Below are 111,139 nucleotides of genomic sequence, written 5' to 3' on the forward strand. Positions count from 1 at the left end.
GCTCCGCGGACCCGGCGAGGTGCTGGGCACCCGGCAAACCGGCGCAATGCAGCTGCGCATCGCCGATCTCAGCCGCGACGCCGCTCTCATGCCCAAGGTGCAGCTCGCCGCCGCGGCCGTCTCGCCGGCGGACGCCGAGGCCGTCATCCAGCGCTGGCTGGGCGGCGCCAGCCGCTACGGCAGCGTCTGACGTCGCCGGGACCGCCGCGCTGCACTGTCACGGAGCGCGATCTCGTCTACACTCTGCACTCCATGCTTCCCGGTAACGAACAAGCCTCGGGCGACGGCCGCTGGTCCGACACCATCCCGGCCTCGGTGCCCGCCGGCCTGACCGGCTGGCTGGCCGACCACGGCCTGTTGACGCCCCGCATCCGGTCGTTCCAGCCGGCGAGCTTCCGCCTCGCGGTGCACGCCGAGCGTCACCGCCGGCTCTACGGGGACGAACGGGCACTGCTCGACGGCGACGCCGGAGAGGCCCTGGTACGCGAGATCAGCATGGGCGGTGCCGCCGGCGAACTGGTGGTGGCCTCGAGCATCATCCCGGCAGCAACGCTGGAGCGTTTCCCGAGCCTGGCCGCCCTCGGCGAGCGCCCCCTCGGCGAGGCACTGGCGCGCCTGGACGAGGTGAGCCGGGAGCCGTTCCGCTACGCCGTCTTCGAGCCGGGCGACCGCGGCTATCCCGCGCTGCCCGAGCGCATGCCGGCCGGGCGGCTGTTCGCGCGGCGCTCGGTCATCCGCGTGGCCGGTGCGCCGATCCTGGTCGTCGAGTATTTCCCCGCCAGCCTCGCGGCACCGGAGGGCGCGGCGCTGTGAGGACGGGAGCCGCTTCCCGCGGGCAGGCCCGGGCAGCGGACGGCACCCGGCCCGGCTTCCTCCCGGTGCTGCTCTCCCAGCTCGGGATCTACGCCCGGCTCATGCGGCTGGACCGGCCGATCGGCTTCTATCTGCTGATGTGGCCCACGCTGTGGGCGCTGTGGGTGGCCGGAGACGGTCGGCCGGACGAGGGCATCTTCGCCATCTTCATGGCCGGCGTCGTGGTCACCCGCTGCGCCGGCTGCATCATCAACGACATCGCCGACCGGGGCTTCGACCCCTACGTGACCCGCACCCGGGAGCGGCCGCTGGCCACGGGCAGGGTCAGCGTCGTCGAGGCGGCCCTGCTGTTCGTCGGCCTGGGCCTGATCGCCATCGGCCTGGTGACGCTGCTGAATCCGCTCTCCCGGGTGGTGGCCGCCGCCGCGGCGGTGCTGATGATCGTCTACCCGTTCGTCAAGCGCATCCTGTCGGTGCCCCAGCTCGTGCTTGGGGCGGCCTTCGCCATGGCCATTCCGCTGGCGTTCGCCGCGCAGACAGGCGAGATACCGGAGATCGCCTGGCTGATGTTCGCCGTCACCGTGATCTGGGCCATCATCTACGACACGATGTACGCCATGGTCGACCGACCGGACGACCTGCAGGTGGGCATCAAGTCCACCGCGATCCTGTTCGGCGACGCCGACCGGTTCATGATCGGCGCGCTGCAGGGCCTCATGCTGCTGGGGCTCGTGCTGATGGGCGCCCGCCTCTCCATGGGCCTGTGGTACTTCCTGGGCGTGACGCTGGCCGCCGGCTTCATGGCCTGGCACCAGTACCTGATCCGCGACCGGGATATCGCCGACTGTTTCCGCGCCTTCCTGAATAATCACTACATCGGCATGATGGTGTTCATCGGCATCGCGCTGGATTACCTGTTCCGCTGAGCGGCCCTCGCCGCGGCCACTACGCTGACCCGGGCGCAGCCGCCTGCCCTTAACAGGGCGGCGATCTCGCGCGTGGTCGCGCCGGTGGTGACGACGTCGTCCACGATCACGGCGTGCCCGAAGTCCGCCGGGCGCCGCAGCCGGAAGGCGCCGGCCACGTTGCGGCGCCGCGCCCGGGCGCTCAGGGACGACTGTTCCCGGGTGGGACGCATGCGGACCACCACGTCGTCGGCCAGGCGGCAGCCGAGGCTTCGGGCCAGCGGCCGTGCGATCTCCAGCGCCTGGTTGTAGCCCCTGGCGGCCAGCCGCCGACGGTGCAGCGGCACGGGGATCAGCACCGCCGCCGGGCCGGGCCTGGACGACGGGTCCGCCTCCAGCGCTGCGGCGACGAGCCCGGCGAGCAGCGGCCCGTGCCAGAGGCGGGCGTTGAACTTCAGCTCGGTGAGCAACCAGTCCGCCGGGAAGGCGTAATGCAGCGGCGCCAGCGTCAGGTCCATCGGCGGCGGGTGCCGCCGGCATGCGAGGCACAGGGTGCCCGCGCTCAACGGTTCGGCGCAACGGCGGCAGGCGCCGGCGATGCGGGGCAGATCGCCGTGACAGCCTGCGCAGAGATCCGTCGCGGCCCATCGTCCGCCGTGTCGGTCGCCGCCCCGGCAACAGACGGGCTCGCCGCACAGCGCGCAGCGCGGCGGGAACAGGAGACGCGCCAGGGAGTCGAGTGCGGCGCGGCAGCGTGTCATGGTGCAGGTCATGGCGCTCGTCACGGCCGGAGCTTGCGGGCCCGTGGCCACGGCTGCAGCCGGGTTTTCTGCCGGTAGCCGCCGGTTTTGCCGTAAGCTTCCCGGGCTCATGCGCACGCCCGACCGACCAGCCGCCCCCGCGCTTCGCCGACGGGAGATACGCCGCCGCACAGAAGCCAGCGTGGCCGGGGCGGACGACTTCCTGTCGGCCCGTACCCGTGAGGAACTGCTCTCCCGCCTGAACCTCACCGCCATCCGCCCGCGGCGGGTGCTGGACGCCGGCGCGGCCACCGGCCGTGCGTCGGCGGAACTCGCGCGCCGCTATCGTGGCTGCCGCATAGTCTCGCTGGACCTCTCGCCGGCCCGGCTCACCGCGGCCCGAAGGAGCCACGGCCGCTTCGCCCGCCGCGACGAGGTGGCCGGCGATGCCGCCTGTCTGCCCTTCCGCGACCGGGTCTTCGACATGGTGTTCGCCAACCTCCTGCTGCCCTGGTTCGCCGATCCGGCGCCGGTGGTGGCGGAGACCGCCCGGGTGCTGCGTCCGGAGGGTCTGCTGACCTTCGCCAGCCTGGGTCCGGACAGCTTCCGGGAGCTGCGCGAAGCCTGGCGGGCGGTGGACGAGGGCGAACACGTGCTGGCGTTCCCGGACATGCACGACCTCGGCGACGCGCTGGTGCGCGCCGGCCTGCGCGACCCTGTGCTGGACGTCGAGCATCTCACCGTGACCTACGCGGAGCCTGCAGCGCTGTGGCGGGACCTGACCGCGGCGGGCGCCCGCAACACGCTGGCCGGCCGCAGCCGCGGGCTGGCGACGCCCGCACGCTTCCGCCGCCTCGCGGACGCCTGGGGACGAAAGCGGCGGGAGGACGGCCGCCTGCCGCTGACGCTCGAACTCGTCTACGGCCATTGCTGGGGCGGCAGCGGACTGCCGGGGGCCGATGCCGACGGTGCGGTGCGCATCAGCCCGCAACAGATAATGAGACGCACGTGAGACGTCATGACCCCGTCTCTTGCACGCCGGACGGGCGCCCCGATAATCGAAACAAGAGGGAAGTTCGGGGAGGTCGGCGATCGCTTGCCGCAATTCCCTGATTTATCAACATTAATTCGACATGGAAAGCCACTTGCGCAGTTGCACCCGGAAAGCCGTTTCTTTAGACTCGCCAGTCCGCGGTCCGGCGGGTCCGGACCGATGTACCGGGAACCAGGGAATTTCAGGATCAGCCGCAGGATCTGTTCAGTTGCACCGCTTCGAACTGAAGCCGAACTGTTCTCTGGATTCCCGCACGGCAACGCTCTTTTTCGTCTCGATCCTGGTGGTCTCCATGACGGTCGCCGGCGGATTCGCGGCGATGGGTTACTGGCCGGTGCTGCCGATGGCCGGGCTGGAGCTTTCCGCCCTCGGCGCGGCGCTCTGGCTGAGCATGAAGCGCGGACGCGACCGTGATCTGATCGATGTCGGGCCGGACGAGGTCGTCGTCAGCCGCCTGCGGGGCCGGGAACGGCGTGACCAGCGCTTCCTGCGCGCGTGGACGCGGGTGCGCTATGCCGCAGGCCGCAGCGCCGGGGCGCCCGGCCGGCTCGAGATCGGCGCCCACGGGCGGTGGTGCGCGGTCGGGGAATTCCTGACCGACGCCGAGCGCAGGGGGCTCGGCGACCGACTGAACAGACTACTGGCGGAGCCGGCCTTGTCGGCAACGGACGACCGAGGGACGCTGCGGGCACCGCACGCGTGACAGGACGAACACACCGGCCGCGGCCGGCAGGATAACAGACCGATGATGCGAAAAATCTCCCTCTTCTTGCTGACCCTGTCCGCTTCGGCGACGGCGCTGGCCGAGTCGAAGATCAACATGCCCCAGGGCGTCACGGAGGTCAGCCGCGACATCTACAGCCTGCACATGCTGATCTTCCTGGTCTGCTGCGCCATCGCGGTCTTCGTGTTCGGCTGGATGATCATCGCGCTGGTCCTGCACCGGAAGTCCCGGGGCGTCGAACCGGCGAAGTTTTCCCACTCCACGAAGGCGGAGATCATCTGGACGATCATCCCCATCGGCATCCTGATCGGCATGGCCATCCCGTCGGCCGAGACGCTGGTGAAGATCGAGGACAGCCGCAACCCGGACATCACGGTGAAGGTCACCGGCTACCAGTGGAAGTGGCACTACGAGTACCTGGACGAAGGCGTGGAGTTCTATTCGAACCTCGCGCGCTCGAGCAACGAGGCGCGGCGCCTCGGCTCCGGCATCGACGTGAATACGGTGCCGAACTACCTGCTCGAGGTGGACAATCCCATGGTGGTGCCGGTCGGCGCCAAGGTGCGGCTGCTGATCACCTCCAACGACGTCATCCACGCCTGGTGGATGAAGGACTTCGGCATCAAGAAGGACGCCATCCCGGGCTTCATCAACGAGGCCTGGTTCCGGGCGGAGGAGCCCGGCGTGTACCGCGGCCAGTGCGCCGAACTCTGCGGCAAGGATCACGGCTTCATGCCGATCGTCGTGGAGGTGCTCGACCAGGCCGAGTACGAGGGCTGGGTCGCCGCCCGCCAGGAAGAGCAGGGCGTGACCCCGAAGCTGGCCGCGGCGGCGGCCGAGTGACCGCGGCCATCGGCGCCGGCAGCAGGACAGACAGGAACGAGCGCCGGGGCCCGAGCGGAGCCCCGGCAGGAAACCAGGAGCCATCCGTATGAGCAGTGCAACCGACGCGCTACACCACGACGACCACCATCACGGCCCGGAGATGACCGGCATCCGGCGGTGGCTGTTCACCACGAACCACAAGGACATCGGCACGATGTACCTGGTGTTCAGCCTGCTCATGTTCTTCGTGGGCGGCGCCATGGCGCTCGTCGTCCGGGCGGAGCTGGGCCAGCCGGGTCTGCAGTTCGTCAACCCGGGCTTCTACAACCAGATGGTCACGATGCACGCGCTGATCATGATCTTCGGCGCGGTGATGCCGGCCTTCGTCGGCCTGGCCAACTGGATGATCCCCATGATGGTCGGCGCGCCCGACATGGCGCTGCCGCGCATGAACAACTGGTCGTTCTGGATCCTGCCGGCGGCCTTCCTGATCCTGCTCTCCACGCTGTTCGTGCCGGGCGGCGCGCCGGCCAGCGGCTGGACCATGTACCCGCCGCTCGTGCTGCAGACCGGCGATGCGTTCCCGCTGCTGATCTTCTCGGTCCACCTGATGGGCATCTCCTCCATCATGGGCGCGATCAACATCATCGTGACCATCATGAACATGCGCGCACCCGGCATGACGCTGCTGAAGATGCCCATGTTCGTCTGGTCCTGGCTGATCACCGCTTACCTTCTGATCGCCGTGATGCCGGTACTCGCCGGCGCCGTCACGATGCTGCTGACCGATCAGTTCTTCGGCACCAGCTTCTTCCGTGCGGCCGGCGGCGGCGACCCGGTGATGTTCCAGCACATCTTCTGGTTCTTCGGTCATCCCGAGGTGTACATCATGATCCTGCCGGCCTTCGGCATCATCTCGGAGATCATCCCGACGTTCTCGCGGAAACCGCTGTTCGGCTACGACTCCATGGTCTATGCCACGGCCAGTATCGCGTTTCTGTCCTTCATCGTCTGGGCACATCACATGTTCACCGTCGGCATGCCGCTCACCGGGCAGCTGTTCTTCATGTTCTCGACGATGCTGATCGCGGTGCCGACGGGCGTGAAGATTTTCAACTGGACGTCGACGATGTGGCGGGGCTCGATGACCTTCGAAACGCCGATGCTGTTCGCCATCGCCTTTCTGTTCCTGTTCACCATCGGCGGCTTCTCGGGTCTGATGCTCGCCATCGTGCCGGCGGACTTCCAGTACCACGACTCCTACTTCGTGGTGGCGCATTTCCACTACGTGCTGGTGCCGGGCGCCATCTTCGCCATCATGGCGGCGGCCTACTACTGGCTGCCGAAGTGGACCGGGCACATGTACAACGAGACGCTGGGCAAGTGGCACTTCTGGCTCACGACCATCTTCGTGAACATGACCTTCTTCCCGATGCACTTCGTGGGCCTGGCCGGCATGCCGCGACGCATCCCCGACTACGCCACCCAGTTCGCCGATTTCAACCTGCTGGCGACGGTCGGGGCCTTCGGGTTCGGCCTCTCCCAGCTGCTGTTCGTCTGGATCGTCGTCTCCTGTGTGCGGGGCGGCAAGCCGGCCACGGCGGAGGTGTGGGACAATCCCAAGGGCCTGGAGTGGACCGTGCCCTCGCCGGCGCCGTATCACACCTTCGATCAGGCGCCGGAGGTCAAGTAAGCGCTCGTGGATGAACGCAAGCCGGAACAGCGCCGCAAGGCACTACGCAACGCCATCATCCTGGCGGTGGTGGCGGTGGGGTTCTACGCCGGCTTCATATTCGTCGAGTATCTGCGCAGCCAGGGAGGCAGCTAGCCCGTGACGGAAGACAGCGGCAAACAGAACCACAAACAGAGCCACAAGGGGCTGTCCTGGCAGCTCCTGGTGATGACCATCGCCATGTTCGGCTTCGGCTTCGCGCTGGTGCCGCTGTACGACGTGTTCTGCGAGATCACCGGTCTCGGCGGCCGCACGAACGCGGAGGCCGTGACGGTCACCGAGCAGCCGGACGAGAACCGCCTCATCACGGTGGAGTTCGTCGCCACGGTCAACCAGCAGGGGCCGTGGGAGTTCGAGCCGACCGTCACGAAGATGCAGGTGCACCCGGGCAAGCTCTACGACACCACGTTCTTCGCGAAGAACCTGCAGGACCACGGCACCGTCGGCCGGGCCGTGCCCAGCGTGTCGCCGCCGGTGGCGGCGCGGCATTTCACGAAGACGGAGTGCTTCTGCTTTACCAATCAGCCCTTCGAGGCTCACCAGGGCAGGGACATGCCGGTGCGTTTCATCGTCGACCGGGCGCTGCCCGACCACATCGACACGGTGACGCTTTCCTATACTTTCTTCGACACCGAACAGCAGGTGGCTGCGGCGGACGACTGACCGTCAACCGCAACCCGGCTCATAACAAGACAGCCAGTCAAGACAGCGGGACATCTCCATGGCACAGACCAAAGACAGTTATTACGTACCCCACGGCAGCCACTGGCCCGTGGTGGGCTCCGTCGGCCTCTTCCTCCTCATGGTCGGGGTCTCGATGTGGCTGAACGGCTCGGACATCGGCAGCTGGATCATGTTCGCCGGCATCGCGGTCATCGTCGTGATGCTGTTCGGCTGGTTCGGCGACGTCATCGACGAGAGCGAGGGCGGCGTCTACAACGCGCAGGTGGACAAGTCGTTCCGCATGGGGATGATGTGGTTCATCTTCTCGGAAGTGATGTTCTTCGCCGCCTTCTTCGGCGCCCTGTTCTACGCCCGCTCCTTCGTGCTGCCCTGGCTGGACGGCGAGGGCAACAACTTCTTCACGAACCTGCTGCTGTGGCCCGGCTTCGAGGACACGTGGCCCACCAACGGACCTGCCGACATCGGCGGCGAGTTCCAGAAGATGGGCGCCCTGGGCCTGCCCCTGATCAATACCGCCATCCTGCTCACCTCGAGCGTGACCGTGACCATCGCCCACCACGCCATCCGCGAGGGCAACCGCGGCATGACCGCCCTGTTCCTGGCGCTGACGTTCCTGCTCGGCTACGTGTTCGTCGGGCTGCAGGCCTACGAGTACGTGCACGCCTATCAGGATCTGAACCTGACCCTCGAGTCGGGCATCTACGGTTCGACGTTCTTCATGCTCACGGGCTTCCACGGCATGCACGTCACCATCGGCGCGATCATGCTGACCGTGATCTTCCTGCGGGTGATACGGGGTCACTTCACGGCCAAGCACCACTTCGCCTTCGAGGCGACCGCGTGGTACTGGCACTTCGTGGACGTGGTCTGGCTGGGCCTCTACATCTTCGTCTATTGGCTGTAGCCGGCATGGGCCGGCGACTGTAACCGGCATTGGCCGGGAGCCGGCCGGCGTCGATCAGGCGTTGGGCGAGATCCAGCCGTTGAGCCCGGCGACGATGAGGAAGATGAAGAGAGCCACGGACAGGCCGATGCGCCAGGTGAGCGCCTTCACCAGACGGCCGGAGCCGTCCTTGTCGCTGACCAGGTAGAAGAGCCCGGAGCCGAGGCTCGCGATGATCCCGCCGAGGATCAGGATGACGAGGAGTTTCATAGCTTCGATATGTGGGCTGTCGCCGGACCCTCAAGTATAGCGGTCCGGCCGCGAGGCCGCCCGCCGGTCAGGCGATGTCGAGGAATACGGCGGAACGCCGGAGGCGCGGGCGTGTCCATGGACAGGCGATGAACCACGTCAATGACACGCGCAGGGAATTCCGGCCGGCTCTGGTGCCCACCCTGCTGACGGTGGCGCTGATGCCGGTGCTGATCGGACTCGGCGTCTGGCAGCTCTCGCGCTACGAATACAAAACGGAACTGGAGCAGGCCTATGCGGCCTCCGGCGCCGAGCCCGCGGCCGCCGACGCGGTGACCGGAGACGACCGGTACCGCTTCCGGCCGGTGACCGCTCAGGGCCGCTACGATAGCGAGCGCCAGTTCCTGGTCGACAACATGGTGAGCAGTGGCCGCAACGGGTTCTTCGTGATCACGCCCTTGCGGCTCGAGAGCGGCGGCCTGCTGCTCGTGAACCGGGGCTGGATCGCCCAGGACGCCCGCCGCCGGCCAGCCGACGACATCGCGGTGAGCGAGGAGACGCGGCGGATCGAGGGCCGGGTCGGCCGCCTGCCCGTCGCGGGTCTAGACCTCGGCGGGGGCGACGGTGCCGCCGCGGACTGGCCGTCGGTGCGGCAGTTCCCGGACATCCCGGAGCTGTCCGCGGCGCTGGCGGAACCGGTGGCGCCCTGGGTGCTGCTGCTCTCGCCGGAGTCCGCCGACGGATTCCGGCGGCAGTGGGAGCCGGGCGGAATGCCTGCGACCCGGCACCTCGGTTACGCGGTGCAGTGGTTCGCGCTGGCAGCGGCGCTGGCGGTGATCTACGTGGTGGTCAACGTCAGGCAGCGGCCGCGGGCCGCGAGTGACAACGAGTAGCTGGGCCGCCGGCCCGGGCGAGACGACGGACGAATGAAGGAACAGAATCAGAGGCGACGAGGCCGCCTGCAATTCATCCTGCTGGCGGTGATCTTTCTGGGGCCGCTGGCTCTGGCGATGTACCTGTATTACGGCGTGGATGACTGGAGTCCGCCGGGCCAGACCAACCACGGCACGCTGATCGAGCCCGTGGTGGTACTGCCCGAGGTCCCCATCGAGACGCTGGCGGGCGAGAGTATCTCGCCGGATGGATGGCGCCATCACTGGACGATGCTCTACGTGAACCCGGAGCCCTGCGGCGAGACCTGCCGGCAGGAGATCGTCAAGATCCGGCAGATCCGGCTGGCGCTGGGTGCGGAGGCCGACCGGGTGGAGCGGCTCTACCTCGCCGGCGAAGAGCCGCCGGCAGCGGACTGGCTGGAGCGCACCCAGGCCGGCCTGGTCAGCGCCAGGCTGGACGACAACCCGGCGCTGGCCGACGCGCTGCCGTCCCGGGACGCGGCGATCTATTTCATCGACCCGCTCGGCAACCTGATGATGCGCTTCTCCACCCAGGCGGACCCGGAAGACATCAAGGACGACCTGAAGAAGCTGCTGAAGATCTCGCGGATCGGATGAACCCCGGAATACCGGATCGAAGGGACAGGACCATGAACAGAGCGGCAAGAATCTATCGCGTGCTCGTCCCGGCGGCGACTGTGCTGACCCTCTGCGTGGTCGTGCTCGGCGCCTGGGTGCGCCTCACCGACGCCGGCCTCGGCTGCCCGGACTGGCCCGGCTGCTACGGCACGCTGACCGTGCCGAAGTCCGCCGAGCAGCTCGACTTCGCGGCCGGCGCCTTCCCGGAGCGCCCGGTGGATCACGGCAAAGCCTGGCGGGAGATGATCCACCGCTACTTCGCGGGCGCGCTCGGCCTCATGATATTCGCCATCGCCGCGGCGGCCTGGGCCAACCGGCGGGACCCCGCACAGCCGGTCCGCCTGCCCCTCGCGCTGGCCGGCATCATCGTCGCCCAGGCGCTGCTGGGCATGTGGACCGTGACGCTGCTTCTGAAGCCGTTCATCGTGACGCTGCACCTTCTGGGCGGCCTCACCACGCTGGGCCTGTTGTTCTGGCTGACGCTGGGCGTGTTCAGACCGGCGCCGGCCGGGCCGAGGATGCGCCCGTCGCGCCGGCTGCGCACGCTGGCACTGGCCGGGCTCGTGCTACTGGGCGTGCAGATCACCCTCGGCGGCTGGACCAGCACCAACTACGCCGCCCTGGCCTGTCCGGACTTCCCCACCTGTCAGACCCAGTGGTGGCCGGAGATGGACTTCGCCGAGGGCTTCCGGCCCTGGCACGGCCTCGGCATCGACTACGAGGGCGGCATCCTGGACAGCCCGGCCCGTACCGCCATCCATTATGTCCACCGCATCGGCGCGCTCGTGGTGACGATGGTACTCGGGGGCCTTGCGATCGCGGCGCTGGGCCGCGGCCGCCCGCCGGCACTGCGCCGGGCCGGGGCGCTCCTGCTGGGGGCTCTGGCAGTGCAGCTGGCGATCGGTATAGGTATCATTCACTATTCACTGCCGCTCTCACTCGCGACTGCTCACAACGCCGGCGCCGCGCTCCTGCTGCTGGCGCTGCTCAACTACAACCATCTGGTCCGGCATGCCGAACACTGACGCACAGACTCTCGAGAGAAGCCGCCCCGTCAACTGGCGGGATTACTACGAGCTCACCAAGCCCCGCGTGGTGGCGCTGATCGTGTTCACCGCCGTCGTCGGCATGTTCCTGGCCGTGCCGGGACTGCCGGACCCGGTCGCGCTCATCCTCGGCACGCTCGGCATCGGCCTGGCCTCCGCCGGCGCCGCCGCGGTCAACCAGATCCTGGACGCGCGCTTCGACGCGATCATGGCCCGCACCCAGCACCGGCCGCTGCCCACCGGCACGGTCTCCGAGCCCCAGGCGTTCGCCTTCGCGGGCGCGCTGTCGGCGGTTTCCATGCTCATTCTGTGGTTCGGGGTGAATCCCCTGACCGCGGTGCTGACCTTCTGCTCGCTGATCGGCTATGCGGTCATCTACACGGTGTTCCTGAAGCATGCGACGCCCCAGAACATCGTCATCGGCGGCGCCGCGGGCGCCGCGCCACCGGTGCTGGGCTGGACGGCCATCACCGGCGAGGTGCACGCTCACGCGCTGATCCTGTTCCTGATCATCTTCGTGTGGACGCCGCCCCATTTCTGGGCGCTGGCCATCGCCCGCAAGGACGAGTACGCGAAGGTGGGCATCCCGATGCTGCCGGTCTCCTACGGCGAGCAATTCACCCGGCTCTACGTGCTGCTCTATACCATCCTGCTCGTGATGGTCACGCTGCTGCCCTGGCTCACGGGCATGAGCGGTCCGCTCTATCTCGCCAGCGCGCTGGTGCTGGGTGGCGTGTTCCTCTGGTACGCCTGGCGCATGAAGGTCAGCGACGACCCGTCGCTGCCGATGCGCACCTTCTCCTGGTCCATCACCTATCTCATGGCGCTGTTCACGGCGCTGCTGGTCGACCACTACCTGTTCTGAATCCCCATCCGTTATCCTCCGCGGCATGGCCGGGGACAAAGACAGCGCCAGACTGGAACCCGACGAGGTCGTCAGCGCGGTCTATTATCCGAACAAGGCGCGCCTCGTCGCCGCCACCGTCTCGGGCAGCATAGCCGGGCTGATCGTCGGCATCGGCGTGGCAGTGCTGCTGACCGGGGACGGCGCCGGAGGGCTCCTCACGGCGGCCGCCTCCGCCGTCCTGGGCGCCGGCATCTCCCTGTTCGGTTCGGCCAGCCAGGCCCGGCTGCGATTCGGCGCCGACTGGGTGGAGGGGCCCGTGGAGGGGGGCGTCGGCTACGTCCTGATGTGGCGGCACGACATCACCGCGCTGGAGGTGGTTGATCAACACAAGCTGCGCCTGGCGCGCCACGACGGCGAGCGGCTGCTCGTCGACCTCGCCCATTACGAGTTCATGGATCAGCAGATGATCCGGATGCGGCTCACCTCGCTCGCGGGCGGGCGCACGTCCACGCCCCCGGAGGCGCTGGTACAGGAGTCGAAGCGGCATCGGCTCGGGTTCCGGCGAAAGAAGGAGCAGGGCCACACATCGGACCCCGACCGGAAGAAATGAAGCAGATCGGCTGGGAAGATTTCGAGCAGGTGGAGCTGCGCGTGGGTACGGTGACCCGGGCGGAGCCCTTCCCGGAGGCACGCAAGCCGGCCTACAAGCTCACCGTGGACTTCGGCGCCGACGTGGGCGTCAGGCGCTCCTCGGCGCAGATCACCGACCTGTATGAGCCGGACGAGCTGGTGGGCCGTCAGGTGCTGGCGGTCACCAACTTCCCGCCGAAACAGATCGGTCCGTTCATGTCGGAGTGCCTGGTGACCGGCTTCGTGCAGGCGGACGGCAGCGTGGTCCTGGCCGTGCCGGACCGCCCGGTGGCGGACGGGAGCCGTCTGGCATGAGCGGCCGCGAGAGCCGCGCGCGCATCGCCGCCCGGCTGCGCGATACCCAGCGCCGCCAGCAGCGCCGGGAAGTGCTGCTCACGGCGGCGGTTCTGATCGGCGGCGCCCTGCTGATCGCCGGCTGGAGGCTCGGCTGGTTCGCCGCGGAGATCACTCTGGAGAGCTCCGACGGCCACTGGGCCGACCGGGAAGCGCTGGACGAACGGCGGGACTACACGGACAGCGTCGCGCTGTTCATGCAGTACCGCATCGAATGCGGCGCGCCGCAGGCCGAGCTCTATCGAGCCACGGCCAGACCCTGGTGGAATCCGTTCCTCTGGCCCAGCCTGATCGCCGACGACAAGTGGTCCATCCCCTACCGGGAACCCCTGGGCACGGCGGAGCCCACGGGGATCCCCGAGGTGAGCTGTACGCCGGTCCGCGGCGCCTGGGAGCGGGCCGACCGCCAGGCCGACGCCTACCTGGAGTCGCTGTGAGCGGGCCGGCAGGAGAGAGACGGGAAACCGTCGTCATCGACGCCCGCTATTGCGGGCCGCCGGAATCGGGCAACGGCGGCTACAGCGCGGGGCTGCTGGGCACCCGCCTGTCCGGAACGCCTGAGGTGCGTCTGCACCGGCCGCCGCCCCTGGACCGGCCGCTGACGCTGCGTTGCGGCGAGGAGACCGGCGAACTCCTGGACCGCGAGACCGTTGTCGCGAGCGCGCGGCCGGGCGCGATCGAAGGCGAACTGCCACCGGCCCCGACCCTGGCGGAAGCCAGCGCGGCTGCACGGGATTATCTCGGCTTCGAGGCCCACACATTCTCCACCTGCTTCGTCTGCGGTCCGGCGCGCAGCCCGGCGGACGGCGGCCTTTGCATCTATCCCGGCCCCGTTCCGGGCACGGACCGGGTGGCGGCGCCCTGGCAGCCGGCGGATGCGCTGGCGGACGGGTCGGGCCACGTACGGCCCATCTATCTGTGGTCGGCGCTGGACTGCCCCTCCGGCTTCGGCGCGATGGGACGCAATCCGGCTCCCGTCGTCCTCGGCACCATAACGGTGCAGATCGCGGCGCCGCTGCCGGCCGGCCGGCCCTGCGTCGTGGCCGGCTGGCCCATCCGCACCTCCGGGCGCAAACACTACGCGGGATCGGCGATCTACACGGCGGACGGCGAGCCCGTGGCCCGCGCCAGCACCATCTGGATTGCCCTCTGACGAGGCCATTTGCGGGCCCCGACGGCGCCCCGCGGATGTGACAATACGGTTGCAGCGACACCCGACACTGAAAACGAACGCCCGCCTCCGCTATAGTCGGGCGTTCGTCGCGCTGCCATCGGAGTCATCATCCGCCATCCCATGCTCACCATCCCGACGCGTCCCGGCCTCAACAGGATCGTCGTCCTGAACACGAAAGGCGGCTGCGGCAAGACCACGATCGCGACCAACCTCGCCAGTCACTACGCCCTCCGGGGACCGCGGCCGGCGCTGATGGACTGTGATCCCCAGGGCTCCGCCATCCGCTGGCTGGAACGGAGGCCGGCGGAGGCGCCGCCCGTGCACGGCATCGCCGCGTACAAGCGCAACATGGCGGCGACGCAGAGCTGGCAGCTGCGCGTGCCGCAAGAGGCGGAGACGCTCATCGTGGACTCGCCGGCCGGCCTCGACCGGGACGCGCTGCGGCAGCTGACCCGGGACGCCACCAGCCTGATCATCCCGGTGATGCCCTCGGCAATCGACATCCACGCCACGGCCCGGTTCATCGGCGAGCTGCTCATCGGTGCCGGCGTCGACCGGCGGCGCCGCAATGTGGCCGTGGTCGCGAACCGCATCCGTCGCAATACCCGCAGTTTCATCAAGCTGACCCGCTTCCTGGAATCGCTGGAAATCCCCGTCATCGCCGCGCTGCGCGACGTCCAGGCGTACGTAAGGGCGGCGGAAGAGGGCATCGGCCTGTACGAGATGAAGCCCTACCGGGTCAGGAAGGATCTCGTGCACCTCGACCGCATCGTCGCCTGGCTGGACGGCTGGCGCTCCCGCGGCCCCGGCGCGGATTCGGAAGAACCCGCGCCGGGCGAGGCGCAGGCGGCTGCACCGACCGTCTGTGAACGGCCGCGATAGTCCGCACCCGGGTCCGGCACCGGCGCCGGCCACCGGTAGCACTACGTAGTGCCGCCGCGTGCGGCCCCGTGTTTCAATGGCCTTGGCGGGGATGGCAAGGAGGAATCTCGTGAAACAGATCACCGAATCGTCGAAAAGCGTCGAGCAGGCCACCGCGGATCTGCAGGAGGCGGTGAATAAACACGGCTTCGGCGTGCTGCACATCTACGATCTCAAGGCGACCCTGAAGGAAAAGGGCGCACCCATCGAGAACGAGTGCCGCGTGCTGGAAGTGTGCAATCCCCAGCAGGCGCAGAAGGTGCTGTCCAGCGACATGAGCATGAACATGGCGCTGCCCTGCCGGGTGTCCGTCTACGAGCAGGACGGCCGTACCCGCATCGGCCTGCTGAGCCCGAAGGAGATGCTGGGTCTGCTGTCGGACCGGCCGGAACTGGCGGATGTGGCCGCAGAGGTCGAGGCAGCCATGCAGCGCATGATCGAGGATGCAAAATAGGCCGGCCGCGGACGCCGCGGAGGGGCCGAAGCCGGAACCGGCCATAACCCTGCGGCGGCCGGAGCGGAGCATGGCCGGCGAGTTTCTGACCGCCGTGCGGCTCAGCCGGGACCTGCACGGACCCTGGGTGGTCGCGCCGGATTCCCTCGCCGGCTACCGGGCCTATCTCGAGCGACTGCAGCAGGACAGCAACCTGGGCTACTTCGTGATGACGGCGGACGAGCGCATCGCCGGTGTCATCAACGTCAACGAGATCGTCCGGGGCGTGTTCCGCAGCGGCTATCTGGGCTACTACGCCTTCCTCCCCTGGACGGGCCGCGGCTACATGCGGGCCGGCATGCGCAAGGTCGTCACCCGGGCGTTCCGGGTGCATCGGCTGCACCGTCTCGAGGCGAATATCCAGCCGGGCAACGAGCCGTCCAGGCGGCTGGTCGGCGCCCTCGGCTTCCGGCTCGAGGGCTACTCGCCGCGCTACCTCAAGATACGGGGGCGCTGGCGGGATCACGAGCGCTGGGCGATCACCCGCGAGGAGTGGCCGCCGGGATAGCGGGGCGGTGCTGGCGGCGGCCCGGCTCCGCGCCTATGCTGCTCCGGGGAGGGCCACCACGATGAGACTCGAGACCGAACGACTGCTGCTGAGGCTGCCGGAGGAACGCGACCTCGACGCACTCGCCCGCATGCACGCCGACGAGGCGCACATGCGCTACATGGGCGGCCCCCTCGACCGGGAAGGGACCTGGCGTCAGATCGCATGGATGCTGGGCCACTGGCAGATCCGGGGCTACGGCCTGTTCGCCGTGGAAGACCGACGGGACGGCACCTTCCTCGGTCGCGTCGGTTTCATCCACCCCGAGGGCTGGCCCGGCTTCGAGATCGGCTGGCTCATCGGGCAGGAATACGCCGGCCGCGGCTACGCCACGGAGGCGGCCGGGGCCGCGCTGGACTGGTGCTTCGACAATCTCGATCAGGACCACGTGATCAGCCTGATCCATCCCGACAACCGGCCGTCCATCCGGGTGGCCGAGAAGCTGGGCGAGCGGCCCTGGGGCGAGACGCGGATCAAGGACATGGACGTCGTCATCCACCGCCTCGAGCGCCCGGACTGGACCGGGCGCAGACGCTAGTGTCCTGTCCCGGCAGCAGGAGGAGCGCACCGATCTCCTGGTCCGGAAGCTGCCGCTGGCGGACGACGACCGTGTCGCCGACGTCGGCGCCGGGACCGGTTACTTCAGCTTCCGCATCGCGCCGGCCGTCCCCCGGGGAGAGGTCCTCGCCGTGGACATCCAGCCGGAAATGTTCGCCATCATCGAGGAGCGCGGGCGCGAGGAGGGCGTGGACAACGTCCGCGGTGTCCGCGGCAGCGTGACCGACCCGAACCTGCCCGAGGCGGCCGTCGACCTGGCCCTGATCGTCGATGCCTGCCACGAGTTCTCCCATCCGCGGGAGATGGCCGCGGGCCTGCTGCACGAGGTGGAGGCAGCGGGCTTCGAGTTCCTCCGCAACGAGGACTTCCTGCCCCAGCAGCATTTTCTGGTGTTCCGGCGTCCCCGCTGACCAGCCGCTCCGGCGACCGCCGGGGGTGTTAGGATGCGCCGTTTTTCGAGTACGGAGGAGACGTGGCGAATGCGCAACGCAACGCAGGGAATGGCGGCACTTCTTGCGATTTCGCTGACAGTGACGGCACTGCTGCCGGCAGGAGAGACCATGAGCGCCAAGACGCCCGACGACCCCTGGATCTGGCTTGAACAAGTAGAGGGCGAACGAGCACTCGCCTGGGTGGAGGGACGCAACGAGGCCTCGCTAGGCTACCTGGAGTCACGGCCCCTGTTCCGGCCGCTGAAGAAACGCAGCCTGGAGATCCTGGATTCGGCAGCGCGGATACCCGAACCGGCGCTGCGCGGCGATCTGGTCTACAACTTCTGGCAGGACGCGGACAACCGCCGCGGACTCTGGCGCCGCATGTCGCTGGACGCCTATGCCCACGGGGGCGGCGACTGGGAGGTGCTGCTGGACCTGGACACACTCGCCCGGCGCGAGGACGAGGAATGGGTCTGGAAGGGCGCGAGCTGTCTGCCGCCCGAGTACCGCCGCTGCCTCGTGCACCTGTCCAGGGGCGGCGCCGACGCCACCGTGGTGCGTGAATTCGACACCGTGACCGGGCGCTTCGTCGACGACGGCTTCCGGCTGGAGGAGGCGAAGCACGCGGTGAGCTGGGCCGACGAGGACGCCCTGTTCGTGGGGACGGATTTCGGGCCGGGCAGCCTGACCGACTCCGGCTACGCCCGCACCGCGCGGCTGTGGCGCCGCGGCGAGCCGCTGGCCGAGGCGCCGGAGATCTTCGCCGGCGAGAAGAGCGACGTGGCCGTCAGCGTCGTCCGCATCCGTGATGGCCATGACAATGGCAATGACAATAGGCACTACGACATCGCCACCCGCGCCAAAACCTTCTTCACCAGCGAACGCTATCTGTACCGCGACGGCGAGCTCACGAAGATCGACATACCGGAAGACGCCGAGCTGCACGGCATACTGGACGGGCAGATGATCGTGGAGCTGAAGAGCGCCTGGGCGCCGGCCGGCCGGGAGTATCCCCAGGGCGCGCTGCTCGCCACGGACTTCGCGGCATTCGTGGACGGCGAACGGGACTTCGAGATACTGATCGAGCCCGGCCCCTCGACGGCGATCGTCAGCGGTGCGGCGACGGGCGTGGTACGCACGCGTAATCACCTGGTGGTGAACGAGCTCGAGGACGTGGTCAGCCGGCTGACGCGCTTCAGCCGGAAGGACGGCCGCTGGACCCGCCAACGGATCGAGGCCCCGGAAGACGGCGACATCACGCTGGTGAGCGCCACGGAGACATCCGACTATTTCTTCTTCCGGTACGAGAGCTTCCTCACCCCCGACACGCTCTACCTCGCCCGCAACGGCGGCAGCAGGACCGGCGAAGTGCGCTCGCTGCCGGGCTACTTCGACACGGACGGCATGCGTGTGGAGCAGCACTTCGCCACCAGCCGCGACGGCACCCGTGTGCCTTACTTCCTGGTGCTGCCCGCCGGCTTCGAGGCGGACGGCGACACGCCCACGCTGCTGTACGGCTACGGCGGTTTCGAGGTGAGCATGGCACCCTCCTACAGCGCTGTCCTGGGCTCCAACTGGCTCGCCCGCGGCGGTGCCTACGCGTTGGCCAATATCCGCGGCGGCGGCGAATACGGCCCGCGCTGGCACCGCGCCGCGCTGCGCGAGAACCGCCGGCGCGCCTACGAAGACTTCATCGCGGTCGCCGAGGACCTGGTGGAACGGGGCATCACCGCTCCGGAGCACCTCGGTATCCGCGGCGGCTCGAACGGCGGCCTGCTGACCGGTGTCATGCTGACCCAGCGTCCCGATCTGTTCGCCGGCGTGGTCGTGCAGGTGCCGCTCCTCGACATGAAGCGCTACCACAAGCTGCTGGCGGGCGCCTCCTGGATGGGCGAATACGGCGACCCGGACACCGCCGACTGGGACTTCATCGGAGAATACTCGCCCTACCACAACCTGGATCCGGAAGCGGCCTACCCGCGGGCTTTCTTCACCACGTCCACCCGGGACGACCGGGTGCACCCGGCCCACGCACGCAAGATGGTGGCGCGGATGGAGGCGATGGGTCACGAGGTCCTGTACTACGAGAATACCGTCGGCGGCCATGCGGGAGCCGCGGACAACGCCCAGAGGGCCAGAGTGGAGGCGCTGATCTACACCTACCTGTGGGACGCGCTGGGCGGCGGCGAACGCTAATTGTGCGCGGGTTCACGTCCCGGACTCGCGCGGTTATGTAGACTCGACTGCGGTTATGACCTTCTCGCAGCAAAACGCCCAGGTCCGGAAGAAACTCACGGCCCTGCTGGAAGAGATCGTCGCGGCCGGGCACGCGGGCGAGGACGCCGGGCGGACGGTGGAACTGGACCAGGCCCGCGTGGGGCGGCTGTCGCGGATGGACGCCCTGCAGGCGCAGGCCATGTCCCGGGCGACCAGCCGGCGGCGCAGCGAGAATATCCTGCGCATCCGCGCCGCTCTGCAGCGCCTCGACGACGACGAATACGGCCGCTGCGTGCGCTGCGGCGAAGCCATCAATCCGAAGCGCCTCGAACTCGATCCGGCCACGGCGCTGTGCATCGGCTGCGCCGAAAGCACAGAGCAATCCCGGCGCTGAGCCCCCCTATTGCGGAAACTGCGACTGTTCGCCGCATCCCGGCCGGTTACCATGGACGCGAGCGGCCTTGCAGGCTGCCCGATCTTTTATGTCCAGAGAAAGTGGAGTGGCTCCCCAATGACGGAATCAGTGCCGAGGTCGCGCGACGACGACTACACCCCCGAGATGGCCGAGAAGCGGCGAGGCTTCGTCGGCGAGCGCACCGGCGTCAGGCTGAGGCACGTCGGCCAGTTCTCATTCGAGCCGTCGGTACTGCCCGGCAACATCGAGAACTTCATCGGCGTGGCCCAGGTGCCCGTCGGGCTGGCAGGCCCGCTGCTGGTGCACGGTGAGCACGCCGAGGGCGAGTTCTACATCCCCCTGGCCACCACTGAAGGTACCCTGGTGGCGAGCTACAACCGGGGCATGAAGCTGCTGCGGGCCGCGGGCGGCGTTCGCACGACGGTGCACGACGACTGCATGCAGCGGGCGCCCGCCTTCATCTTCAAGAGCGCCAGGGATGCCCGCGAGTTCGGCATCTGGATCGAGGAGAACATCGAGGCGATCCGCGAGCAGGCGGAGTCGACGAGCAGCGTCGCGAAGCTGCGTAACATCGAGCAGTACTCGGCCAGCCGGTTCCGCTATCTGCGTTTCGACTACACCACCGGTGACGCGGCCGGCCAGAACATGGTGACGCGGGCAACCCGCGCGGCCTGCGACTGGATCAAGGCCAACTATCCGGGGATCGACCACTACTACCTGGAGTCGAACTTCGCCACCGACAAGAAGAGCTCCCAGGTCAACGTGCTGCACACCCGGGGCAAGCGGGTGACCGCAGAGGCGATCATCCCGGGCGATGTGCTGAGCTCGGTGACCCACGCGCCGGCCAGCCTGGTGCTGCGGGGTCGACAGGTGGCGAATCTCGGTGCGATGCTGTCCGGGGCGAACAACAACGGCGCCCATTCCGCGAACGCCATCACGGCCATGTTCATCGCCACGGGCCAGGATGTGGCCAACGTCGCGGAGTCGAGTGCCGGCATCATCCACGCGGAACTGACGCCGGAAGGGGATTATTATTTCTCCATCACGCTGCCGTCCCTTATCGTCGCCACTCACGGCGGCGGCACGGGGCTGCCGACCCAGCGGGAGTGCCTGGAGGTACTCGGATGTTACGGCAAGGGCAAGGTGCTGAAACTGGCGGAGATCGTGGCCGCGACGGTGCTCTGCGGGGAGCTCTCGCTGGGCGGCGCCATCGTGGCAGACGAATGGGTGTCCAGTCACGAGAGTTACGGCCGCAACCGCTGAACGTGCGGCGCTGCGCCGCGATAGCCCTGCTTGCCCTTCTGCCGGCGGGTCCGGCGGCCGCGGATGACCCGGCCGCGCCCGAGCCCGCCTTCAGCTATGAACGGCCGGAGAGCCTGCCGAGCGATGAGGAGCTGGTGGCGATGGGCGCGGTGGTCGGCGAGGTCCGCGTCGACCGCCAGCAGATCTTCGACACCAGCCAGCCGGGGGAGGACCGGGCGCTCTACCGGCTGGCCAATCGCCTGCACCCGCTGACGCGGCCCTCGGTCATCACCAGCCAGCTGCTGTTCTCGAGCGGCGACCCTTACGACCCCCGCCTGCTCGCGGAATCCGAGCGGATCCTGCGCAGCAACGGCTTCCTGTTCGATGCGCTGGTGGTGCCGGTGGCCTACGAGGACGGCAAGGTGGACGTGCTGGTGCGTACCCGCGACGTATGGACGCTGGAGCCCTCGCTGTCGCTGTCGCGCTCCGGCGGCGAGAACCGCTCGCTGGTAGGGGTCGAGGACCAGAATTTCCTCGGCACCGGCGCGACCATTGCGCTGGAATTCGAGAACGACGTCGACCGGGATTCCCGCCGCGTCACCTATTCCGACCGCCAGCTTGGGCGGAACTGGATCTCGGTGGACCTGAGCTACTCGGACAACACCGACGGCTCCACCAAGGCCCTCAGCGTCTGGCGGCCGTTCTACGCCCTGGACACCCGCTGGGCCGGCGGCTTCACGGGTTTCACCGACGACCGCGAGGAATCACTGTACGAGCTCGGCGACGAGGTCGTCGACTACCGCCACGAAGAGGACCTGCTGCACGCCTGGTACGGCTGGTCGTCGGGACTCAACGACGGCTGGACGCGCCGCTGGCGCGCAGGCGTGGTCCATGACGACAACGCCTTCGGCCCGCCGGATGATCTCGTCCGGGCCGGACCGGTGCCGGAAGACCGCAAGCTCGTCTATCCCTATATCGGCGTCGAGATCATCGAGGACCGCTATACGGAGACCATGAACCACGACCAGATCGGCCGCACCGAGGACTTCTTCCTCGGCACGCGGCTGTCCGCGAGCATCGGCTGGAGCGACGAGTCGTTCGGCGCGGACCGGGACGCCTGGATCGTCTCCGGAGCCGCCAGCCGCGGCTACGGCACGCCCGCCGATCGCATGCTGCTGCTGGATGCCCGGGCATCGGCCCGGCTCGAATCCGGCAACATCGAGAACGGGCTGGTGCGGGGCTCCATCCGCTACTACCACAAGCAGTCGGAGAAACGCCTGTTCTTCATGACCCTGCACGGTGCGGTGAGCGAGAACCTGGACCTGGACAACCCGCTGCAGCTGGGCGGCGACACCGGCCTGCGCGGCTACCCGATTCGCTACCAGACCGGCGACGCGAGCGCGGTCTTCACCGTCGAGCAGCGCTACTTCACCGACTGGTACCCGTGGCGCTTCTTCCGGGTAGGCGGCGCGGTCTTCGCCGACATCGGCCGCACCTGGGGCGACAACCCGGTGGGCGGCCGCAGCCTCGGGCTGCTGAAGGACGCGGGCTTCGGCCTGCGCCTGGCGCCCACCCGGGGCGGCACCGAGAAGGTGATCCACATCGACGTCGCCTTCCCGCTGGACGGCGACGACTCCCTCGATACGGTGCAGATCAGCGTGGAAGGGAAGCGCAGCTTCTAGGACCCCCGCCTGCCGGCCCGCCGGCGCCGCAGCACGAAGCCGTAGACTGCCAGGTTGACGAGGATCACCGCGCTGCCGAGCACCAGCTGCACCGTCGGCGTCAGACCGGCGGGATAGATCAGCGGCACCACGTAGTGCTCGATGAATCCACCGCTGTAGCCCGCCTCGCCCGCGGCCGCCCGCAGGCGCTGCTCCAGCGGCGTCAGCGGACAGATGCCGCCGGTGAACTCGATGGCCGCGCCCCAGACGGCGCAGGGCAGGTGCACGGCGGCCGCCAGCGGCCAGCGCAGTGCGATGAGGCCGCCGGCCACGACGAACACGATGAATGCCGCGTGCAGCAAGAGTACGGCGTCTGCGGCCAGGTTTGCGGCCATCGGCGCTTGCCTCCCGGCGTCTTGCGTAAATCCCATAGTTACACGCCGCGCCCGCGGAGCGAAACTGGCTCGTATCGAGGCAGCCACCAGAGAGTGCCGGCGCCCGGCCGGGTTTTCCGTCCGCTCGGGCCGGCATTGGAAGGAGGGACCAGTGAACGAGTCGGCAACAGGTATCCGCGTCATCGGCGCGGGGGTCGGCAGGACGGGCACCCATTCGCTGAAACGCGCGCTCGAGCACCTGCTCGGCGGACGCTGCTACGACATGGACGAGGTCCTCGCGCACCGGGAGCACGAGACCGTTTGGAAGGCGGCCGCGGAGGGGCGCATGCCCGACTGGCGGCGTTTCCTCGGCGACTACGCCAGCACGGAGGACTGGCCGGCGGCCGCGTTCTGGCCGGAACTCGTCGAGGCGTTCCCGGATGCCTTCGTGCTCCTCTCCCATCGCCGCGCCGAGGACTGGCTCCTGAGCGCCCGGGCGACCATTTTCCAGGCGATGGAGGAGGACGAGGACACGCCGTGGGGAGACATGATCCACGCGATCATGCGCGAGCGCTTCACCGACCTGCTCGAGGACGACAACGCCTGCCTCGAAGCCTACGAGCGGCACAACGCCGCGGTGCGCGCCGCGGTAGCGCCGGAACGCCTCATCGACTGGCCCACGGGCGCCGGCTGGGAACCGCTGTGCGAGGCGCTCGGCGTCGAGGTGCCGGACATGCCGTTCCCGCACGTGAACACCACCCGTGAGTTCCGGGAGCGGGTGAGAGCGCACTGACGTCTCCCGTTGCGGTACCCTGTGCGCCGGCGTGCCGCCGCGCCGTCGCCAGCGTGTCGCAACGAGGAGAGAACATGATCACCGTCCATCACCTGGAAGACTCGCGCTCGCAGCGCGTGCTGTGGCTGCTCGAGGAACTGGGCGCCGACTACGAAATCCGCCGCTACGAGCGCGATCCCGAGACCATGCTCGGCCCCGAGTCCCTGAAGGAAGTGCACCCCCTGGGCAAATCGCCGGTGATCGAGGAAGACGGTCGCGTCGTGGCGGAGTCCGGCGCCATCATCGAATACCTGATAGCCCGCCACGGCGGCGGCCGGCTGATCCCGCCGGCGGACACCGACGAGCGACTGCGCTATACCTACTGGCTGCACTATGCCGAAGGCACGCTGATGCCGCTGTTCGTGATGGGCCTGGTATTCGAGCGCCTGTCGCAGCCGCCCATGCCGCTGCTGCTGCGCCCCGTCGGCGGCCTGATCGGCGCCGGCGTCAGGAAGTCGTTCATCGAGCCCCGCCTCGAGCAGAATCTGGGCTTCATCGAGGATGAACTGGGGCGCAGCACCTGGTTCGCCGGCGAGGAGCTCACCGGTGCGGACGTGCAGATGAGCTTCCCCCTGGAGGCCGCCGTGGCCCGGGGCGGCGTCGGCGACGCCTGTCCCCGCATCCGCGCCCTCGTCGAGCGCGTGCACGCGCGGCCGGCCTACCGCCGGGCTCTGGAGCGCGGCGGCCCCTATTCCTACGCCGACTGAGTCCGGGAGAGGATTGCCATGACCGTTATGGCCGTCTGCATCGCCCTGCTGGGGCTGCTCGTCTTCCTGCTCGGCCTGGCGGTGTCGCTGGCCCGGCAGCGCGGCAAGACCGGCGTCGGCTACCCCGACGACCCCGCCGACCCGCTGCACAAGCTGGTCCGCGCTCACGGCAACACCATCGAGTACGCGCCCATGCTGGCGCTGCTCATCTGGGTGGCCGGCACCGCCACCAGCGCGGCCTGGCTGCAGTGGATCATGATCGGGGCGACGGCCAGCCGCTACATGATCGTCGCGGGCATGTTGCTCGCGCCGTCGCTGCGCCACCCGCACCCGCTGCGATTCCTCGGCGCGCTGGGCACTTACGTCTTCGGCACGGTGCTGTGCCTCGACCTCCTCTACCGGGCGCTGGCCTGACGCGAGAGCCCCGCCCGCCCTGCATAACGGCGCCGAAAACGTTACCCTACCGGCAGTGACCCCGGGGACCGGCATCGCGCCGGCGCCTCCGGGCGCGACAATCCACGAAGCGGTGTGGCCGCGACCGCCCCGCTGATGAGAACCATGGAGAACCCTGTGAAGATTGCTGAAAACTGTGTCGTCGCCATCGACTACACGCTGACCGACGACGACAAGAACGAGCTCGACAGCTCCGCGGGCCGCGAGCCGCTGAAATACCTGCACGGTGCGCAGAACATCATCCCGGGCCTGGAGAAGGCGCTGGCCGGCAAGGCCGAGGGCGACGAGGTGCAGGTCACGGTGCAGCCGGAAGAGGCCTACGGCCCGGTGAACCCGGACCTGATCCAGAAGGCCCCGCTGAGCGCTTTCCAGGGCGTCGAGGAAGTGAAGCCCGGCATGCAGTTCCAGGCCGAGGGGCCCAACGGGCAGACCCAGATCATCACCGTGCGCGAAGTGCATGACGACGGCGTTTCCATCGACGCCAATCACCCCCTGGCCGGGCAGGTGCTGCACTTCGACGTGAAGGTCCAGGAAGTCCGCGAGGCCACCGAGGAAGAAGTGGAACACGGCCACGTGCACTGATGTCGGACGACCGGATCGATAATGTCGAGGCGAAGGTGGCCTATCTGGAGGACGCGAACGAGACCTTGAGCGGCGAGGTGGCCGCGCAGCTGCGCATGATAGAGAGGCTGGAGTCCCGGCTGGCGCTGGCTCTCGAGCGCATCGGCGAGCTCGAGTCGGGCCCGTCGGACGAGCCCCGGGGAGACGAACCGCCGCCCCACTACTGATCCGGGCGCGGGGACAGCCGGCACATGGATGCTCTGGCCGTCGTCGCCAACCTCATACTGATCGCGATCCTGATCGCGATGTTCGTGGAGGCGGTGCAACGCCGCCTCTTCGCATCTCCCTGGCTGCGCTACGGTCTCGCGGCGGCCGCGCTGCTCGTGGCCGCGGACCTGGCCGTCTACCTGCTCGAAGCCGATTTGCGGCAGGTGGTGCCGGCGTGGTTCTACCTGATCGCCACCGCAATACTTATCGCCCGCGCCGTGACCGAGGCCGTGGTGGGACTGTCCGCCGCCGACAGGCTCGGTCTGAAGCCGCTGCCGCTGGTGCGTCCGCGGACGGACGGCGAGAGGCGCAGCGCCCCGGCCGTCGTGGCTGCGGGCATCGCCGGCGGGCTCGTCATCGCGGCGTGGAGCGCAGCCCTGTTCCTCGTCACGGCACCCGGCCCGGCCGGCGGCGGCGCGATCGCTCCCTGGCAGATGCCACAGGGAACCGCCCTCGCCTGGTTCCTGACCGCCCTGGTGGTCACGTCCCTGGGCGAGGAGCTGACCTTCCGACTCGGCATCCAGAATTACTTCGGCGCGCTGTTGGGTCGCGGCGCGGCCGGCTACTGGGCCGCCATCGTCCTGTCGTCCGCGCTGTGGTCCCTAGGGCACATCGGCCGGGTGGATCCGGAGTGGGTGAAATTCGCGCAGATCTTCCCCGCCGGGCTCGCGCTCGGCTGGCTGTTCCGATACGCCGGCTTCGAGGCCTGCGTCATCGCCCACGCCGTGCTTAACCTGATAATGCCCTTCGCGACACCGAAACTGCTCGCATGAGCGCCGCCGCCGTAGCGCGGATCGTCCGCATGGCATAATCGGGACACCACGCAGACAGACGGATACGCCAGTGACCGAAAAGGATCGATTGAAGGATCACCTCCACACGCTGCACCGGGAGCTCGAAGGCTCGGAGCAGCTGGACGAGGACATGCGCAGGCTGCTGACCCAGGTGGACGAGGACATCCACCGGCTGCTCGATCAGGGCGGGGAGGCCGCCACGGAGCCGGAGGGAGCGGACGCGCTCAGCGACCAGGTGCGCGAGACGGCCACCAACTTCCAGGCCGAGCACCCGCGCACCTACCGCGTGCTGCGGGAGATAGCGGACACGCTGGCGAAACTGGGCATCTAGTACCGTGGCCAGGATGACGGCGGTGACGACCGGCCTGACGGCAGCCGTCGCGGAGCGGCGGGTGGCCGCGCTCACCGAGGCCGTGGACGCGGAACGCGGCGGCAGGGACGCCGAAAAGGACAAGCCGCCGGAGTGAGGCCGGGTCAGGCGGCCGAGAGCTGGCGGATCCGCGGCACGAATATCATCAGCAGTGCGGCCGAAAGTATGGGCAGGAGCGAGACCACCACGAACAACGGCCGGTAGGAGTGGTTCTCGATGAGCCAGCCGGCCATCGGCGCGAACAGCGCCGCGCCGAGGCTGCCGATCGCGCCGTATGCACCCCATACCGAGGCCACCCGCCCGGCGGAGAACAGATCCGAGGGCAGGGTGAAGAACACCGAGCTCTTCACCTGGATGGAGAACATGCCCAGCGATATCAGCGCGATGGCCACGTACGGCGATCCTGCGGTGGCGGCCGGCATGGCCCCCAGCATCAGAAGCGCCCCCAGCCAGATCACGAACTTGCGCGAGAAGTCGATGCTGCGCCCGTTCTTGATGATGCGGCTCGACAGCCAGCCGCCGAACCAGGCGCCGAGATCCGCCGCCACGAAAGGTATCCAGGCGAACAGACCGATCTCGCGCAGGTTGAAGCCGCGCTCGTCCGCCAGGTACAGCGGCAGCCAGAAGACGAAGAAATAGAACGGCCCATCGCTCACGAAGCGGGAGATCATGAGACCCCAGAACTCCCGGTGCTTCAGCAGCTCCGCCCAGCCCTCTCCGGCCTGCTGGGGGGCCCGCTCGGCGAGGATGAGATTTCGCTCGGCGGGGGTGATGCGGGGGTGTTCCTCCGGCAGGCGGAACCAGCGGTGCCAGAACCAGGCCCAGACCAGGCCGATGCCGCCGGGCACCAGGAACGCCCACTCCCAGCCGAAATTCTCGATCAGTCCGGCCGCCAGCGGCGGCGTGATAATGGAGCCTGCGCCGGCGCCCAGCATGAAGATGCCGACGGCCGTGGAGCGTTCGCTGGCGGGGAACCACTGGGCCACCGCCTTCAGAGCGGCCGGGAAGTTCGCGGCCTCGGTCAGGCCGAGCGTGATCCGCAGCACCAGGAAGCTCGCCACGCCGCGCCCGAGCGCGTGCAGCATGGTGGAGAGGCTCCACAGGCCGGCCGCGAGCGTGAACGACAGCCGGGTGCCCAGCCGGTCGATCACCGGTCCGGTCAGCAGCTGGCCCAGCGCATAGGCGCCGAGGAAGGCCGAGGTCAGCCAGCCGTAGTGCTGATCGCTGATCCCGAACTCGTCCCGGACCACGGGCGTGACCATGCCGAAACTCAGCCGATCGACGTAATTGATGGTCGTGATGACCGCCAGCATGATGGCGATCCGCCAGCGCACGGCCATAGCGCAACCTCGCTCTCACTCTGCGTTGCCCGCTCGCCTGCTCCTCCGGCTGCAGGACACCGGGCGGCCGATACTACCGCGGCGGTTTCTGCGGTTCATCCGCGCCCGGGTTAAACTCGCTCCGTCGATCCGACGATGGGGAGGCAAATCATGACTACCGAGCTGAAATACCTGGCGTTGGCAGCAGCCTGGAATGCGGTTATCTGGATACCCTACATCCTCAACATGATCTCGGTACGAGGACTGAAGGAGGCGGTGGGCTATCCCGATAACCCGGCGCCGATGGCGGCCTGGGCTGAGCGATTGAAAGCCGCGCACTATAACGCAGTGGAGAATCTCGTCCTTTTCGCGGCGGTGATCCTGGTGGCCGATGCCGCGGGTATCGCCAATGACGCGACGGCGGCATCCGCGGTGGTGTTCTTCTGGGCCCGGGTCGTGCACACCCTCTCGTATACTTTCGCCGTACCCTGGGTGCGCACACTGTCCTTCGCCGTTGGCTGGGCCGCCGTGCTTTGCATCCTGAGCCAGATCCTGCTCTGAATGAAGGCGCGGCGGCGGCCCGCCGCCGCACTTCCTCCGGTATAATCGCGATCCCGGCAGCCGCCAGCCGGGCGCCCCCGTTCACACTTCAACTCGCGCGACTCCATGGACGTCACCTCTATCATCGATCCGCTGAACGACGCTCAGCGGGAAGCGGTTACCGCACCCGACGAACCCGTGCTGGTTATCGCCGGCGCCGGCAGCGGCAAGACGCGGGTGCTGGTGCACCGCGCCGCCTGGCTGATCCGGGTGGGCGGCGTCGCGCCCCAGAGCCTGCTCGCGGTGACCTTCACCAACAAGGCAGCGAACGAGATGCGCAGCCGCATCGAGAGTCTGCTGGACATGCCCGCGCAGCATCTGTGGATCGGCACCTTCCATGGCCTCGCCCACCGCCTGCTGCGCCGCCACTGGCGCGAGGCCGGCCTGCCCCAGTCGTTCCAGATCATCGATTCCGACGACCAGCAGCGGCTGATCAAGCGCATGCTGCGCGGCATGGAGCTGGACGAGTCGCGCTGGGTGCCGAAAGAGGTGCAGTGGTTCATCAACAACCAGAAGGACGAGGGCCTGAGGCCCGACCACCTGGACGACGGCGGCGACCCGAACCGCCGGCGGATGATCGAGCTCTACGGGGCCTACCAGGAGCAGTGCGACCGGGCCGGCCTGGTGGATTTCGCCGAGCTGCTGCTGCGTGCCCATGAACTCTGGCGCAACGACCCGGAGCTGCTGGCCCATTACCAGCGCCGCTTCCGCCACCTGCTGGTGGACGAATTTCAGGACACGAACGCCATCCAGTACGCCTGGCTGAGGATGCTGGCCGGCACCAGCGGCATCCCCTTCGTGGTGGGCGACGACGACCAGTCCATCTACCGCTGGCGCGGCGCCCGTGTGGAGCATATCCAGCGCTTCCAGAAGGACTTCCCCGGCGCGAGGGTGGTGAAACTCGAACAGAACTACCGCTCGACCGGCACCATCCTCGAGGCCGCCAACGCCATCATCGCCAACAACGACGGCCGCATGGGCAAGAACCTGTGGACCGATGGCAGCGAAGGCGAGCCCATCCGCATCTACTCGGCCTTCAACGAGCGCGACGAGAGCGACTTCGTCGTGAACCGCATCCGCGACTGGGTGGCCCAGGGCAACGCCCGCGCCGACGCCGCCATCCTGTACCGCTCCAACGCCCAGTCCCGGGTGCTCGAAGAGGGGCTCGTGAACGCGCGAATCCCCTACCGGGTGTACGGCGGCCTGCGCTTCTTCGAGCGCGCCGAGATCAAGGACGCGCTCGCCTACCTGCGGCTCATCGCCAACCGGGACGACGACGCCTCCTTCGAGCGGGTGGTGAACACGCCCACGCGGGGCATCGGGGCGCGCAGCGTGGAGGCCATGCGCTCCTACGCCCGCGCCAACGCCTGCTCGCTGTGGCGCGCGGCGGGCGCGCTCGCCAGCGACGACGGCGTGAACGCGCGCGCTGCCAACGCCATCCGCGCCTTCCTGAACCTCATCGAGGTGCTGGACCGGGACACGAAGGGCCTGGACCTGCACGAGCAGGTGGACCACGTCATCGGCGCCAGCGGCCTCGTGGAGCACTTCCGCAAGGAGAAGAGCGAGCGCGCCATCACCCGGGTGGAGAACCTGGAGGAACTGGTGAGCGCCGCCCGGGGCTTCGACCCGGAGGCGAGCGACACCGACATGCCGCCGCTTGACGCCTTTCTCGCCCACGCGGCGCTGGAGGCGGGCGAGGGCCAGGCGGACGCCTGGGAGGACTGCGTCCAGCTGATGACCCTGCACTCGGCCAAGGGCCTGGAATTCCCGCTGGTCTTCCTCTGCGGCATGGAGGACGGGCTGTTCCCCCACCAGCGCTCCATCAACGACCCGGGCGGGCTCGAGGAGGAGCGGCGCCTGTGCTACGTCGGCACCACCCGGGCGATGCGCCAGCTCTACATCACCCATGCCGAGCAGCGGCGCCTGCACGGCACCGACAGTTTTTCGCTGCCGTCGCGCTTCATCGCCGAGATCCCGACCGAGCTCGTCGAAGAGATACGGCCCCGTGCCCAGATCAGCCGGCCCGTGGTCTCCCCGGCCAGGCGCCCGTCCCGGTCCGGCCGCGAGCCTGCCGGCGGCGAGGACGGCATCCGGCTCGGCCAGCGGGTGCGCCACGGCAAATTCGGCGAAGGCGTGGTGCTGAACTGCGAGGGTCAGGGCGCCCACGCCCGGGTGCAGGTGAACTTCGAGGGCGCCGGCACCAAGTGGCTGGTGCTCACCTATGCCAACCTGGAACTGATGTAAACTGGCCACAGGTCCGGGGGGCCGACAGCCGGCAAGAACATGAAGATACTCATACTCGGCGCAGGGCAGGTCGGATCCTCGGCCGCCTATCACCTCTCCCGGGAGGAAGCCAACGAGGTCACGGTCGTGGACCGCAGCCCGGAAGTGCTGCGCGAGCTGCAGGACCGCCTCGACATCCGCACCGTCGTGGGCCATGCCGCCTATCCGGACGTGCTCACCCGGGCCGGCGCGAGCGACGCCGACATCCTCATAGCGCTCACTGACAGCGATGAGACCAACATGATCGCCTGTCAGATCGCCTACACCCTCTATCACACGCCCACCAAGATCGCCCGCATCCGTGCGGCGGAATACATGAACGCGAAGAAGCTGTTCAGCCAGGAGTCCCTGCCGGTGGACGTGCTGATCAGCCCGGAGCAGCTCGTCTGCGAATACGTGGAGCAGCTCATCCTGTATCCGGGCGCGCTGCAGGTGCTGGAGTTCGCCGACGGCCGGGTGCGACTGGTGGGCGCCAGGGCCGACCGGGACGGGCTGCTGGTGGGCCAGCAGCTGAAGAACATGAAGGAGCACATCCCGAACACGGAGGCCCGCATCGCGGCCATCTACCGGGACGGCCACAGCGTCATGCCGGACGGCGACACGGTGATCCGCGAGGGCGACGAGGTCTTCTTCCTGGCGGCGCGCAAGGACATCCGCGTTTTCATGAGCGAGATGCGCAAGCTGGACGACCCCATCCGCCGGGTGGTCATCGCCGGCGGCGGCAACATCGGCTTCCGTCTCGCCATGGCGCTGGAGCAGACCAACCAGGTGAAGATCATCGAACGCAACCCGGAGCGGGCGCGGCGCATCTCCGAGCAGCTGGCCAAGGCCATCGTGCTGGTGGGCGACGCTGCCGACGAGGAGCTGCTGCTCGAGGAGAACATCGACTCCACCGACGTCTTCTGCGCGCTCACCAATGCGGAGGAGGCGAACATCCTGTCGGCGATGCTGGCCAAGCGGCTGGGCGCGCACAAGGTGATGGCGCTCATCAACCGGCCCTCCTACGCCGAACTGGTGGAGGCCGGCACCATCGACATCGCCATCTCGCCCCAGCAGGTCACCATCGGCTCGCTGCTGGCACACGTACGCCGCGGCGACGTGGTGAAGGTGCATTCGATGCGCCGCGGCGCCGCCGAGGCCATCGAGGCCGTCGCACACGGCTCGCCGGAGAACTCGAAGGTGGTGGGCCGCAAGATCGAGGACATCCCGATACCGCGCGGCACGACCATCGCGGCGCTGGTTCGGGACGACCAGGTGATCTTCGCCCATCACGACACCGAAGTGCAGGCCGACGACCACGTGATCCTCTTCATGACGGACCGGCGCCGCATCGAGGAAGTGGAGGAACTATTCCAGGTCGGCGTCTCCTTCGTCTGACCGGTATGGCCGTCTCTGCGAGTCACAGCCAGCGGCGGGGATCGGCGGAGCGATGAACCGGGTCGTCGTCCAGCGCATCCTCGGCCTGCTGCTGATGATGTTCAGCGTCACGATGCTGCCGCCGGTGGTCGTCTCGCTGATCTACGGCGACGGTGGCTGGCTGGCGTTCGTCGAGGGCTTCCTCCTCAACCTGGCGGCGGGCTTCTTCCTCTGGCTGCCGGTCCGCGACGCCCGGGCCGACCTCAGGCTGCGGGACGGCTTCCTGGTGGTGGCCTCTTTCTGGCTGGTGCTTGGCACGTTCGGCGCCGCACCGCTGTATTTCTCCGACGTGCCCACGATGTCGTTCACGGACGCCGTGTTCGAATCCATGTCCGGGCTGACGACCACCGGCGCGACCGTGCTGACCGGGCTCGACGCCCTGCCGCGCTCGATCCTGTGGTACCGCCAGCAGCTGCAGTGGCTGGGGGGCATGGGCATCATCGTGCTGGCGGTGGCCATCCTGCCCATGCTCGGCGTCGGCGGCATGCAGCTCTACCGGGCCGAGACGCCGGGCCCGATCAAGGACACCAAGCTCACGCCGCGCATCACCGAGACCGCGAAGGCGCTGTGGTATCTGTACCTCGGCTTCACCATCATCTGCGCGGCTTCCTACTGGGCAGCCGGCATGAGCGTGTTCGACGCGCTGTGCCACAGCTTCAGCACGGTGGCGATCGGCGGCTTCTCCACCCACGATCTCAGCATCGGCCATTTCCAGTCCACCACGATCAACCTCATCGCGGTGGTGTTCATGTTCCTGGCCGGCATCAACTTCTCGCTGCATTTCTTCGCCTGGCGCTACAGCAGCATCGTCCACTACTTCAAGGACCCCGAATTCCGGGCCTATTCGTTCATCCTGATGATGCTGGTGGCGACTATCGTCGTGGTGCTGGCGCTGCGGGGCACCTACGAAAGCCCGCTGCAGGCCGCGGAGCACGGGCTGTTCCAGGCCGTGTCCATCGCAACCACCACGGGGTTCACTACCGCCAACTATTCGGCCTGGCCCGGCGCCCTGCCCGTGCTGCTGATCTTCGCGAGCTTCATCGGCGGCTGCGCGGGCTCCACGGCCGGCGGCATGAAGGTGATCCGCTGGCTGCTCATCTACAAGCAGGGGGTGCGCGAGATCGCGCGGCTGGTGCATCCCAGTGCAGAGATCCCGGTGAAACTGGGGCCGAGAGCGGTGCAGGCGCGGGTGATCGAGGCGGTGTGGGGCTTTTTCTCGGTGTACGTGGTGGTCTTCGCCGTCATGATGATGTTGATGCTCTCCACGGGCCTGGACCAGGTGACGGCCTTCTCGGCGGTGGCGGCGGTGCTGAATAATCTGGGTCCCGGGCTGGGGGACGTCGCCAGCGGCTTCATGTCCGTACCCACGCTGGGCAAGTGGGTGGCGATCCTCGCGATGGTGATGGGGCGGCTGGAGATATTCACCCTGCTCGTGCTGGTGACGCCGATATTCTGGAGGCGCTGATGGCGGGCGATCGGCTGCAGGCATTGCAGAAGCTGCTCGACGGCGGGCGGGAGGACGCCCTGCTGCGCTATTCGCTGGGCAACGAATGGCTGGCCGCCGCCGAACCGGCGGAAGCCGTGCGCCACCTGGAGCGGGCGGTGGAACTCGACCCCGGCTATTCCGCCGCCTGGAAACTGCTGGGCCGGGCGCTCACCGATACCGGCGACGCCGGCGCGGCGGCGGCCGCCTACCGGCGCGGCATCGCCGTGGCCGAGGAGCGGGGCGACCAGCAGGCGGCGAAGGAGATGCAGGTCTTCCTGCGACGCATCGAGAAGGCGGGCGGCGCGGATGAGTGACCGGGCGGCGAAAATTGCCGCCATCGCCCGCAGGGTCGACCGGGTGAGCACGGCGAGCGGCCGCGCGGTCTCCTGGCTCACACTGGTTATGGTGCTGGTGACGTTTCTCGTCGTGGTGCTGCGCTACGTCTTCGACGCCGGCTTCATCTGGCTGCAGGAGAGCATCACGTGGATGCACGCGGCCGTGTTCATGCTGGGTGCAGCCTATACGCTCGAGCAGGACCAGCACGTGCGCGTGGACGTCTTCTACCGGGGCCTGTCCGAGCGGGGCAAGGCGGTGGTGGACATCGCCGGCGTGCTCGTGCTCCTGCTGCCCCTGATGGTGTTCTTCCTCTGGCAGTCGTGGGACTACGTCGAGACCTCGTGGCGCATCGGCGAGTCGTCCCGTGAGGCCGGCGGACTGCCGTATCCCTGGACACCGCTGCTGAAGAGCTGCCTGCTGGTGATGCCGGCGGCCGTGGCCCTGCAGGCGGTCGCGCTGTTGCTGCGCTCCGCGCTCACCCTGTCCCGCGGCTACCGGGTCCCGGCCGTGGACGGCGACAGCGAAGACATTCGAGGCTGAGCCATGGAGTGGATGCCGGCGCTGCTGTTCCTCGTCGTGATCCTGGTGCTGCTGGCCGGGTTCCCGGTGGCGTTCACCCTGGGCGGCACCGCCCTCGTCTTCGCCGGCATCGGCGCCGCGGCCGGCGTCTTCGACGCGGCCTTCCTGTCCAGCATCCCGAACCGGCTCTACGGCATCATGGGCAACGAAACCCTGGTGGCGGTGCCGCTGTTCGTGTTCATGGGCATCACGCTGGAGCGCGCCCGCATCGCCGAGGAACTGCTCGACACGCTGTCGGCGCTGTTCGGACGGGTCCGCGGCGGGCTCGGCATCTCGGTCACCCTGGTGGGCATGCTGCTGGCGGCCAGCACGGGCATCGTGGGGGCGACGGTGGTGACCATGGGGCTGCTGTCCCTGCCCACCATGCTGAAGCGGGGCTACGCGCCGTCGGTGGCCTGCGGCACCATCTGCGCCTCCGGCACGCTCGGTCAGATCATCCCTCCGTCCATCATCCTGGTGCTGCTTGGTGACGTGCTGTCGTCCGCGTATCAGGAAGCACAGCTGGCACAGGGCATCTTCTCGCCGGAGACCGTATCGGTGGGCGACCTGTTCGCGGGCGCGCTCGTGCCCGGGCTGCTGCTGGTGGCGCTGTACGTGGCCTACGTGGCGGCCGCCGCGCTGCTGCGGCCGGAGTCCATGCCTGCGCCCGAAGAGGTGACCGGCGACGGCGAACACCTGGGAGCCCGGATATTCCGGGCACTGCTGCCGCCGCTCGGGCTGATCCTCGCGGTGCTCGGTTCCATCCTGGCAGGCATCGCCACGCCCACCGAGGCCGCCGCGGTAGGCGCGATGGGCGCCATGCTGCTCGCGCTCGGCCGCCGCCAGCTGGACCTGCCACGGCTGCGGGAGATCATGGAAGGCACCGTGCGGGTGAGCAGCATGGTTTTCCTGATCCTGATCGGTGCTTCGGTGTTCTCGGTGGTGTTCCGCGGCTACGGCGGCGACGATGCCGTGGCGGAGATCCTCGGCGGCCTGCCCGGCGGCGTCTTCGGCGCCGTCCTCGTCGTGATGCTGGTGATGTTCCTGCTGGGCTTCGTGCTGGACTTCATCGAGATCACCTTCGTCGTGGTGCCCATCGTCGGACCCGTCCTGCTGGCCATGGGACTGGACCCCGTGTGGCTCGGCGTGATGATCGCGATCAACCTGCAGACCTCTTTCCTAACGCCGCCCTTCGGCTTCGCGCTGTTCTATCTGCGCGGCGTGGCGCCGGAAGAGGTACTTACGGGCCAGATCTACCGTGGCGTGATCCCGTTCGTGATCATCCAGCTCGCCACGCTGGGCGTGCTGGCGCTGTGGCCGGAACTTGTCACCTGGCTCCCCGACCGCATCTACGGCTGATAAACCACGTAGGAGGGCCTTCAGGCCCGATCCCACCTACCAGCCGGTTCACCTTTGGTTGCGTCCGGGCTGCGGGGGTCGTCCGGGCCGACTGGAGCCATGACGGCGGGAAGGAGGCCCGGCCGAAGCGAAGGAGGACAGGACGTCCGACTGAGCGTCCCCCGTAGTCCGCCCCAGTCGATGGCGGGCCAACCCCGATAGAAGGATGCCCCGGTCAGAAGAGCGGGATCGGGCCTGAAGGCCCTCCTACAGGTCTACGGGGCCGTCGCGGGCCTCCAGGTACGCGCGCTCCGTGATGCTCTGGAACACGGCGGAGCGCTCGAGGAAGGCCTCCTGGGACTCGCGGATTCTGGCAATCAGCGGGTCGCGGGCGCTCATCTCGTCGAGGAGCTCGCGGGTGATTTCCTTCAGGCGCTCGAGCACCGGCTGGGGGAAACGCTTCAGCTCGATCTCCGGGTCTTTCAGTATGGTCTGCAGCGCCTCGGCGTCCCGGTAGGCGAACTCGGCGCGCATGTCGTTGTTCACGGACTGGCTGACCACCGCGATGACGGCCTGCAGGTCGGGCGGCAGGCTGTCCCACGCGTCCTTGTTGACGATGCACTCGAGCGTCGGGCCTGGCTCGTGCCAGCCGGGGTAGTAATAGTAACGGGCGGCCTTGTTCAGGCCGAAGGCGACGTCATTGTAGGGGCCGACCCATTCAGTGGCATCGATGTTGCCGGTCTGCAGCGCGGTGAATATCTCGCCGCCGGGCAGACTGACCGGCGTGCCGCCGGCCCGGCGCAGCACTTCGCCGCCGAGGCCGGGGATGCGCATCTTCAGCCCCTCGAGGTCGGCGACCGTCTCGATGGGTTTGTTGAACCAGCCGCCCATCTGTACGCCCGTGTTGCCCGCCGCGTGGGGCACGAGGTTGAAGCGGGCGTAGGTCTCGCGCCACAGATCCATGCCGCCGCCGTAGAACAGCCAGCCGTTCATCTCGTGGGAGTTCAGCCCGAACGGGATGGAGGTGAAGAACTGGCCTGCCTCGACCTTGCCCTTCCAGTAATAGGCGGCACCGTGGCCCAGCTCCGCCGTGCCCTGGGAGACGGCGTCGAAGACCTCGAAGGGCGGCACCAGTTCCCCCGCGGCGTAGACGTGCACCTTGATGCGCCCGCCCGAGACTTCCTCGATGCGCTGCGCCACGTTGGCGGCGCCTCGACCGAGACCGGGGAAGTTGGGTGGCCAGGTCGTCACCATCTTCCAGTTCCGGGTGGGGCCGTCCGCGCACTCCGCGCCCGGCGCGGCCGACTGTTCGCCCGCGCAGCCTGCCAGACTGGCTGTGAGTGCGCCGGCGCCGATGCCGGTAACGAAATCCCGTCTCTTCATGCCGATACCCCGCTGATGTTCCGGGGAGTGTAGTCCGGGCGGGGTCGACCGCCAACATCGGGCAGGTATAAGCGAGTTTTACCACTTATTACCGGAATTGAGTAGAAAAGGAATTACTTTACCCACTACAACGATATGTAACCATTAGTGGGAATATAATTATATTTGGGGCATTGAAATCTATATTATGTGGGATGGGCGGGCGGGAAAGGAGGGCCGCGGGCCCGTCCACCTCCCTGTGGGCAGGCAGCCGCGGCGGTCCTCCTTCCCCGTGGCAAGCCGGTGGCGCGTGTGCGGCAGGGTGGCAGCGACCGGGGTAGACTGCCAGCAGCCCGGGCAGGCAGCATCCCCAGTATCTGGGGAACGCCGGGAAGAAGCCGCACATGATCGGTCTGTTGCAGAGGGTCACCGAAGCCGCCGTCCACGTGGACGGGCGGGAGGTGGCCAGCATCGGCGCGGGGCTCGCGGTGCTGGTGGGGGTGCGCCGGGACGACGACGAGCGCGACGCCGCCCGCCTGGCCGAGCGCCTGCTCGGTTACCGGGTATTCCCGGATGCCGAGGGCCGCATGAACCGGTCCCTGGCGGACACCGGCGGGGCGCTGCTGCTGGTGCCGCAGTTCACACTGGCCGCGAATACGCGCAAGGGCACCCGGGCCAGCTTCACGGGGGCGGCGCCGTCGGCGGAGGGCCGGCGCCTGTTCGACGAGCTGGCGGCGCGGGCGCGGGCCATTCACGGCGCCGTCGCCACCGGGGAATTCGGCGCCGACATGCGCGTATCGCTGGTCAACTGGGGCCCGGTCACGTTCTGGCTGGAGACCTGAGCCGCGGCCTCCGGTATCGGGGAACCTGCGCACGTTTCCCGTTGCCGAATTGACGTATCATCCACCATTCGGAGGTGGCCCCCTGGCCGCCGCACATTCACAATCCGTACACAGGACCGCCTGTGGGGTGACTAGGTAATGTTAGGGAACATCAGTATCTGGCAGCTCCTCATCGTGCTGGTGATCGTCATTGCGATCTTCGGCACGAAGAAGCTGCGCAACATGGGTTCCGACGTGGGCGAGGCCGTCCGCGGTTTCCGCAATGCGATGGACGAGTCCGACAAGGAACCCGACCAGAAGAATCTCCCGAACAGCGAGGAGAAGGACGCGGACTTCGGGACTCCCAACGAAACCCGCACGACGGAGAGCCAGTCCGGTTCCAAGACCGGTCAGTCCTGACCCTGCGCGCACGCCGTGTTCGACGTCGGTTTTTCCGAGCTCATTCTTCTGTTCATCATCGGGCTCCTGGTACTGGGGCCCGAGAAGCTGCCGCGGGTGGCGAACAAGCTCGGCGGCTGGGTGGGGCAGGCACGGCGCATGACCCGCATGCTCAAGCGGCAGATCGAGGAGGAACTCGAGTTCTCCAAGGTGCGGGAGTCGGTCAACCAGCCTCTGTCCTCCGTCATGGACAAGCCCGTCGCGAAACCCAAACCGAAACCGACCGACCTGAACTACGAGGAAGGCGAGGACGACGAGTCCGGCTTCGGCGAGACCGGCCACGCCGATGCGGAAAAGAAAGACACAGACCGGCCGGTGCCGGATCCGGCTGCCCCGCGGCCGCCGCAGGCTGACGAGGCGCCCGCCGGGGAGCCGACGGCAGCCGGCGAGCGCGGTGACGAATCCGCTAGCGAGCCCGCTGACCACGGCTCGGAGGACGACGCAGGCAGCCAGAAGACAACGACGGCGTCATGAGCACGGGCGAAGAGGGCACGGCGGCAGCGCAGGAAGAGGAGCGCCTGGAAGAGGCCACGCTGCTCTCCCACCTCGTCGAACTCCGTTCACGACTGCTGAAGGCCACGATCGCCGTCCTGGTCATATTCGTCTGCCTCGCCCCATTCGCGGCGGAGATATTCTCGCTCGTGGCAACGCCCCTGGTGAACGTGCTGCCCGAGGGCAACAGCATGATCGCCACGCGGCCGGCATCACCGTTGCTCACACCCTTCAAGTTGTCTTTCTTCATTGCGCTGTTTCTCGGCATGCCGGTCGTGCTTTACCAGACGTGGGCCTTCATCGCGCCGGGTCTTTACAAGCGGGAGAAGCGCGTCGCCGTGCCGCTGCTCGCCTCGAGTATCGTGCTCTTCTACCTGGGTATCGCATTCGCCTATTTCGTCGTCTTCCCCCTGATGTTCGGCTTCTTCACGGCCGTGGCACCCACGGACGTGGCCGTCATGACGGACATCGAGGAATATCTCAGCTTCATCATCACCATCTTCTTCGCCTTCGGCCTAGCATTCGAGGTCCCGATCGCGACGGTGCTGCTGGTCTGGGCCGGGTTCACGACACCCGAGAAACTCGGCAAGGCACGAGCCTACGTGTTCCTCGCCGCATTCGTTCTCGGCATGATCCTCACGCCGCCCGACATGATCAGCCAGACACTGCTGGCGATCCCGGTGTACCTTCTGTACGAGGCGGGGATCTTCATGTCGAAGGTCTTGGTGAAACGCAGTAGCCGCCGGGAGGAAACCGATCCGGATACCGGAGGCGAGGGCTGATGCGATGCAGGATTTCGAGAAACTCGGTGCGTTCTACGTAGGCAAGGCGGTCGACGAGGCCACCGGCAAGGTCGGCGACGAGCTGGTTCTCTACGATTCGAAGGATCTCACCACCCATGCCGTGATCATCGGCATGACCGGCAGCGGCAAGACCGGCCTCGGCATCGGCATCATCGAGGAAGCCGCCATGGACCACGTGCCGGTGATCGCCATCGACCCGAAGGGCGATCTCGGCAACCTGCTGCTGACCTTCCCCGATCTCGCCGCCGACGATTTCGAGCCCTGGGTGAATCCTTCGGAAGCGGTGAACCAGGGCCGCACGGTGCGTCAGTTCGCCGCCGACCAGGCGGCGCTGTGGAAGAAGGGCCTGGCGGACTGGGGTCAGGACGGCGAACGCATCAGGGCGCTGCGCGAGCGCACCGACATGGCCGTCTACACGCCGGGCTCCACCGCGGGCCTGCCGGTCTCGGTGCTGCGCTCCTTTGCCGCGCCCGACGCGGCATTCCGCGAGGACCGGGATCTCTACCGGGAGCGGGTGCAGGCGACCGCCACCAGCGTGTTGTCGCTGCTCGGCATCGACGCCGACCCGGTGACCAGCCGGGAACACATTCTCGTCTCCAACCTGCTGGACCACTACTGGAACGAGGGCCGGGACCTGGACGTGGCCACACTGATCGGTCTGATCCAGAATCCGCCGATCAAGCGCATCGGCGTCATGTCGCTCGACTCCTTCTACCCGCCGAAGGCGCGCTTCGAACTGGCCATGCAGCTGAACAGCCTGCTGGCCGCGCCGGGCTTCGAAGCCTGGATGGAGGGCGAGGCGCTCAGCGCCGGCCGCCTGCTCTACACGGAGAGCGGCAAGCCCCGCGTGTCGGTCATGTCGATCGCGCACCTGTCGGAGCCGGAGCGCATGTTCTTCGTGAGCATGCTGCTGAACGAACTCATCGCCTGGATGCGCGCCCAGCCGGGCACCGCCAGCCTGCGCGCCATCCTCTACATGGACGAGATCTTCGGCTACATGCCGCCGGTGGCGAATCCCCCTTCCAAGCCGCTGCTGCTGACGCTGCTGAAGCAGGCCCGCGCCTACGGCCTGGGGCTGGTGCTCTCCACCCAGAACCCGGTGGACCTCGACTACAAGGGGCTTTCCAATACGGGCACCTGGTTCATCGGCCGACTGCAGACCGAGCGCGACAAGGCCCGGGTGATGGAGGGTCTCGAGGGGGCGGCCGCCGGCGAGGAGTTCGACCGCGGCCGCATGGAGCAGACCATCGCCGGGCTGGGCAAGCGACGTTTCCTGCTGCACAACGTGCACGAGGATTCGCCGGTGGTCTTCAACACCCGCTGGGTCATGTCCTATCTGCCCGGTCCGCTCACCCGGGACCAGATCCGCCGCCTGATGGAGGGCCGGCGGCCGGCGCCGGCGCAGGACGGCGCGACCGCCGATACGGTCGCCGCCTTGACGGTGGGCGACGTGGCCTCGGCGCCGCCAGTACTGCCGCCCGCCGTGCAGCAGTACTGGCTGCCGGCCGGGGCGGAGAACCCCGGCGACATCGTCTACCGTCCCCGGGTGATCGGCGCAGCGGAGGCGGCCTACACCAGCAGCCGGTACGGGGTGGACGAAGAGCGCCGCTACCTCCTTGCGGCGGAGGCCGGGGACGGCGCCGTGGCGCTGGACTGGAACGAGGCGCAGGAGCTGCCTTTCGATGCAGACGAGCTGGAGACGCGGGGGCTGCCCGCCACCGCCTACGCCCCGCTGGGTGACGCGCTGGCGGCGACGGACAGCTATGGCGACTGGGAGCGCGACCTGAAGCGCTGGATACGCAACGAGCGGCCGGTCGTTCTGTATCGCAACCGGCAGCTCAAGCTGACCTCGGAGCCGGCCGAGAGCGAAGCCGACTTCCGCATCCGATTGCAGCAGGCCGCCAGCGAGAAGCGCGACCAGGCGGTGGCGCAACTTCGCAAACGCTACGCCTCGAAGGTGAACACGCTGGAGAACCGCCTGCTGCGAGCCAGGCAGACGCTGGAGCGCGAGAGCCAGCAAGTGGCGAAGAAGCGCATCGATACCGTGATCTCGGTGGGCACGGCCATCCTCGGCGCGGTGCTCGGCCGCAAGCGCCTGTCGACCACCACGGCGGGAAAGATAGGGACCGCCGTGAAGACGGCCGGCAGCATGGGCAAGGAGTCCGGCGACGTGGCCCGGGCGGAACAGACCGTCACGAGGGTCGAGACCGAACTCGCCGAGCTGAACGCGCAGATGGAGCAGGAGGTGGCGCAGCTCGACACCGCTTTCGACGCACAGCAGGCGGAACTCGAGGAGATTCCCGTACGGGCCGCGGCGAGCAACGTCAGGGTGCGTTTCGTCGGCTTGCTCTGGGTGCCTCACCGCCGCACGTCCGACGGCCGACTGGTACCGCTCGCCGGCTAGGCGAATATCCGCGCGCCCCGGGTCAGGCGTCCGTTTTCTCGTCCTCGTCCTCGTCCTCGGCCGCTCCGGAGAGCGCGACGTATTTCTTCAGGAAATAGTCCGTGTGGCCGGGTGGGTGGTCGGGCAGCTCGGCGAAGACTTCGTAGCCCATCTTCTGATAGAAGCCGAGCGCCTGGAAGCTGGTGGTCCCCACCTGGAAGCGGTTGACGTCGCGGTCGAGTGCGAGGCGCTCCAGCCGCATCATCAGTTCCGTGCCGACGTGGCGGCTGCGGAACTCCTCGTCCACCCACAGACGCTCGACGTAGAGCCAGCCCCAGCCGATGTAGCCGGTGGCCCCGCCGCGCACACGCCCGGTCGGGTCGCGGACGAACACGCCCACCGGCACGTGCGCGGTGGGGCCGATCTGCGAGTCGTTCCATGCGGCAAGACCGCGGCGCACCGCCTCGACGGCGGAGGCATCCGGATTCTCGACGGCCTCGAAGGCCAGGTCCGAGCGCCGTCGGCGGCGCACCAGCCAGTCCGACAGCCGGCGTCTGAGCGTGAGCTCCCCCATGGCGGTCAGAGACACTCCCCGGCGTAAGCCAGTTCGATGCCGGCGGAGTCCAGCAGGCACTCGTTGTCGTAGGTGCGCCCGTCCATGCCGCAGACCGGCTGATAGGAGGGAGGACAATTGAGACCGCTGCACGTGCCGGGCATCTCGATGCGGGCGCCGGCACGCTCGGCCTCGCAGGCATTGCCGTAGGTCACCCCGTCCGCGCCGCACACCGGCACGAACATGCCGGGGCAGGGCCGCGTGTCGCAGGCATTCAGCTCGACGATGCGCACGGATTCGGCCTCCGCCGCACAGGCGTTGGCGTAGGTGCGTCCGTCTTCGCCGCACACCGGCGCGTACACGTCCGGGCAGTTGGTCACGTCGCAGATGCCCTCGCGCTGGACGGCGACCCGCGCCAGATCGGCCTGGCAGCGGTTGCGGAAGGTCCGCCCGTTCATGCCGCACACCGGCTCGTAGACGTCCGGGCATTCCGGCTCTTCGCAGATGCCGTAGCTCACCACCCCGACGCCCGCTCGCTTCGCATAGCAGTCGTTGCTGTAGGTATTGCCGTCGGCGCCGCATACGGGGCGGAAGCGATCGGGGCACGTCTTCTGTTCGTCGCACACGCCGGCCACGGCGGAGGCATGTCCTGCCGCCTGCGCCATGCAGGCGTTGGTGTACGTCTTGCCGTCCGGGGCGCAGACCGGATCGTAGTCCCGGGGACAGACGACGTCCGCGCCGCGCCCCGGCGTGGCCGCGGCACCGGCGTCGGACGACGACTCCGCGGGCGTCTCTTCTGCCGGGTCCGCTTCCTGCGCCATCGAGCCCAGCGGTAGGGCGGCCCACAGGAGCAGTGCTGCAAGGATCGGCTTGCGCGGTCGATTCATCGTCATGGGGTTCCGGATTATAGCGCCGGCGGCCGGCCGGCCCTGTGACGGAGTTTGGACAACCGGACCGCGGCCCTGTTCAATGGCCGGGGCGGGCGCTGCCCCACCACTGCCAGGACAGCATCTTCGGCCCGCCGGGCACGTACATGCTGTCCTCCTCCTCGATGCGGAAGCCGGCCTCCCGGATCAGGGCGGGTATATCCCGGTTCAGCTGACAGCCGCCGGCAATGCGGCTCCAGGGCCGGTTGAGGCGGTCCTGCCAGCGGCGGACTTTCTCGTCCGGCGCCCGCCCGTGTTCGCAGAACAGCAGCCGCCCGCCGGGCTTCAGCACGCGGCGCATCCCGGCCAGCGCGGCCGTCGTATCGGGGATGGTGCAGAGCGTGAAGGTACAGAGCACGGTATCGACGCTGGCGTCCTCCAGGGGGATCTCCTCGCCCGGCAGGTCGATGAACTCGAACTCGGTTCGCACCGGATTCAGGCGCTTGCGGGCCAGGCGGCGCATGCCCTCGGAAGGCTCCAGCGCCCAGAGCTTCGTGACCTTGTCGAAGTCGTAGTAGGGCACGTTGAGGCCGCTGCCGAAGCCGATCTCCAGCACCCGACCCTCTGCCGCCGGCACCACTTTGCGCCGCTGACGCCGGATCGCCTTGAAGCCGCAGGCCAGATTCAGCGCATGGGGCAGGACATAGTGCTCGTAGAAGCTCACGATCCGCGCTCCATGTCGGACTCCCGTCCCGGCAGCGGGACGTAATCCCGCTCGTAGCCCCGGCTGGCGAGCCAGTCCCTCAGAGCTGTGCCGGTGCCTCGCGGCCAGGGCCGGACCTTCTCCACGGGCACCTCCCGCCAGTCGGCCAGCTCGCTCTCGTCCAGGCGGATCTCGCCGGGACCGGCGAGCACGTGGTAGGCGATGATGAGCTGGTTCATGCGATAGAAAGGGTACATGCCCACGTAACCGCCGAGTTCGGCCGCCAGCCCGGTCTCCTCGCGGACCTCGCGCAGCACCGCTTCCTCGGGCATCTCGCCGTGCTCGAGGAAGCCGGTGACCAGCCCGAACCACTTCTCCGGCCAGCCGTGGCTGCGCACGAGGATGATGTGATCGTCGCGCTGCACGATGGCCGCCACCACCGGCGCCGGGTTGTTCCAGTGCACGAAACCGCAGCCCTCCGCGGGGCACACGCCGCGCAGGCTGCCGCCGCGTTCCTCCTCCGTAAGCGGCGTCGCGCAGCGCGGGCAGTAGCGGTAATCACGCATCGTCGTCTCCCTCGCCGGGCCACTCACCCAGGCGCCGGGCCCGGTCCGACGGCGCCATCTCGGCCCGGGATGCCGCAGGGCCGCAGGCGAGGGTGCGGCGCGCCGCCTCTATGGCAGCCGCATTCGCGCCGCTGCCCGCGAAATAGCGCACCAGCGCCATGCCCCGCTCGCCGGGGGCCCGGACCACGAGCGGCCGGCCCCCCGAGGCAGACTCGTACTCGTCCACGGGGCCGGAAACGATCAGGAGTTCCATGGTGCCGGCGGTGGCCTGGCGGTCGTTCACGGTGAAAAAGTTATCGGTGTTCATGGCGTAGAGGGAGACTGACACATAGCTGTCCGGCACCTCCAGCCGGATCGACCACGGGCCCGCCGCCAGGTCGTACAGGCAGACGGAGTAGACGAGGTCCGGGCTGGGACGCACCACGGTGCGGGAGGTGGCATCGGGCCGGGGCGCGTGCACCAGTCCGGTATCGTCCGCGGACCGGGAGATGGCCTCCCATGCACCGTGCATCAGCAGACGCGGATACGCGTGGACGGCCGCCAGATGGGTGAGCGCGGCAATCAGCGCCACGCCGAGCAGCCAGCCTGGCCATCCGCCGTGCCATCCGCCTTGCCATCCACCCGCGCGCCGCTCAGTCATCCCCGTCCACCCGTTCGATCACCGGCAGGTCGGACGCGCTCGCCCGGCCCCGTGGGTTGTACAGCCGCAGCAGCAGGTCGAAGCGCTTCGCCTCGCCGAGCGGCAGCCAGTCCCCCTCACGGGGCGTCCGCGAGACCAGGAACGCAAAGCCGCCGTCCTCCCGGCGGGACACCGTCTCGCTGTTGAACGAATAAACCCCCTGCTCGTTGGGGATCAGGTAGTAGTCGGGTCCGTAGGCAGTGATGCTCCACCAGCGGGCGGGGATGGCCGCACCGCTGATCCGGTAAGTGGCATCGGCGGAAAGGGGGCGGCCGTCGCTGTCACGGGTCGCGACGTAATAGACGGCCTCCTCCCGGGTCAGACCGAGCAGCGCGTGATGGGCCACCCGCGCCCGGTCCCAGGGCCCTGCCGTCGCGCTGCCCACCAGGGGATTGTTCTCCCAGGGGCCGTAGGTGACACCCGTGACGGCGCCGCCCGAGATGGCGTACCAGGCACTGCCCAGGCCGAGCAGGAGCCCGGCGAGCACCATGGTGATGAGATAGACGGCGCGTCTCATGGGCCAAGCTTAACCCGCCGCGACGCGGGGAGCGCGCGCTCAGCCGGCATAGCCGCTCGGCCGCTTGGCGGCCTCCAGGCGCTCGCGCTCGGCGCGCTCCCGGTACATCGCCCGGTCGGCGAGCGTTGGCAGCTCCCGGTGATCCTCGCTGTCCTCGGGATAGACCGCCGCGCCCAGGCTGACGCTGATGCGGATCATCGACCGGCCCACGCTGAACGTGGTGGCGTGCACACTGTTGCGTATTCTGAGCATGATGCGCTCGGCGGTCGTCCGGTCGATCCCCGGCAAGAGCAGGATCAGCTCATCGCCGCCCAGGCGGGCCAGCGTGTCCGCCCGCCGGGTACAGCGCTGGATGGCCTTGACCACCAGGCGGATGGCGCGGTTGCCGGTCTCGTGGCCGAATTCCTCGTTGATCTTCTTCAGGTTGTCCACGTCGACGACGACGACGGCATAGCGGCCGCCCTCGCGGCTCGCGCGCTCGTGTTCATCCTGCAGGCGGCGGGTGAAGGCGTGCATGTTCAGCTGTCCGGTGAGGGCATCGCGCTCGCTCAGGTCACGGATGCGGGCCCGCCCGGCGCGGATATTGCCGGCCAGCAGCATGGTCAGCACCGCCACCAGCGCCATCGGCGCGAGCAGGGTGAACAGTGCCGCGAAGTCCTCGCGGTCGGGCGCCCCCCGGCTGACCGTCATCAGCGTGAACAGGCAGGCCACCAGAAAGACGAACAGCCACAGCGTGGTGAGGCGGCCGAAGACCAGCGCGCTGGTCACCAGGGGCAGCAGGTACAGATTGATCAGCGGGCTGTGCACGCCGCCGGTCTGCCAGCTCACCAGCGTCACGAACAGGGTCATCAGCGCCAGCTCGACGCCGATCAGCAGACGCGGCGTTCCGCGCAGGGCCGGCGTGTAGCGCAGCACCAGGATGCTGGCGGCGAAACCGGTGACGAAGGCCACGTAGAGCCCCGGGCTGCCCGGGCCACCATCCGGGAAGTCCGCGAAATAGACGTAGACCAGCGCCAGCGCCACCAGCAGCCACTCCACCTCGACCACGCTGCGCGCGAAGCCCCTGAGCTCCGCCCAGTCGAGGTCCGGCAGTTCCCGGGAAGACCGGCTCACCGGCAATGCACCCCGTCCGCGTTCACACCGGCGTGCGCAGGGGATGCGACCGGCGCAGGCGCTGTTCCACTTCCATGGCGCGCTCCTCGCCGAGCAATGCGGCCACCAGCTCCAGCGCGAAATCCATGGCCGTGCCCGCGCTGCGCGAGGTGATGATGCGCCCGTCCCGCACCACGGCGTCCGCGGCCAGCTGTACGCCTTCGTCCCGGTAGGGATCGAGGAAGCCGGGGAAGCTGGTTGCGCGGCGCCCCTGCAGCAGGCCGGCCGCCGCCAGCACCTTCGGCGCCGCACAGACGGCGGCGGTGAAACGGCCGCTGTCGGCCATGCGCCGCAGGAGCCCGGCGATGCGCTCGTCGGCCTGCAGGTTGTCCGCACCGGGCAGCCCGCCCGGCAGCACGATCATGTCGTACTCCCGGTCCAGCACGTCGTCCAGCGTCTCGTCCGGCACCAGCTGGATGCCGTGGGAGCCGTGCACGGGCCCCTGCGCCAGGCCGGCGACGGTCACCTCGGCGCCGCCCCGGCGCAGGATGTCGACGACGGTGACCGCTTCTATTTCTTCGAAGCCGTCTGCAAGCGGTACGAGGACGGTGGCCATGATCGATTCGCCTCCGATGTGCGTATGCGGACCAGTTCGCCGGGGCTCACCAGCTGGATGCCGAGCTCGGCGAGCCGCGGCAGTTCCTTCTCCAGCAGCGCCAGGGTGGCCGGGTAGGGATGACCGATGGCGAGCGCCGTGCCGTGCCGGCGCGCGAGCGCGAGCAGCCGGTCGAACTCCCGCCGTACCGTCGCCGGGTCCGGATCCGGGTCCAGGAACACGTCCCGGCGGGCGGCCGGAATGCCGGACTCCCGGGCGATGCCCAGGGCGACGCTGGCGGCGGTGGTGTAGCTGTCGATGAAGAACAGTCCCTCGCGGGCGGCGATCTCCTCCATCAGCCAGGCCATGTGGCCCGGATGCCGGGTCAGCAGGCTGCCCCGGTGGTTGTTGACGCCGGTGACGTGGGGGATGGCGGCGAGATCGGCGGCCACCCGCGAGGCAAGCTGCGCCCGCGTCGTATCGACCTGGAACAGGCCGGGCGCCGGTTCGATGTCGTCCAGCGACTGCATCGGCAGGTGCAGCATGACCTCCTTGCCCGCCGCGTGCGCCAGCCGGGCCAGCCGGGCGCCGTGGGGCGTGCCCGGCAGCACGGCGCAGGCGACGGGACCGGGCAGGCGTGTCGCGCGCTCGCCGGCCGCCCGGCCATAGCCGAGGTCGTCGATAATGATGGCGATGCGCGGCGGGGCCTGCCCGGCCGAGGCGTGGCCCAGAGCCGCATACCCGAGTAACGCCGGGATCAGCAGTCCCGCGAGACGCGTCACGGTGCCTTGCTTTGTACGATACGAGGCCGGGTGATGCGGTCGATCGCCCCCGCGAGCTGCCGGTCCGCCGCCGCATCGGGCGGCGCCAGTATGGCGGAGACCACCGGCGCCTCCGGCGGCTGCTCGATCACGATGTCGGGCTGGATACCGGTCTCGTGGATGCTGGCGCCGGAGGGCGTGAAATAGCGGGAAGTGGTCAGCTTGATCGCGTGACCATTCGACAGCGGCATCACCGTCTGCACCGAACCCTTGCCGAAGGTGTGAGTGCCGATGACGACGGCCCGATCATTGTCCTGCAGCGCGCCGGCCACGATCTCGGATGCCGAGGCCGAGCCGCCGTTCACCAGCACGACCAGTTCCGCCCCGTCCAGCACGTCGCCGCGCCGGGCGCTGTGGGAGAAACGCGCCTCCTCGCTGCGGCCCTCCGCCGAGACGATCAGGCCTTCGTCGAGGAACAGGTCGGAGACGTCCACCGCCGCATCGAGCACGCCGCCGGGGTTGTTGCGCAGATCGAGCACCAGACCGGTCAGGTCGCGGCCGTTCTCCTGTTCCAGGCCGCGCAGGGCACGTTTCAGATCCCGGCTGGTGGCTTCGCTGAACTGGGTGACCCGGACGTAACCGAGGCCGTCGTCCAGCAGGTGGGCCCGCACGCTCTCCACGTGCACGTTGGCGCGCAGCAGGGAGAAGTCCAGCGACTCCTCGCCGCGCATGACGGTCAGCTTGACCCGGGTGCCCACCTTGCCGCGCATGCGGCTGACGGTCTCGTCCAGGTTCTCGTGGTCGACCGGCAGGTCGTCGATGGCGATGATGACATCGCCCGGCAGGATGCCCGCCTGCTGGGCCGGTGTACCGTCGAAGGGGGCCACCACCTGCACCTCGCCGCCGTCCATGCTGACTTCGATGCCCACGCCGGAGTAATTACCGGTCGTGCTGATGCGGATCTCCTCGTACTGCTCCTCGTCGAGGAAGCGGGAGTGAGGGTCGAGGTCGGCCACCATGCCCCGGATGGCGGCCTCCATCAGCCGGCGGTCGTCGACGTCGTCCACGTAGTCGCGCTTGACCCGCTCCATGACCTCGGCCAGCAGCCGGGCCTGCTCCCAGGGCAGGTCCTCGTCCCCCTCGACCTGTCGGTCCGCCAGCACGCCGCCGCCCAGCGACAGGCTGAGACCCAGCATGGCGCCGACGACGAGTACCAGAATACCGCGTATTTTCAGGGACATAGAAAGCTCCAGACTCCGTTGCCGGAATCAGTGTTCGAAGATAGCACAGCCGCGGCGGGCTGGGGAGTGACGGGGTCGGCGTTCAGCCGCCCCCCGGACGGCGGCTCACCCAGTCGCCGGGATCCACGGGTTTTCGGCCCTGGCGGATTTCGAAGTACAGGGCCGGCACCGCCTGACCGCCGCTCTGGCCGACCGTGGCCAGGACGTCGCCGGGCGCCACCCAGTCGCCGGCGGACTTCAGCAGGGACTCGTTATGCCCGTACAGCGAGAGGTAGCCGTCGCCATGGTCCACGATCACCAGCAGACCGAGGCCGGGCAGCCAGTCGGCGTACGCGACACGGCCATGATAGACCGAACGCACTTCCTTGCCCGCGGGTGCCGCGATCAGCACGCCATTCCAGCGCAGGCGGCCATTGCCCCTGGGCTGGCCGTAATCCTGGATCAGGCGTCCGGCCACCGGCCAGGTCAGCCGGCCCTTCAGCCGGCCGAAAGGTTCCTCGGAGGTGATGGGATAGTCGGCCAGGATGGAGGAGAGTTCGGCGATCAGGCGGGTCAGGTCCTCCTCCTGGCGGCGCAGCCGCTCCACCTCATCGCCGCGGGCGGCGATCTCCGCCTCGATGGCGGCCACCAGCCGCTGCCGTTCGCTGCGTGACGCGGCGAGCCGGGCGAGTTCCTCCCGCTCCTCCTCCGCCAGCTCGGCGAGCCTCGCCTGCTCCTCCGCTTCCTGGCGGCGCAGCGCGGCCAGCGCGTCGACCTGACCGCGAACCTCGCGGATGTTCTCGCCCCGCACCCGGTTCAGGTAACTGTAGTAGGCCAGCAGACGGCCGAGTTCCGCCGGGTTCTCCTGGTTCAGGAGCAGCTTGATCCGTTCCTGCCGGCCGCTGGTATACGCCGCGCGTATCTGGCCGCCCAGCCGTTCCTTCTCGGCCTCGAGTTCGCCCAGGCGCTCGGCCTGCTGGCGCGCGATGTCGTCGAGACGGGCGCGGCTCTCGCGCACCCCGGCCTCGATACGCTCGAGCTTCACCCGGACCCGGCCGATAGCCGCCTCCACCTCGCCCAGCTCCGCGCTGAGTTCGTCGCGTCGGCGGTTCTGGCGCTCGATGCTACGGGTAAGCTCCGCGATGCGCTCGCGCACCTCGGCCAGTTCCTGCTCCTTGATCCGGGCGCGCTCCTCGTCGTCGGCGCCGCCCGCAATCGGCAGCACGCAGAGTAAAAGGAGGAGGGCGGCGCGGCGCATCCGCCAAGGATAGAGCGTGGACGACGGGGACGGAACCGGTCCTCATCACTGGTATACTGCGGCGCTCCCCGGCAACCGGCCCTCGCTAACCCGGCATCACGACCCGCAGCCATGGACACACTGATCGAATTCTCCGGCAATCACCCGATCCTGATGATGGGGCTCATGGCCAGCTTCTTCCTGCTGGTGTTCACGGAGATCCGGCGCAAGCGCCAGGGCCTGACCGACCTCGGCCCCCTGGATGCGGTGCGGCTGATCAACAACGACGCGGTCGTGGTGGACGTTCGCAACCCCGAGAGCTACGCCAAGGGCCACATCGTGAACGCGCGCAACATCCCCGCGGACCAGCTGGAGCGCGACCGGCTGGGCGACGCCGCGGAGCACTCGGTGCTGCTGGTGGACGACAACGGCCTCACGGCCGGAAGGGCTGCGGGGAAACTGCGCGGTGCCGGCCTGGAGAACGTGTTCAGCCTGCGGGGCGGTCTCGCCGCATGGCAGCAGGAGAACCTGCCGCTGGTGACGGGCCGCAAGAAGAAGAAGGGTGGTTGATGAGCGCAAATGGCACATCCGGCACATCCGACACACCGGCCGAGACGCCCGTGCGCGTGTACGCCACCGGCTGGTGCCCCTACTGCGTGGCGGCACGGGACCTGCTGCGCAGCAAGGGCGTGCAGTTCGAGGAGATCGATCTGACCAGCGACCCCTCGCGGCGCGCGGAGATGGAATCTCTCAGCGGGCGCTCGAGCGTGCCGCAGATCTTCATCGGCGACGAGCACGTGGGCGGTTACGACGACATGGCGGCACTGGATCGCAGCGGCCGCCTGGACCGGCTCCTGGGTATCACGGAGCACAACGAATGACGGAAAGGACGGGACACCGGTATGAGTGAACAGGGCAGCAACGAGCAGGCGGGCGGACAGGTCACCCTGCAGAAGATCTACGTGAAGGACCTGTCCTTCGAGTCGCCGAATGCGCCGCAGGTCTTCGCCGAGGACCTGAAGCCGAAGACCCAGCTGAATCTGCGCTCCGGCCACCGGGAGCTCGACAACGGCACCTACGAGGTCGTGCTCACGGTGACCGTCGAGGCGAAGGCGGAGGAGAAGACGGTCTTCCTGATGGAGATCCAGCAGGCGGGCCTGTTCGGCCTGTCCGGCATCGGCGAGGAGCACCGCGGCATGCTCCTGGGCAGCTTCTGCCCGGGCGTGCTGTACCCGTACGTGCGAGAGGCGGTGGCGAGTGTGGTCCAGCGGGGCGGATTCCCCGAGTTCCTGCTGCAGCCGATCGACTTCGACGGCCTGTATGCGCAGTCACGCCAGGAAGGCGCGACTCCGCCGGCCGAACAGCAGAACTGAGGGCGGCGCACCATGACCCGGGGGGGAGCAGCGTCATCGTCATCGCCGGCATCGGGGGGACCCGTCGCCGTCATCGGCGCCGGCTCGTGGGGCACGGCGCTGGCCATCCAGTATGCGCGCACCGGCCGCGAGACCCGCATGTGGGGGCGCGAGACCGACGAGGTGGCGCAGATGCGCGAGCGCCGCGAGAACCCGGGCTATCTGCCCGGCGCCCGTTTCCCGGAGGCGCTGCATCCGGAACCCGACCTCGCGGCCGCGCTCGACGGCGTCACGGACGTGCTGATCGTGGTGCCGAGCCACGGCCTCAGGGAAACGCTGGTGAAGGTCCGCGACGCCGCCCGCCTGCCGCTGCGGGTGTCCTGGGCCACCAAGGGCTTCGAGCTCGAGACCGGCAAGCTGCCCCATGAGGTGGCACGGGAAGTACTCGGTGAAGACGTGCCGGTGGCGGTGCTCTCGGGCCCCACGTTCGCGAAGGAAGTGGGCGCCGGCCTGCCGACCGCGCTGACCGTCGCTTCCCCGGACGCGGATTTCGCCCGCGAGATCGCCGAGAACATCTCCACCGACAATTTCCGTGCCTATACCTCCGCGGACATGGTCGGCGTCGAGGTGGGCGGAGCGGTCAAGAACGTGCTCGCCATCGGCGCCGGCCTGTCTGACGGGCTCGGCTTCGGCGCCAACACCCGCATCGCGCTCATCACCCGCGGGCTCATCGAGATGACCCGGCTGGGCGTTGCGGTGGGCGCCGAGCGGGACACTTTCATGGGGCTTGCCGGCATGGGCGACCTGGTGCTGACCTGCACCGATGACCAGTCGCGCAACCGCCGCATGGGCCTCGCGCTCGCCGCCGGCAAGACGGTGGCGGAGGCAGAAGCCGAGATCAAACAAGTCGTGGAAGGCGTGCTCGCCGCGCGCGCCGTGTGGGAGAAGGCGCAGGCACTCGGCGTGGAGATGCCGATCGCCGAGCAGATCTACCGCATCATCTACGAGCAGAAATCGCCCCAGGAGGCGGTCACCGACCTGATGCGCCGCGCGCTGAAGCCGGAGAACGTGATCTAGCGATCGGGCGCCGGGGCGCCGCTCAGTCGCCGCCGGCGAAGTCCTGCTGCCGCCAGGCCTCGAACAGCGCGACGGCGGCGGCATTCGACAGGTTCAGACTGCGATTGCCCGACACTTTCGCCATCGGCAGGCGCAGGCGGCAGGACTCGTCGAGGGAAGAAAGCACCGCGTCCGGCAATCCCCGCGTCTCCGGCCCGAACATCAGCGCGTCGCCCGGCTCGTAGCGCACGGCGTCGTAGCGGCGCGTACCCCGGGTGGAGAAGGCGAACAATCGTGGCCGGCCGAGCGCCTCCCGGCAGGCGGCAAGATCGTCGTGCACGCTCACGCTGGCGAACTCCCGATAGTCCAGCCCCGCGCGCCGCAGCCGTGGCGCGTCCAGCTCGAAACCGAGCGGGCGCACGAGGTGCAGCGCCGTGCCCGTATTGGCGCAAAGGCGTATGATATTGCCCGTATTCGGCGGTATCTCGGGCTGATACAGGATCAGGCCGAACATCGTCCGCCATTGTCCCACGCATCGTCCCGCGGACCGAACCTCGACGACATGGTTGCAGCCACCGACGCGAAGAACCCCGTGCAGGCTACGGAGAGCGCGCACCCCGTGGGGGTCCGCTTCTGCGGCCTGGAACTGGCCTCACCCATCGTGCTGCTGTCCGGTTGCGTCGGCTTCGGCGAGGAGTACACCCGGGTGGAGGGCTTCTCCAACCGGGACGTCGGCGCCGTGGTGCTGAAGGGCACGACGCCGGAGCCCCGCCTCGGCAACCCGCCCCATCGCATCTGGGAGACGCCGATGGGCATGCTGAACGCCATCGGCCTGCAGAATCCCGGCGCCGACAAGGTGGTGGACGAGATTCTGCCGACGCTGGACTTCGACGAGACCCGCTTCTTCGCCAACGTCTGCGGTTCCACCATCGAGGACTATGCCGAGGTGACGCGGCGCTTCGACGACTCGCCCATCGACGCCATCGAGATCAATATCTCCTGCCCCAACATCAAGGAGGGCGGGGTCGCCTTCGGCAATTACCCGGAGATGTCCGCGCGGGTGGTGGAGGCCTGCCGCAAGGTGACGGACAAGCCCATCATCACGAAGCTTTCGCCGAACCAGACCGACATCGCGGAGAATGCCCGCGCCTGCATCGAGGCGGGCAGCGACGCGCTGGCCGTCATCAACACCATCATGGGCATGGCCATCGACACCGAGTCTCGCACGCCGGTGATCGGCAACGTGCAGGGCGGGCTGTCAGGCCCCGCCATACGGCCCATCGCCTTGCTGAAGGTGCACCAGGTGTACCAGGTGGCGAAGCGCCACGGCGTGCCCATCATCGGCCAGGGCGGCATCCATACCGCGAAGGATGCGCTGGAGTTCCTGATCGCCGGCGCCACCACCGTCGGCATCGGCACGGCGCTGTTCTACGACCCGCTGCTCTGCCGCAAGATCAACGACGGCATCGCCGATTATCTCTCCCGCCACGGCATCCCGTCGGTGGAGGCCCTCGTCGGCTCCTTGCAGATACCGGAACGGGGCAACGCACCGGTCTGCTGAGCGGCGTCAGTCGACGCCGGCGGCCTCGAGCAGCGCTTCTGCGCTGAGCCGTTCCCGGTAGTCCGGATTCACGTAGCGGAAGCGAACGAAGCCGTCGCCGTCCACCAGGAATACGCTGGGTACCGGCAGCTGCTGATGGTCGTAGCCCGACGCGGCTGCGAGGTCGATGCCGAGGCCGCGATAGCGCTCGGCGGTCTCGTCGTCCACGCGGAACGCGATGCCCCAGTCGCGCGCGATCGCCATCGAGGCATCGGACAGAAGCCGGTAGTCCAGGTCCGGCTCTTCCAGACTGGCGCGCAGGCGGGACGGCCGGTCGGCGGAGAGGAACAATACCTCGTAGCCGGCGTCCTGCAGTTTCGGGACGGCGTCGCGCAGTTCGGCCAGGTGGCTGTTGCAGTAGGGACACCAGCCGCCCCGGTAGAAGATCAGGATCGCCGGACGGTCCAGCTCGTCCGGGTGGAACGCGTAGACGCTGCCGTCCGGTGCCGGGGCCTCGAAGGCCGGGGCTCGCTCGCCGACGTCGAGCGGGCGGACGTCGGCCGCGTCGTCGGGAACCTGCTGGGAAGCTGCCGCCACCGCCATCAGCGCGTACAGGACGAAAACGAGGGGAGTCTGGAGGCGCGTGCGGGGCTGCATGATCTTTGTCCGTGCGATTGCTGATTCACGGACGGAGACCCGCCGGGCCCGGCTTTTATTCCCGCGGTCTATTTCAGCGCGGCCGCGGGAACGGTTCCCCGGGTCAGTCCTCGATCTCCAGCGAGCGGATCTTGCGGGTGAGGGTGTTGCGCCCCCAGCCGAGCAGCCGGGCCGCCTCTTGGCGATGGCCGTTCGACTCCGCCAGCGCGGCACGGATCAGCGTGCGCTCGAACTCGGGCAGGGCCTCGTCCAGCAGCGGCGGCGCTCCCGGCGTGCGCAGCCGCTGTTCCGCCCAGCGCGCGAGGCTTACTGCCCAGTTCTGCCGGCCGGGAGCCTCCGCGCGGCTTCCGCCCAGTTCCGGCGGGATATCCGCGGGGCCGATGACGTTGCCGGGGGCGGTGACGGTCAGCCGTCGGCAGGCGTTCACCAGCTGGCGCACGTTGCCGGGCCAGTCGAAGGCGGTGAGTATCGCGAGCGCCTCGTCGCTCAGCGTCTTCGCCTCGATGCCGAGCTCCCGCGCCGCCGCGCCGAGGTAATGGGCGAGCAGCAGCGGGATATCCTCGCGGCGCTCGCGCAGCGGCGGCGTCTCGATGCGGATGACGTTCAGGCGGTGGAACAGATCCTCGCGGAACGTCCCTTCCTTTACCGCGCGTCCGAGGTCGTGGTTTGTGGCGGCGATCACACGGACATCCACCCGGATGGGAACCTGCCCGCCCACCCGGTAGAACTCGCTCTCGGCTAGCACCCGCAGAAGGCGGGTCTGCAGCGCAGCCGACATGTCGCCGATCTCGTCGAGGAACAGGGTGCCGCCGTCGGCCTGCTCGAAGCGGCCGGTGCGCCGGGAGTCGGCCCCGGTGAAGGCGCCGCGCTCGTGGCCGAACAGTTCGGACTCGAGCAGCTCCGAGGCGATGGCCGAGGTGTTCAGCGCGACGAACGGCTTGCGCGAGCGGGGGCTGTGCTGATGCAGGGCCCGGGCCACCAGCTCCTTGCCGGTACCGGACTCGCCGGTGATCAGCACTGTCATGCTGGAGCGCGCCAGCCGGCCGATGGAACGGAAGACCTCCTGCATGGCGGGGGCCTGGCCGATCAGCGTGGGGATCACCGGCTGGCTCTCGCCGTCCTCGACCTCGCGGCTCGCGCGCTCGCGGCGGGCGCGGCGGACCAGCTCCACGGCCTCGTCCACGTCGAAGGGTTTCGGCAGGTATTCGAAGGCGCCGCCCTGGTAGGCAGCGACGGCGCTGTCCAGGTCCGAGTGCGCCGTAATGACGATGACGGGCAGGTCCGGATGATCCTTGTTCAGGCGCTGCATGAGCTCCAGCCCGTCGATGCCGGGCATGCGCACGTCGGTGATGACGACGTCGGGCACGGAGTCGCCGAGAGCATCCAGAAAGTCCTCGGCCCGGTCGAAGCAGCGGGGCTCCATGCCCGACTGGGCGAGCGCCTGGTCCAGCACCCAGCGCACCGAATGATCGTCGTCGACCACCCAGACTCTGACGTGGCTGTCGTTCATGGCTTGCGCCCGTCCGGTTCGGTCAGCGGCAGCCGGATGTGGAAGACGGTGGAGCCGGGCCGGCTGGTGAACTCGATGAGCCCGCCGTGGCGGTTCACCAGTTCCTGCGCCAGCGGCAGGCCGAGGCCGGTGCCCTCGGGCCGGCTGGTAACCAGCGGATAGAACACGGAGTCCTGCAGTTCCTCGGGGATCCCCGGCCCGTCGTCCTCCACGTCGATGCTGGCGATGACTCGGTGGCGGATGTCGCCGATGGTGAAGTTGGTGATCGCCCGGGTGCGCAGCGTCACGGTGCCGGCGGGGCCGGTCGCGGCCACGGCATTGCGTACGAGATTCAGCACGGCCTGCACCATCAGGTCCCGGTCGAGCATCATCGGCGGCAGACCCGGGTCATAGTCCCGTTCCAGGCGGAGACTGCCCTCGGTCTCCGCGGAGACCAGCTGGGCCACGTGTTCCAGCACCTCGTGGATGTTGGTCTCGCGCCGGGCGACCTGGCCGCCGGGCCCGAGCAGCGAATCCACCAGGCCCGCGAGACGGTCCGCCTCACGAATGATGACGCCGGTGTATTCCTTCAGCTCCGGGCTGGCGAGCTGGCGCTCGAGCAGCTGCGCGGCGCCGCGCAGCCCGCCGAGCGGGTTCTTTATCTCGTGTGCCAGCTGGCGGATGATCTTGCGGCCGGTGAAGTGCTGCGCCAGCAGCGCGTTCTCCCGGGTAATGCGCGAGCGCCGGGTGACGTCCGAGAACTCCACGATGAGTGTGACGTCGTGGCGGATGCCGCCGTGGGGCGTGACCCGGCAGTCGGTGATGCGCTGGTCGTCGTCGCCGTTGCGCGTGGCGAAGGTGATTTCGCGCGCAAAGGTCTGGCCGGCGTCGAGCGCCCGCTGCAGCACCTCAGCGAGCTTCCGGTTGTCGCCGCACAGGCTGACCAGCGGCGTGCCCCGGGCCCGTTCGTGACTGACGCCGAGGAGATTCTCGGCCGCAGGGTTCAGGTCGACGACGCGGAATTCGTCATCCAGGAGGATGACGCTGGTTGAGAGATACTCGATGATGACGCGGGCCCCCTCGGCATCAGACCCGCCGGTGCCGATCAGGGAGGATTGATCACCGAGGTCTGCTGTACGTAGAACGTGATCTCGTTGCTCTGGATGCGCACCTGGCCGCTGGAATCCAGCACCCGTGCCCACAGAGTGTGGGTGCCCCGGTAGACCTCCGGTATCGTGAAGCTGAGGCTCCCGGGCGCGCGGCTCTCCAACACCGAGCCGTCGAACCACACCTCGATCTCGTGACCCTCCCTGAGGCCCGGTGTCAGGCTCAACGACACATCCAGTGTGGCGCCTATGTTCCAAAGTGTCTCCTCGTCAGACGGCTGCACGATCTGGAAGCTCCGGTAAGTGAAGCCCTGATCGGCATCCTCTTCGACCGGCGCGGCCCTGTCCGCCGACGGAAGCGGCGCCGGCCGGCGGAAGGTGGTGCCTCTGGCCTCCGGCAGATTGACGACCTCGGCACCCTCGACCGGGCGGTCGGTGTAGTGCACGACGCCGTCCTCGTCGACCCAGCGGTAGACCTGGGCGAGGGCGGGCTGGACGAGCAGCAGTGCGACGAAGAATACGGTAAGGCGCATGCCGCTAGCATAACCCGCACCCCCGGAGCGGGCCAGCGCCCGGGCGACATAATCGCCCGGACGCCGGGTCCTGTCAGAGGCTGTAGTACATCTCGAACTCGACCGGATGGGTCGTCATCCGGAGCAGCTGTACGTTCTCCTCCTTCAGCGCGAGATAACCGTCGATGAGGTCGTCCGTGAACACGCCGCCGGCCTTCAGGAAGTCGCGGTCCTCGTCCAGCGCGCGCAGCGCCTGCTCCAGCGAGAAGCAGACCGTCTGCAGGTTCTTCTCCTCCTCGGGCGGCAGGTCGTAGAGATCCTTGTCCGCCGGATCGCCGGGGTGGATCTTGTTCTGGATGCCGTCCAGGCCGGCCATCATCATCGCCGCAAAGGCGAAATAGGGGTTCGCCATCGAGTCCGGGAAGCGCACCTCGATGCGGCGCGCCTTCGGGTTCGCGATGTAGGGCACGCGGATGGAGGCGGAGCGGTTCCGCGCCGAGTAGGCGAGGATCGTGGGCGCCTCGAAGCCCGGGATCAGCCGCTTGTAGCTGTTCGTTGCCGGGTTGGTGAAGGCGTTCAGCGCCTTGGCGTGCTTCATGATGCCGCCGATGTAGTACAGCGCCGTCTCCGACAGGCCGCCGTAGCCGTCACCCGTGAACAGGTTCTTGCCGTCCTTCGCCAGCGACTGGTGCACGTGCATGCCGTTGCCGTTGTCGTTCACCAGCGGCTTGGGCATGAAGGTGGCCGTCTTGCCGTACCCGTGCGCCACGTTGTGCACGACGTACTTCAGAATCTGCACCTCGTCCGCCTTGCGGGTGAGCGAATTGAAGGCGACGCCGATCTCGCACTGGCCGGCCGTGGCCACCTCGTGATGATGCACCTCGGTCTTCAGGCCCATCTCCTCGAGCGCGAGGCACATTGCGCCACGGATGTCGTGCAGGCTGTCCACCGGCGGCACGGGGAAATAGCCGCCCTTCACGCCCGGGCGGTGACCCATGTTGCCTTCCGGCACGTCGCGACCCGAGTTCCAGGCACCCTCGGACGAATCGATGTGGTAGTAGGCCCCTTCCATGGCAGAGCCGAAGCGCACATCGTCGAATACGAAGAACTCGTTCTCCGGGCCGAAGAACGCGGTGTCCGCGATGCCGGTGGACTTCAGATATTCCTCGGCGCGCCTGGCGAGCGAACGGGGATCGCGCTCGTAGCCCTGCATGGTGGAGGGCTCGACGACGTCGCAGCGGAGATTCAGGGTGGTCTCTTCGCAGAAGACGTCCAGGACGGCAGTCGTCGGGTCGGGCATCAGGATCATGTCCGACTCGTTGATGCCCTTCCAGCCCGCGATGGACGAGCCGTCGAACATCTTGCCCTCCTCAAACACCTCGTCTTCCATGGTGTGGGCAGGCACGGTCACGTGCTGCTCCTTGCCCTTGGTGTCGGTGAACCGGTAATCGACGAACTTGACGTCCTTTTCTTTTATGAGGCTGAGTACTTCAGCAGGGGTCATGGGGTTTCCTCCAGAATTCCATTGGCTGTGGTTATGTGCTGTGGTTATGTGCTGTGGTTATGTTTTTCCCCGGCCCTATGCCCGGGAAGGCAACATGCGCTGATGCACCTGGACCTTGGCAGCATGCAGGATGCGTGCCAGTTTTTGGTGCATGCTAACTCCCTGAATAGATGGGATTAAAAGAAAGCGGCCGGAGAGGGTTTGCACCGTCTATGTGCAATTCTACGCCCTTTTGCACCAAAGTGGGTCAGAATCCGCACGGGCGGATTCCCGTTGGCGGCTGCGGACCCGACGGATCGGCAGGGCGCCGGCGGTCCGGTATACTGCGGCGTCTTTTGTGACCGGCATGCCGAACATGCAACCGACTGCCGACAAAGCGCCGGCTGCGCCGCCGCAGACCTTCCAGGATCTCATTCTCCGCCTGCAGCAGTTCTGGGCGGCGGAAGGCTGCGTGGTACAGCAGCCCTACGACATGGAGATGGGCGCCGGCACCTTCCACCCCGCCACCTTCCTGCGCTCCATCGGCCCGGAGCCGTGGAGCGCGGCCTACGTGCAGCCGTGCCGGCGGCCAACCGATGGCCGCTACGGGGACAACCCCTTCCGCCTGCAGCACTATTACCAGTATCAGGTGGTGATCAAACCCTCGCCGGCGGACATCCAGCACAGGTATCTGCGCTCGCTGGCCGCCCTCGGCATCGACTCCGGCGTTCACGACATCCGCTTCGTCGAGGACAACTGGGAGTCGCCTACCCTCGGGGCCTGGGGTCTCGGCTGGGAAGTCTGGCTGAACGGCATGGAGATCACCCAGTTCACCTACTTCCAGCAGGTGGGCGGCCTCGAGTGCCGGCCCGTTACCGGCGAGATCACCTACGGGCTGGAGCGCATCGCCATGTACCTGCAGCAGGTGGAGAGCATCTTCGACATCGTCTGGACCGACGGGCCGCTGGGGCGCATCACCTATCGGGACGTTTTCCACCAGAACGAGGTCGAGCAGTCCCGTTACAACTTCGAGGAGGCGAACGTGGAGTATCTGTTCGCCGCCTTCGAGCAATGCGAGCAAGAAAATGCACGGCTCATCGAGCTGAATCTGGCGCTGCCGGCCTACGAACAGGTGCTGACGGCTTCCCACGCCTTCAACCTGCTGGACGCCCGCCAGGCCATCTCCGTCACCGAGCGGCAGCACTACATCCTGCGCGTGCGCACGATGGCCCGGGCGGTAGCCGAGGCCTATTACGAGAGCCGCCGCGCACTCGGTTTCCCGATGGTCGAGACCGCGGGGCGCGGGCGCGCTCAGGGGGAGACGCCGTGAGCAGGCAGGACGGCAGCGAGCCGCGGGATCTTCTGGTCGAGATCGGCACCGAGGAGCTGCCGCCGACGGCGCTGCGCGGGCTGATGGAGGCCTTCGCCGGCGGCCTGGGCGAGGCCCTGGAGGGGGCCGGTCTGCCTCACGGTACCGTGCATCCCTACGCGAGCCCGCGCCGGCTGGCGGCGCTGGTGGAGTCCGTGCCCCTCGGACAGCCCGACGAGGAAGTGGAGATGCGCGGCCCGCCGGTGACGGTGGCATTCGACGACGACGGCAACCCCACCCGTGCGGCCCAGGCCTTCGCCGGCAAGTGCGGTGTGGCAGTGGAGGAACTGGAGCGGGTCAGCACGTCGAAGGGCGAATGGCTGGCGCACCGCTCCGTTCGCAAGGGACGGACGACCGCGGAGCTGCTCCCCGAACTGGTGCAGGCGGCCCTGGACCGGCTGCCGGTGCCGCGGCGCATGCGCTGGGGCGATGGCGACGCCGAGTTCGTGCGCCCGGTGCACTGGGTGGTGATGCTGCTCGGGGACGAGGTCGTACCCGGTCGCCTGTACGGGCTGGAGTCGGGCCGGCACAGCCGCGGCCATCGGGTACATGCCGGCGACCGCGCGATCGCGATCGCGGAGCCGGGAGCTTACGTGGAGACGCTCAGGGACGCGGGCCGGGTCGTGGTGGATTTCGATGAGCGGCGCGACTCCATCAGCCGCACCGTCAGCGAGGCCGCAGCGGCGGCGGGCGGCCAACCGGTAAGCGATGCCGCGCTGATGGACGAGGTCGCCGCACTGAACGAGTGGCCGGTGGCCGTGACTGGATCCTTCGATCCCGCCTTCCTGGAGCTGCCCCGCGAGGTGCTGGTATCCACGCTGCAGAAACACCAGCGTTACTTCCCTGTCGAGCGCGACGACGGCGCGCTGGTGGCGAGCTTCATCGCTGTTGCGAACCTGGAGAGCAGGGAACCGGAGAAGGTGCGCGAAGGCAACGAGCGGGTGGTCAAGCCCAGGCTCGCCGATGCCGCGTTCTTCTGGGAAGCGGACCGGCGCATGGCGCTGGCCACCCGGCGGGACGAGATGCAGCACGTCGTATATCAGCGAGAACTCGGCACGCTGCTCGCGAAGAGCCAGCGGGTGGCCGCCCTGGCAGGGCACCTCGCCCGCGAACTCGATGTGGCGCCGGAGCACGCCGTGCGGGCGGCGGAACTCGCGCGGGCCGACCTGCTGACGGACATGGTGGGCGAGTTCCCGGACCTGCAGGGCATCATGGGCGGGCATTACGCCCGTGCCGACGGCGAGCCGGAAGCGGTGGCGGCGGCCATCGCCGAGCAGTACCTGCCCCGCTACGCCGGCGACGCGCTGCCGGCCACCGACGCAGGGCGCATCCTCGCGCTGGCCGACCGGCTCGATACGCTGGCCGGCATCTTCGCCATCGGCCGGCGGCCGACCGGCAACCGGGATCCGTTCGGCCTGCGCCGTGGCGCGCTCGGGCTGCTGCGCATCGTCATCGAGGGCGGGCTGGAGCTGGACCTGAAGGCGGCGATCGCCGAGGCGCTGTCGTTGCAGCCGGTGGCCGAGAGCGAGGGGCAGCCGCAGCTTGCGGGCGAGATCTACGATTTCGTCATGGAGCGACTACGGGCCTGGTACGCCGAGCGCGAACCGTCGATCACGCCGGAGATGTTCCAGGCGGTGCTGACGCGCGAGCCGCGCTCGCCGCTCGATTTCGACGCCCGGCTGCGGGCGGTGGCGGCCTTCGCCCGTCACGCCAGTGCCGAGAGTCTGTCGGCGGCGAACAAACGCATCGCCAATATCCTGCGGCAGGCCAGAGGCGACGCCGGGGCGGCACCGGACGAGACGTTGCTGAAGGAGGCGGAGGAGAAGACGCTGTTCGCCGCGCTCGGCGAGGCCCGGGCCGAGGTGGAACCCCTGCTGGCGGGCCGGGAATACACCGAGGTGCTGGACCGCCTGGCGCTGCTGCGCGAACCCGTGGACGAGTTCTTCGATCACGTGCTGGTGATGGACGAGGACATCGGGGTGCGCCGCAACCGTCTGGGCCTGCTGGCGGAGCTGCGCGGACTGTTCCTCGAAGTGGCGGACATATCACGGCTGTCCAGCGGCTAGGCCCGGCAGAATGGAAGGGGTGAAGCTCGTGGTGCTGGATCGGGACGGCACGATAAACCGGGATTCGGCCGCCTACATCAAGAGCCCGGAAGAGTGGGTCCCGCTGCCCGGCAGCGCAAAGGCCATCGCGCGGCTGAACCGGGCAGGGTTCACGGTGGCGGTCGCCAGCAACCAGTCAGGGCTGGCCCGCGGGCTGTTCGACGAGGCGACGCTCGCGAGGATCCATGCCAAGATGCACGCGGTCGTCCGTGAAGCCGGCGGCGAGATCGACCGTATCGTCTGGTGCCCGCATCATCCGGACGATGGCTGCGACTGCCGCAAGCCGCGGCCGGGGCTGCTGCAACGGCTGGCGGAGCACTACGGCGTCGATCTCGGGGGCGTGCCGGTTGTCGGAGACTCCGCCCGGGACCTGGACGCCGCGCGGGCGGTCGGGGCGCGGCCGATGCTGGTGCGCACGGGCAACGGCCGGTGTACCGAGGCCGAAGGCAAGGCGGGCGACGCCCAGGTGTACGACGACCTCGCGGCGGCGGCCGCCGCACTCAGGGGGGAACGCTAGCCGTCATGCAGATGCTGCGATCGATCGTCTTCACGGTGTGGCTGTTCGTCTCCGTGCCGTTCTACGTTTTCGCGCTGCTGTTGCTGGCGCCCCTGCCGCACCGCGTGCGCTATCCGATCGCCGTGGCGTGGGTGCGGCAGGTGATGTGGGTGATGCGCCACCTGGTCGGTCTCGATTACCGCGTGGTGGGGCGCGAGAACATCCCGGACGAGGCCTCGGTGGTGCTGCTGAAGCATTCGTCGACGCTGGAGACGCTGGCCGAACTCCTGCTCTTCCCGCCACAGACGTGGGTGCTGAAGCGGGAACTGATGTTCGCGCCGTTCTTCGGCTGGGGCATCGCACTGCTGAAGCCGATCGCGATCAACCGGGGCGCCGGACGCAGCGCCGTGCGCCAGGTCATCAGCCAGGGCAGCGCGCGCCTGCGCGAGGGGATCTGGGTGATGATCTTCCCGGAGGGTACCCGCATGCCGGCCGGACAGACGCGGCGCTACGGGGTGAGCGGTGCAGCGCTGGCGGCCGCGTCAGGCAGAAAGATCGTACCCGTTGCGCACGATGCCGGGCACTACTGGCCGCGGCGCGGCTGGCTGAAGAAACCCGGCACGGTGACCTTCGTGATCGGCGAGCCGGTCGACGCAGAGGGCCGTGATCCCCGGGAGGTGAACCGGGAGATCCAGGACTGGATCGAGAAGACCATTCGCAACATCGACGACATCGCGGAGAGCGCAGCCGAAGCGGAGCGGGATGCGGGGACACGGGCGCACGGAATGAGCGGACCGGGCGGCGAGGGCAAAGGTAAACCTAAAGGTAAAGGCGACGAGGCGCGCGACCGTCGGACCGGACCGGGCGGGCGGGCGGACAAGCGCGAGCAGCAGAACGTCGCAGGAGAGACGGAAGAGACGGACGGACCGGGAGACGGCGCGACGGCATCCGGCCCGTCACGGAGCATGCAGTCGAAGCGCGCGGACGACCCGCCGCAGTCGGCGGGCTCGGCGGACAAGAAGTCCGATTCGAACCGGCCGGGCGGATCCCGCCGCGGCTGAGCCCGCTCAGACGTCCAGGTTGGACACCGCCAGCGCGTTGTCCTCGATGAACTCCCGCCTCGGCTCCACCTGGTCGCCCATAAGCGTGGTGAAGATCTCGTCCGCGCGCACGGCGTCCTCGATGCGCACCTGCATGAGGCGTCGGGTCTCCGGATTGACGGTGGTATCCCAGAGCTGGTCCGGATTCATTTCGCCCAGACCCTTGTAGCGCTGCACCGACTGGCCGCGGCGTGCCTCGGTCATGAACCACTGCACGACCTCGCCCAGGCTGGAGATTTCCTCCCGGCGCTCGCCACGCTGCACGTAGGCCCCGTCGCCGATCAGCCCCTGCATCTGCTCGCCGAGGGAAGCCATGCGGCGGTACTCCGCCGACTCGAAGAATTCCTTCGGGATGTAGCGGGTGGTGGTGAGCCCGTGCTGGGTGTGATGGATGGCGATGCGCGTGCCTTCGCCGCCGTTGTCGCCTCGTTCCAGCGTGGCCTCGTAGCTGCCGCCGTTGGCGTCCCGGCTGCTCTGAGTGGGACCTTTCGGGAGGGACTCGGAGAGTGACCGGGTCCATTCTTCCAATCGGTCAATATTCCCCAGGATCTCCTCGCCGACCCGGGGTACCTCCAGCATCGCCCGCAGCACCTTCTCGTTATAGCGCCTGGCCAGCCGGTCGATGATGGACTGCACGGTCATGTAGTCCCGCGACAGTGTCTCGAGGGCAGAGCCGGACATGGCCGGCGCCGCGTCGTTGACATGCAGCTCGGCGCCCTCGAGAGCGGAAGTCAGCAGGTACTCGGTGAGTTCCGCGTCGTCCTTGAGATAGACCTCCTGCTTGCCCCGCTTGATCTTGTACAGCGGCGGCTGGGCGATGTAGATGTGCCCCCGTTCGATCAGCTCCGGCATCTGCCGGTAGAAGAACGTCAGCAGCAGGGTGCGGATGTGCGAGCCGTCGACGTCGGCGTCCGTCATGATGATGATGCGGTGGTAACGCAGCTTGTCCGGATCGAAATCGTCGCGACCGATGCCGCAGCCGAGCGCCGTGATGAGCGTTCCCACTTCCGCGGAGGAGAGCATCTTGTCGAAACGGGCTTTCTCCACGTTCAGGATCTTGCCCTTCAGCGGCAGGATCGCCTGGGTACGGCGATCCCGGCCCTGCTTGGCTGAGCCGCCGGCGGAGTCGCCCTCCACCAGGAACAGCTCGGACAGCGCGGGGTCCTTCTCCTGGCAGTCGGCCAGCTTGCCCGGCAGACCGGCGACGTCGAGGGCGCCCTTGCGCCGGGTCATCTCCCGCGCCTTGCGCGCTGCCTCCCGGGCCCGGGCGGCATCGATGATCTTTGCGACGATGGCCTTCGCTTCCTGGGGATACTCCAGGAGGAAGTCCTCCAGCGCCTCGGCCATGGCGGATTCGACGATGCCCTTCACCTCCGAGGAGACCAGCTTGTCCTTGGTCTGCGAGGAGAACTTCGGATCCGGCACCTTTACCGAGAGGACGGCGGTCAGGCCTTCCCGGGAATCGTCGCCGGCCGGCGTGACCTTCTCCTTGCGGCCGGTCGTCTCCCGCTCGATGTAGCTGTTCAGCGTCCGCGTCAGCGCACTGCGGAACCCGGCGAGGTGCGTGCCGCCATCCCGCTGCGGGATGTTGTTGGTGTAGCAGAACATGATCTCCTGATAGGCGTCGTTCCACTGCATCGCCGCTTCCACGGTGACGCCCTCACGCTCTGCCTCGATATGGATCACGCTGTCGTGGATGGTGGTCTTGTTCCGGTTCAGGTGCTCGACGAAGGCCCGGATGCCGCCCTGGTACTCGAAGACGTCGTGCTGATCGGTGCGCTCGTCGACCAGCTCGATATGAACGCCCGAGTTCAGGAACGAGAGCTCGCGCAGTCGCTTCGCCAGGATGTCGTAACTGAACTCGATGTTGTTGAAAATCGTGTCGCTCGGGCGGAAGCGGATGATGCTGCCGCTCTTGTCCGTCTCGCCGACGACCTTCAGGGGACCGACGGGCTCGCCCATCCGGTATTCCTGGTAATGAACCTCACCGGCCCGGTAGATGGTGAGGCTGAGCTGCTCGGACAGGGCGTTCACCACCGAGACACCCACGCCGTGCAGGCCGCCCGAGACCTTGTACGAGTTGTCGTCGAACTTACCGCCGGCGTGGAGGACCGTCATGATGACCTCCGCCGCGGAGCGGCCTTCCTCCGGGTGGATGTCCACCGGGATGCCGCGTCCGTCGTCGGACACAGTCACCGATTCGTCGGCGTGGATGGTGACGATGATGTTGGTGCAGTAACCGGCCAGGGCCTCGTCGATGCTGTTATCGACGACCTCGAAGACCATGTGATGCAGACCGGTGCCGTCATCGGTGTCTCCGATGTACATACCCGGCCGTTTGCGCACGGCCTCGAGGCCCTTTAAGACCTTGATATTACTGGAATCGTAGGTATTCTGATCTGCCATTCGGCACCCTCCGGATCAAGCGTGCCATTATAGCATCCCTGAGGGGTGCACGGGTCGCGCGTGTAGCGGCGCAATCGCGCGCCGAGTGCCGGGGATCAGCCCGCAGCAGTGACCTCGCCATGTTCCACGTGGAACACCCGGGTGCCATCGGGAAGCGAGACCGCATCCTCCGTCAGGGCCGTCACGATCAGCTGGCTGTCCGTCTCGAGCACACACCCCATCAAACCGGCCAGGGAAGACCGATCCAGTTCCGCCGCGGGGTCGTCCACCAGCAGCACAGGTGGATCTCCCAACCGCTCCGCCATCAGCCGGGTCTGGGCTAGCACGAGGGCCGCACCGAACAGCTTCTGCTGGCCGCGGGATACCTGCTGCCGTGCACTACGCTCCCGATACACCAGCCGCAGATCGGCCCGGTGGGACCCGACCGTCGTCGTGCCCTGCTCCCGATCACGGCTGCGAACACCATCCAGTGCGGCCTGCAGACTACTCCCTTCGGGCCAGCCCGACCGATACTCGCACGCGACCGAACCCGCAAGGAGTCTCTTCCCGAGTTCGACGAAAGCCTCTGACAGCGCCGCCACATGCCGTCGCCGCAGATCGTCTACCGTCTCGCCGGCCGCTATCAGCTCCGGCTCCCACGCTTTCACCGACTGGTCTCCCAACCCCTCGCGCAGGGCGGCATTGCGCTGCCTCAGCGCCCTGCGGTAGCGACGCCACGCATCCAGAAAGACATGTTCCACGTGAAACACACCGTAATCGAGGAACCGACGGCGGACTTCCGGCCCGTCCGAGACCAGCCTGTGGATCTCCGGATCGATCACCTGAACCGCCAGCTTCTCCGCCAGCGCCGCCAGGCTATCGGCCGATTGACGGTCGACCCGGATCGCCAGATGCCCCCGCCCCGCCTCCACGCCGAGCCTGTGCTCCCGGTCGCCGGAATGCACCACCGCCGCCACGGTGAAGTGGCCCGCCCCATGCCGCACCAGGCCGTCGGTACGAGTTCCCCGGAATGACCGGCCCCGGCTGAGGAAGCCGATCGCCTCGAGCAGGCTGGTCTTGCCGCTCCCGTTCGGCCCGTAGATGAGGTTGTTGCGCGCCGTCAGCTCGAGCCGCGCCGACCCGATACAGCGGAAATCCGCAATATCGACCCTGATCAGGCTCACCGGGTGAAACCCCGGCAGCCGTCTACAGCCGCATCGGCATGACGACGAACTTGCTGTCGTCCCTGTCGAGATCCGTAACCAGGCAACTGCTGTTACTGTCCGTCAGCCCGAGCTTCACGGACTCCGATTCGACTGCGGCCAGCGCATCCAGCAGGTAATTCACGTTGAAGCCGATCTCGATGTCTTCCCCGCTGTACTCCACCTCGACCTCTTCCTCGGCCTCTTCCTGCTCCGGGTTATGTGCCTGGATCACCACTCCGCTGTCCTTGATGTCCAGCCGGATACCTCGATACTTCTCGTTCGAGAGGATCGCAGCCCTCTGCAGCGCGTGGCGGAGCGTACCCCGGTCCGCCGTCAGCACGTTCGGCGGGTCCTGGGGTATCACCCGCTCGTACTCCGGGAACCTCCCGTCGATGAGCTTCGAGGTGAACCGGATACCGCCCACCTGGATCCGGATGTGATTCGACCCGATATCGATCGTCAGGTCACCACTCCCATCCAGCAGCCTCTGCAACTCGATAACGCCCTTTCTCGGCACGATGACCTGCTGCGCCGGCAGGTTCTGATCCTGCACCCCCACCTCGCACAGCGCCAGGCGGTGCCCATCCGTCGCCACCGCCCGCAGGTAATGCTCCCCCGTCTCCAGCAGCATCCCGTTCAGGTAGTAGCGCACGTCTTGTTGCGCCATTGCGAAATGCGTCTTCTCGAGTAGCCGCTCGACCGCCTCCCGCGGCAGGCTGAAGCTCTGGCTGGCCTGGATATCCTCCACCGTCGGGAATTCCGCAGCGGGCAGTGATGACAGATTGAACCGGCTGCGCCCGGCCTGCACCTGAACCCGGTCGCCTTTCACGGCGACCGATACCGTCACGCCATCGGGCAGCGCCCGGCAGATATCCAGCAGCTTCCGGCCCGGCACCGTGATCTCGCCCTCACTCTCCACGTCGACGTCCGCACTCGCCACGAGCTCCACTTCCAGGTCCGTCGCCGTTACCAGCAACTGACCGTTTTTCACCACCAGCAGCATATTCGCCAGTATCGGCATCGTCTGACGCCGCTCAACCACGCCGATGATGGCCTGGAGGGGTTTCAGCAAGATCTCCCGGGGAGCAGTGAATTTCATCGATTCCACCTGTTAATAAATATTGAATATTTAGAATTTTATTATCGTTATTAGCCCGCCCGCGGACTGTGAATAACCGATAAAAAGCTTTTTAAAACAATATCTTAACCTATTTTTTCCTGCCCATAACCCGGCCGGTAACCTCATTGCCACCTGTGCACCGCCTGTGGATAAAACCACCCGCTGCGATTACCAACAAGTTATCCACATCATCCGGTCAGGGTTCTCAACAGGTTCAGATAATCCTCTTCGACCCGGCTCTCGGTCTCGCGCAGCGCCTTCACCCGCCGGCATGCATGCAGCACGGTCGTATGGTCACGCCCGCCGAAAGCATCGCCGATCTCCGGCAGGCTGTGACTGGTCAACTCCTTGGCCAGACTCATGGCGATCTGCCGCGGCCGCGTGATCGAGCGGCTGCGCCGCTTCGACAGCAGGTCCGCGACACGGATCTTGAAATACTCGGCCACGGTCTTCTGGATGTTTTCCACCGTCACCAGCTTGTCCTGCAACGCGAGCAGATCCCGCAGCGCCTCTTTCGTGAAATCGAGCGTGATGGCCCTGCCCGTGAAGCGTGAATTCGCAATGACCCGCCGCAACGCGCCTTCGAGCTCGCGGACGTTCGAGCGGATCCGCTTCGCAATGAAGAAGGCGACCTCCTCCGGCAGCACCACGCCTTCGTTCTGTGCCTTGCTCATCAGGATCGCCACCGAAGTCTCCAGCTCCGGCGGCTCGATGGCCACGGTCAGGCCCCAGCCGAAACGGGACTTCAGGCGCTCCTCCAGACCGTTGACCTCTTTCGGATACCGGTCGCAGGTGAGGATGATCTGGCGCTGCCCTTCGAGCAGCGCGTTGAAAGTGTGGAAGAACTCTTCCTGGGAGCGCTCCTTGCCGGCGAAGAACTGGATGTCGTCGATCAGCAGGGCGTCGAGAGAGCGATAGGCGCGCTTGAACTCGCTGATGGTGTTGTGCTGGAGGCCTTTCACCATGTCGCCGACGAAGCGCTCGGAATGGACATAGCACACCCGCGCCTCCGGGTTACGTGCCAGCATCAGGTTGCCCACGGCATGCATCAGGTGGGTCTTGCCGAGTCCCACTCCGCCGTAAATGAACAGCGGATTGTATGCCTTGCCGGGGTTTTCCCCCACCTGGGAGGCTGCGGCCCGCGCGAGCTGGTTGCTCTTGCCCTCGACGAAATTCTCGAACGTGAATTCCGGGTTCAGCCGGCTGTCGATGGGCTGTGGCCGCGGGCCGCCCGTGCTCCTGGCGGGCGGGGGCGCCACCGCAGCCGCCGTCGGGGCCGGCGATCCACCTCGCGAACCCACTTCGATTATGACTTTTGCATCGGCATCGGCATTGGTCACCACTTCGCTGATACGTTGCAGGAAGTGTTCCCGCAGCCACTCCACCACGAACCGGTTGGGCGCCAGCAGCCGCAGGACGTCGCCCTGCTCCACCGCCTGCAGCGGACGGATCCAGGTATTGAACTGCTGCTCCGGCAGCTCCGATCGCAGCTGACGGACGCAGCGGTTCCATAGCGTGGTGTCGGTCTGCAACGGGATCCCCGGGGTGACTGGAATAAGGGTGACTCGAATAACGGTTGTTTTTGCAGCTTTCCCGGATCGACGCGCAGCCGCGCGGAAATCCGCGGGAGGACCGTCAAGTCTATACCGCATCCCCTGCGCTAATCTAGCTGACGTCCGCCGACGAAATACGCCTGTGCAAGTTGACACGGCCACACCCCGTGCGTACCCTTCTTCGCCCCTTGTGACGGGTGCCCTCACCACCGGGATCGAAGACGATGAAACGTACCTACCAGCCCAGCAGAATCAAGAAGAAGCGCGTTCACGGTTTCCGTGCCCGCATGGCGACCAAGGCCGGTCGGCAGGTGCTGAAGCGTCGTCGGGCGAAAGGCCGCGCCCGCCTCACGCCCTGAGTCCATCCGACGGCTCATCCGGGCACGACGGCAGAGACGCCCCCCGGCAATCTTCTGCACGATCTTCTGCACGATTCCCGCGGGAAGCCCGGCTCACCACCGGTGCCGACTTCTCCCGTGTCTTCCGCCGCGCCACCCGAAGCGCCGACGCTTACTTCACCGTGCTCGCCAATTTCGGGGACCAGTCCGGCCCTCGCCTGGGCATGGCCGTCTCCCGGCGCACCGCGAAAAGCGCGGTCGCACGCAATCGCATCAAGCGGCTCATCCGCGAATCCTTCCGCCACGGGTGCGACCGACTGCCCTGCGCTGATATAGTTGTCATCAGCCGACCGCCGGCCGCCGAGGCCAGCAACAAGACGTTAACCCGAAGTCTCGAGACCCACTGGCGTCGCCTCCGTAGCCGGCGCCGGGCCGAGGGATGATCGACGCTCGCGCGCTACCGCCCGGGCGGAGCACAAGAACCGCTTAACGACTGCCTGACAAGCGCCCATGGAAAACCAACGCCTCTTCATCTGGGCTCTGTTCGGGCTCATGGCTTTCATGACCTGGACAACCTGGCAGCAGGACTATGCCCCGCGGCCGCAGCCCGCCGACCCGTCGTCGCAACAGGCAGCCGAGCGCCTGCCGCCTGACGACACGCTGAGCACGGATCTGCCCGACGTCGGCGATGTGCCGACGGTGGATAGCGCCGGCGGCGTCACCGCTCCGCGCCCCGCCGACGGCGTCGCCGAGCCGGCGGAGACCCGAGTCCGGGTGGTCACGGACGTGCTCGACGTGCTGATCTCGAGCCGCGGCGGCGACATCGTTTCCGCCGTGACGCGGCGCTATCCGGTGGAGAAGGACCGGCCCGACCAGCTGGTGCAGGTCTTGAACCCCTCGCCGAACGAACTCGCGGTGTTCCGCACCGGCCTGCGTACCGTCTCCGGCGATACGAACCAGCCCGAGCCCAACCACCGGGCCGAATTCACCGCGCCACGCAGCGAGTACCGTCTGGGTGACGGCGAGGACGCGCTCGAGGTGCCTCTCACCTGGGAGCGCGAAGACGGCCTCAGCGTCACCAAGATCTACCGCTTCGAACGTGGCAGCTACATCATCCCGATGGAGCAGCGCGTCACGAACGGTACGGCCGAGACCTGGGCCGCCGCCCCGTACGGCCAGATCGCACATCGGATGCACGCCCAGGAGCGGTCCATGTTCGACGTGGCCACCTACTCCTACGATGGACCGGTGCTCTACAACGGCGACAAGTACGAGAAGATCAAACCGGATGACCTGCAGGACGACGGGCCCGTGCAGGCCCGCGCCGAGAACGGCTGGCTGGCCGCCATCGAACATCATTTCCTGTCGGCCATCGTGCCGCCGTCCGGCGAGCAATACCGCTACGACCTGAGCGCCCGCGGCGACAACTTTCTGGCGAGCGCGATCGGCCCGGCGTACAGCTTCGCGCCCGGCGAAACCGGCAGCCTCGAGCTGACCCTGTTCGTGGGTCCGAAGATCCAGGATCAGCTGACCCAGGTCGCCGAGACGCTGAAGCTCACGGTCGACTACGGTTTCCTGACCATCCTCTCGCAGCCGCTGTTCTGGCTGCTGGACAAGGTGCACGACTTCGTCGGCAACTGGGGCTGGTCCATCATCATCGTCACGCTGCTCATCAAGCTGGTGTTCTACAAGCTGACGGAGACCAGCGGCCGCTCGATGGCCAAGATGCGCAAGCTGCAGCCGCGGCTGAAGGCCATCCAGGAACGCTACAAGGACGATCGCCAGAAACTCTCCCAGGCGATGATGGAGCTGTATAAACGGGAGAAGGTGAATCCCGCGGCAGGCTGTCTGCCCATCCTCGTACAGATGCCGTTCTTCCTGGCCTTCTACTGGGTACTGCTCGAGAGCGTGGAGATGCGCCAGGCGCCGTTCATGCTCTGGATCCAGGACCTCTCGTCGCGGGACCCGTACTTCATTCTCCCCATCCTGATGGGCGCGGCCATGTTCGGCCAGCAGAAGCTGAACCCGGCGCCGCCGGACCCGGTGCAGGCGAAGGTGATGAGCATCCTGCCCATCGTATTCACCGTGTTCTTCGCGTTCTTCCCGGCCGGGCTGGTGCTCTACTGGCTCACCAATACGCTGCTGTCGATCGCCCAGCAGTGGCAGGTCAACCGCGTGGTGGAGGCAGAGGACCGCAAGACGCGCCAGCCGAAAGCGAAGAAGAAGAACGACGACGAAGGCTGATGACCCGGTCGCCGCTCAGCGGCGCAGCCGGGTCTGCACCTGGATCTCGCCGTGCAGGCTGCGGTGCACCGGGCAGCGGTCGGCGATCTCGGTGATGCGCTCGAGTTGCTCGTCGGTGAGGTCGCCCTCGACCGTCAGTTCGCGCTCGAACCGGTCGATCTTGCCGTCCCGCTGTTCGCATTCCTCGCAGTCCTTCGCGTGGATCTTGTCGTGGCGCACGCTCACCGTCACCGACTCCAGCGGCAGCTTCTTGTGATCGGCATACATGCGGATGGTCATGCTGGTGCAGGTGGCCAGCGCGCCGCTCAGCAGATCGTAGGGCGTGGGGCCCATGTTCGTGCCGCCGTAGTCCTCGGGCTCGTCGGCGATGAGGGTGTGTCCGGACAGGCTCACGTCGCTCCTGAACCCGGACGCGCCGGTGCGGGACACCGCCTCGCGGGGGTCGGCGCCGAGCCGCAGCACCGGACGGTCGATCTCGAGATACTTCGCCGCCCAGGCGGCGAGCACCCGGCCGGCGTAGCGGGAGTCCGGCTCGTCGCTCATCAGGTGATCGGCCTGGTCCAGGCTGACGAAACTCTTCGGATGCATGGCGTTGGTGAACAGCAACGTCGCGTTCTCGATATCCACCACGGTATCCAGCGGCGAGTGCAGGATCAGCAGCGGTCGGCGCAACTCTCCCACTGCCTTCGGCAGTTCGTGCTCGCCGAGGTCCTCGAGGAACTGCCTGCGTATGCGAAAGCTGCGGCCGCCGAGGTCCACCTCGGCCTCGCCTTCCTCCTCGATGCGTGCCCGGTCGCACGCGAACAGCCGCGCCACGTGCTCCGGGTCGGCGGGCGATCCGATGGTGGCGACGGCCTGCACCGTCTCCAGTTCCGCCGCCGCCTGCAGCACTGCCGTGCCGCCGAGGCTGTGGCCGATGAGCAGGCGCGGGCTCTCGTGCTCCTCGCCGAGGTAGCGCACCGCCGCGAGCAGGTCGGAGACGTTGCTGGAGAAATTCGTGGCGGCGAAATCCCCCTCACTCTGGCCGAGCCCGGTAAAATCGAAGCGGAGTACGGCGTAGCCGTGGTCGGCGAGTACCCGCGCGATGTTCACCGCGGCTTTCGCGTTCTTGGTGCAGGTGAAGCAATGCGCGAACAGCGCCCACGCCCGCGGCCGTCCTGCCGGTTCGTCGATCAGGCCGGTCAGCGTGTCGCCGCCGTCGTTGCGGAATTTCACGGTGCGGGTTTTCATGCCGGCGTTCCTTTTCTTGCTGCCAGTGCGATGCGAGGCCAGAGTTCCCCGTGACTCCCGAGGATGACACCATTGTGGCGCTGGCGACACCGCCCGGCCGGGGCGGAGTGGGCATCGTGCGCGTCTCCGGCCCGGCCGTGCCGCAGATGCTGCAGGCGCTATTCGGCGTCGTGGCGCCGCCGCGCCGCGCCCGCCTGGTGCATCTGGCGGAGGCCGACGGCGCGCCCATCGATCACGGCCTGCTGCTCTACTTCGCCGCGCCCCATTCGTTCACCGGTGAGCACGTATTCGAATTCCAGGGCCACGGCGGCCCCGTGGTGATGCAGCTCGCCATCGAGCGCTTCATGGAACTCGGGGCCCGGCTCGCCGAGCCGGGCGAATTCTCACGGCGGGCTTTCCTCAACGACCGGCTCGATCTCGCCCAGGCGGAGGCCATCGCGGACGTCATCGCCAGCGGTTCCGCCCAGGCCGCGCGGGCCGCGCTGCGCTCGCTCGAGGGCGAGTTCTCGGCGGCTGTGCATCACCTCACCGAACTCCTGACCCGGCTGCGCATGTACGTGGAGGCGGCCATCGACTTTCCGGAGGAGGAAATCGACTTCCTGTCCGACCAGGCGCTGGCCGAGCGCGTGCAGGGCGTGGCCACGGCATTCGACGAACTCACCGCCCGGGCCGAACAGGGGCGGCTCCTCGCCGACGGCATCACCGTGGTCATCGCCGGCCGGCCGAACGCCGGCAAGTCGAGCCTGCTGAACGCGCTGGCCGGCACGGAGACGGCTATCGTGACCGACATCCCCGGCACCACGCGGGACCTGCTGCGCGAGACCATCGTCATCGACGGGCTGGCCGTCCATCTCACCGACACCGCCGGACTGCGGGCGGACGCGGATGCGGTCGAGGCCGAAGGCATCCGCCGCGCAAGGGCGACGCTGGCCACCGCGGATCATGCGCTGGTGCTGCTCGATGCGGCAGACGAAAGCGCGCCCCGGCAGGCGGTGGCGGAGGAACTGCTCGCGGAGCTGCCCGCGGAGCTCGCCCACACCGTCGTGGTCAACAAGGTGGACCTGAGCGGCGAGGCATCCGGCGTCCGCCCGGACGGCACCCTGCACGTCTCCGCGAAGACGGGCGTCGGACTGGATGCGCTGCGCGCGTATCTGCGCGCGCTCGCCGGCAGCGCCGACTTCGGCGAGGGCGCGCTGTCGGCGCGGCGCCGCCACCTCGAAGCGCTGACCGACGCACGCACGCGTTTCGACGCCGGGCGGCATCACCTCGAGACGAGCCGGGCCGGAGAACTGATGGCCGAGGAGCTGCGCCAGGCGCAGATGGCCCTCGGGCGTATCACCGGCGAGGTCACCAGCGACGACCTGTTGGGACGGATTTTCTCGAGTTTCTGCATAGGCAAGTGAGTGTGATAGAACCCGCCGAATTCCTGTTGTCCCTGGCCGAGATCGCCGTCGCGCTGGCGGGTTTCTCGGGCCTCATCGTAGCCATACGCGCCACGGCGACCGATGGCTGGCACCCGCGCGACATCTGGTCCCTGTCCTGGATGATGGGGGCGAGTGTCGGCGTACTGTTTCTCGCGCTGCTGCCGCTGTGGCTCGGCGGATTCGATCTGCCGGCGGCCGCCGCCTACCACGTTTCGGCCATCGTGGCGTGCGTCTACTGCACTGCGCTGCTGGTGCTGATGACGGCCATCGGCCGGGCGCTCACGCGGCGGGGCTATCCGCGGCGTATCCCGTTCTTTCCCACCGCGATGGTGACCCTGCTGGTCACGGCGCTGGCCGCCGTCGGCGCCGTGGCCGCCGGTGCCGTACCGACGGGGTGGACCCACGGCACCTATACAGGCGGGCTGATCGCCCTGCTGCTCGTCGCCTCGCTCGCCCTCGCCGTATTCCTCGTCCTGCTAGCGAGGTCGGTCGGGGCGCGCAGGGAGGACCGACGGGTTACCATGACCGACGGCGTCACCGCAGACGGCGCAGCGGCAGACGCACCCGCAGACAGAGGAGCTTGAGAACAGCGTGAGCACGGAGATCCATGACGTCATCATCGTCGGTGCCGGACTGTCCGGCATCGGTGCGGCCGCGCACCTGGAGCAGGAATGCCAAGGCAAGCGCTACGTGATACTGGAGGGCCGCGATCGTATGGGCGGCACCTGGGACCTGTTCCGCTACCCGGGCATCCGTTCGGACAGCGACATGCACACGCTCGGCTACGACTTCAAACCCTGGCGGGCCGAGAAGGCCATCGCCGACGGGCCGGCCATCCTCGACTACATCCGCGACACGGCCGCCGAGTACGGCATCGACGAGCACGTCCGCTACGGTCACCGGGTGCGCAGCGCGGCGTGGTCGAGCGAGGAGGCCGCGTGGACCGTGGAAGCGGAGCGGAGCGACACCGGCGAGACGGTCACGTTGCGCGGCAACTTCCTCATCATGTGTTCCGGCTATTTCAGCTACGAGCACGGTTACACGCCGGACTTCCCTGGCCGCGAGCATTTCGGCGGCGAGATCGTCCACCCCCAGGAATGGCCGGAAGACCTCGACTACGCCGGCAAGCGGATCGTGGTCATCGGCTCCGGTGCTACGGCCATGACGCTGGTGCCCGCCATGGCGAAAGATGCCGGCCACGTGGTGATGCTGCAGCGCTCTCCCACCTACGTGGTCTCCCGCCCGGACCGCGACGTCATAGCCAACTTCCTGCGCAGGATCCTGCCGGGGCGCGCTGCCTACCGGCTCACCCGCTGGAAGAACATCGCGCTGCAGCGCTGGTTCTACGGCCGCACCCGCAAGGCGCCGGAGAAGGTGAAGCGTCAGCTGCTGAAGTGGGTGCGTGCCGAACTCGGCGAAGACTTCGACGTGGAGAAGCACTTCACGCCGGACTACGACCCCTGGGACCAGCGTCTCTGCCTGGTGCCGAACAGCGACCTGTTCCGCGCGCTCCGCGCCGGGCGCGCCTCGGTGGTCACCGATACCGTCGATACCTTCACCGAGACCGGCATCCGGCTTTCCTCCGGCGAGGAACTCGACGCCGACGTCATCGTGACCGCCACCGGCCTCGACCTGGTGGTACTCGGCGGTGTGCGATTCGCCGTGGACGGCCAGCCGGTGGACTTCGCCGACACCGTGACCTATCGCGGCATGATGTATTCCGGCGTGCCGAACATGGTCTCCGTGTTCGGCTACATCAACGCCTCCTGGACCCTGCGCGCGGATCTCATCGAGCACTTCGCCTGCCGGCTCATCAACCGCCTGGATGAAACCGGCAGCCGGCAGGTGACGCCGCGGCTGCGCCCGCAGGACCGGGGCATGACCCTCAGGCCCTACGTCGAGGACTTCACGCCCGGCTACATGCTGCGCGTAATGCACCGCTTCCCGAAGCAGGGCGACCGGGAACCCTGGACCAACCCGCAGGACTACCGCCAGGACCGCAGGACTTTCCTGGAAGGCTCCCTGGAGGACGGAGCGCTCGAGTTCAAAGCGCGGGCACGGCCCCGCGACAGGGCGGCCTGAGGCGAATTCGTGTCGGGATATTTTACATAAGCCCGCAGCATTTGACCCTCGGTCGACCGCCCACCCCGCGTAACTTATTGAGCGATCGAGAAAGTGCGGTCGCTGGTATCGCTCTTGCATATCCGGTAACCGGAATACCGTCCCGTCTCTGTGCCACGAAGGGGAGCGGCACGATGGCGACCACAGAAGAACAGGTCCGCGGCAGCCATTACTGCCGCAAGGATCGGCGGGAACGCGACCCCGCCCACACACCGGGCACGACCACGAGCCAGCCGGTGCCGGAACTCGTTTTGCTGCTGGACGGGGAGGCCCGCATCGTGCGCTGGACCGGACCGCATCCCGGACCGCGCCTCGGCCAGCTGCCCCTCCGGGCAGGAATGACTATCCACGACGCACTGCATCCCGGTTGCAGCCGCCAGGCGTGCCGCCTCGCCACGGCCTTCTCGGAGGCCTGGGAGACGCACCGGTCCGGCCTGCCGGTGGAGTGGTTGTTCGCCTCGACGAGCCTGGACGGTGTGCTGAAGCTCAGGCTCCAGTCCGTTGCCTACGTCTGCGGCGCCCTGTTCGGAGAAGCCGTCACCTGCTATGAGAGTCACTCCGTTCTGTTCATGCACGACATCACGGCGGGTTACCGTGCCGCGGAACGCGACGAGAACCCGAGCTGGCGGGCGGTGCGGCAGGATGAGACGACCGCGCCGCTGGTGCAGCGCTTTTTGCCGGTCGGTTCCCCGGTGCTCGAACCGGCGCCGGACGCCCGGCTCACCGGCCTTACCGCAAGGCTGCTGGTGGCGCAGGAGGCCGAACAGAAGCGCCTCGCCGCCGAACTGCACGACGGGCTGGGTCAGTCTCTGAGTATTCTGCGTTTCGAGATCGAGGGCTGCCTGGATGGCGACGCGGATCCCGCAAAGGCAGCCGCCACCCTGGCGCGGGCGGCCGATTACGTGCGCCGCTCGCAGGAGGAACTCCGCCGCATCACCTCCAACCTGGGACCGGTGGCGCTGAAGAAGCACGGGCTCAGCGGTTCGCTGGAACTGCTCTGTCTGGAGCTGCTGGCCGCATGTCCGGACCTGGAAGTACGCTGCTCTCTCGACGGGCGAGACCACCAGGTGTCCGAACAGCTCGCCGTCGCGATCTACCGGATCGCGCAGGAGGCTCTCAACAATGTGGCGTCTCATGCGCGGGCCACGCGCGTGAAGCTCCGCTTCCGGACGCTGGACGACGCCGTGGAATTGCGTATCGTCGACGACGGAGTCGGTCTGCCGCTCAACAACGGCGATCGTAGGGAAGGCCTCGGGCTCAGCACCATGCGCGAGCGGACGGAGGCCCTCGGTGGGCGGTTCAGCCTGGTGAGCGCGCCGGGAAAGGGCTGTCAGATCCGCGTGCGCTGGGGCACGGCCGCCTTTCCTTCACTGCGATAGCAGCCCGTTCTCCAGGGCATAGGTGGTCACCGCCGAGACATTTTTGAGGCCGAGCTTGCGCATCATGTTGGCGCGGTGCTTCTCCACCGTCTTCGCGCTCAGCGACAGGTAACCGGCAATCTGCCGGGTGGTGTATCCCTCGGCCACCAGCTTCAGCACTTCCCGCTCGCGCTCGGTGAGAATCTCCCAGGAGCGGGTCCTGCTCGTTCTCTCCGGCTGTTCGCCGGCGCGTACGTAGCCCGACATGACGCGGTCGCAGATGGCCGGGCTGAGATAACTCCGCCCCGCCGCGACGTGCTTCACGGCCGTGAGCAGCTCGGCGCGCCCGTCATCTTTCAGCACGTAACCGTCGGCGCCGGCCTGCAGCGCGGCGTGTATGTGCACGTCTTCCTTGTGGAAGGTGAGCACCACCACGTGCACCTCCGGATGGCGGCGCTTGATCACGCTGATGGCGCGCGCACCGTCCGTGCGGGGCATGGAAAGATCGATGAGCACCAGGTCCGGCTCGTGCCGGTCCACCACCTGGATCGCCGCCTTACCGTCCGCGGCCGTCGCGACCACTTCGAGGCCTTCCTCGTTCCCCAGCATCGCGGTAAGGCCGTCCCGCATGATCGCGTGGTCGTCGACCACTACGATCCGGGTCGGTCCCGGCCGCTGACCTGAGGCCACTACGCTAACCACTTCGGCTACTCTCTGTCCCCCCCCGACGTGGGCACCATGATAGACCCCTGACTGCCGTCCGGCACCTGTCGCAGACAGGCGACAGCTGCGGACGGCTTCATCGCAGCAATCCGGCCGTGTAGAGCGGCAGAACCTCGCAGTCCTGGAGCGCCTGGCCGGCCGGCTCCAGCATGAAGCGGTCGCCGTTCGCGCGGATGCAGAAAGCGCCCGCGGACGTCTCGATGCGCACCTGCCCGAGTATGCCCATCGACTGCAGTTCCGTGATCAGCGCCGTGGCGGCGTCCGGGGGAATTGCATCCGTCTTCGGCACGGGTGCATCGGCCGAGCCAGGCTCATCTATTGCCGGCGCTACAGCGTGTGTCCGCAGCTCCTTCACGCTGCGGCCGAGTTGCGCCAGTGCCGCCGCTTGCGTCTCCAGTGCCGCGTTGATCCTGTCGCTGGCGGCCTGCGCCTCCAACACTCCGGGCCGCATCGTCAGTCCCGCGACGAGCCCCGCGGTCAGCATCACGATACAGGACGCCGCAATGGCAGAGTTCCGCCAGCCGCGGCCCTTGCGCCGCCGCACGGCGTCGTTGTGCCGGCGCATCTGCACGGCCCGCTCCAGCCTGGCGTTGGAGGCCTCGAGCGTCGTCTCCAGCCGCGCGAACAGGTCGCTGCGCATGCGCTCCTCGTAGCGCTCCAGTATCACGAACTCCGCCAGAAGATCCTGGCGCAGCTTTTCGTGTTGTGCCTGGATCAGCGGCTCGAGCCCATGCAGCAGGTCGATGCGTCCGATATCGTCCGTCGATGCACCGTCGCGCTCGACCGTTTGGGCACGATTGCGCGGCATCGGCACCACCTTGGCAGCGTCCGAGGCCTGCGCCTGTGTCGGCAGCAGATCCAGCCGCCGGAGTATCTCGTTCAGCTTCTTTGTCTCGCCGGTCTTGAAGAACACGTCGTCGGCACCAGCTGCCTTCGCCTGTTCGGCGAACGCGTCGGTGTCCTGGGACGTGTACATCACGATGGGCAGCTTCGCGCTGCGCGGCTGCGCCCTCAGCCGGCGGACGCACTCCAGCCCGTCGATGCCAGGCAGCAGGTGGTCCATGAAGACGACGTCGGGCAGCCCCATGCCGAGCCGTTTGACCGCCAGCTCCGCCGAGTCCGCGAGGTCTACCTCGAAGCCGAGGCGGTCCAGCAGTCCGTAGAGCACGTAACGGGCGATGCGCGAGTCGTCGACGACCAGGGCGCGTGGTCTGGTGTGGATGTCTTCTCTCTGAATGACGGCAGCCATGGTTCTCTCCAGTGTTCGGGATGATCCGGTTGGCGGAGGGGGCAGTGCGCAAGCACCACCCCCTCGTCCATCACCTACATGCCGTTGCCGTGGAGTGTGTAGTTCTCCCAGTCCTCCCTCGCTTTGGTGCCAGGGCCGACGTAAAGGGCCCGCATCATCTCGTGGTCCTCGTGCGAGAGGATGTGGCAGTGCCAGACATAGCGTCCCGGTTTGTCGAAGGTAGCTCGGATGATGGTCACCTCGCCCGGTCGTGCCGTCACCATGTCCTTCGGCGCATTCGCGTCGACGTAGGCGCCGCCGGGATTGAACGGCGCGGGATCGTAGGTCGGGTTTATCACCCGGAAGCCAGACCCGGTCAGCTTGTTGTGCTGAACGACGACCTGTTCCTCGAGGTAGGTCCCGTCGCCGACGGCCGTAGCCGCTTTTGCGTTCGGTATCACCCGCGTCTCGTCGTCTTCTGTAGCGATGGAGCCGTCGGCAAGTACATCGCCTGCCTCAATTGTGTTGGAGTCCCAAACGATCTTATGCCGGGAGACCACACCGAAGTGCACCAGGTGCAAGTGGATCGGGTGCGAGTCGCCGGTTACGTTGAAGATCTCCCATTGCTCCGTATCGCCGAGCTTCGGGTTTTCTGTCGTCGGGCTGTGCCAGGCGATGGAACCCTGCATCGGGCCGGTCAGCCCGTTGTCGACATACTCGGGCTGGTTCGGCCATTCGACAGGCATACCATCCGCATCGACAGCCGGCTCCGCAGTGCCCAACAGCGGTTGCAGGCGTCCGTACTCATCCGTGCCCTCGAACAACGCGACCTTGCGCGTCTTGTCCACGGTCTTCGGGCCGTAGTTCGTCGGGAACGCCGCGTCCCTCGCCGTGGCGTAGGCCGTCGCGCCCGCGGACGTCGGCGCGATGTCCGGATCGGCGCTGAGCGGCAGCAGGACGTCGAATGCCATGATGCGATCGGTCTGGCGATTCTCGAAGAGGTCCGCGGGATCGACGTCGTCACCGAAATCGAAACCGAACGGCGTATCACTGCCGATATTCTCCATGATGATCCGGTCGCCGGGCGTCACGCTCTTGAAGTCGAAGATGATGTCGTAGCGAGAGCCGGTCTCTATGACGAGCGTGTCGGTGGTGGTCGGGATGGAGGCGAGACCCTGGTCGCTGCCGATGACGGTGAACGGGATCGGCGCGCCAGCGCTGACAAGATCCTTTGCAGTCGGATTGGCAGCCCTGCGGAAACGCACCACCAGGAAGCGGCTATCGCAGCCGTTCAGCAGGCGCAGACGATAGTTGCGCGGCTCCACATCCATCTTCGGCCAGATTGCGCCATTGACCACGATGTGGTCGCCGAAGAACTCGGCCAGCGCCGTGGGGCCGCCGTTCTGGAAGCTGCTCAGGTCGGCGCCTTCACCATCGATGAAGTCGGCGTAGAACGGATCGCCGGGGAAGGCCGGATAAAAGAGTTCACCGGTGGCCGTGAACATCTTGTCCTGAATGGCGAGCGCGGCTTCGTATGGCCACGCCGGCAGGCTCAGCGTGTTATTCGCCCTGCCGGTGTCCCAGGCGTCCCTGATGATGTAGAAGCCGGCGAGTCCCGCGTAGACATTCAGGCGCGTGATGCCGAGAGCATGGTCGTGATACCAGACCGTGCCGGCGGGCTGGTCGTTGTCATACACGTACTCGTTCGTCACGTAGCGAGGCCCCCTGACCTGGCCGTTCGCGAGAACCGGCCCGAAGAAATACTCGGGATTGCCGTCGAATCCGGCGCGACTATGTCCGCCGTGCACATGCGCCACGATCGGTATGCCATTGTTTGCGACCGAATACTGTTTGTAATTGTCCTGCGGGGTATGCAGGCCGTATGCCCAGTGCAGGCTTTCGTCTAACGGTGAAAAGCCGAATGCGGCACCGCCGCCGGCGATCATGCTTGCGAACGTCGCGATCGGTAGCTGATTCGTACCGAGGTTGTTCTCCCAGATGACCTTCAGCGGTTCGTTGCTCGTCGCCTCGAAGGTCCTGCCGGGCCAGGACACGAACCGGTTATCCCCGTAGCCGAAGACCGGCGTGGACAGCGGGACGCCGAGGGCATCGGTGAGCCCGGTCTGCTGGATGGAGGCTCCCATCCCGACGGTAACTAGCTTCATCCCACCACGACCGCCCCTCGGACGGAACTTGAATGTCGGGCTCAGCGCGTCCGGAACCGGGGTGACGAACTTGAGCTGGGCGGCCGGGTCTGAGAGACCCGTTGCCAGTTCGACACCGTAGGCGCTCTCTATGAATCTGTGCCATGGCATGCCCGCCGCTGCAGCCGCAGCCATAGTCGCCTGAAGAAATGTTCTCCTCGTAACCATCTTGTGTCTCCTCGTATCTCGCGAGATGCGGTTGCGCCTGTCTTGTGCTTCCGTGCAGGCGTTATTGCAGAGATACAGGAACGAGGAGCCAGACAGAGGCGGGCAGAGCACCCGTACGGCAGGGCGGAATCCCTGCTTCCTGATGGGGGGAATCCCCTCGGGGGAAGTACCGATTGCGCCGCAGATTCAGCGGTCTAGATTAAGGGGGTTTGCAGGCGCTTGGTGAGTGCTGCGCCGAACGCTTAACGCGGCCTCAGAAGGGAATCGGTACGACGACGCTGATGGCCTCCGCCGTCTTTCTTCCCCGATTCCGGTACGAGTGCGCCTGATCCCCCGGGAATGCCAGTACGTCGCCTGCGCCGACGACGAATGCCTGGCCGGCCACGAGCACCGTCACCTCACCCACCAGACAGTGCAGGTACTCCTTCGTGCCGGCGATATGAGGGGTTCCCCCCATGGAGGCGCCGGCGGCGATCTCGATTCGATCGAGTTCGAGTCCGCGTGTCCGCTCCGGCAACAGCTTGCGCACGCTGACGGCACCCTGCCTGCGGCTGCGCACGGGAACATCGGCCGCTCTGAGCAGCTGGCATTCCGAGCGCGGCCGGGATAGCAGCTCCTCCAGCCCGACGCCGAGTGCGGTCGACAGCAGCGCCAGGTTGCTGAGAGAAGGGTTGGCGCCGCCGGATTCGATATTGGTCACCGTTGAGCGGGGCATGCCGGCACGCTCGGCCAGTTGCTCCTGACTCATGTTCTGCCGCCGCCGCAGGCTCCTGACGTTCGCGGCGAGGTATTTGGCTGCCCGGGACTGGCTCATGTGTTACTCCTTTGGCAATTCGCCAATGTACTGGCGTAAACGTTGGTATATTGCCATTACTTCGCCACTCTGACGGCATCACCAGTCAGACAGAGGAACAGGCCATGATCCAGGTAAACGGCATCGACCACGTCAACGTGTCCGTGCGGGACCTCGCGCGCTCCCTCCGGTTCTACACGGAGACTTTCGGGCTGGAGCTGAAGGAGGACGGCCGGGCCCGCGAGCGGCCCTTCGTCATCGTGGGCAGAGCCGGCGTCGCCTACCTGGCGCTGCACGAGAGCAAGGACGCCGGCCCCGCCGCGCATCCGGCGATCAACCACTGGGGATTCGTGGTTGGTGATCTCGACCCGGTGCTCGACCGGCTGGAGGCCGACGGGGTGAAGATCCGCTTCACCGACACCTATCCGCGCGGGGTGATCGAGTACCCCCGGTCCCGGTCCGTGTACGTCGAGGACCCGGATGGTCACGAGATCGAGCTCACCGAGGCCTTCGGCGGCGGTCTCGACTGATGCGGACGAGCCGGAGGCCGTAGCCTGAGGACGGCCTCCGGCTTGTTGCCCCGGGTGAGCCGGGGTTCTAGCGGAATCGGAACTGGACGCCTGCCGAGACCATCTCCACTTCCACGGTGTCCAGTTCGTAACGGGTCCAGTCTCCCGTTACCGAGAAATTACGAGTGAAGTCCACCCGCAGACCGGCGCCGTAGAAGAAGTTCTCGTCGCTCTCGTCGAAGCGGACGTCGTCCACGCGATTCTCGCTGTCCCAGAACAAAAAGCCGCCGCGGCCGGTGAGGATCAGGCTGTCGGTGACCGGCCAGCCGACGGTGCCCGCCACGGTGTAACCCTCGGCGTCGGCTGAGACGGGCACGAAGCTGGTGCCGATGTCTATGCGCTCATCCAGTTCGCCGAAATTCACGTAGCCGACCTCGGCGCCGAGGTAGTCGCTGAGTCGCCAGCCGCCATAGAGTCGCCAGGCGTCGGTGCTGGCGTCGAAGTCGAAGCCGTCGAAGAATTTCTCGGCGCTGACCTCGCCGAGGTCGCCGCCGACATAGAAGCCTCCGCCGGCGTTAGCGGCCGGGGTAAGTGCCAGTCCGAGCAGGCCGGCGCCGAGCCAGCCGAGGTGTCGTCTTTCCATGATGTCTTCCTCCGTCACGGGACGGCCGCAGGCCGGCCGTTAGCTTCGAGGCTAGGCCGGCCTGCCTTAACGGAGGCTGAAGGGAGCGACGGTCGGGGTCGGCGTCAGCCGAGGATGCCTTCGCGGCGATACAGCCGCATGGCGAGCCAGGTGAGCGCGATGCCCGCGATGAGCGTGCTGCCGACGGAGGTGACCACGAACAGCGGCGAGAGCGCCTCGTCCTTGATGAGGTCGGTCACCAGCAGGTGCTGGCTGAGGCTCGGTACCGCCATCCACTGCAGCGTGGGACGTACGGTGAGGAGGGCTGCGATCATGATCGGCAGCGTGGGGAGAAGCAGCACCACGGTCATGTAGCTCTGCGCCTCCTTGTAGCTCTTGGTGAAGGAGGCCACCACCGTCATGAGCGCGGCGCCGAGCAACGTGAACGGGGCGAGTATCAGGAAGGCCCGGGCGACGACGTCCGGCCCGAAGTTCGCGGTCATGCCCACCTTCTCCAGCGGCAGGAACTGCAGCGAGACGGAGAAAGCGATCAGCGCGGCGGCCAGCGACATGGACATGTAGAAGCAGGTGGCGAGGATCTTGCCGCCGATCAGCGTGCTGCGCTCGACGGGCAGCGTGAGCAGCGGCTCCAGCGAGCCCCGCTCCCGCTCGCCGGCGGTGGTGTCGATGGCGAGGTACATGCCGCCCATGAGCATCGAGAAGATCAGGAAGTAGCTCATCATGCCGAGCAGGATGGCCGAGCGCCCGGTGGGCGTGGAGACGTCGATCTCCTGCAGCTGCACGGCGCGCGTGACGGAGGGATCGATGCCACGGACCTGCAGGCGCAGCATGCCGATCTGCTGCCCCCAGGCATGCACAAGCCCGCGCGCCCGTCGGATGTCGCCGGTGGCGCGGTTGTTGGACTCGTCGATGATGAGTTCCACCCGGGCCGGGATGCCGCCGCGAAACTGTTCGCCGTAGAGCTCGGGGATGTAGAGGATCTGGTCGTGTTCGCCGGCCTTCACGGCGGCCATGGCCTCGTCCCGGCCGAGTGTGAGCTCCTCGGCGTCCACGTTGTTCCGGGTGAGGAAGTCCACCAGGTTGGGCGCACGTTCGGCGCCGGCAATGGCGAGCTCGAGCGGCTTGCCGGAGTCGGAGATGGCCTGGTCCAGCGACAGCGTCATGATGCCGAGGAAGAGCACCGGGCCGAACAGCGGGCCGAACACCAGCGCCGAGAGCAGCGTGCGCCGGTCGCGGAAGTTGTCCTTGACCTCCTTCGCGCAGACGGTGAGCAGGCGGCTCATTCCAGCCCCTCCGCAGAACCTATCGCGCTCACGAACGCATCCTCCAGGTTCTCCCGGCCGGTGCGGCTGCGGATCGCCTCCGGCGTGCCGGACAGCGCCACGCGGCCGTCGGAGATGATGACGATCTCGTCGCACAGCGCGGCCACCTCCTGCATCACGTGGCTGGAGAACAGCACGCACTTGCCCGCGTCCCGCAGCCGGCGGATGAGTTCGCGCAGCGAACGGGTGGCCATCACGTCGAGGCCGTTGGTGGGCTCGTCCAGGATGACGTTGCGGGGCTCGTGCACCATGGCCCGGGCCAGCGCCACCTTGGTGCGCTGGCCCTGGGAGAAGCCCTTGGTGCGCCGGTCGGCGAAGTCGCCGATCTCAAGCAGGTCGATCATGGATTGCACGCGGCCCGCGAGTTCCTCGCCGGCCAGCCCGTGCAGCGCGCCGTAGTAGGCGATGTTCTCGCGGGCCGTGAGCTGGGGATAGAGGCCGGAAGAGTGGGGCAGTGCGCCGAGGCGGGCGCGCGCGCCGAGGCTGTCGGCGGTGACGTCGATGCCGTCGATGCTGGCGCTGCCGCTGTCCGGTTTCAGCACGGTGTAGAGCACCCTGAGTGTCGTAGACTTGCCCGCGCCGTTGGGGCCGAGCAGGCCGGTGATTCGCCCGTCCTCGGCGGTGAAACTCACGTCCGTGACAGCCCGGACCTTGCCGAAAGACTTGGCGATGTTGTCTACGCGGATCATGGCCGGGGCCCGTTGAAGTCGAGGAAGAACGGCATGGGGCCGAGGCGGGAGACGCAGTCGGCTTCGAGGTCCTCGACACTGGCTGCGGCGACGAAATCGGCCACCAGCCGGGGCGTGCAACCGTGGGGCAGCAGTCCGTGGCCCTGTCCGGGTCCCACCACGTGGCGCGCGGTGTCGTATTGCGCGGCGGCACGGTCGCCCCAGGCCGGCGGCGTGACCGGGTCGAATTCGCCGGAGAGCAGCAGCACCGGCACGTCCGTATCCAGCGGCTCGCGGAAGTCGGGGTCGATCGGCCCCCGGGGCCAGTGGCGGCAGATCTCGCGCAGCATGTCGAGCTGCTGCTCGCCTATGAATGTCGCCCCCAGCGCCTCCCGATCGATGTCGGCCTCGGTCACGAAAGGCATGTCCTCGGCGCACACCACCGAGTGGTGCATCCCGATGGCCAGCGACTCGTACATCGACGCCTCGATCATCATGATCTGCGCGGTCAGCGGGCTCAGGTTGCCCCGGGCGCCCTCGTGGATGAGGTGGGGCAGAAGTGCGGCGCTGGCCGGGGCATAGGCCAGCAGCCTGACGGCGCCGGCCAGCTCCTGGTTGGAAAAGCGACGCTCGGCCACCTCGCCCGTAACGGGATGGTTCAGGGTGACCTCCTCGGGGCTGGCCGCCAGCCGGTCGAGCAGGGCGGCGAATTCGGATTCGACGTCCGGGAAGCGGCCGGCGCAGGCCTCACTCTGCGCGCAGCGAGCGAAGATGGCGTCCACCGCCGCCTGGGCGAACAGGGCGATGTCCGGGCCGAGGACTTCGCCGGCGGGTATCACGCCGTCGAGAACCACCGAGCGGGTCCGGTCCGGGTAGCGTCGCAGATAGTGCTGGGCCACGCGGGTGCCGTAGGAGATGCCGTAGAGGTTCAGCGCCGGGTAGCCGAGCGCCTCGCGCACGGCCTCCAGGTCGCGCACGGCGACGCTGGTGGTGTAGTAGCGCGGGTCTGCATCCAGCCCGTCGAGGCACTCGTTAACCAGCGGGCCGATCTCTTCGGGCTCAGGCACCTCTTCCAGCATGTCTTCGGATTCCGGGCACGTCAGCCGCGCGGATTCGCCGGTGCCGCGCTGATCGACCAGCAGGATCGGGCGCTCGCGGCGCAGGGCTTCGAAGGCGCCGCGGTAGGCCACGTAGAAATCGGTGGCCGCCTGTCCGGGGCCGCCGGCCAGCGGCACCACGGGATCCGATGCGGGCTCCACCGACAGGGCGGGCACCACGGCCACCCGCAGCGCGATCCGGCGCCCGTCCGGGTCGTCCGGGTTTTCGGGCCGCTCCAGCGTGCCGCAGCGGGCCTTCACCGTCGCCAGCCCCGGCCCGGCGTCCAGGCGGCAGTCCTCCAGCGCCAGCGTGCCCCCCGCGGCCGGCGCTGCCGCGGCGAGGATCGCCGCGGCGCATGATACGGACAGTGTCAGCGCGAATGTCGTCAGTCGGAAGGGCACAACCGCTCCCTGCAGTCCGCACGAAAGTGCGCAATACTGCGGCCCGGCCTGCCTGCTGTAAAGACGGTTTCCCCTTTGCTCCCGTTAGTCAGGCACTTAGAATGTGCCGCCTGCCGCCGCGTGCCAGCCTGCCCACTGCTGCCACCACGGCTACACTGACGGGACCGGCTCGCTCCGCTCGCGACTGCGGCATCTCGATTTCTGGATTTACAAGACCCTTTGCCATGGACAACGGACGTCACTACGAAGTCATCGTCATCGGCGGCGGCCACGCCGGCACCGAGGCAGCTCTCGCCGCCGCGCGCACCGGCGCTTGTACTCTGCTGGTGACCGACAATCTGGAGACGCTGGGCCAGATGAGCTGCAACCCGGCCATCGGCGGCATCGGCAAGGGCCACCTCACCCGGGAAGTGGACGCGCTGGGCGGCGCCATGGCCCGGGCCATCGACCGCGCCGGCATCCAGTTCCGCACGCTGAATGCGAGCAAGGGGCCCGCGGTGCGGGCCACACGCGCCCAGGCGGATCGTGCACTCTACCGTCAGGCGATCCGCGGCCTCCTGGAGAACCAGCGCGACCTCACCCTGTTCCAGCAGTCCGTGGACGATCTCATCGTCGAAGGCGAGCGGGTCCGCGGCATCGTCACCCGGCTCGGGCTGCGACTGTATGCCGAGACGGTGGTGCTCACCGTCGGCACCTTCCTCGGCGGCCGCATCCACATCGGCCGGGAGCATTTCGGCGGGGGCCGGGCCGGCGACGCCCCGGCGCTCCGGCTCGCCGAGCGGCTGCGGGAGCTGCCGATGCGGGTGGGCCGGCTGAAGACCGGCACGCCGCCGCGCCTGGACGGCCGCACGCTCGACTTCGGCCGCATGCAGCCGCAGCCGGGCGACGAGCCGGCGCCGGTGTTCTCCTTCCTGGGCAGCCGGGAGGAGCATCCCCGCCAGGTGCCCTGCCATATCACCCACACCTGCGAGGCCACCCACGAGATCATCCGGGCCTCGCTGGGTGAGTCCGCCATGTTCAGCGGCAACATCGAGGGGGTGGGCCCGCGCTATTGCCCGTCGGTGGAGGACAAGATCCATCGCTTCGCCGACCGCAGCTCCCACCAGATCTTCGTGGAGCCCGAGGGGCTCACCACTCACGAGGTGTACCCGAACGGCATCTCCACCAGCCTGCCGTTCGAGGTGCAGGAGCGCTTCGTGCGCAGCATTCCGGGCTTCGAGAACGCGCACATCACACGGCCGGGCTATGCCATCGAATACGACTTCTTCGATCCGCGGGATCTGAGCCCGAGTCTGGAAACCAAGGAAATTCAAGGGCTTTTCTTCGCCGGTCAGATCAACGGCACCACGGGCTACGAGGAGGCCGGTGCCCAGGGGCTGGTGGCCGGCCTGAATGCTGCACGAAAAGTGCAGCAAAAATCGCCCTGGACGCCAGGCCGGGAGGCGGCCTACATCGGCGTGCTGATCGACGACCTGAACACCCGCGGCGCCAGCGAGCCATACCGCATGTTCACCAGCCGCGCCGAGTACCGGCTGCTGCTCAGGGAGGACAATGCGGATCTGCGCCTGACCCCGGTCGGCCGGGAGATGGGCCTGGTGGACGACGAGCGCTGGCGGCGTTTCGAGGCGAAACGCGAGGCGGTGGAGCAGGAGCGTGGCCGGCTGCAGGCCTGCCTGGTCCGTCCGGCCGACGTGGCCGCCGACGAGGCCGGACGGCTGCTCGGCGGTCCGCTTTCCCGGGAGGCGCGGGCTCTCGAGCTCCTCCGTCGCCCCGAGCTCGACCATGCCGCGGTCACGGCCCTCGCCGCCGTGGGTCCGGACACCCTCGACGAGGCCCATCCGCCGGAGGAGGCGGAACAGATCCGTCTGCAGGTGGAGGTGGGCGTCAAGTACGAGGGCTACATCGAACGCCAGCAGCGGGAGATCGCCCGCCATGCCCGCCAGGAGCACCTGGCGCTGCCGGCCGATCTCGACTACGCGCACGTGCAGGGGCTGTCCAACGAGGTGCGCCAGAAACTGGCGGCGGCGCGGCCGGCGACCATCGGCCAGGCCTCCCGGCTGGACGGGATGACGCCTGCCGCCGTCTCGCTGCTGCTGATCCATATGAAGAAACGCGGCCTCAGGCGCAGCGCCTGATGGAGAAGGCCCGGCGGGAGAAGGCCATGAATGCAACCAGAGCCATGGTGGCAGCGGCGGCATTGCTGCTGGCTGCCTGCGGTGGGTCCGGCGACACGGCCGGGGAGACCCCAGACGCGAAGCCGCGCCAGGCCGCGCCCGAGACCGCCGACCCGGCTGCCGACCAGGGCCCGGACTTCCTTCGCCGCGCCATCTCGGCCGAGCCGGAATCGCTGGATCCCCATCTCGCCCGCAGCGTGCCCGCCACCAAGGTGCTCGGCGACCTGTTCGAGGGACTGCTGACCCTGGGGCCCGATGGCAGCCTGCAGGCGGGTGCGGCGTCCGGTTGGGAGTCCGGCGACGACGGCCTGACCTGGACGTTCCACCTGCGCGAGGGCCTTGCCTGGTCGAACGGCGACCCCCTGACGGCGGAGGATTTCGTCTGGAGTTTCCGCCGCCTGGTGGATCCGGCCACCGGCGCGTTCTATGCCAGCAACCTGGCGCCGCTGGCCGGCGCCCGGGCCATCATGGCCGGCGAGGCCGCCCCGGACACGCTCGGGGTGATGGCGCCGGATTCCCGCACGCTGGAGATCCGTCTGGCACACCCGCTCGGCGACCTCCTCCATCGGCTCGCCCATCCCAGCACGGCGCCGGTGCACCGCCCCTCGGTGGAGCAATGGGGCGACGACCATCCCGCGCCGACGCGCCTGGTCAGCAACGGCCCCTACCGATTGGTGGAGCGGATCATCGGCGGGCACATCGGCCTGGAGAAGAACGGGTTCTACCGGGATCCCCTGTCGGTGCCGATCGAGCGGGTGCGCTACCACCCGCTGGAAGACGAGACCGCCGAGTACAACCGCTATCGGGCCGGCGAGCTGGACGTGACCGCACGGGTGCCGGCGCCGGTATTCGCCGACGTGGGCATCGAGCGCCCGGGTGAGCTGCGGGTGGCGCCCTATCTCGGCGTCTACTACGTGGGCTTTAACCTGAACGAACCGCCGTTCGCCGATGCCCCCGGACTGCGCAAGGCCCTGTCGCTCGCCATCGACCGGGAGCGCCTCGCCGAGGCGGTCATGGGCCGCGGCGAACGGCCTGCCTGGAGCTGGGTGCCGCCGGCCGTGCAGGACTATACGCCGCCCGGTTTCGGCTACGCGCAGGCCGGCGCCGAGGCCCGGGCGGAAGAGGCGCGCCGCCTCTACCGGGAGGCGGGCTACGGCCGGGACCGGCCGCTGGCCTTCCAGCTGCGTTACAACACCAGCGACGAGAACCGCCGCATCGCCGCCGCGCTCCAGTCCATGTGGCGGGAGGTGCTCGGCGCGGAGGTCGAGCTGGTGAACCAGGAGTTCCGGGTGCTGATCGCCGAGACCCGCCGCGGCGACGTGCCCGGCATGTTTCGAGGCAGCTGGATCGCCGACTACGACGACGCGGGCAACTTCCTCTCGGTGCTGACCTCGGGCAGCAGCGCGAACCAGTTCGGCTACGCCAACCCCGCCTATGACTCGCTGGTGGCGGCCGCCATGCGCGAACAGGGCGGGGAGGAGCGCGCCTCGCTGTTCGCGAATGCCGAGAAAGTGCTGCTGGCCGATCACCCCGTCCTGCCGCTCTATTTCTACGTGAGCAAGCACCTGGTGCACCCGCGGGTGCGCGGCTGGGTGGATAATCCCCTCGACTACCATTACTCCCGTTACCTGCGCCTGCGCGAGATCGAACCCGAAGCCCCGGATCCCGGAGACTGACCTTGTTGCGGTATGCGCTGACGCGGCTCGCGAGCGCCATCCCGACACTGCTGCTGGTGGTGGCGCTGGCCTTCGTGCTGGTGCGCGCCGCGCCCGGCGGCCCCTTCGACACCGAGCGCCGCCTCAGCCCGGCGATGGAGCAGCGCCTGGCCGAGGCCTATCACCTGGACGAGCCGCTGCCGACCCAGTTCCTGCGTTATCTCGGCGGTCTGCTGCAGGGCGACCTCGGCCCCTCCTACCGCTACCGCCAGTCGGACGTGAGCGAGCTCATCGCCGACGGTTTCCCGGTTTCGCTGAAAATCGGCGGCCTCGCCATGCTGCTGGCGGTGGTGCTGGGCATCGCCGCCGGCACGCTGGCCGCGCTGCGCCAGAACCGCCTGGCCGACCACGTGGTCATGGCGCTGTCGATGACCGGCATCTCGGTGCCGAACTTTGTCGTAGCGCCGGTGCTGGTGCTGGTCTTCGCCGTCGTGCTGCGCTGGCTGCCGGCCGGCGACCTCGCCTCGCCCGCTCATTACGTGCTGCCGGTGATCGCGCTGGCGCTGCCCCAGCTCGCCTATATCGCGCGGCTGACCCGGGCCAGCATGATCGACGTGCTGAAGAGCCCCTATATCCGCACCGCCCGGGCCCAGGGGTTGTCCGAGCGCAGCATCGTGATGCAGCATGCCCTGAAGCCGACGCTGCTGCCGGTGGTCTCCTACCTGGGGCCGGCCACGGCGGCCATCCTCACCGGTTCGGTGGTCATCGAGCAGATCTTCAACCTGCCGGGACTCGGCCGCTTCTTCGTCCAGGGCGCACTGAATCGGGACTACACGCTGGTGATGGGCGTCGTCGTCTTCTACGGCGTGCTGATCGTGCTGTTCAACTTCGTGGTCGATCTCCTCTACGGCCTGCTCGACCCGCGGGTGCGTTACCGATGACCGCCTCCGCCGTGCCGGGCGGCCTCGGCCGCCACGCGCTCGCCGCGCTCGGCCGCAACCGGGCGGCCGTGGTCTCGGCCTGCCTGCTCGGCCTGATCGTGGTGCTGGTCATCGCCGGGCCGTGGCTGAGCCCCCACGACTATTACGAGACCGACTTCGACCGCATCCTGGCGCCGCCGTCGCTGGCCGGCGGCCACCTGTTCGGCACCGACGACCTGGGCCGGGATCTGTTCGTGCGCACGCTGACCGGCGGGCGCATCTCGCTCGCGGTCGGCGTCGTGGCCACGGCCGTCAGCCTGCTGATCGGCGTGGCCTGGGGGGCGGTCGCCGGCTACCTGGGCGGGCGCATCGACCACCTGATGATGCGCGTCGTCGATATCCTGTATGCCATGCCGTTCATGTTCTTCGTGATCCTGCTGATGGTGGTGTTCGGCCGCAACATCCTGCTGATCTTCGTCGCCATCGGTGCGGTGAACTGGCTGGACATGGCCCGCATCGTGCGCGGCCAGACGCTCAGCCTGCGCCAGCAGGAGTTCGTGGAGGCAGCCGAGGCGACGGGCGTGTCCACCTTCTCGATCCTGCGCCGCCACATCGTGCCGAACCTGCTCGGCGTGGTGGTCGTGTACGCGACGCTGACCATCCCCCAGGTGATCCTGGTGGAGTCCTTCCTGAGCTTCCTCGGCCTCGGCGTGCAGGAGCCCATGAGTTCCTGGGGCTCTCTGGTGCAGCAGGGTTCCCGCCTGATGGAGACCGCGCCGTGGATGCTGGTCTTCCCCGGCCTGTTCCTGGCGACGACGCTGTTCTGCTTCAACTTCCTCGGCGACGGTCTGCGCGACGCGCTGGACCCCAGGGACAGGCCCCGATGAGCGTACTTTCCGTGACCAACCTGGACGTCACGTTCGAGACCCACGCCGGCCCGGTGGCGGCGGTGCGTGACCTGCGCTTCCGCCTGGACGCCCGGGAGACGCTGGGGATCGTCGGCGAGTCCGGCTCGGGCAAGAGCCAGTCGGCGCTGGCCATCATGGGCCTGCTGGCGGAGAACGGCCGCGCCGAGGGCAGCGTGAAGCTCGACGGTGAGGAAATCCTGAACCGGCCGGCGGCAGAAATGAACCGCATCCGTGGCCGGCGCATCGCCATGGTGTTCCAGGACCCCATGACATCGCTGAACCCGCACGTCACCGTCGGGCGACAGCTGGCCCGGGTGCTGATGGAACACCGCGGCCGTTCCTACAAGGACTCGCTGAAGGAGGTCGAACAGATGCTCGATGCCGTGCGGCTGCCCGCGGCGGGCCGGCGCCTGTCGAGCTACCCCCACGAGTTCTCGGGCGGCATGCGCCAGCGCGTGATGATCGCCGGCGCACTGCTGTGCCGGCCCGAGGTGCTGATCGCCGACGAGCCCACCACCGCGCTGGACGTCACCGTGCAGGCGAGCATCCTGGCCCTGCTGCGCGAGCTGCGCGATGCCTTCGGCACGGCGCTGATCCTGATCACCCATGACCTCGGCGTGGTCGCCGGCAACTGCGATCAGGTCATCGTGATGCAGGACGGGGAGCGTCGAGAGGAAGGCGCCACGGCGGACATCTTCGCCAGTCCCCGGGATCCCTACACCCGCAAGCTGCTGGCGGCGGTGCCGCGGCTCGACGAACGCACGCCGCTGCGCCCCGCGCTGGCAGCCGACGGCGCCGATCCGCTGCTGGAGGTGCGTGGCCTGAGCGTGCGCTTCCCGCTGCCGCGCCAGCGGCTGCTCGCCCGCCGGGAGTACTTCCGGGCCGTGGAGGATGCGGACCTGACGCTGGCGCCGGCGGAGACCCTGGGTGTGGTCGGCGAGTCCGGCTGCGGCAAGTCCAGCCTGGCGCGGGCCGTGCTGCGGCTGCTGCCCGTCACCGACGGCACGGTGGCGCTGCTTGGAAGGCCGCTGGACCGGCTGGATCGTCCGGCGATGCGGGCCGTGCGCCGGGATCTGCAGCTGGTGTTCCAGGACCCGCTGGGTTCGCTGGACCCGCGCATGCCCATCGGCGAGATCGTGGCCGAGCCGCTGACCGTGCACGAGCGCGGCCTCCGCCGGGCCGAGCGGCGGGAGCGGGTAGAGGCCATGCTGGAGCGCGTGGGTCTGGGGCCGGAGACGCTGTCCCGCTATCCCCATGAACTCTCCGGCGGCCAGTGCCAGCGGGCCGGCGTCGCGCGGGCGCTGGTCACCCGGCCGCGGCTGCTGATCTGCGACGAGGCGGTCAGTGCCCTCGACGTCTCGGTACAGGCCGGCATCATCGACCTGCTGCTGTCGCTGCAGCAGGAGATGGGCCTGGGCATCCTGTTCATCGCCCACGACCTCGCCGTGGTGCGGCGGGTCAGCCATCGGGTGATGGTGATGTATCTTGGCCGGATCGTGGAGCGCAACCGGGCCGGCGAGCTCTACGCGCGACCGCGCCACCCCTACACCCGGGCGCTGCTCGATGCAGTGCCGGTGCCGGACCCCGCCGTGGAGCGCCGCCGGGCATCGCCGCTGGCGGCCCGGGACCTGCCGGTGCCCTGGAATCCGCCGGCGGGCTGCGCCTACCGCACCCGCTGTCCCTGGGCCGTGGAGCGCTGCGCCGCGGAGCAACCGCCGCTGCTGTCAGTGGGTGGCGGCGAGGTCGCCTGCCACCGGGCGGAAGAACTCGACCTGTCTCTCGGCACGCCTCTTACCAGGCAAGGGGAATCGGCAGCGGCAGACCGTTGACGGTCAGCAGGCCGTTGCCGTACTCCGCCTGCATGCGGTAGTCCCCGCCGTCGGGCACCAGCATGCCGGCCGCGATCAGCGTCTCCAGCTGCCCGGCGGCGTCGGGGGCGATGCTGCGCACCTGCTCCACCACGCTGACCGGGATGCGCAGCTCCAGGGTACCCGTCAGCCGCCCCAGGAGCTCCCGCGGCTCCAGCGGCGGGCCGGTATCGCCCCCGGCGGCCAGGGCGAGGTAGCTCGTGAGCCGCACCTCGCCGTCCGGCAGCGCGATGCCGAGCTTGCGCAGGTCGAATACCGGTCCCTCCGCCACCAGCCGGGACAAGTCCGCCTCCATCAGCCGGTATGCCTCCCCGGGCGGTATGTGCGAACCCGCTCCCTCGAGTGTCTGGATGGTTTCCGAGAGGGATGCCAGGCTGGGCTCATGCAGGTTCTGCATCGCCAGCTCCAGGCTGAGGGAGACCGGGCCGGGCCCGCCGCCCTCGATGCGGCCCACCTGGAGTTCCGTGGTGCCGGAGAGGAGTTCGCCCTGCAGCTCGCCGTCGGAGGTGAGCCGGATGTCCTGCAGCGAGACGCCCCCGTCGTCACCGGTGACGGCGACCGTGTCGATGGTCACGGCCGCCGGGCCCACCGGGATGCCGTTGGCGGAGTAGCGCTGGACACTGTCGCCCTCGATGTCGACGATGCGCACCCGCACGGTCCCGCCGCCGGCTCCGTCCCGGGCCACGAGCTCGAAGCCGCCGATGCGCCCGCGGGTGTGGATGCGGCGGCCGTCGGCGCTGATGTCGGCATCCAGGCTCGCTGCCTCCCAGCTGATGCGCCCGTCGGCTTCCGGCAGTTCCCGGGAGCCGGCCTGCAGGCGGAACTCCGCATGCGTGCTGCCGTCCAGCGCCATGCTGGTCACCAGCCGTCCGGGCAGCGGCACCGCATCACGGTCGCTGCCCGGGTCCAGGCTGAACGTGGACACCGCCCGGGAGAGCCCCGGCCGGAACGGCGCGTCGGCGCCGCGCGGCAGCGGTCCGTGCTCGATACGGGTGTCGATCACGATGGCCGGCTCGTCGGCGAACACTTCGCCGCCGGCCAGTTCCCGCAGGGCCTCGGTGGTCCGGGGGTCCGTGATGACGATGCGGTGACGGCTGTCGCTGGAGAACCAGCGGCGGCGGTATTCTTCCGTGACTATGGCCATGCCGGGCCGTTTGTCCGCGCCCGCATCCAGCCGCTGCTCGAGCTTGCGCTCGGTGAACGAGCCCAGGAACCAGGGCGCCGCCAGCAGCACGGCGAAGAGTCCGAGTACCAGAAAGAACAGGAATTTCTTCACGGCCGCTCCGGGCGCGGGGGCAGAGGCTGCCGATGCTATCACAGCGTCCGCACGGGCCAGGCGGGGCAGCGGGCCCCGACAGGTGGACGGATATTCGCTAGAAATCGGCGATGACACTCACTACCATAGCGGCCTTGTTCCGACCCCCAGCCAACACACGGGTATCAGCGTGCTCACACTGACCTTCAAGCGTGCGGCCCTGCTCGCCGCAGCCCTGCTCCCCCTTTCCGTCCCCTTCAGCGCCGGCGCCGCCGGCGATGCGGAGCGGGGCGAGGCGCTCGCCTATACCTGCCTCGGTTGCCACGGCATCGAGGGCTACCGCAACGCGTATCCCTCCTTCCGCGTGCCGAAGCTGGGCGGCCAGCACCCGGAGTACATCGTGGCGGCGCTGAAGGCCTACAAGGCCGGCGAGCGGCCCCACGACACCATGAAGGCCCAGGCCAGTTCGTTCTCCGAGCAGGAGATGCAGGATATCGCCGCGTACTTCGCCACCTGGGGCGAGGCAAAGGCCGAGCCGCAGCCGGACGCGCCGGAGGGAGCGCCGGAGAAGCTCTCCACCTGCGTGGCCTGCCACAGCGCCAACGGCATCAGCCAGTCGCCGGAGTGGCCGAATCTGGCCGGCCAGCACGAGAGCTATCTCGCCCACGCGCTCGAGCAGTACAAGGACGGCACGCGGGTGAACGCGGTCATGGCGGGTATCGTCACCTCGCTGACGCCGCAGGACATGCGCGCCCTGTCGGCCTACTTCGCCGAGCAGAAGGGCCTGTTCACCACCGTAGACGACTAGAGTCCGGGGGCAGAGCACCGGGCGGCGCCGGACCGTAGCCGGCTAACCGGACAGGGAACGGCGGAAATCCCGCGCCTGTCCGCGAATTTCTCCCAGCTCGTCTTCGCTCCAGCGGTCCAGATTCTTCAGGATCATGTTCATGCGGCCCGTCTGCCGCAGTCGCTCCCGGTTGCGCGCGAGGAAGTCCCAGTACAGCAGCGTGTAGGGACAGGCGTCATCGCCGGTGCGCCTGCCGGGGTCGTAGCGGCAGCCGCTGCAGTAGTTGCTCATGCGCTTTATGTACGCGCCGCCGGCCGCGTAGGGCTTGGAGCCGACGATGCCGCCGTCCCCGTGCAGGGCCATGCCCAGCGTGTTGGGCAGCTCCACCCACTCCACCGCGTCCACGTAGACCGCGAGGTACCAGTCGCAGACCTCCGACGGCCGCAGCCCCGCGAGCAGAGCGAAGTTGCCGATCACCATCAGCCGCTGGATGTGGTGGGCGTAGCCGTTTGCGAGGGTGTCGCCGATGCTCTGCGCCAGGCAGTTCATCTCCGTGTCGCCGGTCCAGAATAAATCCGGCAGCGGCTGCTCGTGGTCGAAGTGATTGAGGGAGCGGTAGGCCGGCATCTCCAGCCAGTAGACCCCGCGGATGAACTCCCGCCAGCCGAGAATCTGGCGCACGAAGCCCTCCACCGCGTTCAGCGGCGCCCGGCCCTCCCGCCAGGCATCCACGGCCGCGTCTATCGCCTCCCGTGGGTCGAGCAGCTTCAGATTCAGGCTGGACGAGAGGAGGGAGTGGTACAGGAACGGCTCGTCCTGCCACATGGCGTCCTGATAGCGGCCGAACAGCGGCAGGCGGTCCTCGGCGAAAGACGCGAGCGCCTCGCGCGCCTGCCCGCGGGTGACCGGCCAGCGGAAATTCTCAGTGCTGCCCGGGTGGTCGGGGAAATGCCGCTCCACGGCGTCCAGCACGTCGCGGGTCACCGCGTCCGGTTCGAAGCCGGCCCGCTCCGGGAGTTTGCCCGGCCCGTCGCGCCCGAAGGAGTCCCGGTTGTCGGCGTCGTAGTTCCACTCACCGCCCACCGGCTCGTCGCCGTCCATCAGCACGCCGTGGCGCCGGCGCATCTGCCGATAGAAATATTCCATCACGAGGCGCTTGCGGCCGTCCGCCCATGCGGCGAACTCCTCGCGCGTGCAGAGGAAATGGCGGTCGACGAGCCATTCCACCGGCAGCTCGAGCGAGCCGCACACGGTGTCCACGGCATGGCGCACCCGCCACTCGCCGGGCTCGACCGCCAACAGGCGCCGGGGCCCGTAGCGCTCCGCCGCCGCCTCGATGGCGGCCGAGAGGCTGGCCACGCCCTCGTCGATGTCCCGGTAGCAGACCCGCCAGCCGGACTCGCGCAGGCCGGCGGCGTAGTGGCGCATGGCTGCGAAGAACACGGCGATGCGGTGCTTGTGGCTGGGCACGGCGGCGGCCTCGCCCGCCGTCTCGGCCATCAGGATCATGTCCTCGGCCGGGTCGGCCCGCGCGATGGCGGCATTGCGTTCGTCCAGCTGGTCGCCGAGCACCAGCACCAGGTCGCGGCAGTTGCGGTCCGTCATCGCCTTCTCCGTGAATACGGGCACCACTCTAACCCGGGTGGCGGCACGGTACAGAGGGCGTAGAATTGGTCAGCGCCTGCGCAAAGAGGCGGATCCCCGCCCGGCAGCCCGCTCGCGGCGGGCCGTCGTACCGATCCGGTTTTCCGCGCCACTCGTACGAGCCAATATTCCAAGCCATCATTCCGGGAGCGACCATGGACAGATTCAGGGCCTACCGCATCGACAAGCAGGACGACGGGATTACCGCCGGGTTCGAGGAGATCGGCCTCGACGACCTGGGCGAGGGCGACGTGGTGGTGAAGGTCGGCTGGTCCACCATCAATTACAAGGACGCGCTGGCGGCGACGGGCACGAGCCCCATCCTCCGCCGTTACCCGCTGGTGGGCGGCATCGATCTCGCCGGCGTGGTGGAGAGTTCGGACGACGAACGTTTCCCGGCCGGCACCCCGGTGCTCGTGAACGGCTGCGGGCTCGGCGAGAGCCACGACGGCGGCTATGCCGAATACGCCCGGGTGAAAGGCGACTGGGTGGTGCCCATACCCGACGGCATGGACGCCCGGGAGGCCATGATGATCGGCACCGCGGGCTACACCGCCGCGCTGGCCATCCACCGCATGGAGCAGAACGGCCAGGCGCCGGAGAACGGGCCGGTGGCGGTGACCGGCGCCACCGGCGGCGTGGGCAGCATCGCCATCGACATGCTGGGGGGCCGCGGCTACGAGGTGGCGGCGGTCACCGGCAAGGCCGACGAGCGCGGCTATCTCGAGTCCATCGGCGCCGCCGAGGTGCTGCTGCGCGACGAGATCGATCTCGGCAAGCGCCCGCTGGAGAAGGCCCGCTGGGCCGGTGCCGTCGACAACCTGGGCGGCGAGCTGCTGACCTGGCTCACCCGCACCGCCGACTACGGCGCCAACATCGCCAGCATTGGCCTGGCCGCCAGCCCGAAGCTGGAGACCACCGTGCTGCCGTTCATCCTGCGCGCGGTCTGTCTGCTCGGCATCAACTCTGTGGACACGCCGCGGCCCCTGAGACTCGACGTCTGGAAACGTATCGGCACGGATCTGAAACCCCGCCACCTGCACGACATCGGCCACCGGGAGATCGGCTTCGAGGATCTGCCGGGCGCTTTCGACGACTACATCGCCGGCCGGGTGACGGGCCGTACGATAGTCCGCATAGGGGACGCGTAGGCCGAAAATAGTCCACCTGGTTTATTTGGGAAAGCCCTCGGCGCTGGTTTAGAATTCCGGCCCCGCCCGGGGCCCCGGGAAAGGTCAGCACTGGAGAATTCGGGATGCAGAAGGAATCGGCCGGCGCCAGGTTCTGGCAGGCGCTGGAGGATGAGCGGCCCCTGCAGGTGGTCGGTACCATCAATGCCTACAGCGCCCTGCTGGCCGGCGAAGCCGGCTTCCGCGCCATCTACCTCTCGGGCGCCGGCGTGGCCAATGCCTCCTTCGGCCTGCCGGATCTCGCCATGACCACGCTGAACGACGTCTGCGAGGACGTGCGCCGCATCAGCTACGCCAGCGACCTGCCGCTGCTGGTGGACGCGGACACCGGCTGGGGCAGCGCCTTCATGATCGGCCGCACCATGCGCGAGCTGATCCGCGCCGGCGCCGCCGGCTGCCACATCGAGGACCAGGTGGCGGCCAAGCGCTGCGGCCACCGCCCGGGCAAGGCCCTGGTGGAGGCCGGCGAGATGGCGGACCGCATCAAGGCTGCCGTCGACGGGCGCACCGACGATCGCTTCGCGATCATGGCCCGCACCGACGCCCACGCCGTGGAGGGTCAGCAGGCCGCGCTGGACCGGGCCGCCCGCTACGTGGAGGCCGGCGCCGATATGATCTTCGCCGAGGCGCTGACCACCCTGAACGAGTACCGCCAGTTCACCGCCGCCATCAACGTGCCGGTGCTGGCCAACATGACTGAATTCGGCAAGACGCCGCTGTTCACCACGGACGAGCTCGGCGAGGCCGGCGTGGCGATGGCGCTGTACCCGCTGTCTGCCTTCCGCGCGATGAGCGCAGCGGCCATGCACGTGTACCGCACGCTGCGCTCGAAGGGCACCCAGGAAGCGGCCGTGGAACGCATGCAGACGCGGGCGGAACTCTATGACGTGCTCGGCTACCACGAGTACGAGGAGAAGCTCGACGAGCTCTTCGCCGAGAGCGGGCTCAAGAAGAAGTGACGAGTCCGCGACTACCGGAACGACGACACAACGATACGGGGACCGAAGACTATGGCAGCTAACAAGAAGACCGGCGGTCTCGCCGGTGTGGTGGCGGGCAAGACGGCGCTCTGCACGGTGGGCAAGGAAGGCGCCGGACTCACCTACCGCGGCTACGACATCGACGACCTCGCCCACAAAGCGAACTTTGAGGAGGTCGCCCACCTGCTGATGCACGGCAAGCTGCCGAACCGCAGCGAGCTGGACGCCTACGTGAAGAAGCTGAAGGGTCTGCGTGGACTGCCCGATGAGCTGAAGACGGTCTTGGAGATGATCCCCGCCAGCGCCCATCCCATGGACGTGCTGCGCACCGGCGTGTCCGTGCTCGGCAACCTGGAACCCGAGGGCGACGTGTCCAGCCAGGCCGACGTAGCCGACCGGCTGGTGGCCGTGCTGCCCTCGATCCTCCTGTACTGGCACCGCTTCCACGCCGACGGCGTGAAGATCGACACCGAGACCGACGACGACAGCGTCGCCGGCCACTTCCTGCACCTGCTGCACGACGAGCCGCCGAGCGAGCTGCACCGGAAAACGCTCGATACCTCGCTGATCCTCTACGCCGAGCACGAGTTCAACGCGTCCACGTTCACGGCCCGGGTCATCACGGCCACGCTCTCGGATTTCCACAGCGCGGTCACCGGCGCCATCGGCGCGCTGCGCGGCCCGCTGCACGGCGGCGCAAACGAGGCCGCGATGGAGCTGATCGAGAAGTTCTCCTCGCCGGAGGAGGCCACCGCGGGCATCAAAAAGATGCTGGAGCGCAAGGACAAGATCATGGGCTTCGGCCACCGCGTGTATACGGAGTCCGATCCGCGCAACACGATCAACAAGAAGATGTCGAAGCGCCTCTCCGAGGAGACCGGCGATACCCATCTCTACGCCGTGTCCGAGGCCATCGAGAAGGTCATGTGGGACGAGAAGCGGCTGTTCGCCAACGCGGATTTCTTCTCCGCGAGCGCCTATCACTTCATGGGCATCCCCACTTATCTGTTCACGCCCATTTTCGTGTGCTCGCGCATCACGGGCTGGGCCGCCCACATCATGGAGCAGCGTGCCGACAACAAGCTGATCCGGCCGGGCGCCGACTACGTGGGCCCCGATCTGCGGCCGTTCACGCCCATCGACGAGAGAGACTGACAGGAGACCTCCATGTCCGCCGATATCCGCTCTGCCAAGCGGCCTGATCCCGATCGGGTCCTGGTCGACATCGCCGATTACGTCACCGGTTACGAGATCGACAGCGATGCCGCCTACGAGACCGCCCACTACTGCCTGCTGGATACGCTGGCCTGCGGCTTCCAGGCGCTGGACTATCCTGCGTGCACCAAGCTGCTCGGCCCGGTCGTGCCCGGTGCGACCCTGAAGGGCGGCGCCCGCGTGCCCGGCACCGATTACGAGCTGGACCCGGTGCAGGCCGCCTTCAATATCGGCGCCATGATCCGCTGGCTCGATTTCAACGACACCTGGCTCGCGGCCGAGTGGGGCCATCCGTCGGACAACCTGGGCGGCATCCTCGCCACCGCGGACTACCTCAGCCGCCAGGCGCGCAAGGACGGCAGGAAGCCGCTCACCATGCGCGACGTGCTGACGGCCATGATCAAGGCCCACGAGATCCAGGGCGTGCTGGCGCTGGAGAACAGCTTCAACCGGGTGGGCCTGGACCACGTGCTGCTGGTACGCATCGCCTCCACCGGCGTGGTGACGAAGATGCTCGGCGGCGATCGCGAACACGTCATCAACGCGGTCTCCAACGCCTGGATCGACGGCGGCGCGCTGCGCACCTACCGCCACGCGCCGAACACCGGCTCGAGGAAGAGCTGGGCCGCCGGCGACGCCACCAGCCGGGCCGTGCGCCACGCCCTCATCGCGCTCACGGGCGAGATGGGCTACCCGTCCGCCCTGTCGGCGAAGACCTGGGGCTTCAACGATGTGCTGTTCAAGGGCAAGGAGTTCACCTTCCCGCAGGGCTACGGCAGCTACGTCATGGAGAACGTGCTGTTCAAGATCTCCTACCCGGCGGAGTTCCATGCGCAGACGGCGGTGGAAGCCGGCATGACGCTGCACGAGGAGGTCCGCGACCGCGTCGACGAGGTCGAGCGGATCGTGATCGAGACCCAGGAGCCGGGCGTGCGCATCATCGACAAGACCGGTCCTCTGGACAACCCGGCCGACCGGGACCACTGCATCCAGTACATGACCGCCATCCCACTCATCTTCGGCCGGCTCACCGCGGCCGACTACGAGGACGACGTGGCAAGCGACCCGCGGGTGGACGCGCTGCGGGATGCGATGGTGGTCACCGAGAACGAGCAGTTCACGAAGGACTACTACGACCCGGACAAGCGCTACATCGGCAACGCGGTGCAGGTGTTCTTCAAGGACGGCTCGAAGACGGAGCGGGTGGAGGTGGAATACCCCATCGGCCACCGCAAGCGCCGCGAGGAGGGCATCCCGGTGCTGATGCAGAAGTTCCGCAAGAGCCTGCAGAAGAAGCTCGCCGGCGACCAGTGGAAGCAGCTCTCCGAACTCTCCGCCGACAAGGACAAGCTGGCCGGTACGCCGGTCGACGAGTTCGTCGCCCTGCTGGTCAAATAAGATGTAGGAGGGCCTTCAGGCCCGATTCTCCACCAGGTCGGGCCTGAAGGCCCTCCTACATGCCCCTCCTACCCGCCTGTTGACTTGTCTTGTTGCGCGGCCGGACAATGTTTCTGAACGCGCGCAGGAGGCTGCGCGCACGCACGACTGCCTCGAGTATTCAGGGAGAATCCTAATGAGCAGGACCATCGCAGTCTTCACCGCAACATTCATCGCGCTCCTCGGCACCGGCCAGGCGCTGGCCGGAGACAACGTCGGTGAGGTCTACATCACGCCGTCCATCGTCTACATGGACGACGACGCGGCCCGCAATGTGGATGACGACGTCACCGGCGGCCAGCTGACCATCGGCTATGCCTGGAACCGGTTCTTCAACATCGAGGGCTTCATCAACGTGGGCCAGCTCGACGGCGCGCAGGACTTCGATCAGTGGGAGGTCGGCGCTAACCTGCTGGGCGTGTTCAACCGCGAGGGTATCTTCTCGCCCTACCTGCTCGCGGGCATCAGCCAGACCGAGACGGACGAGCCGTTCGGCGGCACCAACAACGAGGCGGCCAGCAATCTGGGCGCCGGCTTCATGCTGGACCTGGGCGACACGCCCGCCACGCTGCGCGCCGAATGGCGTTACCGCACGGAGCTCGCCGGCTACGAGTTCGAGGACCAGATCGCCACGCTCGGCATCCAGTTCCCGATCGCCGGCGGCAAGCCCCGGGTGGTGGACACCGACGGCGACGGCGTGCCCGACGATGTCGATCGCTGCCCCGGCACGCCCATCGGCACGCCCGTGGACCGGTTCGGCTGCGAGCTCGACTCCGACGGCGACGGCGTAGTGGACAGCATCGACGAATGCCCGAACACGACACCCGGCGCCGCCGTGGACGCGCGGGGCTGTGAGCGTGACAGCGACGGCGACGGCGTCGTCGACAGCCGCGACCAGTGCCCGGGCACCCCGGCAGGCGCTCCCGTGGACGAGGTCGGCTGCGAGCTCGACAGCGACGGCGACGGCGTGGTCGACCGCCTCGATGAGTGCCCGAACACGGCGGCCGGCGTGCCGGTGGACACCCGCGGCTGCGAGATCAAGGACGTCATCCGGCTGCAGGGAGTCCAGTTCGAGCTGAATTCCGACCGGCTGCGGCCGGGCGCCGAGAACGTGCTCGACGACGCGGCCGAGACGCTGAAGCGCAACCCGGGTCTCGAGGTGGAGGTCGCCGGCCACACCGACAGCCAGGGCGCGGCCGGATACAACCAGGGCCTGTCCGAGCGCCGCGCGCGCACGGTCATGGATTACCTGATCGGCCGCGGCGTGGACGAGGAGATGCTGAGCTATCGCGGCTACGGCGAGTCCCAGCCCATCGCGGACAACGCGACGGCAGCGGGCCGTGCCGAGAACCGCCGCGTGGAGCTGCGGATCCTCGACCGCTGAGGGTGACAATGGGTGGCGGGCGGGCCCGAGGCTCGCCCGCCCACCCCCGCTGTAGGAGGGCCTTCAGGCCCGATGGGATTCTCTTGATGTAGGCCCGCCCCAGCCGCTGACGGGCCGTAGCCGTGCGGTCTGGCACCCATTAGTTACCGCATCTGACTGGCAGCTCCTGCACGCCACCGCGAGCATGGCCGTCATGCGGGGGTATCCATCGCCGCGACCTTTTGTCGGGAGCAAGATGGATACCCCCGCAGGGCGGCCACAATAGGAGGAGTTACCCGTCCGCCAGGCTCGTGCTGCGAGTGATCGTCTCCCACTTGTGCTGCCCGCCGCGCCACCAGCGGAACAGCCCCTGCAGCCGCCAGACGGCGTTCAGCTGGCGGTAGCCGAAGTTCTCCAGCACGGCCACCAGGTACAGCAGCAGCAGGTCCCGGGTGCGCGCGTACATGTGGAAGGAGAGTTCTTCCAGCATGATGGCGCTGGTGGACAGCAGGATGCCCAGCCCGATGGCCAGCGCCAGGAAGATGGCGGCCTCGGGCCAGGCCAGCCAGCCCATGAACGCACTGACGATGATGAAGACGTAGCCCGTTACCTCGATGATCGGACCGAACAGCTCGAAGATCAGGTAGAAGGGAATCGCGAGCCAGGACACGGCGCCGCCGCGCGGGTTGACGATCAGCGAGCGGTTCAGGAACAGGCACTGGCCGAGACCGTGCTGCCAGCGCACGCGCTGGCTCTTGAGATCCTTCAGCTTCTCCGGCGCATCGGTCCAGCACACCGGGTCCGGGATGAAGGTGATGCGGTAGGGCCGGCGCTTCTCCTTCATCAGGCGATGCAGCCGCACGATGATCTCCATGTCCTCGCCGACGGCTTTCGGATTGAAGCCGCCCACTTCCACGAGGGTCTCCTTGTGGAAGACGCCGAAGGCCCCCGAGACGATCAGCAGCGCATTCAGCGGCGACCAGCCCATGCGGCCGAACAGGAACGCCCGCAGATATTCCACCACCTGAACCAGGGCCAGCGGATTGCGCGGCAGCCCCACTTTCTCCAGAAAGCCCTGCCGCACCGTGCAGCCGTTGGCGATGCGCACAGTGCCGCCCACGGCCACCGTGCGCGAGTCCTCCAGGAACGGGCGCACCACCCGGCGCAGGCTGTCGGTCTGCAGGATGGAGTCGGCGTCGACGACGCACACCAGCGGATAGCGGCAGGCGTTGACGCCGGCGTTGATGGCGTCGGCCTTGCTGCCCCCGTTCTCCTTGTCCACCACCCGGAGATTGCGGTAGCGCGCCGAGCGGTAGATGCTGCGCACCGGCTGGCAGTCGATGCGCGCACGGTACGCCTCCGGAAACGGCTGCAGGCCGAAGCCCTCGATGAGCTTCTCGAGCGTGTCGTCGCTGGAGCCGTCGTTTACCACCACCAGCTCGAAGTCCGGGTACTCCAGCTGCAGCAGTGCCTTCACCGAGGTAATGATGGAGGCGGACTCGTTGTAGGCGGGCACCACCACGCTGATGGGAATGTCGAGGGCGGAAAACACGCCCTCTGCCTCGAACTGGTCCGCCGTCTGCAGATAGCGGCGGATGCCCATCGTCGCGATGACGTTCTGGGCCAGGTAGCCCAGGTTGATGCCCACGAAGTAGACCAGGAAGATCCACTGCGCACCCAGGACGACGTCGGCGGCGGTCATGCCAGTCCGGCCTCGGCCATGGCCTGCTCCAGCATGTCCCGGGCATAACGGTCGGCCTGGCGCTCACGCAGGTCGCGCAGCGCGTTCGGGCCCAGGAACGGCAGACGCACCAGGGCCTGCGCGGCGCGGTAGCGCACCCACCACTCCGGGTCGTCCAGCAGCGAGGCGAGCAGCGAGACGTGCTCCATCTGGCCGACCCGTCCCAGCACCTTGGCCACCTGCATGCGCACGTACCACGCGTCGTGCCGCGCCAGGCTCGGCAGCCTCGGCACGCCCGCATGGCCGCTCACCTGTTTCAGCGCCCCCGTCAGTACGCCGGGATGATTCGTGGTTCGGATGAGCTCGTCGCACAGGGCATCCACGATCTCGGCCTCGGCCAGCGGGCCGAACTGCAGCAGGTAGATCTTCTCGTCCTCGTCGCCGGAGCGGATCGCGCGGTACAGCGGCTCGCTGACCAGCTCGCTGCCGGCCTTGCGCAGGATCCGCGAGACACGCGTGCGCGGCCAGTCGCGGCGTTGCGGGATCATCGGCACCAGCTGCTCGACGGCCCGAGCCGGATCGATCTCCGCCAGCGCCACGGCTGCGGTGACTGACAGGGCGGTGTTGGGGCTCGCCACCAATGCGGTGATCGCGCCCCAGCTGTCCGCGTCGCGCAGGTGGCCGAGCGTCTGCACGCCGAGCAGGCGGGCGCTGAGCCGGCGGCTGCGCAGGAGTTCCCTTGCGATGCGTGCGAAGCCGAGCCGGTCGGCGAGGATGATCAGGTTGTCCGCCGCGCTGCCCTCGACGGTGTCCCGTGCCCGGTTCCACTCCTCGAGCAGGTCGGTGCGTTGACGGCGCCGCACCCGTGGCAGCAGCTCGTTCTCGGCGTGCCGGCGCGAGAGGATCGCCGTGGCGAAGATGCCGCGCCAGCGGGATACCAGGTGGCCTCGCCGCCGGGCGCCGACGACCGTCGCGAACCGCAGACCGAGCGTGTAGACGAACAGCACGACCGTGGCGATGCCGGCCGCCACCGTGGACCACAGCGCCGCCCTGACCTCGGTGTCATAGGCCGTATCGAACAGCCAGGCCAGCATAGCGCCTCCGGTAAATGTCTCCCTGTGCGTGGGTGCCGAGCCACCAGTCGAGCGTGATCCTCGTTGTGAGTGCGTGGCGGCCGGTCAGCGTGAGGCTGTCGACGTCCGTCTCCAGGATCTGTCCGGGTGCGATCACCTCGGCCTCCTCGCCCGTCGCGGCCACCAGCCCGAACGACAGCCCCTCCCGCGGGTACCAGCCGAGCGACACGACGTGGGACAGCGAGGTGGTGGCTCCGTGCAGCCGCGAAGCATTCAGCCGGTAGGCGGCCCGGTAGTCGCCGAAGTAGCGCTCCGCCTCGGCCGACCACGTGGTTACGGTCGTCGTCTCGTAGCGGCGATGGCGGAAAGCGGCGGCGGCGTTCCAGCCGTCGCCGAGCGTTCTGAGGACACGGCCGTAGAAACCGGTCTCCGGCAGGAAGTCGGCATCGCCCCCCAGCGCCAGCTCGGCCTGCAGCGTCCAGTCCTCGCCGGCCTGCCAGAGTCCG

Annotated in this window: 114 protein-coding genes (2 of these 114 cut by a window edge); 74 read left to right on the forward strand and 40 right to left on the reverse strand. The window is 68.1% G+C overall.

Annotated elements, in window-relative coordinates; translation table 11 throughout:
* From recG to ubiA, 3 genes are all read left to right on the forward strand, one after another.
* Nucleotides 1-190, forward strand: the end of a protein-coding gene (gene recG / locus ACJMKZ_RS08785; RefSeq protein ID WP_405232812.1) for an ATP-dependent DNA helicase RecG. Its footprint begins 1,904 nt before the window's first position; only the last 190 of its 2,094 coding nucleotides appear in the window; its start codon lies beyond the left edge, outside the window; the stop codon is at nt 188-190.
* A 62-nt stretch (nt 191-252) separates the two neighbouring features.
* Nucleotides 253-813, forward strand: a complete 561-nt coding sequence (locus ACJMKZ_RS08790; protein ID WP_405232813.1) for a chorismate--pyruvate lyase family protein — start codon at nt 253-255, stop codon at nt 811-813.
* A 101-nt stretch (nt 814-914) separates the two neighbouring features.
* Nucleotides 915-1,739: a 4-hydroxybenzoate octaprenyltransferase gene (ubiA, locus tag ACJMKZ_RS08795; protein ID WP_405233161.1), complete on the forward strand. Its 825-nt coding sequence runs from the start codon at nt 915-917 to the stop codon at nt 1,737-1,739.
* Here the strand turns inward: ubiA and ACJMKZ_RS08800 are convergent.
* Complete coding sequence (locus ACJMKZ_RS08800; protein ID WP_405232814.1) at nt 1,724-2,479, reverse strand: phosphoribosyltransferase family protein; 756 nt, start codon at nt 2,477-2,479, stop codon at nt 1,724-1,726. The genes ubiA and ACJMKZ_RS08800 overlap by 16 nt on opposite strands.
* Before the next feature lie 181 nt (nt 2,480-2,660).
* Between ACJMKZ_RS08800 and ACJMKZ_RS08805 the strand changes: the two genes are divergently transcribed.
* From ACJMKZ_RS08805 to ACJMKZ_RS08835, 7 genes are all read left to right on the forward strand, one after another.
* Nucleotides 2,661-3,470 carry a methyltransferase domain-containing protein gene (locus ACJMKZ_RS08805; protein WP_405232815.1) on the forward strand — a complete coding sequence of 270 codons (810 nt, stop codon included), beginning with the start codon at nt 2,661-2,663 and terminating at the stop codon, nt 3,468-3,470.
* Between the two features lie 250 nt (nt 3,471-3,720).
* Nucleotides 3,721-4,215 (forward strand): DUF2244 domain-containing protein, encoded by a 495-nt coding sequence (locus tag ACJMKZ_RS08810; protein ID WP_405232816.1) that lies wholly within the window; start codon nt 3,721-3,723, stop codon nt 4,213-4,215.
* 42 nt (nt 4,216-4,257) lie between these two features.
* A complete protein-coding gene (gene coxB / locus ACJMKZ_RS08815) occupies nt 4,258-5,079 on the forward strand; it encodes a cytochrome c oxidase subunit II (protein ID WP_405232817.1) in 822 nt (273 codons plus the stop codon).
* Between the two features lie 88 nt (nt 5,080-5,167).
* The gene (ctaD, locus tag ACJMKZ_RS08820; RefSeq protein ID WP_405232818.1) at nt 5,168-6,754 is read left to right on the forward strand and encodes a cytochrome c oxidase subunit I; all 1,587 of its coding nucleotides are present in this window, start codon (nt 5,168-5,170) and stop codon (nt 6,752-6,754) included.
* A 6-nt stretch (nt 6,755-6,760) separates the two neighbouring features.
* On the forward strand, nt 6,761-6,889 hold the full coding sequence (locus ACJMKZ_RS08825; protein ID WP_405225140.1) for a hypothetical protein: 129 nt from the start codon (nt 6,761-6,763) through the stop codon (nt 6,887-6,889).
* 3 nt (nt 6,890-6,892) lie between these two features.
* Nucleotides 6,893-7,456: a cytochrome c oxidase assembly protein gene (locus ACJMKZ_RS08830; RefSeq protein WP_405232819.1), complete on the forward strand. Its 564-nt coding sequence runs from the start codon at nt 6,893-6,895 to the stop codon at nt 7,454-7,456.
* A gap of 58 nt (nt 7,457-7,514) precedes the next feature.
* Nucleotides 7,515-8,381, forward strand: a complete 867-nt coding sequence (locus ACJMKZ_RS08835; protein WP_405232820.1) for a cytochrome c oxidase subunit 3 — start codon at nt 7,515-7,517, stop codon at nt 8,379-8,381.
* Between the two features lie 54 nt (nt 8,382-8,435).
* Here ACJMKZ_RS08835 and ACJMKZ_RS08840 read toward each other — a convergent pair whose 3' ends face one another.
* Complete coding sequence (locus ACJMKZ_RS08840) at nt 8,436-8,630, reverse strand: twin transmembrane helix small protein (RefSeq protein ID WP_405232821.1); 195 nt, start codon at nt 8,628-8,630, stop codon at nt 8,436-8,438.
* Between the two features lie 128 nt (nt 8,631-8,758).
* Between ACJMKZ_RS08840 and ACJMKZ_RS08845 the strand changes: the two genes are divergently transcribed.
* From ACJMKZ_RS08845 to ACJMKZ_RS08925, 17 genes are all read left to right on the forward strand, one after another.
* A complete protein-coding gene (locus tag ACJMKZ_RS08845; protein WP_405232822.1) occupies nt 8,759-9,502 on the forward strand; it encodes an SURF1 family protein in 744 nt (247 codons plus the stop codon).
* 33 nt (nt 9,503-9,535) lie between these two features.
* Nucleotides 9,536-10,120, forward strand: coding sequence for a hypothetical protein (locus ACJMKZ_RS08850; RefSeq protein ID WP_405232823.1), 585 nt, complete (start codon nt 9,536-9,538; stop codon nt 10,118-10,120).
* 32 nt (nt 10,121-10,152) lie between these two features.
* A complete protein-coding gene (locus tag ACJMKZ_RS08855; protein ID WP_405232824.1) occupies nt 10,153-11,166 on the forward strand; it encodes a COX15/CtaA family protein in 1,014 nt (337 codons plus the stop codon).
* Nucleotides 11,153-12,052, forward strand: a complete 900-nt coding sequence (locus ACJMKZ_RS08860) for a heme o synthase (protein ID WP_405232825.1) — start codon at nt 11,153-11,155, stop codon at nt 12,050-12,052. The genes ACJMKZ_RS08855 and ACJMKZ_RS08860 overlap by 14 nt, the downstream gene beginning before the upstream one ends.
* A gap of 25 nt (nt 12,053-12,077) precedes the next feature.
* Entirely contained in the window at nt 12,078-12,644 is a 567-nt protein-coding gene (locus tag ACJMKZ_RS08865; protein WP_405232826.1) for a hypothetical protein, read from the forward strand.
* Nucleotides 12,641-12,979, forward strand: a complete 339-nt coding sequence (locus ACJMKZ_RS08870) for a tRNA-binding protein (protein WP_405232827.1) — start codon at nt 12,641-12,643, stop codon at nt 12,977-12,979. Before ACJMKZ_RS08865 ends, ACJMKZ_RS08870 begins: the two co-directional genes overlap by 4 nt.
* Nucleotides 12,976-13,455 carry a hypothetical protein gene (locus ACJMKZ_RS08875; protein ID WP_405232828.1) on the forward strand — a complete coding sequence of 160 codons (480 nt, stop codon included), beginning with the start codon at nt 12,976-12,978 and terminating at the stop codon, nt 13,453-13,455. The genes ACJMKZ_RS08870 and ACJMKZ_RS08875 overlap by 4 nt, the downstream gene beginning before the upstream one ends.
* A complete protein-coding gene (locus ACJMKZ_RS08880) occupies nt 13,452-14,171 on the forward strand; it encodes a hypothetical protein (RefSeq protein ID WP_405232829.1) in 720 nt (239 codons plus the stop codon). The genes ACJMKZ_RS08875 and ACJMKZ_RS08880 overlap by 4 nt, the downstream gene beginning before the upstream one ends.
* A gap of 141 nt (nt 14,172-14,312) precedes the next feature.
* Nucleotides 14,313-15,074, forward strand: coding sequence for a nucleotide-binding protein (locus ACJMKZ_RS08885; RefSeq protein WP_405232830.1), 762 nt, complete (start codon nt 14,313-14,315; stop codon nt 15,072-15,074).
* Between the two features lie 109 nt (nt 15,075-15,183).
* The gene (locus ACJMKZ_RS08890; RefSeq protein WP_405232831.1) at nt 15,184-15,567 is read left to right on the forward strand and encodes a DUF302 domain-containing protein; all 384 of its coding nucleotides are present in this window, start codon (nt 15,184-15,186) and stop codon (nt 15,565-15,567) included.
* Nucleotides 15,557-16,114, forward strand: coding sequence for a GNAT family N-acetyltransferase (locus ACJMKZ_RS08895; RefSeq protein ID WP_405232832.1), 558 nt, complete (start codon nt 15,557-15,559; stop codon nt 16,112-16,114). Before ACJMKZ_RS08890 ends, ACJMKZ_RS08895 begins: the two co-directional genes overlap by 11 nt.
* A gap of 61 nt (nt 16,115-16,175) precedes the next feature.
* Nucleotides 16,176-16,691 (forward strand): GNAT family N-acetyltransferase, encoded by a 516-nt coding sequence (locus ACJMKZ_RS08900; protein WP_405232833.1) that lies wholly within the window; start codon nt 16,176-16,178, stop codon nt 16,689-16,691.
* A 37-nt stretch (nt 16,692-16,728) separates the two neighbouring features.
* On the forward strand, nt 16,729-17,121 hold the full coding sequence (locus ACJMKZ_RS08905) for a class I SAM-dependent methyltransferase (protein WP_452233299.1): 393 nt from the start codon (nt 16,729-16,731) through the stop codon (nt 17,119-17,121).
* Nucleotides 17,122-17,190: 69 nt separating this feature from the next.
* Nucleotides 17,191-19,341 (forward strand): prolyl oligopeptidase family serine peptidase, encoded by a 2,151-nt coding sequence (locus ACJMKZ_RS08910; protein WP_405232834.1) that lies wholly within the window; start codon nt 17,191-17,193, stop codon nt 19,339-19,341.
* Between the two features lie 55 nt (nt 19,342-19,396).
* The gene (locus ACJMKZ_RS08915) at nt 19,397-19,756 is read left to right on the forward strand and encodes a TraR/DksA family transcriptional regulator (RefSeq protein ID WP_405232835.1); all 360 of its coding nucleotides are present in this window, start codon (nt 19,397-19,399) and stop codon (nt 19,754-19,756) included.
* 117 nt (nt 19,757-19,873) lie between these two features.
* Nucleotides 19,874-21,040, forward strand: coding sequence for a hydroxymethylglutaryl-CoA reductase (locus ACJMKZ_RS08920; protein WP_405232836.1), 1,167 nt, complete (start codon nt 19,874-19,876; stop codon nt 21,038-21,040).
* 2 nt (nt 21,041-21,042) lie between these two features.
* Nucleotides 21,043-22,701 (forward strand): BamA/TamA family outer membrane protein, encoded by a 1,659-nt coding sequence (locus ACJMKZ_RS08925; protein ID WP_405232837.1) that lies wholly within the window; start codon nt 21,043-21,045, stop codon nt 22,699-22,701.
* Here the strand turns inward: ACJMKZ_RS08925 and ACJMKZ_RS08930 are convergent.
* Nucleotides 22,698-23,075 carry a DUF2784 domain-containing protein gene (locus ACJMKZ_RS08930; RefSeq protein ID WP_405232838.1) on the reverse strand — a complete coding sequence of 126 codons (378 nt, stop codon included), beginning with the start codon at nt 23,073-23,075 and terminating at the stop codon, nt 22,698-22,700. The genes ACJMKZ_RS08925 and ACJMKZ_RS08930 overlap by 4 nt on opposite strands.
* 151 nt (nt 23,076-23,226) lie before the next feature.
* On the opposite strand from ACJMKZ_RS08930, the gene ACJMKZ_RS08935 reads away from it, so the two are divergent.
* The 7 genes from ACJMKZ_RS08935 (at nt 23,227) to ACJMKZ_RS08965 (ending at nt 26,999) form a co-directional block, all read left to right on the forward strand.
* The gene (locus ACJMKZ_RS08935) at nt 23,227-23,847 is read left to right on the forward strand and encodes a sulfotransferase family protein (protein ID WP_405232839.1); all 621 of its coding nucleotides are present in this window, start codon (nt 23,227-23,229) and stop codon (nt 23,845-23,847) included.
* Between the two features lie 74 nt (nt 23,848-23,921).
* Nucleotides 23,922-24,593: a glutathione S-transferase family protein gene (locus ACJMKZ_RS08940; RefSeq protein ID WP_405232840.1), complete on the forward strand. Its 672-nt coding sequence runs from the start codon at nt 23,922-23,924 to the stop codon at nt 24,591-24,593.
* An 18-nt stretch (nt 24,594-24,611) separates the two neighbouring features.
* Nucleotides 24,612-25,007: an MAPEG family protein gene (locus ACJMKZ_RS08945; RefSeq protein WP_405232841.1), complete on the forward strand. Its 396-nt coding sequence runs from the start codon at nt 24,612-24,614 to the stop codon at nt 25,005-25,007.
* A gap of 156 nt (nt 25,008-25,163) precedes the next feature.
* Nucleotides 25,164-25,628 (forward strand): FKBP-type peptidyl-prolyl cis-trans isomerase, encoded by a 465-nt coding sequence (locus ACJMKZ_RS08950; RefSeq protein WP_405232842.1) that lies wholly within the window; start codon nt 25,164-25,166, stop codon nt 25,626-25,628.
* Nucleotides 25,628-25,834 carry a SlyX family protein gene (locus ACJMKZ_RS08955; protein ID WP_405232843.1) on the forward strand — a complete coding sequence of 69 codons (207 nt, stop codon included), beginning with the start codon at nt 25,628-25,630 and terminating at the stop codon, nt 25,832-25,834. Before ACJMKZ_RS08950 ends, ACJMKZ_RS08955 begins: the two co-directional genes overlap by 1 nt.
* 24 nt (nt 25,835-25,858) lie before the next feature.
* Nucleotides 25,859-26,647, forward strand: coding sequence for a CPBP family intramembrane glutamic endopeptidase (locus ACJMKZ_RS08960; protein ID WP_405232844.1), 789 nt, complete (start codon nt 25,859-25,861; stop codon nt 26,645-26,647).
* A 70-nt stretch (nt 26,648-26,717) separates the two neighbouring features.
* Nucleotides 26,718-26,999, forward strand: a complete 282-nt coding sequence (locus ACJMKZ_RS08965) for a DUF4404 family protein (protein ID WP_405232845.1) — start codon at nt 26,718-26,720, stop codon at nt 26,997-26,999.
* 143 nt (nt 27,000-27,142) lie between these two features.
* Here ACJMKZ_RS08965 and ACJMKZ_RS08970 read toward each other — a convergent pair whose 3' ends face one another.
* On the reverse strand, nt 27,143-28,378 hold the full coding sequence (locus tag ACJMKZ_RS08970; RefSeq protein ID WP_405232846.1) for an MFS transporter: 1,236 nt from the start codon (nt 28,376-28,378) through the stop codon (nt 27,143-27,145).
* 150 nt (nt 28,379-28,528) lie between these two features.
* On the opposite strand from ACJMKZ_RS08970, the gene ACJMKZ_RS08975 reads away from it, so the two are divergent.
* The 7 genes from ACJMKZ_RS08975 (at nt 28,529) to ACJMKZ_RS09005 (ending at nt 36,395) form a co-directional block, all read left to right on the forward strand.
* A complete protein-coding gene (locus ACJMKZ_RS08975; protein WP_405232847.1) occupies nt 28,529-28,918 on the forward strand; it encodes an MAPEG family protein in 390 nt (129 codons plus the stop codon).
* Between the two features lie 105 nt (nt 28,919-29,023).
* The gene (gene uvrD / locus ACJMKZ_RS08980; protein WP_405232848.1) at nt 29,024-31,201 is read left to right on the forward strand and encodes a DNA helicase II; all 2,178 of its coding nucleotides are present in this window, start codon (nt 29,024-29,026) and stop codon (nt 31,199-31,201) included.
* A gap of 39 nt (nt 31,202-31,240) precedes the next feature.
* Entirely contained in the window at nt 31,241-32,617 is a 1,377-nt protein-coding gene (gene trkA / locus ACJMKZ_RS08985; RefSeq protein ID WP_405232849.1) for a Trk system potassium transporter TrkA, read from the forward strand.
* Nucleotides 32,618-32,669: 52 nt separating this feature from the next.
* Entirely contained in the window at nt 32,670-34,121 is a 1,452-nt protein-coding gene (locus tag ACJMKZ_RS08990; RefSeq protein ID WP_405232850.1) for a TrkH family potassium uptake protein, read from the forward strand.
* On the forward strand, nt 34,121-34,456 hold the full coding sequence (locus ACJMKZ_RS08995) for a tetratricopeptide repeat protein (RefSeq protein ID WP_405232851.1): 336 nt from the start codon (nt 34,121-34,123) through the stop codon (nt 34,454-34,456). Before ACJMKZ_RS08990 ends, ACJMKZ_RS08995 begins: the two co-directional genes overlap by 1 nt.
* Complete coding sequence (locus tag ACJMKZ_RS09000) at nt 34,449-35,018, forward strand: TRAP transporter small permease subunit (protein WP_405232852.1); 570 nt, start codon at nt 34,449-34,451, stop codon at nt 35,016-35,018. The genes ACJMKZ_RS08995 and ACJMKZ_RS09000 overlap by 8 nt, the downstream gene beginning before the upstream one ends.
* A 3-nt stretch (nt 35,019-35,021) precedes the next feature.
* A complete protein-coding gene (locus ACJMKZ_RS09005) occupies nt 35,022-36,395 on the forward strand; it encodes a TRAP transporter large permease (RefSeq protein ID WP_405232853.1) in 1,374 nt (457 codons plus the stop codon).
* Between the two features lie 246 nt (nt 36,396-36,641).
* Here ACJMKZ_RS09005 and ACJMKZ_RS09010 read toward each other — a convergent pair whose 3' ends face one another.
* Nucleotides 36,642-37,757 (reverse strand): TRAP transporter substrate-binding protein, encoded by a 1,116-nt coding sequence (locus ACJMKZ_RS09010; protein WP_405232854.1) that lies wholly within the window; start codon nt 37,755-37,757, stop codon nt 36,642-36,644.
* 383 nt (nt 37,758-38,140) lie between these two features.
* On the opposite strand from ACJMKZ_RS09010, the gene dtd reads away from it, so the two are divergent.
* The 5 genes from dtd (at nt 38,141) to ACJMKZ_RS09035 (ending at nt 42,715) form a co-directional block, all read left to right on the forward strand.
* Nucleotides 38,141-38,578: a D-aminoacyl-tRNA deacylase gene (dtd, locus tag ACJMKZ_RS09015; protein WP_405232855.1), complete on the forward strand. Its 438-nt coding sequence runs from the start codon at nt 38,141-38,143 to the stop codon at nt 38,576-38,578.
* Between the two features lie 138 nt (nt 38,579-38,716).
* A complete protein-coding gene (gene tatA, locus ACJMKZ_RS09020; protein WP_405232856.1) occupies nt 38,717-38,977 on the forward strand; it encodes a Sec-independent protein translocase subunit TatA in 261 nt (86 codons plus the stop codon).
* Between the two features lie 15 nt (nt 38,978-38,992).
* Complete coding sequence (gene tatB, locus ACJMKZ_RS09025; RefSeq protein WP_405232857.1) at nt 38,993-39,490, forward strand: Sec-independent protein translocase protein TatB; 498 nt, start codon at nt 38,993-38,995, stop codon at nt 39,488-39,490.
* Nucleotides 39,487-40,290 carry a twin-arginine translocase subunit TatC gene (tatC, locus tag ACJMKZ_RS09030; RefSeq protein WP_405232858.1) on the forward strand — a complete coding sequence of 268 codons (804 nt, stop codon included), beginning with the start codon at nt 39,487-39,489 and terminating at the stop codon, nt 40,288-40,290. Before tatB ends, tatC begins: the two co-directional genes overlap by 4 nt.
* Nucleotides 40,291-40,294: 4 nt before the next feature.
* Complete coding sequence (locus ACJMKZ_RS09035) at nt 40,295-42,715, forward strand: ATP-binding protein (RefSeq protein ID WP_405232859.1); 2,421 nt, start codon at nt 40,295-40,297, stop codon at nt 42,713-42,715.
* A gap of 22 nt (nt 42,716-42,737) precedes the next feature.
* Here ACJMKZ_RS09035 and ACJMKZ_RS09040 read toward each other — a convergent pair whose 3' ends face one another.
* The 11 genes from ACJMKZ_RS09040 to ACJMKZ_RS09090 all read right to left on the reverse strand — a co-directional run bounded on the left by ACJMKZ_RS09040 (nt 42,738) and on the right by ACJMKZ_RS09090 (nt 51,504).
* The gene (locus tag ACJMKZ_RS09040; RefSeq protein ID WP_405232860.1) at nt 42,738-43,268 is read right to left on the reverse strand and encodes a GNAT family N-acetyltransferase; all 531 of its coding nucleotides are present in this window, start codon (nt 43,266-43,268) and stop codon (nt 42,738-42,740) included.
* A gap of 5 nt (nt 43,269-43,273) precedes the next feature.
* The gene (locus ACJMKZ_RS09045) at nt 43,274-44,140 is read right to left on the reverse strand and encodes a Kazal-type serine protease inhibitor family protein (protein WP_405232861.1); all 867 of its coding nucleotides are present in this window, start codon (nt 44,138-44,140) and stop codon (nt 43,274-43,276) included.
* A 73-nt stretch (nt 44,141-44,213) separates the two neighbouring features.
* Nucleotides 44,214-44,837, reverse strand: coding sequence for a class I SAM-dependent methyltransferase (locus ACJMKZ_RS09050; protein ID WP_405232862.1), 624 nt, complete (start codon nt 44,835-44,837; stop codon nt 44,214-44,216).
* Complete coding sequence (locus tag ACJMKZ_RS09055; RefSeq protein ID WP_405232863.1) at nt 44,834-45,382, reverse strand: NUDIX domain-containing protein; 549 nt, start codon at nt 45,380-45,382, stop codon at nt 44,834-44,836. The genes ACJMKZ_RS09050 and ACJMKZ_RS09055 overlap by 4 nt, the downstream gene beginning before the upstream one ends.
* Entirely contained in the window at nt 45,375-46,022 is a 648-nt protein-coding gene (locus tag ACJMKZ_RS09060) for a DUF1254 domain-containing protein (protein ID WP_405232864.1), read from the reverse strand. The genes ACJMKZ_RS09055 and ACJMKZ_RS09060 overlap by 8 nt, the downstream gene beginning before the upstream one ends.
* Nucleotides 46,015-46,578, reverse strand: coding sequence for a DUF1214 domain-containing protein (locus tag ACJMKZ_RS09065; RefSeq protein ID WP_405232865.1), 564 nt, complete (start codon nt 46,576-46,578; stop codon nt 46,015-46,017). Before ACJMKZ_RS09065 ends, ACJMKZ_RS09060 begins: the two co-directional genes overlap by 8 nt.
* 39 nt (nt 46,579-46,617) lie before the next feature.
* Entirely contained in the window at nt 46,618-47,691 is a 1,074-nt protein-coding gene (locus ACJMKZ_RS09070; protein WP_405232866.1) for a GGDEF domain-containing protein, read from the reverse strand.
* Between the two features lie 22 nt (nt 47,692-47,713).
* The gene (locus tag ACJMKZ_RS09075) at nt 47,714-48,286 is read right to left on the reverse strand and encodes a DJ-1 family glyoxalase III (RefSeq protein WP_405232867.1); all 573 of its coding nucleotides are present in this window, start codon (nt 48,284-48,286) and stop codon (nt 47,714-47,716) included.
* Nucleotides 48,241-49,047, reverse strand: a complete 807-nt coding sequence (locus tag ACJMKZ_RS09080) for a divergent polysaccharide deacetylase family protein (RefSeq protein ID WP_405232868.1) — start codon at nt 49,045-49,047, stop codon at nt 48,241-48,243. Before ACJMKZ_RS09080 ends, ACJMKZ_RS09075 begins: the two co-directional genes overlap by 46 nt.
* Entirely contained in the window at nt 49,044-50,267 is a 1,224-nt protein-coding gene (locus ACJMKZ_RS09085; RefSeq protein ID WP_405232869.1) for a S41 family peptidase, read from the reverse strand. Before ACJMKZ_RS09085 ends, ACJMKZ_RS09080 begins: the two co-directional genes overlap by 4 nt.
* Before the next feature lie 82 nt (nt 50,268-50,349).
* A complete protein-coding gene (locus tag ACJMKZ_RS09090) occupies nt 50,350-51,504 on the reverse strand; it encodes a murein hydrolase activator EnvC family protein (protein WP_405232870.1) in 1,155 nt (384 codons plus the stop codon).
* A 111-nt stretch (nt 51,505-51,615) separates the two neighbouring features.
* Here ACJMKZ_RS09090 and ACJMKZ_RS09095 point away from each other — a divergent pair, with 111 nt between their 5' ends.
* The 4 genes from ACJMKZ_RS09095 to ACJMKZ_RS09110 are packed head-to-tail and all read left to right on the forward strand — an operon-like array spanning nt 51,616 to nt 53,912.
* Complete coding sequence (locus ACJMKZ_RS09095; RefSeq protein WP_405232871.1) at nt 51,616-52,053, forward strand: rhodanese-like domain-containing protein; 438 nt, start codon at nt 51,616-51,618, stop codon at nt 52,051-52,053.
* On the forward strand, nt 52,053-52,364 hold the full coding sequence (grxC, locus tag ACJMKZ_RS09100; protein WP_405232872.1) for a glutaredoxin 3: 312 nt from the start codon (nt 52,053-52,055) through the stop codon (nt 52,362-52,364). The genes ACJMKZ_RS09095 and grxC overlap by 1 nt, the downstream gene beginning before the upstream one ends.
* Nucleotides 52,365-52,385: 21 nt before the next feature.
* A complete protein-coding gene (gene secB, locus ACJMKZ_RS09105) occupies nt 52,386-52,856 on the forward strand; it encodes a protein-export chaperone SecB (protein WP_405232873.1) in 471 nt (156 codons plus the stop codon).
* Between the two features lie 12 nt (nt 52,857-52,868).
* Nucleotides 52,869-53,912 carry an NAD(P)H-dependent glycerol-3-phosphate dehydrogenase gene (locus tag ACJMKZ_RS09110; RefSeq protein WP_405232874.1) on the forward strand — a complete coding sequence of 348 codons (1,044 nt, stop codon included), beginning with the start codon at nt 52,869-52,871 and terminating at the stop codon, nt 53,910-53,912.
* Nucleotides 53,913-53,934: 22 nt separating this feature from the next.
* Here the strand turns inward: ACJMKZ_RS09110 and ACJMKZ_RS09115 are convergent, their stop codons facing one another.
* Nucleotides 53,935-54,405 carry a tRNA (cytidine(34)-2'-O)-methyltransferase gene (locus ACJMKZ_RS09115; RefSeq protein WP_405233163.1) on the reverse strand — a complete coding sequence of 157 codons (471 nt, stop codon included), beginning with the start codon at nt 54,403-54,405 and terminating at the stop codon, nt 53,935-53,937.
* 48 nt (nt 54,406-54,453) lie between these two features.
* Here ACJMKZ_RS09115 and ACJMKZ_RS09120 point away from each other — a divergent pair, with 48 nt between their 5' ends.
* Entirely contained in the window at nt 54,454-55,452 is a 999-nt protein-coding gene (locus ACJMKZ_RS09120) for a dihydroorotate dehydrogenase (RefSeq protein WP_405232875.1), read from the forward strand.
* A 6-nt stretch (nt 55,453-55,458) separates the two neighbouring features.
* Here the strand turns inward: ACJMKZ_RS09120 and ACJMKZ_RS09125 are convergent, their stop codons facing one another.
* From ACJMKZ_RS09125 to glnA, 5 genes are all read right to left on the reverse strand, one after another.
* Complete coding sequence (locus tag ACJMKZ_RS09125; protein WP_405232876.1) at nt 55,459-56,088, reverse strand: peroxiredoxin-like family protein; 630 nt, start codon at nt 56,086-56,088, stop codon at nt 55,459-55,461.
* A 103-nt stretch (nt 56,089-56,191) separates the two neighbouring features.
* On the reverse strand, nt 56,192-57,598 hold the full coding sequence (gene ntrC, locus ACJMKZ_RS09130) for a nitrogen regulation protein NR(I) (RefSeq protein WP_405232877.1): 1,407 nt from the start codon (nt 57,596-57,598) through the stop codon (nt 56,192-56,194).
* A complete protein-coding gene (gene glnL, locus ACJMKZ_RS09135; protein WP_405232878.1) occupies nt 57,595-58,779 on the reverse strand; it encodes a nitrogen regulation protein NR(II) in 1,185 nt (394 codons plus the stop codon). The genes ntrC and glnL overlap by 4 nt, the downstream gene beginning before the upstream one ends.
* Nucleotides 58,683-59,216 carry a DUF4124 domain-containing protein gene (locus tag ACJMKZ_RS09140; protein ID WP_405232879.1) on the reverse strand — a complete coding sequence of 178 codons (534 nt, stop codon included), beginning with the start codon at nt 59,214-59,216 and terminating at the stop codon, nt 58,683-58,685. Before ACJMKZ_RS09140 ends, glnL begins: the two co-directional genes overlap by 97 nt.
* 73 nt (nt 59,217-59,289) lie before the next feature.
* A complete protein-coding gene (gene glnA, locus ACJMKZ_RS09145) occupies nt 59,290-60,699 on the reverse strand; it encodes a glutamate--ammonia ligase (protein ID WP_405232880.1) in 1,410 nt (469 codons plus the stop codon).
* Nucleotides 60,700-61,054: 355 nt separating this feature from the next.
* Here glnA and glyQ point away from each other — a divergent pair, with 355 nt between their 5' ends.
* The 4 genes from glyQ to ACJMKZ_RS09165 are packed head-to-tail and all read left to right on the forward strand — an operon-like array spanning nt 61,055 to nt 65,709.
* Nucleotides 61,055-62,008, forward strand: a complete 954-nt coding sequence (gene glyQ / locus ACJMKZ_RS09150) for a glycine--tRNA ligase subunit alpha (protein WP_405232881.1) — start codon at nt 61,055-61,057, stop codon at nt 62,006-62,008.
* Nucleotides 62,005-64,113 (forward strand): glycine--tRNA ligase subunit beta, encoded by a 2,109-nt coding sequence (glyS, locus tag ACJMKZ_RS09155; RefSeq protein WP_405232882.1) that lies wholly within the window; start codon nt 62,005-62,007, stop codon nt 64,111-64,113. The genes glyQ and glyS overlap by 4 nt, the downstream gene beginning before the upstream one ends.
* A 19-nt stretch (nt 64,114-64,132) precedes the next feature.
* Nucleotides 64,133-64,669 carry a D-glycero-beta-D-manno-heptose 1,7-bisphosphate 7-phosphatase gene (gmhB, locus tag ACJMKZ_RS09160; protein ID WP_405233164.1) on the forward strand — a complete coding sequence of 179 codons (537 nt, stop codon included), beginning with the start codon at nt 64,133-64,135 and terminating at the stop codon, nt 64,667-64,669.
* A 5-nt stretch (nt 64,670-64,674) separates the two neighbouring features.
* The gene (locus tag ACJMKZ_RS09165; protein WP_405232883.1) at nt 64,675-65,709 is read left to right on the forward strand and encodes a lysophospholipid acyltransferase family protein; all 1,035 of its coding nucleotides are present in this window, start codon (nt 64,675-64,677) and stop codon (nt 65,707-65,709) included.
* Between the two features lie 6 nt (nt 65,710-65,715).
* Here ACJMKZ_RS09165 and gyrB read toward each other — a convergent pair whose 3' ends face one another.
* The 4 genes from gyrB to dnaA all read right to left on the reverse strand — a co-directional run bounded on the left by gyrB (nt 65,716) and on the right by dnaA (nt 71,990).
* Complete coding sequence (gene gyrB / locus ACJMKZ_RS09170) at nt 65,716-68,154, reverse strand: DNA topoisomerase (ATP-hydrolyzing) subunit B (protein ID WP_405232884.1); 2,439 nt, start codon at nt 68,152-68,154, stop codon at nt 65,716-65,718.
* A gap of 95 nt (nt 68,155-68,249) precedes the next feature.
* A complete protein-coding gene (gene recF, locus ACJMKZ_RS09175; protein ID WP_405232885.1) occupies nt 68,250-69,317 on the reverse strand; it encodes a DNA replication/repair protein RecF in 1,068 nt (355 codons plus the stop codon).
* Nucleotides 69,318-69,339: 22 nt separating this feature from the next.
* Entirely contained in the window at nt 69,340-70,437 is a 1,098-nt protein-coding gene (gene dnaN / locus ACJMKZ_RS09180) for a DNA polymerase III subunit beta (protein ID WP_405232886.1), read from the reverse strand.
* Between the two features lie 209 nt (nt 70,438-70,646).
* A complete protein-coding gene (gene dnaA, locus ACJMKZ_RS09185; RefSeq protein WP_405232887.1) occupies nt 70,647-71,990 on the reverse strand; it encodes a chromosomal replication initiator protein DnaA in 1,344 nt (447 codons plus the stop codon).
* Nucleotides 71,991-72,235: 245 nt separating this feature from the next.
* Here dnaA and rpmH point away from each other — a divergent pair, with 245 nt between their 5' ends.
* The 3 genes from rpmH (at nt 72,236) to yidC (ending at nt 74,593) form a co-directional block, all read left to right on the forward strand.
* The gene (gene rpmH, locus ACJMKZ_RS09190) at nt 72,236-72,370 is read left to right on the forward strand and encodes a 50S ribosomal protein L34 (protein ID WP_405232888.1); all 135 of its coding nucleotides are present in this window, start codon (nt 72,236-72,238) and stop codon (nt 72,368-72,370) included.
* A complete protein-coding gene (gene rnpA, locus ACJMKZ_RS09195) occupies nt 72,367-72,792 on the forward strand; it encodes a ribonuclease P protein component (protein ID WP_405233165.1) in 426 nt (141 codons plus the stop codon). The genes rpmH and rnpA overlap by 4 nt, the downstream gene beginning before the upstream one ends.
* A 67-nt stretch (nt 72,793-72,859) precedes the next feature.
* Nucleotides 72,860-74,593, forward strand: a complete 1,734-nt coding sequence (yidC, locus tag ACJMKZ_RS09200) for a membrane protein insertase YidC (protein WP_405232889.1) — start codon at nt 72,860-72,862, stop codon at nt 74,591-74,593.
* Nucleotides 74,594-74,608: 15 nt separating this feature from the next.
* Here yidC and ACJMKZ_RS09205 read toward each other — a convergent pair whose 3' ends face one another.
* Nucleotides 74,609-75,823: a bifunctional alpha/beta hydrolase/OsmC family protein gene (locus tag ACJMKZ_RS09205; RefSeq protein WP_405232890.1), complete on the reverse strand. Its 1,215-nt coding sequence runs from the start codon at nt 75,821-75,823 to the stop codon at nt 74,609-74,611.
* Nucleotides 75,824-75,873: 50 nt separating this feature from the next.
* Between ACJMKZ_RS09205 and mnmE the strand changes: the two genes are divergently transcribed.
* The 4 genes from mnmE (at nt 75,874) to ACJMKZ_RS09225 (ending at nt 80,747) form a co-directional block, all read left to right on the forward strand.
* Nucleotides 75,874-77,226 (forward strand): tRNA uridine-5-carboxymethylaminomethyl(34) synthesis GTPase MnmE, encoded by a 1,353-nt coding sequence (gene mnmE, locus ACJMKZ_RS09210; RefSeq protein WP_405232891.1) that lies wholly within the window; start codon nt 75,874-75,876, stop codon nt 77,224-77,226.
* 2 nt (nt 77,227-77,228) lie between these two features.
* Entirely contained in the window at nt 77,229-77,831 is a 603-nt protein-coding gene (locus ACJMKZ_RS09215; protein ID WP_405232892.1) for a hypothetical protein, read from the forward strand.
* A gap of 7 nt (nt 77,832-77,838) precedes the next feature.
* Nucleotides 77,839-79,329 carry a flavin-containing monooxygenase gene (locus ACJMKZ_RS09220; RefSeq protein ID WP_405232893.1) on the forward strand — a complete coding sequence of 497 codons (1,491 nt, stop codon included), beginning with the start codon at nt 77,839-77,841 and terminating at the stop codon, nt 79,327-79,329.
* Nucleotides 79,330-79,502: 173 nt separating this feature from the next.
* Nucleotides 79,503-80,747: a sensor histidine kinase gene (locus tag ACJMKZ_RS09225; RefSeq protein WP_405232894.1), complete on the forward strand. Its 1,245-nt coding sequence runs from the start codon at nt 79,503-79,505 to the stop codon at nt 80,745-80,747.
* Here ACJMKZ_RS09225 and ACJMKZ_RS09230 read toward each other — a convergent pair.
* The 4 genes from ACJMKZ_RS09230 to ACJMKZ_RS09245 all read right to left on the reverse strand — a co-directional run bounded on the left by ACJMKZ_RS09230 (nt 80,736) and on the right by ACJMKZ_RS09245 (nt 85,863).
* Nucleotides 80,736-81,377: a response regulator gene (locus ACJMKZ_RS09230; RefSeq protein ID WP_405232895.1), complete on the reverse strand. Its 642-nt coding sequence runs from the start codon at nt 81,375-81,377 to the stop codon at nt 80,736-80,738. The genes ACJMKZ_RS09225 and ACJMKZ_RS09230 overlap by 12 nt on opposite strands.
* 148 nt (nt 81,378-81,525) lie before the next feature.
* Nucleotides 81,526-82,698, reverse strand: a complete 1,173-nt coding sequence (locus tag ACJMKZ_RS09235) for a response regulator (protein WP_405232896.1) — start codon at nt 82,696-82,698, stop codon at nt 81,526-81,528.
* A gap of 74 nt (nt 82,699-82,772) precedes the next feature.
* On the reverse strand, nt 82,773-85,049 hold the full coding sequence (locus ACJMKZ_RS09240) for a multicopper oxidase family protein (RefSeq protein WP_405232897.1): 2,277 nt from the start codon (nt 85,047-85,049) through the stop codon (nt 82,773-82,775).
* Nucleotides 85,050-85,302: 253 nt separating this feature from the next.
* A complete protein-coding gene (locus ACJMKZ_RS09245) occupies nt 85,303-85,863 on the reverse strand; it encodes a helix-turn-helix domain-containing protein (protein WP_405232898.1) in 561 nt (186 codons plus the stop codon).
* A 104-nt stretch (nt 85,864-85,967) separates the two neighbouring features.
* Between ACJMKZ_RS09245 and ACJMKZ_RS09250 the strand changes: the two genes are divergently transcribed.
* A complete protein-coding gene (locus tag ACJMKZ_RS09250) occupies nt 85,968-86,372 on the forward strand; it encodes a VOC family protein (protein WP_405232899.1) in 405 nt (134 codons plus the stop codon).
* A gap of 67 nt (nt 86,373-86,439) precedes the next feature.
* Here ACJMKZ_RS09250 and ACJMKZ_RS09255 read toward each other — a convergent pair whose 3' ends face one another.
* The 4 genes from ACJMKZ_RS09255 to ACJMKZ_RS09270 all read right to left on the reverse strand — a co-directional run bounded on the left by ACJMKZ_RS09255 (nt 86,440) and on the right by ACJMKZ_RS09270 (nt 90,483).
* Nucleotides 86,440-86,994 carry a porin family protein gene (locus tag ACJMKZ_RS09255; protein WP_405232900.1) on the reverse strand — a complete coding sequence of 185 codons (555 nt, stop codon included), beginning with the start codon at nt 86,992-86,994 and terminating at the stop codon, nt 86,440-86,442.
* Between the two features lie 104 nt (nt 86,995-87,098).
* Nucleotides 87,099-88,277 carry an ABC transporter permease gene (locus ACJMKZ_RS09260; protein WP_405232901.1) on the reverse strand — a complete coding sequence of 393 codons (1,179 nt, stop codon included), beginning with the start codon at nt 88,275-88,277 and terminating at the stop codon, nt 87,099-87,101.
* Nucleotides 88,274-89,005, reverse strand: coding sequence for an ABC transporter ATP-binding protein (locus ACJMKZ_RS09265; RefSeq protein WP_405232902.1), 732 nt, complete (start codon nt 89,003-89,005; stop codon nt 88,274-88,276). Before ACJMKZ_RS09265 ends, ACJMKZ_RS09260 begins: the two co-directional genes overlap by 4 nt.
* On the reverse strand, nt 89,002-90,483 hold the full coding sequence (locus ACJMKZ_RS09270) for an alpha/beta hydrolase (protein WP_405232903.1): 1,482 nt from the start codon (nt 90,481-90,483) through the stop codon (nt 89,002-89,004). The genes ACJMKZ_RS09265 and ACJMKZ_RS09270 overlap by 4 nt, the downstream gene beginning before the upstream one ends.
* 224 nt (nt 90,484-90,707) lie before the next feature.
* Between ACJMKZ_RS09270 and mnmG the strand changes: the two genes are divergently transcribed.
* From mnmG to ACJMKZ_RS09295, 5 genes are read left to right on the forward strand one after another with little or no spacing between them, the layout of a single operon-like run.
* A complete protein-coding gene (mnmG, locus tag ACJMKZ_RS09275) occupies nt 90,708-92,618 on the forward strand; it encodes a tRNA uridine-5-carboxymethylaminomethyl(34) synthesis enzyme MnmG (RefSeq protein WP_405232904.1) in 1,911 nt (636 codons plus the stop codon).
* 26 nt (nt 92,619-92,644) lie between these two features.
* Complete coding sequence (locus ACJMKZ_RS09280) at nt 92,645-94,333, forward strand: peptide ABC transporter substrate-binding protein (protein ID WP_405232905.1); 1,689 nt, start codon at nt 92,645-92,647, stop codon at nt 94,331-94,333.
* A 2-nt stretch (nt 94,334-94,335) separates the two neighbouring features.
* Nucleotides 94,336-95,253, forward strand: a complete 918-nt coding sequence (locus ACJMKZ_RS09285; RefSeq protein ID WP_405232906.1) for an ABC transporter permease — start codon at nt 94,336-94,338, stop codon at nt 95,251-95,253.
* A complete protein-coding gene (locus tag ACJMKZ_RS09290) occupies nt 95,250-96,119 on the forward strand; it encodes an ABC transporter permease (protein ID WP_405232907.1) in 870 nt (289 codons plus the stop codon). Before ACJMKZ_RS09285 ends, ACJMKZ_RS09290 begins: the two co-directional genes overlap by 4 nt.
* Nucleotides 96,116-97,969: an ABC transporter ATP-binding protein gene (locus tag ACJMKZ_RS09295; protein ID WP_405232908.1), complete on the forward strand. Its 1,854-nt coding sequence runs from the start codon at nt 96,116-96,118 to the stop codon at nt 97,967-97,969. The genes ACJMKZ_RS09290 and ACJMKZ_RS09295 overlap by 4 nt, the downstream gene beginning before the upstream one ends.
* Here ACJMKZ_RS09295 and ACJMKZ_RS09300 read toward each other — a convergent pair.
* Nucleotides 97,932-99,284 (reverse strand): DUF945 family protein, encoded by a 1,353-nt coding sequence (locus ACJMKZ_RS09300; RefSeq protein WP_405232909.1) that lies wholly within the window; start codon nt 99,282-99,284, stop codon nt 97,932-97,934. The two genes, ACJMKZ_RS09295 and ACJMKZ_RS09300, sit on opposite strands and share 38 nt — an antisense overlap.
* Before the next feature lie 169 nt (nt 99,285-99,453).
* Here ACJMKZ_RS09300 and ACJMKZ_RS09305 point away from each other — a divergent pair, with 169 nt between their 5' ends.
* Nucleotides 99,454-100,071 carry a c-type cytochrome gene (locus ACJMKZ_RS09305; protein WP_405232910.1) on the forward strand — a complete coding sequence of 206 codons (618 nt, stop codon included), beginning with the start codon at nt 99,454-99,456 and terminating at the stop codon, nt 100,069-100,071.
* A gap of 42 nt (nt 100,072-100,113) precedes the next feature.
* Here ACJMKZ_RS09305 and ACJMKZ_RS09310 read toward each other — a convergent pair whose 3' ends face one another.
* On the reverse strand, nt 100,114-101,655 hold the full coding sequence (locus tag ACJMKZ_RS09310) for a cryptochrome/photolyase family protein (protein WP_405232911.1): 1,542 nt from the start codon (nt 101,653-101,655) through the stop codon (nt 100,114-100,116).
* A gap of 194 nt (nt 101,656-101,849) precedes the next feature.
* On the opposite strand from ACJMKZ_RS09310, the gene ACJMKZ_RS09315 reads away from it, so the two are divergent.
* From ACJMKZ_RS09315 to ACJMKZ_RS09335, 5 genes are all read left to right on the forward strand, one after another.
* Nucleotides 101,850-102,845, forward strand: a complete 996-nt coding sequence (locus tag ACJMKZ_RS09315; protein WP_405232912.1) for an oxidoreductase — start codon at nt 101,850-101,852, stop codon at nt 102,843-102,845.
* Nucleotides 102,846-102,949: 104 nt separating this feature from the next.
* Complete coding sequence (gene prpB / locus ACJMKZ_RS09320) at nt 102,950-103,843, forward strand: methylisocitrate lyase (RefSeq protein WP_405232913.1); 894 nt, start codon at nt 102,950-102,952, stop codon at nt 103,841-103,843.
* A gap of 51 nt (nt 103,844-103,894) precedes the next feature.
* Nucleotides 103,895-105,019, forward strand: coding sequence for a bifunctional 2-methylcitrate synthase/citrate synthase (prpC, locus tag ACJMKZ_RS09325; RefSeq protein ID WP_405232914.1), 1,125 nt, complete (start codon nt 103,895-103,897; stop codon nt 105,017-105,019).
* 12 nt (nt 105,020-105,031) lie between these two features.
* Nucleotides 105,032-106,477, forward strand: coding sequence for a bifunctional 2-methylcitrate dehydratase/aconitate hydratase (locus ACJMKZ_RS09330; RefSeq protein ID WP_405232915.1), 1,446 nt, complete (start codon nt 105,032-105,034; stop codon nt 106,475-106,477).
* Between the two features lie 175 nt (nt 106,478-106,652).
* Nucleotides 106,653-107,900: an OmpA family protein gene (locus ACJMKZ_RS09335; protein ID WP_405232916.1), complete on the forward strand. Its 1,248-nt coding sequence runs from the start codon at nt 106,653-106,655 to the stop codon at nt 107,898-107,900.
* Between the two features lie 271 nt (nt 107,901-108,171).
* Here the strand turns inward: ACJMKZ_RS09335 and ACJMKZ_RS09340 are convergent, their stop codons facing one another.
* The 3 genes in view from ACJMKZ_RS09340 to ACJMKZ_RS09350 are tightly spaced (each overlapping or abutting the next) and all read right to left on the reverse strand, a layout consistent with a single transcriptional unit that may run on beyond the window.
* Nucleotides 108,172-109,581: a glycosyltransferase family 2 protein gene (locus ACJMKZ_RS09340; RefSeq protein ID WP_405232917.1), complete on the reverse strand. Its 1,410-nt coding sequence runs from the start codon at nt 109,579-109,581 to the stop codon at nt 108,172-108,174.
* Nucleotides 109,578-110,654 (reverse strand): HEAT repeat domain-containing protein, encoded by a 1,077-nt coding sequence (locus ACJMKZ_RS09345; RefSeq protein ID WP_405232918.1) that lies wholly within the window; start codon nt 110,652-110,654, stop codon nt 109,578-109,580. The genes ACJMKZ_RS09340 and ACJMKZ_RS09345 overlap by 4 nt, the downstream gene beginning before the upstream one ends.
* On the reverse strand, nt 110,623-111,139 hold the 3' portion of the coding sequence (locus ACJMKZ_RS09350; RefSeq protein WP_405232919.1) for a YaiO family outer membrane beta-barrel protein. 635 nt of this gene lie beyond the right edge of the window; only the last 517 of its 1,152 coding nucleotides appear in the window; its start codon lies beyond the right edge, outside the window; it ends in the stop codon at nt 110,623-110,625. The genes ACJMKZ_RS09345 and ACJMKZ_RS09350 overlap by 32 nt, the downstream gene beginning before the upstream one ends.

This window comes from Lentisalinibacter salinarum (assembly GCF_040706555.1).
GTDB classification, from domain to species: domain Bacteria; phylum Pseudomonadota; class Gammaproteobacteria; order Steroidobacterales; family Woeseiaceae; genus Lentisalinibacter; species Lentisalinibacter salinarum.

Bases quoted from the DNA above. Each gene is read 5' to 3' on its own strand.
- ACJMKZ_RS09205 (WP_405232890.1), bottom strand. From the start codon at position 75,823: ATGAAAACCCGCACCGTGAAATTCCGCAACGACGGCGGCGACACGCTG.
- ACJMKZ_RS09340 (WP_405232917.1), bottom strand. From the start codon at position 109,581: ATGACCGCCGCCGACGTCGTCCTGGGTGCGCAGTGGATCTTCCTGGTC.
- ACJMKZ_RS09055 (WP_405232863.1), bottom strand. From the start codon at position 45,382: ATGCGTGATTACCGCTACTGCCCGCGCTGCGCGACGCCGCTTACGGAG.
- ACJMKZ_RS08900 (WP_405232833.1), top strand. From the start codon at position 16,176: ATGAGACTCGAGACCGAACGACTGCTGCTGAGGCTGCCGGAGGAACGC.
- ACJMKZ_RS09255 (WP_405232900.1), bottom strand. From the start codon at position 86,994: ATGGAAAGACGACACCTCGGCTGGCTCGGCGCCGGCCTGCTCGGACTG.
- prpC (WP_405232914.1), top strand. From the start codon at position 103,895: ATGGCAGCTAACAAGAAGACCGGCGGTCTCGCCGGTGTGGTGGCGGGC.
- yidC (WP_405232889.1), top strand. From the start codon at position 72,860: ATGGAAAACCAACGCCTCTTCATCTGGGCTCTGTTCGGGCTCATGGCT.
- ACJMKZ_RS09120 (WP_405232875.1), top strand. From the start codon at position 54,454: ATGGTTGCAGCCACCGACGCGAAGAACCCCGTGCAGGCTACGGAGAGC.
- ACJMKZ_RS09110 (WP_405232874.1), top strand. From the start codon at position 52,869: ATGACCCGGGGGGGAGCAGCGTCATCGTCATCGCCGGCATCGGGGGGA.
- ACJMKZ_RS08910 (WP_405232834.1), top strand. From the start codon at position 17,191: ATGCGCAACGCAACGCAGGGAATGGCGGCACTTCTTGCGATTTCGCTG.
- grxC (WP_405232872.1), top strand. From the start codon at position 52,053: ATGAGCGCAAATGGCACATCCGGCACATCCGACACACCGGCCGAGACG.
- coxB (WP_405232817.1), top strand. From the start codon at position 4,258: ATGATGCGAAAAATCTCCCTCTTCTTGCTGACCCTGTCCGCTTCGGCG.
- ACJMKZ_RS09245 (WP_405232898.1), bottom strand. From the start codon at position 85,863: ATGAGCCAGTCCCGGGCAGCCAAATACCTCGCCGCGAACGTCAGGAGC.
- ACJMKZ_RS09010 (WP_405232854.1), bottom strand. From the start codon at position 37,757: ATGAAGAGACGGGATTTCGTTACCGGCATCGGCGCCGGCGCACTCACA.
- ACJMKZ_RS08920 (WP_405232836.1), top strand. From the start codon at position 19,874: ATGACGGAATCAGTGCCGAGGTCGCGCGACGACGACTACACCCCCGAG.
- ACJMKZ_RS08970 (WP_405232846.1), bottom strand. From the start codon at position 28,378: ATGGCCGTGCGCTGGCGGATCGCCATCATGCTGGCGGTCATCACGACC.
- ACJMKZ_RS08975 (WP_405232847.1), top strand. From the start codon at position 28,529: ATGACTACCGAGCTGAAATACCTGGCGTTGGCAGCAGCCTGGAATGCG.
- secB (WP_405232873.1), top strand. From the start codon at position 52,386: ATGAGTGAACAGGGCAGCAACGAGCAGGCGGGCGGACAGGTCACCCTG.
- tatC (WP_405232858.1), top strand. From the start codon at position 39,487: ATGAGCACGGGCGAAGAGGGCACGGCGGCAGCGCAGGAAGAGGAGCGC.
- dnaN (WP_405232886.1), bottom strand. From the start codon at position 70,437: ATGAAATTCACTGCTCCCCGGGAGATCTTGCTGAAACCCCTCCAGGCC.
- ACJMKZ_RS09250 (WP_405232899.1), top strand. From the start codon at position 85,968: ATGATCCAGGTAAACGGCATCGACCACGTCAACGTGTCCGTGCGGGAC.
- dtd (WP_405232855.1), top strand. From the start codon at position 38,141: ATGATCGGTCTGTTGCAGAGGGTCACCGAAGCCGCCGTCCACGTGGAC.
- ACJMKZ_RS09235 (WP_405232896.1), bottom strand. From the start codon at position 82,698: ATGGCTGCCGTCATTCAGAGAGAAGACATCCACACCAGACCACGCGCC.
- ACJMKZ_RS09265 (WP_405232902.1), bottom strand. From the start codon at position 89,005: ATGATCCGCGTAGACAACATCGCCAAGTCTTTCGGCAAGGTCCGGGCT.
- ACJMKZ_RS08850 (WP_405232823.1), top strand. From the start codon at position 9,536: ATGAAGGAACAGAATCAGAGGCGACGAGGCCGCCTGCAATTCATCCTG.
- ACJMKZ_RS09075 (WP_405232867.1), bottom strand. From the start codon at position 48,286: ATGGCCACCGTCCTCGTACCGCTTGCAGACGGCTTCGAAGAAATAGAA.
- ACJMKZ_RS09335 (WP_405232916.1), top strand. From the start codon at position 106,653: ATGAGCAGGACCATCGCAGTCTTCACCGCAACATTCATCGCGCTCCTC.
- ntrC (WP_405232877.1), bottom strand. From the start codon at position 57,598: ATGAACGACAGCCACGTCAGAGTCTGGGTGGTCGACGACGATCATTCG.
- uvrD (WP_405232848.1), top strand. From the start codon at position 29,024: ATGGACGTCACCTCTATCATCGATCCGCTGAACGACGCTCAGCGGGAA.
- ACJMKZ_RS09310 (WP_405232911.1), bottom strand. From the start codon at position 101,655: ATGACGGACCGCAACTGCCGCGACCTGGTGCTGGTGCTCGGCGACCAG.
- ACJMKZ_RS08960 (WP_405232844.1), top strand. From the start codon at position 25,859: ATGGATGCTCTGGCCGTCGTCGCCAACCTCATACTGATCGCGATCCTG.
- ACJMKZ_RS09290 (WP_405232907.1), top strand. From the start codon at position 95,250: ATGACCGCCTCCGCCGTGCCGGGCGGCCTCGGCCGCCACGCGCTCGCC.
- ACJMKZ_RS08930 (WP_405232838.1), bottom strand. From the start codon at position 23,075: ATGGCCGCAAACCTGGCCGCAGACGCCGTACTCTTGCTGCACGCGGCA.
- ACJMKZ_RS08895 (WP_405232832.1), top strand. From the start codon at position 15,557: ATGCAAAATAGGCCGGCCGCGGACGCCGCGGAGGGGCCGAAGCCGGAA.
- ACJMKZ_RS09060 (WP_405232864.1), bottom strand. From the start codon at position 46,022: ATGACTGAGCGGCGCGCGGGTGGATGGCAAGGCGGATGGCACGGCGGA.
- glyQ (WP_405232881.1), top strand. From the start codon at position 61,055: ATGCAACCGACTGCCGACAAAGCGCCGGCTGCGCCGCCGCAGACCTTC.
- ACJMKZ_RS09095 (WP_405232871.1), top strand. From the start codon at position 51,616: ATGGACACACTGATCGAATTCTCCGGCAATCACCCGATCCTGATGATG.
- ubiA (WP_405233161.1), top strand. From the start codon at position 915: ATGCGGCTGGACCGGCCGATCGGCTTCTATCTGCTGATGTGGCCCACG.
- ACJMKZ_RS08990 (WP_405232850.1), top strand. From the start codon at position 32,670: ATGAACCGGGTCGTCGTCCAGCGCATCCTCGGCCTGCTGCTGATGATG.
- ACJMKZ_RS09330 (WP_405232915.1), top strand. From the start codon at position 105,032: ATGTCCGCCGATATCCGCTCTGCCAAGCGGCCTGATCCCGATCGGGTC.
- ACJMKZ_RS08865 (WP_405232826.1), top strand. From the start codon at position 12,078: ATGGCCGGGGACAAAGACAGCGCCAGACTGGAACCCGACGAGGTCGTC.
- ACJMKZ_RS09125 (WP_405232876.1), bottom strand. From the start codon at position 56,088: ATGCAGCCCCGCACGCGCCTCCAGACTCCCCTCGTTTTCGTCCTGTAC.
- ACJMKZ_RS09005 (WP_405232853.1), top strand. From the start codon at position 35,022: ATGGAGTGGATGCCGGCGCTGCTGTTCCTCGTCGTGATCCTGGTGCTG.
- ACJMKZ_RS09040 (WP_405232860.1), bottom strand. From the start codon at position 43,268: ATGGGGGAGCTCACGCTCAGACGCCGGCTGTCGGACTGGCTGGTGCGC.
- ACJMKZ_RS09090 (WP_405232870.1), bottom strand. From the start codon at position 51,504: ATGCGCCGCGCCGCCCTCCTCCTTTTACTCTGCGTGCTGCCGATTGCG.
- ACJMKZ_RS08840 (WP_405232821.1), bottom strand. From the start codon at position 8,630: ATGAAACTCCTCGTCATCCTGATCCTCGGCGGGATCATCGCGAGCCTC.
- ACJMKZ_RS08790 (WP_405232813.1), top strand. From the start codon at position 253: ATGCTTCCCGGTAACGAACAAGCCTCGGGCGACGGCCGCTGGTCCGAC.
- ACJMKZ_RS09000 (WP_405232852.1), top strand. From the start codon at position 34,449: ATGAGTGACCGGGCGGCGAAAATTGCCGCCATCGCCCGCAGGGTCGAC.
- ACJMKZ_RS09345 (WP_405232918.1), bottom strand. From the start codon at position 110,654: ATGCTGGCCTGGCTGTTCGATACGGCCTATGACACCGAGGTCAGGGCG.
- ACJMKZ_RS08955 (WP_405232843.1), top strand. From the start codon at position 25,628: ATGTCGGACGACCGGATCGATAATGTCGAGGCGAAGGTGGCCTATCTG.
- prpB (WP_405232913.1), top strand. From the start codon at position 102,950: ATGCAGAAGGAATCGGCCGGCGCCAGGTTCTGGCAGGCGCTGGAGGAT.
- ACJMKZ_RS09240 (WP_405232897.1), bottom strand. From the start codon at position 85,049: ATGGTTACGAGGAGAACATTTCTTCAGGCGACTATGGCTGCGGCTGCA.
- ACJMKZ_RS09140 (WP_405232879.1), bottom strand. From the start codon at position 59,216: ATGCGCCTTACCGTATTCTTCGTCGCACTGCTGCTCGTCCAGCCCGCC.
- ACJMKZ_RS09315 (WP_405232912.1), top strand. From the start codon at position 101,850: ATGGACAGATTCAGGGCCTACCGCATCGACAAGCAGGACGACGGGATT.
- ACJMKZ_RS08915 (WP_405232835.1), top strand. From the start codon at position 19,397: ATGACCTTCTCGCAGCAAAACGCCCAGGTCCGGAAGAAACTCACGGCC.
- ACJMKZ_RS09115 (WP_405233163.1), bottom strand. From the start codon at position 54,405: ATGTTCGGCCTGATCCTGTATCAGCCCGAGATACCGCCGAATACGGGC.
- trkA (WP_405232849.1), top strand. From the start codon at position 31,241: ATGAAGATACTCATACTCGGCGCAGGGCAGGTCGGATCCTCGGCCGCC.
- ACJMKZ_RS09280 (WP_405232905.1), top strand. From the start codon at position 92,645: ATGAATGCAACCAGAGCCATGGTGGCAGCGGCGGCATTGCTGCTGGCT.
- glnA (WP_405232880.1), bottom strand. From the start codon at position 60,699: ATGACCCCTGCTGAAGTACTCAGCCTCATAAAAGAAAAGGACGTCAAG.
- ACJMKZ_RS08945 (WP_405232841.1), top strand. From the start codon at position 24,612: ATGACCGTTATGGCCGTCTGCATCGCCCTGCTGGGGCTGCTCGTCTTC.
- ACJMKZ_RS08870 (WP_405232827.1), top strand. From the start codon at position 12,641: ATGAAGCAGATCGGCTGGGAAGATTTCGAGCAGGTGGAGCTGCGCGTG.
- ctaD (WP_405232818.1), top strand. From the start codon at position 5,168: ATGAGCAGTGCAACCGACGCGCTACACCACGACGACCACCATCACGGC.
- ACJMKZ_RS09085 (WP_405232869.1), bottom strand. From the start codon at position 50,267: ATGTCCCTGAAAATACGCGGTATTCTGGTACTCGTCGTCGGCGCCATG.
- ACJMKZ_RS08885 (WP_405232830.1), top strand. From the start codon at position 14,313: ATGCTCACCATCCCGACGCGTCCCGGCCTCAACAGGATCGTCGTCCTG.
- ACJMKZ_RS09225 (WP_405232894.1), top strand. From the start codon at position 79,503: ATGGCGACCACAGAAGAACAGGTCCGCGGCAGCCATTACTGCCGCAAG.
- ACJMKZ_RS08995 (WP_405232851.1), top strand. From the start codon at position 34,121: ATGGCGGGCGATCGGCTGCAGGCATTGCAGAAGCTGCTCGACGGCGGG.
- ACJMKZ_RS08855 (WP_405232824.1), top strand. From the start codon at position 10,153: ATGAACAGAGCGGCAAGAATCTATCGCGTGCTCGTCCCGGCGGCGACT.
- ACJMKZ_RS08835 (WP_405232820.1), top strand. From the start codon at position 7,515: ATGGCACAGACCAAAGACAGTTATTACGTACCCCACGGCAGCCACTGG.
- tatA (WP_405232856.1), top strand. From the start codon at position 38,717: ATGTTAGGGAACATCAGTATCTGGCAGCTCCTCATCGTGCTGGTGATC.
- ACJMKZ_RS09295 (WP_405232908.1), top strand. From the start codon at position 96,116: ATGAGCGTACTTTCCGTGACCAACCTGGACGTCACGTTCGAGACCCAC.
- ACJMKZ_RS08940 (WP_405232840.1), top strand. From the start codon at position 23,922: ATGATCACCGTCCATCACCTGGAAGACTCGCGCTCGCAGCGCGTGCTG.
- ACJMKZ_RS09065 (WP_405232865.1), bottom strand. From the start codon at position 46,578: ATGAGACGCGCCGTCTATCTCATCACCATGGTGCTCGCCGGGCTCCTG.
- ACJMKZ_RS09165 (WP_405232883.1), top strand. From the start codon at position 64,675: ATGCAGATGCTGCGATCGATCGTCTTCACGGTGTGGCTGTTCGTCTCC.
- rpmH (WP_405232888.1), top strand. From the start codon at position 72,236: ATGAAACGTACCTACCAGCCCAGCAGAATCAAGAAGAAGCGCGTTCAC.
- ACJMKZ_RS09260 (WP_405232901.1), bottom strand. From the start codon at position 88,277: ATGAGCCGCCTGCTCACCGTCTGCGCGAAGGAGGTCAAGGACAACTTC.
- ACJMKZ_RS09035 (WP_405232859.1), top strand. From the start codon at position 40,295: ATGCAGGATTTCGAGAAACTCGGTGCGTTCTACGTAGGCAAGGCGGTC.
- ACJMKZ_RS08875 (WP_405232828.1), top strand. From the start codon at position 12,976: ATGAGCGGCCGCGAGAGCCGCGCGCGCATCGCCGCCCGGCTGCGCGAT.
- ACJMKZ_RS09045 (WP_405232861.1), bottom strand. From the start codon at position 44,140: ATGACGATGAATCGACCGCGCAAGCCGATCCTTGCAGCACTGCTCCTG.
- mnmG (WP_405232904.1), top strand. From the start codon at position 90,708: ATGGACAACGGACGTCACTACGAAGTCATCGTCATCGGCGGCGGCCAC.
- gyrB (WP_405232884.1), bottom strand. From the start codon at position 68,154: ATGGCAGATCAGAATACCTACGATTCCAGTAATATCAAGGTCTTAAAG.
- ACJMKZ_RS08860 (WP_405232825.1), top strand. From the start codon at position 11,153: ATGCCGAACACTGACGCACAGACTCTCGAGAGAAGCCGCCCCGTCAAC.
- ACJMKZ_RS08800 (WP_405232814.1), bottom strand. From the start codon at position 2,479: ATGACACGCTGCCGCGCCGCACTCGACTCCCTGGCGCGTCTCCTGTTC.
- ACJMKZ_RS08845 (WP_405232822.1), top strand. From the start codon at position 8,759: ATGAACCACGTCAATGACACGCGCAGGGAATTCCGGCCGGCTCTGGTG.